112 protein-coding genes and 1 tRNA gene (2 of these 113 only partly in view) are annotated in these 111,374 nt (G+C 69.8%); 63 read left to right on the top strand and 50 right to left on the bottom strand.

The genetic code is table 11. From position 1 onward, the window contains the following. The 4 genes in view from KTR66_RS08090 to KTR66_RS08075 are tightly spaced (each overlapping or abutting the next) and all read left to right on the top strand, a layout consistent with a single transcriptional unit that may run on beyond the window. On the top strand, window positions 1–433 hold the final stretch of the coding sequence (locus KTR66_RS08090) for a VWA domain-containing protein (RefSeq protein ID WP_213612101.1). Its footprint begins 770 nt before the window's first position; the window shows 433 of its 1,203 coding nt (coding positions 771–1,203); its start codon lies beyond the left edge, outside the window; it ends in the stop codon at window positions 431–433. Next, entirely contained in the window at window positions 430–744 is a 315-nt protein-coding gene (locus tag KTR66_RS08085; RefSeq protein ID WP_213612058.1) for an XdhC family protein, read from the top strand. Before KTR66_RS08090 ends, KTR66_RS08085 begins: the two co-directional genes overlap by 4 nt. Further along, on the top strand, window positions 741–1,430 hold the full coding sequence (locus KTR66_RS08080; protein WP_213612057.1) for an XdhC family protein: 690 nt from the start codon (window positions 741–743) through the stop codon (window positions 1,428–1,430). The genes KTR66_RS08085 and KTR66_RS08080 overlap by 4 nt, the downstream gene beginning before the upstream one ends. Continuing rightward, the gene (locus KTR66_RS08075; RefSeq protein ID WP_213612056.1) at window positions 1,427–3,100 is read left to right on the top strand and encodes an NTP transferase domain-containing protein; all 1,674 of its coding nucleotides are present in this window, start codon (window positions 1,427–1,429) and stop codon (window positions 3,098–3,100) included. Before KTR66_RS08080 ends, KTR66_RS08075 begins: the two co-directional genes overlap by 4 nt. A gap of 3 nt (window positions 3,101–3,103) precedes the next feature. On the opposite strand, the gene KTR66_RS08070 is transcribed toward KTR66_RS08075, so the two are convergent. Next, window positions 3,104–3,556: a Fur family transcriptional regulator gene (locus KTR66_RS08070; protein ID WP_213612055.1), complete on the bottom strand. Its 453-nt coding sequence runs from the start codon at window positions 3,554–3,556 to the stop codon at window positions 3,104–3,106. Between the two features lie 44 nt (window positions 3,557–3,600). On the opposite strand from KTR66_RS08070, the gene hisI reads away from it, so the two are divergent. From hisI to KTR66_RS08035, 7 genes are all read left to right on the top strand, one after another. Beyond that, complete coding sequence (gene hisI, locus KTR66_RS08065) at window positions 3,601–4,026, top strand: phosphoribosyl-AMP cyclohydrolase (protein ID WP_213612054.1); 426 nt, start codon at window positions 3,601–3,603, stop codon at window positions 4,024–4,026. Continuing rightward, the gene (locus KTR66_RS08060) at window positions 4,023–5,003 is read left to right on the top strand and encodes a GTP-binding protein (protein WP_213612053.1); all 981 of its coding nucleotides are present in this window, start codon (window positions 4,023–4,025) and stop codon (window positions 5,001–5,003) included. The genes hisI and KTR66_RS08060 overlap by 4 nt, the downstream gene beginning before the upstream one ends. After that, window positions 5,000–5,584: a GNAT family N-acetyltransferase gene (locus tag KTR66_RS08055; RefSeq protein ID WP_213612052.1), complete on the top strand. Its 585-nt coding sequence runs from the start codon at window positions 5,000–5,002 to the stop codon at window positions 5,582–5,584. The genes KTR66_RS08060 and KTR66_RS08055 overlap by 4 nt, the downstream gene beginning before the upstream one ends. Further along, on the top strand, window positions 5,581–6,453 hold the full coding sequence (locus KTR66_RS08050) for a carbon-nitrogen hydrolase family protein (RefSeq protein ID WP_213612051.1): 873 nt from the start codon (window positions 5,581–5,583) through the stop codon (window positions 6,451–6,453). Before KTR66_RS08055 ends, KTR66_RS08050 begins: the two co-directional genes overlap by 4 nt. Next, window positions 6,450–7,559, top strand: a complete 1,110-nt coding sequence (gene lpxB / locus KTR66_RS08045; RefSeq protein ID WP_213612050.1) for a lipid-A-disaccharide synthase — start codon at window positions 6,450–6,452, stop codon at window positions 7,557–7,559. The genes KTR66_RS08050 and lpxB overlap by 4 nt, the downstream gene beginning before the upstream one ends. Before the next feature lie 30 nt (window positions 7,560–7,589). Further along, a complete protein-coding gene (locus KTR66_RS08040) occupies window positions 7,590–8,276 on the top strand; it encodes an ABC transporter ATP-binding protein (RefSeq protein ID WP_213612049.1) in 687 nt (228 codons plus the stop codon). 109 nt (window positions 8,277–8,385) lie between these two features. Continuing rightward, window positions 8,386–9,558, top strand: a complete 1,173-nt coding sequence (locus KTR66_RS08035; protein ID WP_213612048.1) for an ABC transporter permease — start codon at window positions 8,386–8,388, stop codon at window positions 9,556–9,558. On the opposite strand, the gene KTR66_RS08030 is transcribed toward KTR66_RS08035, so the two are convergent. Beyond that, entirely contained in the window at window positions 9,512–9,790 is a 279-nt protein-coding gene (locus KTR66_RS08030; protein WP_213612047.1) for a hypothetical protein, read from the bottom strand. The two genes, KTR66_RS08035 and KTR66_RS08030, sit on opposite strands and share 47 nt — an antisense overlap. 85 nt (window positions 9,791–9,875) lie before the next feature. Here KTR66_RS08030 and KTR66_RS08025 point away from each other — a divergent pair, with 85 nt between their 5' ends. From KTR66_RS08025 to KTR66_RS08015, 3 genes are read left to right on the top strand one after another with little or no spacing between them, the layout of a single operon-like run. Next, a complete protein-coding gene (locus KTR66_RS08025) occupies window positions 9,876–11,375 on the top strand; it encodes a TolC family protein (RefSeq protein WP_213612046.1) in 1,500 nt (499 codons plus the stop codon). Then, window positions 11,368–13,518: an HlyD family efflux transporter periplasmic adaptor subunit gene (locus tag KTR66_RS08020; protein WP_213612045.1), complete on the top strand. Its 2,151-nt coding sequence runs from the start codon at window positions 11,368–11,370 to the stop codon at window positions 13,516–13,518. The genes KTR66_RS08025 and KTR66_RS08020 overlap by 8 nt, the downstream gene beginning before the upstream one ends. 21 nt (window positions 13,519–13,539) lie before the next feature. Beyond that, complete coding sequence (locus KTR66_RS08015) at window positions 13,540–14,793, top strand: class I SAM-dependent methyltransferase (protein ID WP_213612044.1); 1,254 nt, start codon at window positions 13,540–13,542, stop codon at window positions 14,791–14,793. Window positions 14,794–14,947: 154 nt separating this feature from the next. Here the strand turns inward: KTR66_RS08015 and KTR66_RS08010 are convergent, their stop codons facing one another. Then, window positions 14,948–15,745: a class II aldolase/adducin family protein gene (locus tag KTR66_RS08010; protein ID WP_249731941.1), complete on the bottom strand. Its 798-nt coding sequence runs from the start codon at window positions 15,743–15,745 to the stop codon at window positions 14,948–14,950. Between the two features lie 29 nt (window positions 15,746–15,774). Next, the gene (locus tag KTR66_RS08005) at window positions 15,775–16,725 is read right to left on the bottom strand and encodes a carotenoid 1,2-hydratase (protein ID WP_249731940.1); all 951 of its coding nucleotides are present in this window, start codon (window positions 16,723–16,725) and stop codon (window positions 15,775–15,777) included. A 156-nt stretch (window positions 16,726–16,881) separates the two neighbouring features. On the opposite strand from KTR66_RS08005, the gene KTR66_RS08000 reads away from it, so the two are divergent. The 11 genes from KTR66_RS08000 (at window position 16,882) to pufC (ending at window position 27,632) form a co-directional block, all read left to right on the top strand. Then, complete coding sequence (locus KTR66_RS08000) at window positions 16,882–17,748, top strand: polyprenyl synthetase family protein (protein WP_213612043.1); 867 nt, start codon at window positions 16,882–16,884, stop codon at window positions 17,746–17,748. 10 nt (window positions 17,749–17,758) lie between these two features. Then, window positions 17,759–18,892: an acetylserotonin O-methyltransferase gene (locus KTR66_RS07995; protein ID WP_249731939.1), complete on the top strand. Its 1,134-nt coding sequence runs from the start codon at window positions 17,759–17,761 to the stop codon at window positions 18,890–18,892. A gap of 91 nt (window positions 18,893–18,983) precedes the next feature. Next, a complete protein-coding gene (gene bchC / locus KTR66_RS07990) occupies window positions 18,984–19,913 on the top strand; it encodes a chlorophyll synthesis pathway protein BchC (protein ID WP_213612042.1) in 930 nt (309 codons plus the stop codon). A gap of 17 nt (window positions 19,914–19,930) precedes the next feature. Continuing rightward, window positions 19,931–20,884 (top strand): chlorophyllide a reductase iron protein subunit X, encoded by a 954-nt coding sequence (locus tag KTR66_RS07985; protein ID WP_213612097.1) that lies wholly within the window; start codon window positions 19,931–19,933, stop codon window positions 20,882–20,884. A gap of 3 nt (window positions 20,885–20,887) precedes the next feature. Then, window positions 20,888–22,396: a chlorophyllide a reductase subunit Y gene (bchY, locus tag KTR66_RS07980; RefSeq protein WP_213612041.1), complete on the top strand. Its 1,509-nt coding sequence runs from the start codon at window positions 20,888–20,890 to the stop codon at window positions 22,394–22,396. A 111-nt stretch (window positions 22,397–22,507) separates the two neighbouring features. After that, complete coding sequence (gene bchZ / locus KTR66_RS07975) at window positions 22,508–23,965, top strand: chlorophyllide a reductase subunit Z (protein WP_213612040.1); 1,458 nt, start codon at window positions 22,508–22,510, stop codon at window positions 23,963–23,965. Between the two features lie 136 nt (window positions 23,966–24,101). Next, a complete protein-coding gene (locus tag KTR66_RS07970; protein WP_213612039.1) occupies window positions 24,102–24,287 on the top strand; it encodes a light-harvesting protein in 186 nt (61 codons plus the stop codon). A 65-nt stretch (window positions 24,288–24,352) separates the two neighbouring features. Further along, window positions 24,353–24,532 carry a light-harvesting protein gene (gene pufA, locus KTR66_RS07965; RefSeq protein ID WP_213612038.1) on the top strand — a complete coding sequence of 60 codons (180 nt, stop codon included), beginning with the start codon at window positions 24,353–24,355 and terminating at the stop codon, window positions 24,530–24,532. 222 nt (window positions 24,533–24,754) lie between these two features. Then, window positions 24,755–25,579 (top strand): photosynthetic reaction center subunit L, encoded by an 825-nt coding sequence (pufL, locus tag KTR66_RS07960; protein ID WP_213612037.1) that lies wholly within the window; start codon window positions 24,755–24,757, stop codon window positions 25,577–25,579. 17 nt (window positions 25,580–25,596) lie between these two features. Further along, complete coding sequence (gene pufM / locus KTR66_RS07955) at window positions 25,597–26,553, top strand: photosynthetic reaction center subunit M (protein ID WP_213612036.1); 957 nt, start codon at window positions 25,597–25,599, stop codon at window positions 26,551–26,553. A 14-nt stretch (window positions 26,554–26,567) separates the two neighbouring features. Continuing rightward, complete coding sequence (gene pufC, locus KTR66_RS07950) at window positions 26,568–27,632, top strand: photosynthetic reaction center cytochrome PufC (RefSeq protein WP_213612035.1); 1,065 nt, start codon at window positions 26,568–26,570, stop codon at window positions 27,630–27,632. 214 nt (window positions 27,633–27,846) lie between these two features. On the opposite strand, the gene bchJ is transcribed toward pufC, so the two are convergent. The 20 genes from bchJ to bchF form a co-directional block, all read right to left on the bottom strand. Beyond that, a complete protein-coding gene (gene bchJ / locus KTR66_RS07945; protein WP_213612034.1) occupies window positions 27,847–28,431 on the bottom strand; it encodes a bacteriochlorophyll 4-vinyl reductase in 585 nt (194 codons plus the stop codon). Further along, a complete protein-coding gene (bchE, locus tag KTR66_RS07940) occupies window positions 28,424–30,037 on the bottom strand; it encodes a magnesium-protoporphyrin IX monomethyl ester anaerobic oxidative cyclase (RefSeq protein ID WP_213612033.1) in 1,614 nt (537 codons plus the stop codon). Before bchE ends, bchJ begins: the two co-directional genes overlap by 8 nt. 75 nt (window positions 30,038–30,112) lie before the next feature. After that, window positions 30,113–31,141: a phytoene/squalene synthase family protein gene (locus KTR66_RS07935; RefSeq protein ID WP_213612032.1), complete on the bottom strand. Its 1,029-nt coding sequence runs from the start codon at window positions 31,139–31,141 to the stop codon at window positions 30,113–30,115. Beyond that, the gene (gene bchO, locus KTR66_RS07930) at window positions 31,138–32,022 is read right to left on the bottom strand and encodes an alpha/beta fold hydrolase BchO (protein WP_213612031.1); all 885 of its coding nucleotides are present in this window, start codon (window positions 32,020–32,022) and stop codon (window positions 31,138–31,140) included. The genes KTR66_RS07935 and bchO overlap by 4 nt, the downstream gene beginning before the upstream one ends. Further along, window positions 32,019–33,698, bottom strand: coding sequence for a magnesium chelatase subunit D (locus KTR66_RS07925; RefSeq protein ID WP_371819051.1), 1,680 nt, complete (start codon window positions 33,696–33,698; stop codon window positions 32,019–32,021). The genes bchO and KTR66_RS07925 overlap by 4 nt, the downstream gene beginning before the upstream one ends. Next, window positions 33,695–34,780, bottom strand: a complete 1,086-nt coding sequence (gene bchI / locus KTR66_RS07920; RefSeq protein ID WP_213612030.1) for a magnesium chelatase ATPase subunit I — start codon at window positions 34,778–34,780, stop codon at window positions 33,695–33,697. The genes KTR66_RS07925 and bchI overlap by 4 nt, the downstream gene beginning before the upstream one ends. A gap of 2 nt (window positions 34,781–34,782) precedes the next feature. Next, window positions 34,783–35,994 carry a 5-aminolevulinate synthase gene (gene hemA / locus KTR66_RS07915; RefSeq protein ID WP_213612029.1) on the bottom strand — a complete coding sequence of 404 codons (1,212 nt, stop codon included), beginning with the start codon at window positions 35,992–35,994 and terminating at the stop codon, window positions 34,783–34,785. A gap of 18 nt (window positions 35,995–36,012) precedes the next feature. Beyond that, on the bottom strand, window positions 36,013–36,828 hold the full coding sequence (gene puhE, locus KTR66_RS07910) for a putative photosynthetic complex assembly protein PuhE (protein ID WP_213612028.1): 816 nt from the start codon (window positions 36,826–36,828) through the stop codon (window positions 36,013–36,015). Window positions 36,829–36,840: 12 nt separating this feature from the next. Further along, a complete protein-coding gene (gene acsF / locus KTR66_RS07905; protein WP_213612027.1) occupies window positions 36,841–37,914 on the bottom strand; it encodes a magnesium-protoporphyrin IX monomethyl ester (oxidative) cyclase in 1,074 nt (357 codons plus the stop codon). Next, a complete protein-coding gene (locus tag KTR66_RS07900; RefSeq protein ID WP_213612026.1) occupies window positions 37,911–38,234 on the bottom strand; it encodes a hypothetical protein in 324 nt (107 codons plus the stop codon). The genes acsF and KTR66_RS07900 overlap by 4 nt, the downstream gene beginning before the upstream one ends. Next, window positions 38,234–38,677: a photosynthetic complex assembly protein PuhC gene (gene puhC, locus KTR66_RS07895; RefSeq protein WP_213612025.1), complete on the bottom strand. Its 444-nt coding sequence runs from the start codon at window positions 38,675–38,677 to the stop codon at window positions 38,234–38,236. The genes KTR66_RS07900 and puhC overlap by 1 nt, the downstream gene beginning before the upstream one ends. Then, on the bottom strand, window positions 38,677–39,333 hold the full coding sequence (gene puhB / locus KTR66_RS07890; protein WP_213612024.1) for a photosynthetic complex putative assembly protein PuhB: 657 nt from the start codon (window positions 39,331–39,333) through the stop codon (window positions 38,677–38,679). Before puhB ends, puhC begins: the two co-directional genes overlap by 1 nt. Beyond that, window positions 39,330–40,109: a photosynthetic reaction center subunit H gene (puhA, locus tag KTR66_RS07885; protein WP_213612023.1), complete on the bottom strand. Its 780-nt coding sequence runs from the start codon at window positions 40,107–40,109 to the stop codon at window positions 39,330–39,332. Before puhA ends, puhB begins: the two co-directional genes overlap by 4 nt. Window positions 40,110–40,128: 19 nt before the next feature. Then, window positions 40,129–41,520, bottom strand: a complete 1,392-nt coding sequence (locus KTR66_RS07880; protein ID WP_305799133.1) for a BCD family MFS transporter — start codon at window positions 41,518–41,520, stop codon at window positions 40,129–40,131. 26 nt (window positions 41,521–41,546) lie between these two features. Further along, complete coding sequence (bchM, locus tag KTR66_RS07875) at window positions 41,547–42,245, bottom strand: magnesium protoporphyrin IX methyltransferase (RefSeq protein WP_213612021.1); 699 nt, start codon at window positions 42,243–42,245, stop codon at window positions 41,547–41,549. Beyond that, window positions 42,245–43,159 carry a ferredoxin:protochlorophyllide reductase (ATP-dependent) iron-sulfur ATP-binding protein gene (gene bchL, locus KTR66_RS07870; RefSeq protein ID WP_213612020.1) on the bottom strand — a complete coding sequence of 305 codons (915 nt, stop codon included), beginning with the start codon at window positions 43,157–43,159 and terminating at the stop codon, window positions 42,245–42,247. Before bchL ends, bchM begins: the two co-directional genes overlap by 1 nt. After that, entirely contained in the window at window positions 43,156–46,776 is a 3,621-nt protein-coding gene (locus KTR66_RS07865) for a magnesium chelatase subunit H (RefSeq protein ID WP_213612019.1), read from the bottom strand. The genes bchL and KTR66_RS07865 overlap by 4 nt, the downstream gene beginning before the upstream one ends. Continuing rightward, window positions 46,748–48,295: a ferredoxin:protochlorophyllide reductase (ATP-dependent) subunit B gene (bchB, locus tag KTR66_RS07860; RefSeq protein ID WP_213612018.1), complete on the bottom strand. Its 1,548-nt coding sequence runs from the start codon at window positions 48,293–48,295 to the stop codon at window positions 46,748–46,750. The genes KTR66_RS07865 and bchB overlap by 29 nt, the downstream gene beginning before the upstream one ends. Window positions 48,296–48,299: 4 nt before the next feature. Next, complete coding sequence (locus tag KTR66_RS07855; protein ID WP_213612017.1) at window positions 48,300–49,586, bottom strand: ferredoxin:protochlorophyllide reductase (ATP-dependent) subunit N; 1,287 nt, start codon at window positions 49,584–49,586, stop codon at window positions 48,300–48,302. After that, window positions 49,583–50,146, bottom strand: a complete 564-nt coding sequence (gene bchF, locus KTR66_RS07850) for a 2-vinyl bacteriochlorophyllide hydratase (RefSeq protein ID WP_213612016.1) — start codon at window positions 50,144–50,146, stop codon at window positions 49,583–49,585. Before bchF ends, KTR66_RS07855 begins: the two co-directional genes overlap by 4 nt. 279 nt (window positions 50,147–50,425) lie before the next feature. Here bchF and KTR66_RS07845 point away from each other — a divergent pair, with 279 nt between their 5' ends. From KTR66_RS07845 to crtD, 7 genes are all read left to right on the top strand, one after another. After that, on the top strand, window positions 50,426–51,205 hold the full coding sequence (locus KTR66_RS07845) for a B12-binding domain-containing protein (RefSeq protein WP_213612015.1): 780 nt from the start codon (window positions 50,426–50,428) through the stop codon (window positions 51,203–51,205). An 87-nt stretch (window positions 51,206–51,292) separates the two neighbouring features. Beyond that, window positions 51,293–52,657 carry a transcriptional regulator PpsR gene (gene ppsR, locus KTR66_RS07840; protein WP_213612014.1) on the top strand — a complete coding sequence of 455 codons (1,365 nt, stop codon included), beginning with the start codon at window positions 51,293–51,295 and terminating at the stop codon, window positions 52,655–52,657. Between the two features lies 1 nt (window position 52,658). Then, window positions 52,659–53,546: a chlorophyll synthase ChlG gene (gene chlG, locus KTR66_RS07835; RefSeq protein ID WP_213612013.1), complete on the top strand. Its 888-nt coding sequence runs from the start codon at window positions 52,659–52,661 to the stop codon at window positions 53,544–53,546. After that, window positions 53,546–54,889, top strand: a complete 1,344-nt coding sequence (locus KTR66_RS07830) for a BCD family MFS transporter (RefSeq protein ID WP_213612012.1) — start codon at window positions 53,546–53,548, stop codon at window positions 54,887–54,889. Before chlG ends, KTR66_RS07830 begins: the two co-directional genes overlap by 1 nt. After that, window positions 54,886–56,067 carry a geranylgeranyl diphosphate reductase gene (locus KTR66_RS07825; protein WP_213612011.1) on the top strand — a complete coding sequence of 394 codons (1,182 nt, stop codon included), beginning with the start codon at window positions 54,886–54,888 and terminating at the stop codon, window positions 56,065–56,067. Before KTR66_RS07830 ends, KTR66_RS07825 begins: the two co-directional genes overlap by 4 nt. Next, complete coding sequence (gene hemC, locus KTR66_RS07820; protein ID WP_213612010.1) at window positions 56,067–57,110, top strand: hydroxymethylbilane synthase; 1,044 nt, start codon at window positions 56,067–56,069, stop codon at window positions 57,108–57,110. Before KTR66_RS07825 ends, hemC begins: the two co-directional genes overlap by 1 nt. A gap of 18 nt (window positions 57,111–57,128) precedes the next feature. Further along, a complete protein-coding gene (gene crtD, locus KTR66_RS07815) occupies window positions 57,129–58,613 on the top strand; it encodes a 1-hydroxycarotenoid 3,4-desaturase CrtD (protein ID WP_213612009.1) in 1,485 nt (494 codons plus the stop codon). A gap of 7 nt (window positions 58,614–58,620) precedes the next feature. Here the strand turns inward: crtD and KTR66_RS07810 are convergent. Together KTR66_RS07810 and KTR66_RS07805 are read right to left on the bottom strand one after the other, a co-directional pair. Then, window positions 58,621–58,695, bottom strand: a tRNA-Thr gene (locus KTR66_RS07810). A gap of 326 nt (window positions 58,696–59,021) precedes the next feature. Further along, window positions 59,022–60,464, bottom strand: a complete 1,443-nt coding sequence (locus tag KTR66_RS07805) for a glycosyltransferase family 9 protein (protein ID WP_213612008.1) — start codon at window positions 60,462–60,464, stop codon at window positions 59,022–59,024. Between the two features lie 107 nt (window positions 60,465–60,571). Between KTR66_RS07805 and KTR66_RS07800 the strand changes: the two genes are divergently transcribed. Next, window positions 60,572–60,952 (top strand): rhodanese-like domain-containing protein, encoded by a 381-nt coding sequence (locus KTR66_RS07800; RefSeq protein WP_213612007.1) that lies wholly within the window; start codon window positions 60,572–60,574, stop codon window positions 60,950–60,952. Between the two features lie 411 nt (window positions 60,953–61,363). On the opposite strand, the gene KTR66_RS07795 is transcribed toward KTR66_RS07800, so the two are convergent. Next, window positions 61,364–62,116 carry a hypothetical protein gene (locus tag KTR66_RS07795; protein ID WP_213612006.1) on the bottom strand — a complete coding sequence of 251 codons (753 nt, stop codon included), beginning with the start codon at window positions 62,114–62,116 and terminating at the stop codon, window positions 61,364–61,366. Window positions 62,117–62,415: 299 nt separating this feature from the next. On the opposite strand from KTR66_RS07795, the gene efp reads away from it, so the two are divergent. From efp to upp, 4 genes are all read left to right on the top strand, one after another. Further along, window positions 62,416–62,985, top strand: coding sequence for an elongation factor P (gene efp, locus KTR66_RS07790; protein WP_213612005.1), 570 nt, complete (start codon window positions 62,416–62,418; stop codon window positions 62,983–62,985). 172 nt (window positions 62,986–63,157) lie between these two features. After that, entirely contained in the window at window positions 63,158–64,021 is an 864-nt protein-coding gene (locus KTR66_RS07785; RefSeq protein WP_213612004.1) for an inositol monophosphatase family protein, read from the top strand. Then, window positions 64,021–64,485, top strand: coding sequence for an OmpA family protein (locus tag KTR66_RS07780; protein ID WP_213612003.1), 465 nt, complete (start codon window positions 64,021–64,023; stop codon window positions 64,483–64,485). The genes KTR66_RS07785 and KTR66_RS07780 overlap by 1 nt, the downstream gene beginning before the upstream one ends. Window positions 64,486–64,527: 42 nt before the next feature. Further along, a complete protein-coding gene (gene upp / locus KTR66_RS07775) occupies window positions 64,528–65,169 on the top strand; it encodes a uracil phosphoribosyltransferase (protein ID WP_213612002.1) in 642 nt (213 codons plus the stop codon). A 1-nt stretch (window position 65,170) separates the two neighbouring features. Here the strand turns inward: upp and KTR66_RS07770 are convergent, their stop codons facing one another. Then, a complete protein-coding gene (locus KTR66_RS07770; RefSeq protein ID WP_213612001.1) occupies window positions 65,171–65,635 on the bottom strand; it encodes a nucleoside deaminase in 465 nt (154 codons plus the stop codon). Between the two features lie 30 nt (window positions 65,636–65,665). On the opposite strand from KTR66_RS07770, the gene KTR66_RS07765 reads away from it, so the two are divergent. Beyond that, window positions 65,666–66,697 carry an LLM class flavin-dependent oxidoreductase gene (locus tag KTR66_RS07765; RefSeq protein WP_213612000.1) on the top strand — a complete coding sequence of 344 codons (1,032 nt, stop codon included), beginning with the start codon at window positions 65,666–65,668 and terminating at the stop codon, window positions 66,695–66,697. Window positions 66,698–66,782: 85 nt separating this feature from the next. Continuing rightward, window positions 66,783–67,808, top strand: coding sequence for a YeiH family protein (locus tag KTR66_RS07760; protein ID WP_213611999.1), 1,026 nt, complete (start codon window positions 66,783–66,785; stop codon window positions 67,806–67,808). On the opposite strand, the gene pdxY is transcribed toward KTR66_RS07760, so the two are convergent. Beyond that, the gene (gene pdxY, locus KTR66_RS07755) at window positions 67,805–68,653 is read right to left on the bottom strand and encodes a pyridoxal kinase PdxY (protein ID WP_213612095.1); all 849 of its coding nucleotides are present in this window, start codon (window positions 68,651–68,653) and stop codon (window positions 67,805–67,807) included. The two genes, KTR66_RS07760 and pdxY, sit on opposite strands and share 4 nt — an antisense overlap. A gap of 88 nt (window positions 68,654–68,741) precedes the next feature. On the opposite strand from pdxY, the gene KTR66_RS07750 reads away from it, so the two are divergent. Next, the gene (locus tag KTR66_RS07750) at window positions 68,742–69,707 is read left to right on the top strand and encodes a tripartite tricarboxylate transporter substrate binding protein (protein ID WP_213611998.1); all 966 of its coding nucleotides are present in this window, start codon (window positions 68,742–68,744) and stop codon (window positions 69,705–69,707) included. A 9-nt stretch (window positions 69,708–69,716) separates the two neighbouring features. Beyond that, the gene (locus tag KTR66_RS07745) at window positions 69,717–70,547 is read left to right on the top strand and encodes a GGDEF domain-containing protein (protein WP_213611997.1); all 831 of its coding nucleotides are present in this window, start codon (window positions 69,717–69,719) and stop codon (window positions 70,545–70,547) included. Between the two features lie 10 nt (window positions 70,548–70,557). Here KTR66_RS07745 and KTR66_RS07740 read toward each other — a convergent pair whose 3' ends face one another. From KTR66_RS07740 to KTR66_RS07710, 7 genes are all read right to left on the bottom strand, one after another. Beyond that, window positions 70,558–71,514 (bottom strand): tripartite tricarboxylate transporter substrate binding protein, encoded by a 957-nt coding sequence (locus KTR66_RS07740; protein ID WP_213611996.1) that lies wholly within the window; start codon window positions 71,512–71,514, stop codon window positions 70,558–70,560. 14 nt (window positions 71,515–71,528) lie between these two features. Further along, a complete protein-coding gene (locus KTR66_RS07735; protein ID WP_213611995.1) occupies window positions 71,529–72,062 on the bottom strand; it encodes a 3-phenylpropionate/cinnamic acid dioxygenase subunit beta in 534 nt (177 codons plus the stop codon). Continuing rightward, window positions 72,049–73,389, bottom strand: coding sequence for a Rieske 2Fe-2S domain-containing protein (locus KTR66_RS07730; RefSeq protein WP_213611994.1), 1,341 nt, complete (start codon window positions 73,387–73,389; stop codon window positions 72,049–72,051). The genes KTR66_RS07735 and KTR66_RS07730 overlap by 14 nt, the downstream gene beginning before the upstream one ends. A 72-nt stretch (window positions 73,390–73,461) precedes the next feature. Continuing rightward, window positions 73,462–74,259: a phosphonoacetaldehyde hydrolase gene (gene phnX, locus KTR66_RS07725; protein WP_213611993.1), complete on the bottom strand. Its 798-nt coding sequence runs from the start codon at window positions 74,257–74,259 to the stop codon at window positions 73,462–73,464. Further along, window positions 74,256–75,374: a TIGR03364 family FAD-dependent oxidoreductase gene (locus KTR66_RS07720; RefSeq protein WP_213611992.1), complete on the bottom strand. Its 1,119-nt coding sequence runs from the start codon at window positions 75,372–75,374 to the stop codon at window positions 74,256–74,258. Before KTR66_RS07720 ends, phnX begins: the two co-directional genes overlap by 4 nt. A 16-nt stretch (window positions 75,375–75,390) precedes the next feature. After that, complete coding sequence (locus KTR66_RS07715) at window positions 75,391–76,758, bottom strand: amidase (RefSeq protein ID WP_213611991.1); 1,368 nt, start codon at window positions 76,756–76,758, stop codon at window positions 75,391–75,393. 3 nt (window positions 76,759–76,761) lie between these two features. Further along, entirely contained in the window at window positions 76,762–76,950 is a 189-nt protein-coding gene (locus KTR66_RS07710) for a hypothetical protein (protein ID WP_213611990.1), read from the bottom strand. A gap of 110 nt (window positions 76,951–77,060) precedes the next feature. Between KTR66_RS07710 and KTR66_RS07705 the strand changes: the two genes are divergently transcribed. The 5 genes from KTR66_RS07705 (at window position 77,061) to KTR66_RS07685 (ending at window position 83,347) form a co-directional block, all read left to right on the top strand. Continuing rightward, window positions 77,061–78,683 (top strand): thiamine pyrophosphate-requiring protein, encoded by a 1,623-nt coding sequence (locus KTR66_RS07705; RefSeq protein WP_213611989.1) that lies wholly within the window; start codon window positions 77,061–77,063, stop codon window positions 78,681–78,683. A 104-nt stretch (window positions 78,684–78,787) separates the two neighbouring features. Then, window positions 78,788–79,834 carry an ABC transporter ATP-binding protein gene (locus tag KTR66_RS07700; RefSeq protein WP_213611988.1) on the top strand — a complete coding sequence of 349 codons (1,047 nt, stop codon included), beginning with the start codon at window positions 78,788–78,790 and terminating at the stop codon, window positions 79,832–79,834. A 30-nt stretch (window positions 79,835–79,864) separates the two neighbouring features. Then, entirely contained in the window at window positions 79,865–81,190 is a 1,326-nt protein-coding gene (locus KTR66_RS07695; protein ID WP_213611987.1) for an ABC transporter substrate-binding protein, read from the top strand. 69 nt (window positions 81,191–81,259) lie between these two features. Further along, window positions 81,260–82,216, top strand: coding sequence for a carbohydrate ABC transporter permease (locus KTR66_RS07690; RefSeq protein ID WP_213611986.1), 957 nt, complete (start codon window positions 81,260–81,262; stop codon window positions 82,214–82,216). A 255-nt stretch (window positions 82,217–82,471) separates the two neighbouring features. After that, a complete protein-coding gene (locus tag KTR66_RS07685) occupies window positions 82,472–83,347 on the top strand; it encodes a carbohydrate ABC transporter permease (RefSeq protein WP_213611985.1) in 876 nt (291 codons plus the stop codon). A gap of 4 nt (window positions 83,348–83,351) precedes the next feature. On the opposite strand, the gene KTR66_RS07680 is transcribed toward KTR66_RS07685, so the two are convergent. After that, window positions 83,352–84,308, bottom strand: coding sequence for a hypothetical protein (locus KTR66_RS07680; protein ID WP_213611984.1), 957 nt, complete (start codon window positions 84,306–84,308; stop codon window positions 83,352–83,354). A gap of 104 nt (window positions 84,309–84,412) precedes the next feature. Here KTR66_RS07680 and KTR66_RS07675 point away from each other — a divergent pair, with 104 nt between their 5' ends. The 4 genes from KTR66_RS07675 (at window position 84,413) to KTR66_RS07660 (ending at window position 87,495) form a co-directional block, all read left to right on the top strand. Further along, a complete protein-coding gene (locus KTR66_RS07675; protein WP_213611983.1) occupies window positions 84,413–85,387 on the top strand; it encodes a tripartite tricarboxylate transporter substrate binding protein in 975 nt (324 codons plus the stop codon). 113 nt (window positions 85,388–85,500) lie between these two features. After that, window positions 85,501–86,667: a thiolase domain-containing protein gene (locus KTR66_RS07670; protein ID WP_213611982.1), complete on the top strand. Its 1,167-nt coding sequence runs from the start codon at window positions 85,501–85,503 to the stop codon at window positions 86,665–86,667. Between the two features lie 6 nt (window positions 86,668–86,673). Then, complete coding sequence (locus KTR66_RS07665) at window positions 86,674–87,072, top strand: Zn-ribbon domain-containing OB-fold protein (protein WP_213611981.1); 399 nt, start codon at window positions 86,674–86,676, stop codon at window positions 87,070–87,072. A 90-nt stretch (window positions 87,073–87,162) separates the two neighbouring features. Beyond that, entirely contained in the window at window positions 87,163–87,495 is a 333-nt protein-coding gene (locus tag KTR66_RS07660) for a DHCW motif cupin fold protein (protein ID WP_213611980.1), read from the top strand. Here KTR66_RS07660 and KTR66_RS07655 read toward each other — a convergent pair. Genes KTR66_RS07655 through KTR66_RS07645 form a run of 3 tightly spaced genes read right to left on the bottom strand, consistent with a single transcriptional unit; the run spans window position 87,492 to window position 90,444 of the window. Then, window positions 87,492–88,340 (bottom strand): GNAT family N-acetyltransferase, encoded by an 849-nt coding sequence (locus tag KTR66_RS07655; protein ID WP_249731937.1) that lies wholly within the window; start codon window positions 88,338–88,340, stop codon window positions 87,492–87,494. The genes KTR66_RS07660 and KTR66_RS07655 overlap by 4 nt on opposite strands. Then, window positions 88,337–89,089 carry an SDR family NAD(P)-dependent oxidoreductase gene (locus KTR66_RS07650; RefSeq protein WP_213611979.1) on the bottom strand — a complete coding sequence of 251 codons (753 nt, stop codon included), beginning with the start codon at window positions 89,087–89,089 and terminating at the stop codon, window positions 88,337–88,339. The genes KTR66_RS07655 and KTR66_RS07650 overlap by 4 nt, the downstream gene beginning before the upstream one ends. After that, window positions 89,086–90,444: a formimidoylglutamate deiminase gene (locus tag KTR66_RS07645; RefSeq protein ID WP_213611978.1), complete on the bottom strand. Its 1,359-nt coding sequence runs from the start codon at window positions 90,442–90,444 to the stop codon at window positions 89,086–89,088. Before KTR66_RS07645 ends, KTR66_RS07650 begins: the two co-directional genes overlap by 4 nt. Window positions 90,445–90,553: 109 nt before the next feature. On the opposite strand from KTR66_RS07645, the gene hutH reads away from it, so the two are divergent. Genes hutH through KTR66_RS07625 form a run of 4 tightly spaced genes read left to right on the top strand, consistent with a single transcriptional unit; the run spans window position 90,554 to window position 94,693 of the window. Beyond that, window positions 90,554–92,047: a histidine ammonia-lyase gene (gene hutH, locus KTR66_RS07640; RefSeq protein ID WP_213612093.1), complete on the top strand. Its 1,494-nt coding sequence runs from the start codon at window positions 90,554–90,556 to the stop codon at window positions 92,045–92,047. Further along, window positions 92,044–93,243, top strand: a complete 1,200-nt coding sequence (hutI, locus tag KTR66_RS07635) for an imidazolonepropionase (protein WP_213611977.1) — start codon at window positions 92,044–92,046, stop codon at window positions 93,241–93,243. The genes hutH and hutI overlap by 4 nt, the downstream gene beginning before the upstream one ends. Further along, window positions 93,240–93,665: a PaaI family thioesterase gene (locus KTR66_RS07630; protein WP_213611976.1), complete on the top strand. Its 426-nt coding sequence runs from the start codon at window positions 93,240–93,242 to the stop codon at window positions 93,663–93,665. The genes hutI and KTR66_RS07630 overlap by 4 nt, the downstream gene beginning before the upstream one ends. Beyond that, complete coding sequence (locus KTR66_RS07625) at window positions 93,662–94,693, top strand: helix-turn-helix domain-containing protein (protein ID WP_213611975.1); 1,032 nt, start codon at window positions 93,662–93,664, stop codon at window positions 94,691–94,693. Before KTR66_RS07630 ends, KTR66_RS07625 begins: the two co-directional genes overlap by 4 nt. Here KTR66_RS07625 and KTR66_RS07620 read toward each other — a convergent pair whose 3' ends face one another. The 6 genes from KTR66_RS07620 to KTR66_RS07595 form a co-directional block, all read right to left on the bottom strand. Continuing rightward, on the bottom strand, window positions 94,694–95,770 hold the full coding sequence (locus tag KTR66_RS07620) for a hypothetical protein (RefSeq protein WP_213611974.1): 1,077 nt from the start codon (window positions 95,768–95,770) through the stop codon (window positions 94,694–94,696). Between the two features lie 23 nt (window positions 95,771–95,793). Continuing rightward, window positions 95,794–96,687: a DMT family transporter gene (locus KTR66_RS07615; RefSeq protein WP_213611973.1), complete on the bottom strand. Its 894-nt coding sequence runs from the start codon at window positions 96,685–96,687 to the stop codon at window positions 95,794–95,796. Between the two features lie 55 nt (window positions 96,688–96,742). Beyond that, entirely contained in the window at window positions 96,743–97,246 is a 504-nt protein-coding gene (locus tag KTR66_RS07610) for a cysteine dioxygenase family protein (protein ID WP_213611972.1), read from the bottom strand. Then, on the bottom strand, window positions 97,243–97,926 hold the full coding sequence (locus KTR66_RS07605) for a GntR family transcriptional regulator (protein WP_213611971.1): 684 nt from the start codon (window positions 97,924–97,926) through the stop codon (window positions 97,243–97,245). Before KTR66_RS07605 ends, KTR66_RS07610 begins: the two co-directional genes overlap by 4 nt. Window positions 97,927–98,003: 77 nt before the next feature. Beyond that, window positions 98,004–98,831 (bottom strand): hypothetical protein, encoded by an 828-nt coding sequence (locus KTR66_RS07600; protein WP_213611970.1) that lies wholly within the window; start codon window positions 98,829–98,831, stop codon window positions 98,004–98,006. Window position 98,832: 1 nt separating this feature from the next. Next, on the bottom strand, window positions 98,833–99,813 hold the full coding sequence (locus KTR66_RS07595; protein WP_213611969.1) for a tripartite tricarboxylate transporter substrate binding protein: 981 nt from the start codon (window positions 99,811–99,813) through the stop codon (window positions 98,833–98,835). Window positions 99,814–99,873: 60 nt separating this feature from the next. Here KTR66_RS07595 and KTR66_RS07590 point away from each other — a divergent pair, with 60 nt between their 5' ends. The 4 genes from KTR66_RS07590 (at window position 99,874) to KTR66_RS07575 (ending at window position 104,079) form a co-directional block, all read left to right on the top strand. Then, window positions 99,874–100,596, top strand: coding sequence for an aspartate/glutamate racemase family protein (locus tag KTR66_RS07590; protein ID WP_249731935.1), 723 nt, complete (start codon window positions 99,874–99,876; stop codon window positions 100,594–100,596). A gap of 69 nt (window positions 100,597–100,665) precedes the next feature. Next, window positions 100,666–101,736, top strand: a complete 1,071-nt coding sequence (locus tag KTR66_RS07585; RefSeq protein WP_213611967.1) for a tartrate dehydrogenase — start codon at window positions 100,666–100,668, stop codon at window positions 101,734–101,736. Further along, window positions 101,736–102,518, top strand: a complete 783-nt coding sequence (locus tag KTR66_RS07580; protein WP_249731934.1) for an ABC transporter substrate-binding protein — start codon at window positions 101,736–101,738, stop codon at window positions 102,516–102,518. Before KTR66_RS07585 ends, KTR66_RS07580 begins: the two co-directional genes overlap by 1 nt. 64 nt (window positions 102,519–102,582) lie before the next feature. Next, entirely contained in the window at window positions 102,583–104,079 is a 1,497-nt protein-coding gene (locus tag KTR66_RS07575) for an ABC transporter substrate-binding protein (protein ID WP_213611966.1), read from the top strand. Here KTR66_RS07575 and KTR66_RS07570 read toward each other — a convergent pair whose 3' ends face one another. Beyond that, on the bottom strand, window positions 104,080–104,679 hold the full coding sequence (locus KTR66_RS07570; protein WP_213611965.1) for a hypothetical protein: 600 nt from the start codon (window positions 104,677–104,679) through the stop codon (window positions 104,080–104,082). It abuts the gene before it with no gap. 115 nt (window positions 104,680–104,794) lie between these two features. On the opposite strand from KTR66_RS07570, the gene KTR66_RS07565 reads away from it, so the two are divergent. The 4 genes from KTR66_RS07565 to KTR66_RS07550 all read left to right on the top strand — a co-directional run bounded on the left by KTR66_RS07565 (window position 104,795) and on the right by KTR66_RS07550 (window position 108,452). After that, window positions 104,795–105,754 (top strand): D-2-hydroxyacid dehydrogenase, encoded by a 960-nt coding sequence (locus tag KTR66_RS07565; RefSeq protein ID WP_213611964.1) that lies wholly within the window; start codon window positions 104,795–104,797, stop codon window positions 105,752–105,754. A 79-nt stretch (window positions 105,755–105,833) separates the two neighbouring features. Next, window positions 105,834–106,796, top strand: coding sequence for a tripartite tricarboxylate transporter substrate binding protein (locus KTR66_RS07560; RefSeq protein WP_213611963.1), 963 nt, complete (start codon window positions 105,834–105,836; stop codon window positions 106,794–106,796). Next, a complete protein-coding gene (locus KTR66_RS07555) occupies window positions 106,793–108,124 on the top strand; it encodes an MFS transporter (protein WP_213611962.1) in 1,332 nt (443 codons plus the stop codon). Before KTR66_RS07560 ends, KTR66_RS07555 begins: the two co-directional genes overlap by 4 nt. Window positions 108,125–108,206: 82 nt before the next feature. Then, complete coding sequence (locus KTR66_RS07550) at window positions 108,207–108,452, top strand: hypothetical protein (RefSeq protein WP_213611961.1); 246 nt, start codon at window positions 108,207–108,209, stop codon at window positions 108,450–108,452. Window positions 108,453–108,507: 55 nt separating this feature from the next. On the opposite strand, the gene KTR66_RS07545 is transcribed toward KTR66_RS07550, so the two are convergent. The 3 genes from KTR66_RS07545 to KTR66_RS07535 all read right to left on the bottom strand — a co-directional run bounded on the left by KTR66_RS07545 (window position 108,508) and on the right by KTR66_RS07535 (window position 110,878). Beyond that, window positions 108,508–109,704 (bottom strand): patatin-like phospholipase family protein, encoded by a 1,197-nt coding sequence (locus tag KTR66_RS07545; RefSeq protein ID WP_213611960.1) that lies wholly within the window; start codon window positions 109,702–109,704, stop codon window positions 108,508–108,510. A gap of 70 nt (window positions 109,705–109,774) precedes the next feature. Next, a complete protein-coding gene (locus KTR66_RS07540; RefSeq protein ID WP_213611959.1) occupies window positions 109,775–110,146 on the bottom strand; it encodes a cupin domain-containing protein in 372 nt (123 codons plus the stop codon). 30 nt (window positions 110,147–110,176) lie between these two features. After that, window positions 110,177–110,878 carry an aspartate/glutamate racemase family protein gene (locus KTR66_RS07535; protein WP_213611958.1) on the bottom strand — a complete coding sequence of 234 codons (702 nt, stop codon included), beginning with the start codon at window positions 110,876–110,878 and terminating at the stop codon, window positions 110,177–110,179. 127 nt (window positions 110,879–111,005) lie between these two features. Here KTR66_RS07535 and KTR66_RS07530 point away from each other — a divergent pair, with 127 nt between their 5' ends. Continuing rightward, window positions 111,006–111,374, top strand: the beginning of a protein-coding gene (locus KTR66_RS07530; RefSeq protein ID WP_213611957.1) for a hypothetical protein. It continues 504 nt past the right edge of the window; only the first 369 of its 873 coding nucleotides appear in the window; it begins with the start codon at window positions 111,006–111,008; the stop codon falls past the right edge of the window.

The following is a 111,374-nucleotide window of genomic DNA, read 5'->3' as shown; positions in this document are numbered from 1 at the left end:
GCATTCCTTCCTGTTCGGCACGCGGCTCTCCAACATCACGCGCCAGCTCAAGCACCGCGACCCGGAGATCGCCTTCGAGATGGTCTCGCACATGGTGCCCGACTGGTCCGGCGGCACGCGCATCGGCGAGGCGCTGGAACGCTTCAACCATGACTGGGGCCGACGCGTGCTGGGCCAGGGTGCGGTGGTTCTGCTGATCACCGACGGCCTCGACCGCGAGGGCGGGCGGGGCCTCGCCGAAGCGACCGACCGGCTGAAACGCTCCTGCCGGCGGCTGATCTGGCTGAACCCCCTGTTGAGATATGCCGGGTTCCAACCCAAATCCCAGGGCATCAAGGCCATGCTGCCGCATGTCCACGAATTCCGCCCGGTCCATAACCTCGCGAGCCTGCGCGAGCTGATCGAGGCCTTGGGAGAGAGGAAGCGCCGATGAGCGAGGATATCCTGACCACCGCCGCCGAATGGGCCGCAGCCGGCGAACAAGTGGCCCTGGCAACGGTGGTGGAGACCTGGGGCAGCAGCCCGCGCCCGGCCGGCTCCATGCTGGCCATCACCGCCTCGGGCCGCATGGCGGGCTCCGTCTCGGGCGGCTGCATCGAGGGCGCCGTCGCCGATGTCGCGATGCAGGCCATGCGCGACGGCAAGCCGCAACTGCTCGATTTCGGCATCTCGGATGAGCGCGCCTGGGAGGTGGGCCTGGCCTGCGGCGGCAAGCTCAAGGTCTTCGTGGAAAAGCTCGGATGACACCGGAACTTCTCTCCCGCCTGCAGGCGGCACGCGCCGCGCAGCGCTCCGTCGTGCTGCTGACGCGGCTTTCCGATGGAGAGCAGCATCTCTGGCCCGAGGATGCGCTGCCCGGCGCCCTGGCCGATGCCGCGCAGCAGGCGCTGAACTCCGACCGGACGGCGACGCTGGCGCAGGATGGCGAGAGCTGGTTCATCCAGCCTTTCAACCCGCCGCTGCGCCTCATCATCGTGGGCGCGGTCCATGCGGGGCAGGCGCTGGCGCCGCTGGGTGCGGCCATGGGCTTCGCGGTGACCGTCATCGACCCGCGCGGCAGCTTCGCGACGGAGGAACGCTTCCCGGGCGTGACGCTGAACCATGACTGGCCGGACGAGGCGATGGCCGCGCTTGCGCCCGATGCCCGCACGGCCGTGGTCACGCTGACGCATGACCCCAAGCTCGACGACCCGGCCCTCGATGTCGCGCTGAAGAGCCCGGCCTTCTACATCGGCGCGCTCGGCAGCAAGCGGACGCACGCGAAGCGTGTCGAGCGGCTGAGGGAACTCGGCCATGACGAGGCTGCCATCGCGCGCATCGCGGCCCCCGTGGGCCTCGATATCGGCGCGGTGACGGCGCCCGAGATCGCGCTTTCCATCATCGCGCAGATCGTGGCGCGGCGGCGCGGCCAAAAGGGGGCAAAGGCTTGATCTTCGGCCCAACCCCGCTGGACGAGGCCGAGGGCGCCATCCTCGCGCATAGTGTCCGCCTGAAGGATCGCGTGCTGAAGAAGGGCACGGTGCTGGACGCCGATGCCGTGGCCGCCCTGCGGGCCGCCAATCACGGCGAGGTGATCGCGGCGCGCCTCGGCCAGGGTGACGTGCCGGAAGATGAAGCGGCCAGCCGCCTGGCCGATGCCCTGCTCTCCCCCCTCATCGCCCGCAGCCGGGCCGCCACGGGGCGCGTGAACCTGCTGGCCGAGACCACCGGCCTGCTCACCGTGGATGCCGCGCTGGTCGATCGGCTGAACGCGCTGGATGAAAGCATCACGCTGGCGACGCTGCCCAATTTCAGCGTGGTCCAGCCCAAGGAGATGCTGGCCACGCTGAAGATCATCCCCTTCGCCGTGCCGGGCCCCGCCCTGGGCGTGGCCGAGGTGCTGCTGCGGCAGCAACCGCTGCTGACGCTGCATCCCTTCCGCCCGCTCAAGGTGGGCCTCGTGCTCACCGAACTGCCCGGCGTGAAGGAAAGCGTGATGGAAGGCGCTGTCGAGGTCACGGGTGCCCGCATCGAGGCGCTGATGGGCCGGTTGCTGCCGGTGGAGCGTGTGCGCCACGAGACGGGTGCCACGGCCGAAGCCCTGCGCCGCCTGCTGCGCCAGGGGGCGGAGATGCTGCTCATCGCCGGCGCCTCGGCGACCGTGGACCGGCGCGATGTCGGGCCCGCCGCCATCGTGAAGGCGGGCGGACGCATCGAGCATTTCGGCATGCCGGTGGACCCGGGGAACCTCATCTGCTTGGGCGCGGTGGGCCCCATGGGGAGCGAAGTGCCGGCCATGGTCCTGCCCGGCTGCGCGCGGAGCCCCAAGCTCAACGGCTTCGACTGGGTCTTGCAGCGCCTCTTCGCCGGGCTCTCCGTCCGCGCGCGGGACGTGATGGGCATGGGTGTCGGCGGCCTTCTGAAGGAGATCGAGACACGGCCCCTGCCCCGCGCCAAGGCGCCGCAATCAGCCCCCGTGGCCAATGCGCCGCGCCGCCCGCGCCAGGTGGCGGGCCTGGTGCTGGCCGCCGGCCGCTCGCGCCGCATGGCGCCCCTCAACAAGCTGCTGGTGGCTGATTCCCAAGGCGTCGCGATGGTGACGCGCGTGGTGGACAACGTCATCGCCTCCGGCGTGCGGCCCGTCCTCGTGGTCACCGGGCATGAGCGCGAGCGGGTGGAGGAAGCGCTGTCCGGCCGCCCGATCCAGTTCGTCCATGCCGAGGATTACGCCGAGGGCCTCTCCGCCAGCCTCAAGGCCGGCCTCGCCGCCCTGCCGCCCGAGCCCGAGGGCGTGCTGGTGGCGCTGGGCGACATGCCGCTGGTGGACGGCGCCGTGATGGCCCGGCTTCTCGCCGCCTTCGACCCGGAGGAGGGCCGCGCCATCGTCCAGCCCACCTTCCGCGGCAAGCAGGGCAACCCGGTGCTCTGGGGCCGGGAGTTCCTGCCCGAGATGATGGCCATCACCGGCGATGTCGGCGCCCGGCAACTGGTGGGCAAGCATGCCGACCGGCTGATCGAGGTGGAGGTCGCCGATGACGGCGTGCTGCGCGACTTCGACACGGTGGATTCGCTGAAGACGGCGCCCGGCTTCACCAAGGGGGGCTCTGGCAAGAAGGGGTAGGCCCTACCCCGCCTGGCACTTGGCGCAGGTGCCCTCCACCTCCACCGTCATCCGCCCGGGCTTGAAGCCGGCCCGCGCCGCCGCCGCCTCCAGCGCATGGGCCACGGCATGATCGGTCAGCTCCGTTGTGCCGCCGCACCGGCCGCAGATCAGGAACTGGTGCTGGTGCTCATGCCCGGCATGCGCATGGCCGGCCTCGATGCAGGGGAGGAAGGCGTTCAGCCGCTCCAGCTTGTGGATCAGCCCCTGCTCCAGCAGGAAATCCAGCGCGCGATACACCGTGGGCGGGGCGGCCACGCCGCGCTCCTCCCGCAGCTTGTCCAGCAGCGCATAGGCGCCCATGGGCTGCCCGGCCGCGAGCACGAGGCGCAGCACCTGCCGGCGCAACGGCGTCAACTGCGCCCCGCGCGCCGCGCATTGCTCAGCCGCTCGGTCCAGGGTCGCTTCGATCTCCATCGGGGCCTCACTCGCGGTTCCGCAATGCCATATAGTGCATCCTGATGACCGGCACCCCTCCCCTTCCGATCCCCGATCCGCATGCCCGCGCCCGCCTCCTCGCCGCCGTGCGCTTCGACAAGCGCGGCCTGGTGCCCGCCATCGCCCAGCAGCATGACACGGGCGAGGTGCTGATGATGGCCTGGATGAATGCGGAAGCCCTGAACGAGACACTCGCCACCGGCCGCGCCTGCTACTACAGCCGCAGCCGCGGCGGCCTCTGGCGCAAGGGCGAGAGCTCGGGCCAGGTGCAGAGCGTGGTGGATCTCCGCCTCGACTGCGATGGCGACACGCTGCTCCTCCTGGTGGACCAGAAGGGCGTGGCCTGCCACACCGGCCGGCGCAACTGCTTCTTCCTTGCCCCGCGCGGCGGCGAACTCACCGAGATCGCGGCCCCGCTCGTCAGCCCCGAAAGCCTCTACGGCACATGAACCAGATCCCCGTCACCCTGCTCACCGGCTTCCTCGGCGCCGGCAAGACCACGCTGCTCAACCGGCTGCTCCGCCAGCCCGAGATGGCCGGCACCGCCGTGCTGATCAATGAATTCGGCGAGATCGGCCTTGACCACCTGCTGGTGGAACGCCTGGACGAGGACACGGTGCTGCTCGCCGCCGGCTGCCTCTGCTGCACCATCCGGGGCGACCTTTCCCGCGCGCTCAGGGACCTGGCCGCCCGCCCCCAGCCCATCGCGCGTGTCGTGATCGAGACCACGGGCCTGGCCGACCCCGCCCCCATCCTGCAGACCCTGATGGGCGACCCGCTGCTGCTGCGCGACTACCGCCTGGATGGCGTGGTGACGCTGGTGGACGCCGTGCATGGCATGGCCACGCTGGACGAACAGCCCGAGGCGCTGCGCCAGGCCGCGGTCGCGGACCGCCTCGTCATCACCAAGACCGACCTCGCCGACCCCACGCCGCTGGTCGCGCGCCTCGCCGCGCTGAACCCCATGGCGCCCATCCTGACAGGTGAGGTGTCGGCCGCGCAGCTCATCAACGCGGGGCCTTTCTCCGCCGATGGCAAGCTGCCGCAGATCAGCGACTGGATCGCCGCCGCCGGGCATCACCACCATCACCACCACCATGACGTGAATCGGCATGACTCCCGCATCCGGGCCCTCTGCCTGCGCTTCGAAGCGCCGCTCCCCTGGGAGGGTGTGGCCAGCTATCTCGAGATGATGGCGATGACCCAAGGCGCCCACATGCTGCGCATGAAGGCCGTGCTGAACCTCGCCGGCCAGCGGGGCCCCGTGGTGATGCATGGCGTGCAGCACAGCTTCCACCCGCCCCGCATGCTGGAATCCTGGCCCGAGGGCGATGACCGCTCGAGCCGCCTCGTCTTCATCCTGCGCGACCTGGAGCCGCGCGTGGTGGAGGATGGGCTGCGCGCCTTCCTGGAGGCCGCCGCATGAAGATCGAGACCGTCACGGGCGCGGCCCTGCTGCCGCATGTGCCCGCACTGGCCCGGCTGCGGGCCGCCGTCTTCGCCGAATGGCCCTACCTCTATCAGGCGCCGGAGGGCGAGGAAGCGCGCTATCTCCGCCACTATGCCGAGGACCAGGGCGCGGCGGTGATCCTGGCGTTCGACGGCACCGACATCGTGGGGGCGGCCACCTGCCAGCCCATGGCGGCCACGCATGGCCCGGTGCGCGCCTGCTTCGAGGCGGCGGGCCGGAACCCGCTGGAATATGCCTATTTCGGCGAGTCCGTCCTGCTCCAGCCCTATCGCGGCCAGGGCCTGGGCGTCGCCTTCTTCGCGGCGCGCGAGGCGCATGCGCGAAGCCTGGGCCTCCCCTGGGCGACCTTCTGCGCCGTGGTCCGCAACATGAACGACCCACGCCGCCCGGCCAGCTACACGCCACTCGACGGTTTCTGGCGCAAGCGCGGCTACACGCATCACCCGGAGCTCTCCTGCATCTTCGACTGGACCGAGATCGGCGATGAGCGGCCGTCGCCGCATTCCCTTTCTTTCTGGGTGAAGTCGCTGACATGAGGCTCGCCACCTTGGCCTGGCCGGTCGAGCCGACGCCGGACCTCGCGGCCTATGCGGCGAAGCTCGACCACTGGGCCGCCGAGGCGAAGCGCGCGGGCGCCGACCTGCTGCACATGCCCGAATATGCCTGCGTCGAACTCGGCGCCGCTCTGGCCGGGGGCGCGCCGGATGCGGCGACCGAATTGCGCGCCATGGTCGAGCAGGCCGACGCCATCCTGGCCGCGATGCGCGAGGCGGCCCGCCGCCATGCCCTCTGGCTGCAGCCCGGCACGCTGCCGATGCGGGACGGTGCCCGCATCATCAATCGTGCGCCACTGATCGCGCCCGATGGTCGCCTCGCCTTCCAGGACAAGCGCATGATGACGCGCTTCGAGGATGAGCGCTGGGGCGTCTCCTCCGGCGCGCCGCCTTTGGTCTTCGAGACCCCCTGGGGTCTGCTCGGCATCGCCATCTGCTATGATGCGGAATTCCCCAAGCTCGTCCGCGCCCAGGTGGAAGCGGGCGCCTGGCTCATCCTGGTGCCCACCTGCACCGACACGCTGCACGGCTTCCACCGTGTGCGGATCGGCGCCGCCGCCCGCGCCATGGAGAACCAGTGCTTCGTGGCCCTGGCGCCGACCGTCGGCGGCTTCGCGGCCTCGGTGGCGCTGGACGAAAACCACGGCGCGGCCAGCGTCTTCGGCCCGGTGGATCGCGGTTTCGCGGAAGATGGCTTGGTGGCGGCCAATCCGCTCGATGCGCCGGGCCTTCTCTTCACCGATCTCGACGCATCTCGGCTGGATGCCGTGCGCGCCGATGGCGCGGTCCGCAACCACCGCGATTGGCCGCGCGCACCCATCCCGCGCCCAGCCCCCGCCGTTTTCGCATGACCCTGCTCTACATTGCCGCCGGCGAGGCTTCGGGCGACATTCTGGGGGCGCGCCTCATCAAGGCGCTGCGCATCCGCGATGCCTCGCTGGAATTCGCCGGGATCGGCGGCGAGCGCATGGCCGAGCAGGGTTTTTCGTCCCTCTTCGACATCCGCGAGCTGGCGCTGATGGGGCTGGCCGAGGTGCTGCCCAGCATCTTCCGCCTCAAGCGGCGCATGGAGGAGGCGGTGGCCGACGTCACGGCCCGCCGCCCGCGCCTCATCATCACCATCGACAGCCCGGGCTTCACGCTCCGCCTCGCCGAGCGCGTCCGGCACCTGGGCATTCCGGTGATCCATTACGTCGCCCCCCAGGTCTGGGCCTGGCGGCCGGGCCGGGTGAAGAAGATCGCGCGCCAGGTGGACCGCATCTTGGCCCTTCTGCCCTTCGAGGCGCCGATCTTCGAGGCGGCCGGCATCCCGGTGGATTTCGTGGGCCACCCCATCCTGGAGAGCGAGGCCGCGCATGGCGTGGCCGAACACGCCCCAGGCCACGGCCGCCGCCTCGTCATCATGCCCGGCAGCCGGCGCGGCGAGGTGAAGCGCCTGCTGCCCATCTTCGCCGAATCGCTGAAGCGCCTGCCGGAGGACATCCACCCCATCATCGGGCTCGCCGGCACGGTGGAGGAGACGGTGCGGGCGCGGGCGGCGGAATGGGGACGCCCGGTCAGCATGGTGCGCAGCCCGCAGGAGAAGGCGGATGCCTTCGCCGCCGCCCGGGCGGGCCTCATCAAATCCGGCACCTCCTCGCTCGAGGCCGCCGTCGCCGGCCTGCCGCATGTCATCGCCTATACCTTCAACCCGGTCTCCAACTTCATCATCCGCCGCCTGTTCCGGCTGAAATATGCGAGCCTCGTGAACCTGCTGCTGGACGAGCCGGTGGTGCCCGAATTCCTGCTGCCGCATTGCGAGCCGGTGCGGATCTCGGCCGGGCTCACCCAGCTCTTCGAGGAGGACGAAGCCGTGGCCCGGCAGAGGGACGGCTTCGCCCGGGCGCTCGCTCGCCTGCGCCCCGAACACGGGCTGCCGAGCGAGGCGGCGGCCGAGGCGGTCCTGAGACAGCTTTGACGCGGCCGCGCGCTCGGCTAGCCTTCCCGGATGCTTGAACTCCGCGGCATCACCCGAAAATTCAAGATCGGCCCGACCGAGCGCACGGTGCTGCACGGCATCGATCTCGACCTTGCCGGCGGCGAGCTGGTTTCGCTCATGGGCGGCTCTGGCTCGGGCAAGACGACCTTCATGAACATCGTGGGCCTGCTGGATCGCCCAAGCTCGGGCACCTACCGCATCCGCGGCGAGAATGTGCTGGCAGCCGAGGCGGATGCGCAATCGGCCATGCGCAACAAGATGATCGGCTTCGTCTTCCAGCAATTCTTCCTGATGCCGCGCCTCAATGCCTGGCGGAACGTGGCCCTGCCGCTGATGTATCGCGGCACGCCCGAGAGCGAGGCGCGCCGCCGCGCCGAGGCGATGCTGGAACGCGTGGGCCTCGGCCAGCATCTGAACCATGTGCCCAACATGCTCTCGGGCGGGCAGAAGCAGCGCGTCGCCATCGCCCGCGCCCTGGTGGGCGAGCCCGCCATCCTGCTGGCCGACGAACCCACCGGCGCGCTGGACCCGACCGTGAGCCGCGAGATCATGGGCCTCTTCGAGGAGATCAACCGGGAGCTGGGCGTCCTGGTGCTCATCATCACGCATGATCCCGGGGTCGCCGCCCGCTGCCGCCGCCGGCTCGTGCTGAAGCAGGGGCGCCTCGAGAACCAGATGGCGCTGGAGCACGCATGACCGCCCCCGATCGACGGAGGGCGAATGCCCGGAGGCGTGAATCGGTGGCGCAGCCCGCCCCCGATCGACGGAGGGCGAATGCCCGGAGGCGTGAATCGGTGGCGCAGCCATGATCCGCCAGACCTTGATGGAGGCCGCCGGCAACCTGCTCGCCGCCTGGCAGCGCAGCCTCCTCGCCCTGATCGGCATCGTCGTCGGCGCGGGCGCCGTCATCTCCATGCTGCATGCCGGCACCATGGCCCGGCAGGAGACCATCCGGCAGTTCCGCCAGATGGGGACCGACACGCTGGTGCTGCGGGCCGACAGCCCGACGGGCCTCGGCAATTTCCGCCTGGGCGACATCGAGAGCGTGCCCATGATGGTGCCGACGGTGGGCGAGATCGCGCCCTTCATGATCGGCGGCGGCCCCATCAGCTTCGAGGGGCAGACCCGCAATGCCGGCTTCATCGGCGCCACCGGCAGCTTCGCCGATGTGGGCCGCCTGCCCATGGCCGAAGGCCGCTTCCTCTCGCCGCATGACCGTTTCGAGCTGCACGCCGTCCTCGGCTCGGATCTGGCGCAGCAGCTCTCCACTCCCTTCTCGCCCATCCGCGTCGGCTCGCAGATCCGGGTCAGCCGCTACATCTTCACCGTCATCGGCATCATCGAGCCGGTGCTGATGAACCCCATGCTGCCGATGGACGTGAACGGGACGCTCTTCCTCTCCCTGCCCAATGCGCGGCGCGTGATGGCAGCACCCGCCCTCTCCATGGCGGTGGCGCGCCTGCGCGGCGATGCGGACCCCGAAGTCGCGACCCAGCAATTGCAGCAGCATCTGGGCCCGGGGCTGCGCGATGCCACGCTGAACGTGCTGTCCGCCCGGCAGCTCATCGCCGGCATGAACAGCCAGGTGCGCCTGGTGGCGCTGCTGCTGGGTGCCGTTGGCAGCATCGCGCTGGTGCTGGGCGGCGTCGGCGTCATGAACATCATGCTGATGTCCGTCTCCGAGCGGAAACGCGAGATCGGCATCCGGCTCGCCATCGGCGCCCGCCGGCGGGATGTGCGGCGGCTGTTCCTGAGCGAGGCGCTGATCCTCTCGGTGCTGGGCGCGGCGCTGGGGGTGGCGCTCGGCTATGCCGGCGGCGTGGGCTTCGCCTGGATGTCCGGCTGGCCCGTGCATTTCTCGCCCATCGCGGCGCCATTGGGCGCGGGCGTCTCGCTCGCCGTCGGCGTCTTCTTCGGCTTCTACCCGGCCGTCATGGCCGCCCGCCTGGACCCGATCGAGGCGCTAAGATCGGAGTGAAGGTCGAGGGGTCGGGCAGCGCGATGGGTGGGTCCCCCGTCAGCTCCATCACGGCCGGCAGCGGCGGCAGCGGTGCGTTCACCGGCTCGTAGCTCGCGCCGATCACCGGCTGGCGCAGCGTCGCCGGCGGGGCGCAGGCCGAAGCCAACAGAAGCAGCAGGGGCGCCACGCGGATCATGCGCTCAGGGAACACCACCCGGCGCGCGCGGTCGAGAGGGGCGATGGGGCCCATCGGGAAAACCCATGGGCGTGGTGGCTTGCGGCGAAAGCCCGGAGAGTGGGATAGTTTGCGTCAGAGCGAAAAAGGAGACGGTGCGATGCAGGGAGGCAGGGCGATCCTGGGCGTGGCGCTGGCCCTTTGCGCGCTTCCCCTCATCCCCGCGCCCGGCTGGGCGCAGCAGGCGCGGGAGCGGCCCGCCCCCCGCGCCAACACCACCATGCCCACGGCCAACATGCCGGAGGGCAGCATCCCGCTGACCCTGCCCGAGGCCGTCTTCCTCGCGCTGCGCAGCAACCGCGCCATCCGCAGCCAGTACCTGCAGCGCGTGGCCGACCGCTTCTCGCTCCGCGTGGCGGAGGCGACCTTCGACCCGCGCTTCGGCGTCACCGGCGGCGTCACCCGCTCGCGCAGCAATGGTGTGAATCTGACGCAGGCAACGCTCGGCCCCGTCGTGAACATCGCGGCCCCCACCGGCGCGCAGTTCCAGTTCGGCTGGCTCGGCGTGCAGAGCAACACGCGCGGCCAGAACCCGAGCGGCCAGGGGCGCGCCACCTTCCAGGTGATCCAGCCGCTGCTGGCCGGCGGTGGCGTGGACTTCGCCATGGCCCCGGTGCGCATCGCGCGCATCCAGGAGGAGAACAGCAAGCTCCAGCTCAAGGCGCTGGTCTCGGACCAGATCACCCAGACCATCACGAGCTACCGGACGCTGCTGCAGGCACAGGAGCAGCTGCGCATCGCCACCGAGGCGCTGCGCCGCGCGCGGGAACTGGCCAGCGTGAACCAGGCGCTCTTCACGGCGGGCCGCCTCGCCCAGGTCGAACTCATCCAGGCCGAGACCAGCATCGCGCAGCAGGAGCTCCAGCTCGTCGGTGCGCGCAACCAGCATGAGGCGGCGCGCCTCGCCCTCCTCACCCTGCTGGCGGTGAACCAGAATCAGAGGATCTGGGCGGTGGAGCGGCCAGCCGCGGAATCCGCCCGGGTCAACCCGCAGCGCGCGCTCGAGGTCGCAGCCGCCAACCAGCCGGACTACCTGCGCACCCTGCTGGCGGTGGAGATCAACCGCATCAACCTCGATGTCGCGCGCAACCAGCGCCTCTGGGACGTCTCCCTCGTCGCCGGCACCGGCTGGGCGGCGCAGCGCGCGGAACTCGCGCGCACGCTGGGCGCCCTGGCCGAGGTCCGCAACGACTTCAACGTCGGGCTGCAGTTCAACATCCCGCTCGGCCAGATCGCGCGCGAGCAGCCGGAGGTGAACGCCACCATCGCGCTCCGCCAGTCCGAGCTCGCGATCGAGCAGGCGCGCGACCGGCTGCGCCAGGCGGTGGAGGACATCGTCCGCAACATCGACACGCTGCGCCGCCAGGCGGAGCTGGCCCGCCGCGCCCGCGAACTGGCCGGCCAGCAGCTGGAGGCGGAGCTGGTGAAGCTCCAGGCCGGGCGCTCCTCCAACTTCCAGGTCGTCTCCTTCCAGGGGTCGCTGCAATCGGCGGAGAGCGCCGAGCTTTCGGCGGTGATCGCCTATTCCAACGCGCTCACGCAGCTTGACCAGGTGCTCGGCACCACGCTCGACACATGGCGGATTTCGCTGAATGACTGACGCGCCTGCCGGCCACGTCGCGCCGGGCTTCGAGGACATCGCACGGCTCGCCGCCCTGCTCTGCCACGCGCCCATCGGCGCCGTCGTGCTGGGCGAGCGGGGCGTGGTCGCCGCGATCGGTGCGACGCTGGAGACGGAGCCCTTCACGGCGGCTTCCGGCGACGCCTTCGGCACCTTCCCCGACCTCACGGCCGATCCGCGCTTCGCCGCGCATGCGCTGGTCACGGGCGCGGATGCGCTGCGTTTCGCGGCCGCGGCGCCCCTGCCGGGCCGCCGCGGCGCACTGCTGGTGCTGGACCGCAAGCCGCGCGACCTCACCGAGGCCGAGCGCGAGGGCCTGCATCGCCTCGCTGCCCGCTGCGCCGCCGAGCTTGAGCTGGCCGAGCGCGAGGAGGCGCGGCGCGGGCGGGACGAGAGCCTCTCCCTCGATTATCGCCGCGCGCTGGATGTGATGACGGATGGCGTGCTCGCCATCGGCCCCGATGCGCGGGTGATGACCGTCAACCCCGCCGCGGCCCGCATCCTGGAGATCAATGCCGAGGAGGCGATCGGCCAGAGCCTCGCCCTCCTGCTCAGCGAGCGTGACGGCACGGATGACTTCATCGACGCCGTCCTCGCCCCCCTCCAGGAGGAGGAGGCCCCGCAGGGCCGCCGCGTGCTCGACTTCCCGGGCGAGCGTCGCCTCTCGGTCGAGGCCACAAGCTGGCGCGTGCAGACCGGCCCCCATGCCGGACGCCCGGCCATCACCGCCGTCTTCACCGATGTGACCGAGACCGAGCGCCTGCAGGCCGAGCTCGCCTCGCAATACACGCAGCTGCAGGACGCCTTCCTCAAGCTCGAGGATTCCGCCACGCGCTCGGCCCGCATCGCGCGGCGCATCGCGGCCCTGCGCATCGCGGCCGTGGCGGCGGCCTTCCTCGGCGTCTTCGGTGTCGCCGCCTGGACCTGGTTCTCGCCGGCCGAACCCGATGTCTTCGCGGCCGGCGCAGGTGGCGCCATCACCATGACGGCCACGGCCCAGCCGGTCAGCGCGCGCATCGCCGTGGTGGGCGTGCTGGAGCCGGGCGCCAATGTCAGCGTCGTCGCTCCCTATGACGGCACGGTGCGCGAACGCCTCTTCCGCTACGGCGGCGCGGTCACCCAGGGCGAAGTCCTGCTGCGGATGGATCGCGGCGAGGTGGAGACGCGCCTGCGCGAAGCCCGCGCGGCCGAGATCCGTGCGCGCCAGCGCGTCGAGGAGCTCCGCGGCTGGGCGAACGGCTTCGAGGTCGCCCGCGCCCGCCGGCAGCTCGCCGCCGCCGAGCTCGAGACCAGCAACCTGCGCGCCCGCCTGCAGCAGAGCCAGATGCTGCTCAGCCGCGGCATCATCCCGGCCGAGGAGCATCGCAACCTCATCCAGCAGCAGCGCAACCAGGAGCTGCAGTTGCAGGCGGCGCAGCAGGACCTCGCCGCGACGCTCGACCGCGGCAGCGAACTGCACCTGCGCACGGCGGAACTCGAGCTCGCCAATGCCGAGACCAAGCTGCGCGAGATCGAGACCGACCTGCAGAATGCCGAGGTGCGCGCGCCCGTCTCCGGCGTCGTGCTCATGCCGCCCGAGCGGGGCGCCGGCCAGGGCCGCGCCGAGACCATCGAGGTCGGCACCCGCGTCTCCCGCGGGCAGACCATGTTCGGCATCGGCGATCTCGCGGGCTTCCTGGTGCGCGGGCAGGTGGACGAGATCGACGTGAACCAGGTGCGCCCCGGCCAGAACGTGACCGTGACCGGCGATGCCTTCGCAGGCGAGGTGCTGACGGGCCGCGTCGCCTCCGTGGCCGCGCAGGCCAGCTCCGACCAGGGCGGCATGGGGCGTGGCATGCCCAATTTCGCCGTCAGCATCGCCATCACCGACCTGACGCCGGAGCAGCGTGCGCGCCTTGCCGTCGGCATGTCGGCCAGCCTCGCCATCATCACGCATGAGCGCGAGGATGCGGTGGTGCTCCCGCCCAACGCGATCCGCGACGAGAACGGAAGCCGCGTGGTGCGCGTGCGCGAGGGCGGGCGCGTGGTCTCACGCCCCGTGACGCTCGGGATCAGCACGCCCGAGGGCGTGGAGGTCCGCGAAGGCCTCTCGCCCGGGGATGTGATCGTGCTACGCGAGTAGCCATGCCTTCGATCTCCCCTGATGCCCGCTGAACCGCCGGGCTGGTTGCGGCGCGTGCTGGGCCGCGCGCCCACGCCCGCGCCTGCGCCGGAACAACCGGGCTTCACCGGCCCGCGGCGCTACGTGACCGCCGCCGATGGCCGCTACGAGGAACTGGTGGCGGCGGCCGAGGCCTATACCTGGAAGATCCCGCCCGAACATCGCGAGAGCCTGCTGCTCAAGCCGCTCGATGCGACGCGCGGCCATGCCCATTATTTCCGCGCCATCTACAATGCGCTGAACATCATCCAGAAGCTCGACCTGCCCGGCGGCACCATCGTGGATGCGGGGGCGGGCCCCGGCTGGCTCGCCGAGCAGTTCCTGATGATCGGCTATCGCGTCATCCTGCTGGAGCCGAGCCAGGACATGCTCGACATCGCGCGCAAGCGGATCGAGCGCGCCTCGGCCAAGTGGGAGATCGACATGCTGGCGCGCGCGGAATTCGTGCGCGGCACGATGGAAAGCCTGCCGCCGGACCTCGAAGGCTCGGGCCGCGCCGATGCGGTGGTGTTCTATGAGGCGTGGCACCACGTGATCGACGAGGCGAAGGCCGCGCGCAACGTGCTGGGCCTGCTGGCGCCGGGCGGGCAGATGGCCGTGCTGGGCGAGAGCCGCTGGAACCCCGGCGACCGCGCGCTGGAGGCCGAGCTGGACGCCGAGATGGCGCGCTACGGCACGTTGGAGAGCCCCTTCGCGCGCGACTACCTGACGCATCTGCTGCGCGAGACGGGCTTCACCGAGATCCAGTTCCTGCACAGCGTGAACGGCTTCTTCCCCGCCGGCCAGGGCCGCCGGACCATCGAAGAGGCGGCGGGCGACGGGCATGAGCGCGGCTGGAACACCTGCCTCGCGCGGCGGCCGCGCGCGCTGCGCCCGGGCGGGCTCGACCCCGACCGGACCTCAGCCCGCTTCACCGTGATCGAGGCGAGCGAACCCAGCCCCGGCACGCTGCGCGTGGTGCTGCGCGCCGAGAACACCGGCGAGACCACCTGGCGCGCGCAGGCCGAGCGGGAGGAAGGACTGGTGACGATGGGCGCCACCGGCAGCCTCGCCTCCGGCGCGGGCGAGATGGAGCTGATGGCGCGCGGCACGCTGGGGCGCGACGTGCCCCCCGGCGAGGGCGTGACCATCACCGGGGAGTTTCCGCGGGGCGACCTGCAGCCGCCCTATCACGCGAGCCTGGTGGCCGAGGGCGCCTTCTGGTTCCGTGAGCGGATCCGCCTGCCCTTCCCCTGAGCCCCTCATACCAACCGCACGAAGGTTTCACCTTCGTGCCCCTCAGACGCCGGGCGGGCCGCCTCCGCGGCCCTCGGCTTCGCGGCATTTCCCGCGGCACGCATGCGCGCGCTCGGCCCTTCGGGCCGCAGGGCGGAACTTCGTGCGCTTGGGATCAGTTCCGGAAAGAAGGATCGATCCGGTCGAGACGGCGCAGCAGCGCGGGCCATTCCATCACGCCATAGGGGCGGCGCGTCTGCGGCTGGTAGTTCATGTAGGTCTCCTCCAGCACATGCTGGGGCACCTGGATGATCTTCGCATTGCAGGCGAGTGCCGCGAGCTGCGCCCGGCAGGAGAGCTCGAGCCGGTGCATGGCGTTGAAGGCCTCCGCGATGGTCTTGCCCACCGTCAGCAGCCCGTGGTTGCGCAGGATCAGCGCGTTGTTGCTGCCGAGATCCTCGACCAGCTTCGCCTGCATCGCGGTGTCGAGCACGACACCCGCATAGTCGTGATAGCCGATCTTGAGGAAGCGCATCGCCGTCTGGTTCATCGGCAGCAGGCCGCATTCCAGCGAGGAGACGGCCATGCCCGGCCAGGTGTGCGTGTGGATCACGCAGTCGATCTCGTGGCTCGCCTCATGGATCGCGCCATGGATGACGAAGCCCGCGCGGTTCACGCCGTAGTTCAGCTCGCCGAAATCGGGCTTGAGCAGGATATTGCCCTTCACGTCGATCTTGATGAGGGAGGAGGCGGTGATCTCCTCATAGAGCAGCCCATAGGCGTTGATGAGGAAGGCGCCCTCCTCGCCCGGCACGCGGGCCGAGATGTGGTTCGCGATCATGTCGCTCATGCCGTAGAGCGCGATGAGGCGATAGCAGGCGGCGAGGTTCACGCGGGCCTGCCACTCCGCGGGCGAGACCTTGTCGCGCAGCGAGGGGATGTCCAGGACGGGCATGGGGGATTGTTCGAGCATGGTCAGTCCTCCGGGGCGTTTCGGGTATCCTAGACCCAGCGCCGCGGAACCCGAAATGGCAGGATCAGCTGGATGGGCAGGGCGGCGAAGCGGTCGCAATCCAGGCTTTCATGCACGCCCATGGCGGTCTCGCCGCAGAGCGTCGTCTCCAGCACGGAGCGCGCATAGAAGGGCGTGTCCAGCAGCGTCTTCACGATGCGCGCCCCCTTCTCGCTCTGCGTGGCGCGGCGGATGCCCCAGAGGGAGCGGCGCATGCTGACGTCGGGGGGCACGGGCATCTCCTCGATGCGGCCATCCTCGTGGAAGCGGAGAGCCAATTGCTGGCGCGTGCCGTCACGGCGGCGCGCATCATAGAGGATGGCGGCCCCCTCCTTCAGCGGCACGCGGCACCAGTCCCACTCCTGGAAATCGCGCTCCAGCGGCGCCGAGCCCCAGTTGCTGTCGAAATAGCCATGGCCTTTCCAGGAGAGGCCCGGATGCTCGAGTTCCACCTCCACCTTGGCCGCCGCACTCATCGGCCGCCAATGGTGGTGGCCGGCCGCATCGAGCGTGAAGACGCGGCGGTTCATCGGCCCCGGCGTGAGGCGCACCTGGCCCCGGATGCGGCGCGGCAGCGGCACGGCCACCTCATCCAGGTCCAGCGTCAGCACCTTCCCGTCCCAGCGCATGGCCGACGGCCCGATGGTGATGCTGACATCGTCGCGCTTCAGCGCGCGGGCCGGGCGGTCGGTCATCGCGAAGCGGGCCGGGCTGCCATAGAGCGCCACGTTGATGCAGCAATGATTCATCGGGTCCGCCGGGCCCTGGCGGCGCGCGATCGCGTAGTAGGGCGAGAAGACCGAGCCCAGGAAGACGATGATGGTCAGCCCGTGGCGGTGATCCTCGCTCAGCGCATCCAGATACCACCAGGCATAGCCGTCTTTCGGGGGCGTGTGGTGGAAGCCGGGGCCGAGGCCGTTCGAGGGATCGTCCAAGGGCAAGGGCGCATCTCCTGGACCCTGCGGGTCGCTCGTTGCCTGACCAGCATGGTCAGGATCAGTTGACAGTTTTTTCGGTCCGACGCGAGATTGCTGTCAATTGAACGTGACAGTCAATGAGGAGAGTGCCATCTTCGCCGTTCCGAAGGGAGCACTTCCATGGACGCGAACCGTCGCATCGAACGGCAATTGACCGAGGCCCTGGCGCCCGGGGCCACGCCGCCCCTGCTCTCGCTCGCCATGCACCACGCCGTCTTCCCCGGCGGCGCGCGGGTGCGCCCGCGGCTTTGCATGGCCGCCGCCGCCGCCTGCGGCATGGATGACCCGGTGCTGGTGGAAGCGACCGCCGCCGCGATCGAGATGCTGCACTGCGCCTCCCTCGTGCATGACGACATGCCCTGCTTCGACGACGCGGCGACGCGGCGCGGCCGGCTCACCGTCCATCGTGCCTTCAGCGAGCCCTTGGCGCTGCTGGCCGGCGATGCGCTGATCGTCCTCGCCTTCCAGACCATCGCCCGCGCCGCCGCGCACTGCGCCCATCCGGAGCGGCTCGGCGATGTGATGCGGATCGTGGGGGATTCGGTCGGCACGCCGCTCGGCATCGTGGCCGGCCAGGCCTGGGAATGTGAGAAGCGCGTGGATGTCGCGGCCTATCACCGCGCCAAGACCGCCGCCCTCTTCGCCGGCGCCACCATGGCGGGTGCGGCCGCGGCCGGCGGGCCCATCGAGGCCTGGAACGCAGTCGGGCTTCGCCTGGGCGAGGCCTATCAGGTGGCCGATGACATCGGCGATGCGATTTCCGACGCGGAGCAGCTGGGCAAGCCGGTCGGCCAGGACGCGGCGCATGACCGGCCGAGCGCGGTGCGCGAGCTGGGCCTGAAGGGCGCCGTCAAGCGCCTGGAAGAATTGGCGGATCTGGCGGTGGAGGCGATCCCGCCCTGCCCCGGCCGCGCGGAACTCGGCGCGCTCATGCGCCACGAGGCTCGGCGCCTGGTGCCCAAGACCCTGCCCGCCCACGCGCTCTGAGCCCCCGCCTTTGAAAAGCCTCGCCCTGACCTCCCCCCTGAACTGGCGCGACCGCCTGGCCGCCTGGCATGACCGGCTCGTGGCCAGCGCCGATTTCCGCCGCTGGGCCGGCCGCTTTCCGCTGACGCGCGGCATGGCGCGGCGAAGGGCGCGCTCGCTCTTCGATCTCGCGGCCGGCTTCGTCTACTCGCAGGTGCTCTATGCCTGCGTGCGGCTGGATCTCTTCACCATCCTGGCCGAAGGCCCGCAGGAGGAGCGCACGCTGGCGCATCGCCTCGGCCTGCCCGCCGATGCGGCGGCGCAGCTGCTCGAGGCGGCCGAGTCGCTGGGCCTGACCAAGCGCCGCAACGGCCGCTGGGCGTTGGGGCAGCTGGGGGCGGTGATGGTGGGCAATGCCGCCATCGAATCCATGGTGACCCACCATGCGATGCTCTACGCCGACCTGACCGATCCGGTGGCCCTGCTGCGCGGCGAGCGCGGCGGCGGCAAGCTCGCCGCCTATTGGCCCTATGCCGGCGTGGAGCGGCCCGAGGCGCTGGGCGATGCCGAGGTCGCCCCCTACACGGCGCTCATGGCCGCCTCGCAGCCGATGATCTCGAGCGAAGTGCTTGATGCTTATGATTTTTCTAAACATCGCTGTCTGCTCGACGTGGGCGGCGGCGATGGCTCCTTCCTGCGCGCGGTGGCCGCCGCACACCCTGCACTGAACGTCATCCTCTTCGACCTTCCTGCCGTTGCCGCGCGTGCGGAGTCGCGCTTCGCGGCGGCTGGCATGGCCGATCGCGCCCGCACCGTGGGGGGCGACTTCCACGCCGGAATCCTCCCTCAAGGCGCCGACATCATCAGTTTCGTCCGCGTCCTGCACGACCATGACGAGGCAGATGTGGCCGGCATGCTGCGTGCCGCCCATGCGGCCCTGCCCCCCGGCGGCACGCTGCTGGTGGCCGAGCCGATGGCCGAGACGCCAGGCGCGGAGGCCATGGGGGCCGCCTATTTCGGCTTCTACCTGCGCGCCATGGGCACGGGGCGCCCGCGCACGCCACGAAGGCTTTGCGAAATGCTGGAAGCGGCGGGCTTCCGACAACCCCGCCTGCTCCCCACTGCGACACCGCTTCTCACCCGCGTGCTTGTTGCGTCTGCGTGACATAGGCATGGCGCGAATGTCCATTTCACTTGACACTTTTGACTGTCGGTCTAGATTGACGACCCGTCCCTGAAAGGGAGTTCGACCACACGTGGACACCATCGCGGTCCTGATGACCCAGCCGGAGCAGTTGCAGCTCCAGCGTGTCGACCTCCTGCCCCCCGGCGAGGAAGATGTGGTGGTCCACGTCGAGTGGTCCGGCATCAGCACGGGCACGGAAAAGCTGCTCTGGCTGGGCCGCATGCCGAATTTCCCCGGCATGGGTTACCCCCTCGTCCCCGGCTATGAGAGCGTGGGCCGCATCGTCCAGGCCGGCCCGGCGTCGGGCCAGGCCGTCGGCCGGCGCGTCTTCATTCCCGGCTCCCGCGGATTTCGTGATGTGCGGGGCCTGTTTGGCGGCGCCGCTGGTCGCCTGGTCACGCCGGGGGCCCGCGTCATCCCGGTGGACGAGTCGCTGGGCGACACAGCGATCCTGCTGGCACTGGCCGCCACGGCGTACCACGCGATCGTGGACCACCCGCCGGAGTTGATCATCGGCCATGGCGTGCTGGGCCGCCTCCTGGCGCGTATCACCATCGCCATGGGCCAGCCGGCGCCCACCGTCTGGGAGCTCAGCCCCGAACGCGCCGAGGGTGCCGAGGGCTACGCCGTGCTCTCGCCCGAGACGGATGCACGCCGCGATTATCGCCGCATCTGCGATGCGAGCGGTGATCAGAACATCCTCGACCAGCTCGTGGCGCGCCTGGCGCCCGGCGGCGAGATCACGCTGGCCGGCTTCTACGACCGCCTCTCCTTCGCCTTCGCCCCGGCCTTCATGCGGGAGATGCGCCTGCGCATCGCCGCCGAATGGCAGGCGCAGGACATGGCCGCGCTGAACCTGCTCCTCACCGAGGGCAAGCTCTCGCTCGACCACCTGATCACGCATCGCCAGCACGCCGGCGACGCGCCCGACGCCTACCGCACCGCCTTCGGCGATGCGCGCTGCCTCAAGATGGTCCTCGATTGGAGAAAACACGCATGAACGCTGTGCCCGGGAACATGCAGCCCTCCGACGACGCCGCCTCCATGGAGGTGATTCCGGCGAAGAAGGAGACGCAGATCATCGCGATCTACGGCAAGGGGGGCATCGGCAAGTCCTTCACGCTGGCCAATCTCAGCTACATGATGGCGGCCCAGGGCAAGCGCGTCCTGCTGATCGGCTGCGATCCGAAGAGCGACACCACCTCGCTCCTCTTCGGCGGCCGTTCCTGCCCCACCATCATCGAGACCTCCTCCCGCAAGAAGGCGGCGGGCGAGCAGGTGACGATCGGCGATGTCTGCTTCAAGCGCGATGGCGTCTTCGCCATGGAGCTGGGCGGCCCCGAGGTCGGCCGCGGTTGCGGCGGGCGCGGCATCATCCACGGCTTCGAGCTGCTGGAGAAGCTGGGCTTCCATCAGTGGGATTTCGACTACGTCCTGCTCGACTTCCTGGGCGACGTGGTCTGCGGCGGCTTCGGCCTGCCGATCGCGCGCGACATGTGCCAGAAGGTCATCGTCGTCGGCTCGAACGACCTGCAGTCGCTCTATGTGGCGAACAATGTCTGCTCGGCGGTGGATTACTTCCGCAAGCTCGGCGGCAATGTCGGCGTCGCGGGCCTGGTCATCAACAAGGATGACGGCACGGGCGAGGCGCAGGCCTTCGCCCAGGCCGTGGGGATCCCCGTGCTGGCCGCCATCCCGGCCGATGAGGATATCCGCCGCAAGAGCGCCAATTACGAGATCGTGGGCATGCCGGGCGGCCAATGGGCGCCGCTCTTCGAGGCGCTGGGCATCCAGGTGGCCGAGGCGCCGCCGTTGCGCCCCACGCCGCTCAGCCACGAGAACCTGCTGAACCTCTTCAAGGGCGATGCGGTGGGCCGCGGCGTCACGCTGCAGCCGGCGACGATGGAGGACATGTGCGGCACCAACGTGCTGAACAAGCCTTCCCTCGAAGTGGTCTACGAGGGCGTCTGAGGCATGGACTCCCTCCCCCCGGCCAGCCCTCCGGAGCCCGGCGCCTCGCCCTGCCATGCGGGGCGCGAGACGTTTGACGCGGCCGCGCGCGCCGCGGGCAAGACGGCCGTCATGGACCAGCTCATGCAGGATTATCCGCGTGGGCCGCATGACCAGCCGCAGAGCATGTGCCCGGCCTTCGGCTCCTTGCGCGTCGGCCTGCGCATGCGGCGCGTGGCGACCATCCTCTCGGGCAGCGCCTGCTGCGTCTATGGCCTGACCTTCACCTCGCATTTCTACGGCGCGAAGCGGACCGTGGGCTATGTGCCCTTCAACTCGGAGACGCTCGTCACCGGCAAGCTCTTCGAGGACATCCGCGACGCAGTGAACGAGACGGCGAAGCCCGAGGATTACGACGCCGTCGTCATCACCAATCTCTGCGTCCCCACCGCCTCCGGCGTGCCGCTCGAGCTGCTGCCGAAGGAGATCAACGGGGTCCGCATCATCGGCATCGATGTGCCCGGCTTCGGCGTGCCGACCCACGCCGAAGCGAAGGACGTGCTGACCGGCGCGATGCTGCGCTATGCCCGGCAGGAGGCCGAGCAGGGCCCGGTCGCCCGGCCGCGCAACCACACCGAGGCGCGCAATGTCTGCCTGGTGGGTGAGCTCTTCCCGGCCGATCCGGTCGGCATCGGCCAGATCCTGGCGCCGATGGGCTTGGCCGCCGGCGCGCAGGCGCCCTGCCGCGAATGGCGCGATCTCTACTCCGCGCTGGACAGCGTGGCCGTCGCGGCCCTGCATCCCTTCTACACGGCGAGCGTGCGCGAATTCCGCGCGGCCGGCCGCAACGTCGTGGGCTCCGGCCCCGTCGGTGCCGAGGGCACCGCGGCCTGGATCGAGGCCATCGGCCGCGCCGCGGGCGTGCCGGAGAGCCAGCGCGAGGCCGCGCGCCAGGCCGTGCTGCCCGCCATCCGCGCCGTGCTCGCCGCGAACCCGATCCAGGCCCGCATCACCGTCTCGGGCTATGAAGGCTCCGAGCTGCTGGTGGCGCGCCTGCTGATCGAGGCCGGCGCCGAGGTCCCCTATGTCGGCACCGCCGCGCCGCGGACCGAATGGAGCGCGCCCGATGCGGAATGGCTCAAGGCCCAGGGCTGCCATGTGCAGTACCGGGCCTCGCTCGAGCAGGACCTGGCCGCAATGAAGGAGGTCCAGCCCGATCTGGCGCTCGGCACCACGCCACTGGTGCAGAAGGCGAAGGAGATGGGCATCCCTGCCCTCTACTTCACCAACATGGTCAGCGCGCGGCCGCTGTTTTCCATCGCGGGTGCGGGCTCCATGGCCGGCATCGTCGCCGCCCAGACCAAGGGCCGCGAGCGCTTCAGCCGCATGGTGAGCTTCTTCGAAGGCGTCGGCACGCCGGACGGCGCTGGCTACGGCTTCCGCGAGAAGCCGGTGGACCCGCCGGGCTTCCGCGAGCGGCAGCGCAAGCAGCGCGCGGCCCGGGCCAAGGCCGAAGAAGCGGTGGGGACGTGATGATGCGCCCCAACCTGAGCCCTCTCCCGACACCTGCGCCGCGCATCACCACCAGCATGGCTGGTGGGCCGATTCACGCGGCTGCTGCGCAGCCACGATCGGACCACTGACATGCTCGTCCTCGATCATGATCGTGCCGGCGGCTACTGGGGCGCCATCTATGCCTTCTCGGCGGTGCGCGGCATGCGCGTCGTCATCGATGGCCCGGTGGGCTGCGAGAACCTGCCCGTCACCGCCGTGCTGCACTACACGGACGGGCTGCCCCCGCATGAGCTGCCCATCGTCGTCACCGGGCTCGATGAGGAAAGCCTCAGCCAGAACGGCACGGAGCCGAACATGCGCCGCGCGGCCGCGACGCAGGACCCCGATCTCCCGGCCGTCGTCGTCACCGGCTCCATCGCCGAGATGATCGGTGGCGGGGTGACGCCGCAGGGCAGCAACCTGCAGCGCTTCATCTGTCGTACCATCGACGAGGACCAGTGGCAGGCGGCGGACCGCGCCATCAACTGGCTCTGGACCGAATTCGGCGCCAAGGGCCGCAAGATGAAGCCGCGTGTCCGCAAGGAGGGCGAGGCGCCGCGCGTCAACATCATCGGCCCCATCTACGGCACCTTCAACATGCCCTCCGACCTCGCCGAGATCCGCCGCCTGGTCGAGGGCATCGGCTGCGAGATCAACCTGGTCTTCCCGCTGGGCAGCCACGTCGAGGACATCGCGAAGCTGCCCAATGCGGATGTGAACATCTGCCTCTACCGCGAATTCGGCCGCAAGCTCTGCGAGGAGCTGGAGCGCCCCTACCTCCAGGCGCCGATCGGCATGTTCGCCACCACCAACTTCCTCCGGAAGCTGGGTGAGCTCACGGGCCTCGACCCCGAGCCTTTCATCGAGCGCGAGAAGCACACGACGCTGAAGCCCATGTGGGATCTCTGGCGTTCGGTGACGCAGGATTTCTTCGCCTCCGCCCCCTACTCCGTCGTCGCCACGCACACCTACACGCACGGCCTGCAGCAATTCCTGACGGAGGAGATGGGCATCCCGTGTGCGTATGCCGCTGAGCGCCGCGCCGGCCAGAAGCCCGACAATGCGAAGACGCGCGAGGCGATGAAGAAGCCCGGCCTCGTCGTCTTCGGCAGCTTCAACGAGCGCATGTACATGGCGGAAGCCGGCACGCGCGCCGCCTATATCCCGGCGAGCTTCCCGGGGGCGATCATCCGCCGCGCCACCGGCACGCCCTACATGGGCTACGCGGGTGCGACCTACATCATCCAGGAATACTGCAACGCGCTGTTCGACGCTCTGTTCCACATCCTCCCGCTCGGCACCGAGATGGACAAGATTCCGGCGACGCCGGCGCGTCCCTCCGACGTCTGGGAGGAGGACGCCCAGGCGCTGCTGGATGCGCTGGTGGAGCGTGAGCCCTTCCTGATCCGTATCTCGGCGGCGAAGCGCATGCGCGAGGAAGTGGAGCAGGCCGCGCGCGATGCCGGCGAGGCGCGCATCACGCGCGCACGCGTGGCTGAGACGCTGCGCGTTGCCGAAACAAGATCGGTGGAGGCGGTGCCCGCATGAGCGCGCCCCTCCCCCTCACCCTCTGTCTGCCTGGCAACACCGGGCCGTCAGCCGTGCGTGGCGTTTTCGCCACGTACATCCTTGCCGCGCGGGACTTGCACGGTAATGGCCGCAAGGCCGGTTGGAGGTCAAATTCATGGCCGATGTGACTACGAGGTCCGGTGTGACGGAAGCCGAGGCGCGTGAAATTCACCGCCTGGTGATGCAAGGCTGGATCTTCTCCGTGTTCGCCTCGATGGGCGCGCACATCCTCGTCTGGCTCTGGCGTCCGCTCGTCTACGGGACCCAGGTGGTTCCGCCCGATTGGCGGATGTTCCTGTGATCAGCCGCCGGGCCATCCGGTCCTGATCGGGTGCCCGGCATTCTCAATCGTGAGGAGAATTCGCAATGCATAAGATTTGGATGGTGGTGAATCCCCTCCGCGTCGGCGTCCTGGGCATGCTCGGGGTGGTCGGCGTGGCGGCGGTGATTCACTTCGCCGTGCTCAGCTCGCCGCGTTACTGCGACCACCTGGGCTGGTGCGCGACCACGCCGACCTTCACCCCCGGGCAGCCGGTCGGCCGCTGATCCACGGGCGCTTCTTCGGAAGCGCGCATGGGTTTCGCAGCTCGAACTGACGAGGGCATGCGGATCACGTCCTTCGGGGCGTGATCCGATCCCCTCTCAGCCCGGGCGAAGAGTGTCGCTCCACGGCAGTGGGCGAGGCAAGCGCAGCGGGCGTCGCCCGCTGCCGAGGATGACGACACACCCGGGCGGGCTTCGGCGCTGCCCTGACAGGAGCATCAATCCATGGCGATGCTGAGTTTCGAACAAAAATATCGCGTCCGCGGCGGTACGCTGGTGGGAGGGGACCTCTTCGACTTCTGGGTCGGGCCCTTCTATGTCGGCTTCTTCGGCGTCACGACGATCTTTTTCACCCTGGTCGGTGTCGGCCTGATTCTGGTGGGCGCCGCGCATGGCGGCACCTGGAATCCCTGGCTGATCAACATCGCCCCGCCTGACCTGAAATACGGTCTCGGCCTTGCGCCGATGTACGAGGGCGGGCTTTGGCAGGCCATCACCATCTGCGCTCTCGGCGCCTTCGTCTCCTGGGCACTTCGCCAGGCCGAAATCGCCCGCAAGCTCGGCATGGGGATGCACATCCCCTGGGCCTACGGCATGGCGGTCTTCGCCTATTTCACGCTGGTCGTGATCCGGCCCGTGCTGATGGGCGCCTGGGGGCATGGCTTCCCCTACGGCATCTTCAGCCACCTCGATTGGGTGTCGAACGTCGGGTACCAGTACCTGCACTTCCACTACAATCCGGCGCACATGATCGCGGTGACCTTCTTCTTCACCACGACGCTGGCGCTCTCGCTCCATGCCTCGCTCGTGCTCGCCGCCATCAACCCTGCCAAGGGTGAGCCGGTGAAGACGCCGGAGCATGAGAACACCTTCTACCGCGACTTCATCGGCTACTCGATCGGCACGCTGGGCATCCACCGCCTCGGCCTGTTCGTGGCGCTTTCGGCCGGCTTCTGGAGCGCGGTCTGCATCGTCATCAGCGGTCCGTTCTGGACCCGCGGCTGGCCGGAGTGGTGGAACTGGTGGCTTCAGCTGCCGATCTGGAATTGAGAGGAAGGGACGCCACAATGGAATACCAATACCTCTTCACGCGGCTGCAGCCATCCGGGCCGCACTACCCCGGCGTGAAGCTCCCTCCGGGCAACGACGCCCGGATCGGACACCCGATGACGGCCCGCATCCTCGGCTACTTCGCCGATGCGCAGATCGGGCCCTTCTACCTCGGCACGCTTGGTGTGCTCTCGATCCTCTGCGGCTTCATCGCCTTTGAGATCATCGGGCTCAACATGCTGGCCTCGGTGAACTGGAACGTCGTCCAGTTCGTCAAGCTGCTGCCCTGGCTCGCGCTCGAAGCGCCGCTGCCCAAGCACGGGCTGCGCATCCCGCCACTCGCCGAGGGTGGCTGGTGGTTGGCCGCCGGCTTCTTCCTCACCGCCTCCATGTTCCTCTGGGCGGCGCGGATCTGGCGCCGGGCCGCGGCTCTCGGCCTTGGCCAGCACACCTTCTGGGCCTTCATGGGCGCGGTCTGGCTCTACCTGGTGCTGGGCTTCATCCGCCCGATCCTGATGGGCTCCTGGAGCGAGGCGGTGCCCTTCGGCATCTTCCCGCACCTGGATTGGACGGCGGCCTTCTCGATCCGCTACGGGAACCTGTTTTACAACCCGTTCCACGCGCTCTCGATCGTCTTCCTCTACGGCTCCACGCTGCTCTTCGCGATGCATGGCGCCACCATCCTCGCGGTCGGCCGCTTCGGCGGCGAGCGTGAGGTGGAGCAGGCGGTGGATCGCGGCACGGCCGCCGAACGCGCCGGCATCTTCTGGCGCTGGACCATGGGCTTCAACGCCACCTACGAGAGCATCCACCGCTGGGCTTGGTGGTTCGCCATCCTGACGCCCATCACCGGCGGCATCGGCATCCTGCTGACGGGCACCGTGGTGGACAACTGGTACCTGTGGGCGGTCGAGAAGCGCTTCGCGCCCGCCTATCCGGCGGTATGGGGTGTCATCCCCGTGCCCGGCCGCTGAGAGGAGATCGAGACATGAAATTCAATCTCATCTTCGGCGGGGTGGTCGCGGCGGTGGCGGCGCTCGCCTTCTTCGTCGTCACCTTCGAGCGCCCGCCGGTCGCAACCGAGCAGGGTGGCTTCCGCGGCACCTCCATGGGGCGGGTGGAAAACCCCCGCACCGTGGCGGTGGTGAACGCCCGCAACGTGGCGCCCCCGGCCCTCGAGCCGGCGGAGGATGATCCGACCAGCCCGCGCGCCTCCGAGATCTACGAGAACGTCCGCGTCCTCGGCCATCTCAGCGTCGAGCAGTTCGGCCGCATCATGCAGGCGATGACCGAATGGGTGTACCCCGGCGAGGGCGAAAACCAGGGCTGCAACGGCTGCCACGTCGAGGGCAACTTCGCGGCCGAGGGCAAGTACCAGAAGACTGTGGCGCGGCGCATGCTGCAGATGGTGCAGACCATCAACACCACCTACAACAGCCACGTCCAGCAGGTCGGCGTCACCTGCTACACCTGCCACCGTGGCCAGGCCGTGCCGGCCGCCGTCTGGGCCACTTCGCCCCCGAATGCGCGCCTGCATCGCCTGCTCTCGACGGCGCCGGAGCAGAACCGCCCGGTGGCGGCGAATGCGCTCAGCAGCCTGCCGACCGATCCCTTCACGCCCTATCTGCTGCGTGACAACCCGATCGGCGTGCAGTCCTCCGCCTCGCGCCAGGCGGACAACAACTCGAGCATCCTCGGCACCGAATGGACCTACTCGCTGATGATGCACATGTCCTCCTCGCTCGGCGTGAACTGCACCTTCTGCCACAACAGCCGCAACTTCTCCGGCTGGCAGGACAGCACGCCACAACGTGTGACGGCCTGGCACGGCATCCGCATGGTGCGTGCCATCAACAATGACTACATCGAGCCGCTGCGGCCTGAGTTCCCGCCGCATCGCCTTGGCCCGCTGGGTGACACGCTGAAGGTGAACTGCACCACCTGCCACCAGGGCGTGAACGAGCCCCTGCGCGGTGCGCGGATGCTGCAGGACTACCCCGAGCTGAACCCGCCGCCGCGGCGGGCCGGCCTGGAGCAGCCCGCGCGCAACTGACGCGGGTCACCTTCTCCCAACGGCGCGGGCGGCGAGAGCTTCCCGCGCTTTTTCATGCCCGGCGCCAGTCACTGGTTCGCCCTGCCCGCTGAGATCTTCGCCTGTGCTGCTGATGCCCGCCGCACCCAGGCCAGCCTCCCGATCGCCAGCGCCGTCAAGCCAAAGGGCCAGGGCGACTGCCCTGGCCCCCCTCCTGGATGAAGAAACTTGATGCCTACCAGGCCAGCTCGAACCGGCAGGCCGAGGCGCCAGCGGCCGCACAGCTCGTCTGCAGGGCGGTGCAATCGCGCGTGACGAGCACGCGGAACAGCCCGGCCAGGGTCTCGCCGTAATAGTCGCAGAGCGGCCCCGGCTCATGCGCGCCACGGCATATGGCACAGCCGGCCAGCCCCACCTCCACTGGCCGGCCCGCCCGGGCCAGGAAGGCGGCGCTGCCCGCGAAGGTCCAGGAGTGCTTCGAGATCGCGCTCAATAGTACGCGGGCCGAGAGCCACGCCGGCAGGCGCGGCAGCAGCAGCACGAGCGGCCGCGGGACTCGATGGCCCAGCAGGTAATGGGCGGTCCGCCGCCCCGCCTCGGCGCCGATCGCGCGCGCGGTGGGCACGCCCAACAGGGCGCGCAACGCCGTGTGCAGGCGGACCACCTGCGCCTCCGGCACCATGCCCTGCGGCGGAGAACGCAAGGCATCCGAGAGATCGGCCGCGGCGAAGACATCCGCCGTGACGCCCCTGCCCTGCGCTTCGATCAGCGCCTCCGCCACCCGGATGATGGCGTTGGGGCCGATGCGCGCTTCAGCCACGCGGCGCCGGCTTTTCCGCCCCCCCTTGGGCCTCCATCTCGGCTTCGGTCATCTGCTGGTCGCCGCCGCCACAGGCCTTCACCACCTCGCGCTTGCGCGGCGGCGCGTTTTTCCAGTCGCGCGCCTCGGCATCCAGCTTGCGGGTGTTGTCGAAGTGGAAGTCCACCTTCTTCTTCGATTGCGGCCCCCAATAGCCGACCTTGCCGAGGTCGTAGAAGGTCCGCTGGAAGCCCGATTTCAGGAAGGCCTTGAGGCAGCCCAGCAGGTAGCTGCGGCGCCGCTTGTCCCGCGTCCAGGGATACTGGAAGAAGGCCTTGTTCATGTAGAAGCGGCGGTAATTGTGCATCACGCGATCGAGCAGCGTGGCGCGGTCCATCGCGTCCGGCTTCATGATGGGTGTGACGAAATTGTACTTGTCAAAGTCGAAGACCTCGACCTTGTCGCCCAGTTCGCGGAACAGGTCGCTGAAGGGCCAGGGCGTGTACATGGCCCAGTTCGCCATGTCGGGATTCCAGTCCCGCGCCATCTGGTAGGTCTCTTCCAGCGTCTCGACCGTCTCGTTCTCCAGGCCCACGATGAACTGCGCCTCGGAGACGATGCCGTTCTTGCGCAGCAGGTCGATCGCCTTCTTGTTCTGCGCGACCGTCGTCTCCTTGTTGAAGCGGTCGAGCTTGAGCTGCGCCGCCGCCTCGGTGCCGAGCGAGATGTGGACGAGGCCTGCCTTCCGGTACATCGGCAGCAGCTCCTCGTCGCGCAGGATGTCGGTGACGCGGGTGTTGATGCCCCACTCCACTGGCAGGTTGCGCTCGATCATCAGTTCGCAGAACTGGATGAACTTCTTGCGGTGGATGGTGGGTTCCTCATCCGCCAGGATGAAGAAGCCGACATCGTGCTCGCGCACCAGCGTCTCGATCTCGTCCACCACCTTCTTCGGGTCGCGCACGCGATAGTCGCGCCAGAACTTCCACTGGCTGCAGAAGGAGCAGGTGAAGGGGCAGCCGCGCGCCAGGTTCGGAATCGCGACGCGCCGCCCTTTCGGGATGTAGATGTACTTGCTCCATTCCAGCACGCCCCAATCGGGCGTGATGCGGTCCAGATCCTTGATGGTGGGTGCCGCCGGCGTGGCCTTGACCACCTGGCCATCGAGGAAGGCAAGGCCCTTCACCTGGTGTCGCTCCTCCATCCAATTGCCGCGATCCACGGCGCTGACGAGGTCGAGGAAGACCTGCTCGCCCTCGCCGCGCACGATGGCGTCGATCCAGGGCGCTTCGGCCAGCACCTGCTGATACATGAAGGTGCCGTGGATGCCGCCCAGCACCGTGACGGCATCGGGGCAGACCTCCTTCGCGATCTTCAGCAGCTCCTCCGCCTTGTAGATCGCGGGCGTGATGGCGGTGGCGCCGATCACATCGGGCTGGGCCTGCGCCAACATGTCGCGCACCTGATCATCGGTCAGGTTGTTCGTCATCGCGTCGATGAAGGTGATGTCGGTGTAGCCGCCCGCCTTCAGATAGCCGGCGAGATAGGCGACCCAGGCGGGTGGCCAGTTGCCGGCGATTTCCGCACCGCCCGAATGGTAGTTCGGATGAACGAGGACGATCCGCATGTGGCACCTTTCGTGGCTTCCATTGGAAAGCCTAAGTGCGGCTGCGACACGCCTCCTTGATGTGGCGCAAGATGATCACGGTTGCGCCGTGCGCTGCGCGATTTTCTGCCGCTCCTCGAGCTGCGCGAACAGCTCGATCGCCCAGCCGATGCGCTCGCCGAGGCTGCCTTCGGAAATCGCGAGTTCCGTCGCCGGCACCGCCTGCACGAGATAGGCATTCGCTTCCAGCGGCGGCTCCGGCGCCACCGCGCGGCGCGGCATGGTCGGCAGCCAGGCGCGCGCCAGCAGCGCCATCTTGCGCTTGGAGGAGACGACGGCGCGGCGCGAGACGCTGTCATGCCCGGCCCGCACCACCTCGGCGCCGATCTCGGCATAGATGCGATGCGCGGCGCGGATCGCCGGGCGGCAATCGCGCGGCAGCATGGCGATGCCCGCCTCGGCGCGCGTGTAGAGGCGCCCGGCCTCGGCCAGAAGCCGCGCGGTGACGCTGGCGACGCCCGCCGAAAACACGGGATTCGCGAGGAAGGCGTCCGGATCCACATCCGCCTCGCGCAGCCATTGGCGCGGAAGGTAGAGGCGGCCGTTGCGCGCATCCTCGCCCACATCGCGCGCGATGTTGGTGAGCTGCATGGCGGTGCCGAGATCCGTGGCACGCGCAAGGGCCGCGTGGCGCCGTACGCCCATCAGCAGCGTCATCATCGCACCCACCGTGCCGGCGACGCGCGCGGCATAGGCGTGCACATCATCCAGCGTCTCGTAGCGCCGGCCGGCCGCATCCCAGGCGAAGCCATCCAGCAGCGCCTCGGGCAATTCGCGCGGCATGTCATGCGCTTCCACCACATGGGCGAAGGCGCGGTCGGCCGGGTGGTCCTGCGGCGTGCCGCGATAGGCGGCGTCCAGCCGCGCGCGCATGATGGCGAGGCCCTCGCTCGGATCGGCCGCGTCATCCACCGCGTCATCGCCCAGGCGGCAAAAGGCATAGAGCGCCGTCGCGGGGTCGCGCACGCGGCGCGGCAGCAGCAGCGAGGCGGCGTGGAAGCTCTTGGAGCCCACGCGCAGCAACTCACGACAGGCCGACAGGTCCTGCTGGAATGTGTCGCTCATGGGTGATCCTCCAGGATGGCGTGCAGGACGCTTTCGGGCGCCTCTTCATGGGCGAGATGGCCAAGGCCCGGCAGCGCGTGGATGCGCGCCTGCGGCAGGATGCGGGCCAGGCGCCGCGCCTCGGTCGGCCGGATCGTCTGGTCCTGCTGGCCGATGACGAGCAGCAGCGGCGTCTTCAGTTTCGGCAGGTCACGCCGCAGCGCGTGCAGATCCCATGCGGCCATCATGCCGAGCGTGCCGGCCACATGCTCCGGCCGGCGGAAGAGGCGGGCGTAGAGCTCGATCCCCTCCTCATCCAGCTTGGAGCCGGTGGCGTCCAAGAGGCGGCGCACCACGACCGGATCGGCCGCGCGCCAGGCAAAGAGGCGCGGCATGCCGGGCAGCTTCACCATGAGGCGCGCCAGCGGCGAGAAGACCTGCCCCGCCCAGCCGCCCAGCGGCAGCAGTGCGCCGTTGATCGAGACGAGCAGGTCGGGCGCCACGAGCCCATCCAGGCACATGCGCGCGCCGATCGCGGCACCTGCTGAATGGCCTATGAGCAGGCGTGGTTCGGCGTGCAAGGCCTGAAGCAGGTGGCCCACCGCACGCGCCATGCCCTCCATGGAGAGCGCCTCCGCCGCCGCCTCGCCGGAGAAGCCCTGGCCGGGCAGGTCGGGCGCGATCACGGTGAAGCGCCGGGCCAACAGCGGCATCAAGGCGCGCCACGAATGGGTCGAGGCACCCGTGCCGTGCAGCAGCAGCACCACCGGACCCTCGCCCATGATCTGCACATGCCAGCGCAAGCCCCCCGCATGCAGGAAGCGGCTGGCGGCGCGGTGCGGCCAATCCTCGCGCAGCTCCGCGCTCGCGGCGTCGGGCGTGAGGGTGAGCGCCAGGCTCATGCCGCCATCCCGATCCGCACGGCGCCGGCCAGCGCATGGGCACCCGCCTGCGGCAGGGGCAGGCAGCGCCCGCCACAGGCCGCGGCCAGCGTGGCCGAGAAGGGCTGCGGCCGGGGCGCCGTGTCCACCACCAGGATGCTATGCGCCTCGGCCTGGAGCAGCTTGGCGACCGCCAGCGCATCTTCCTCCGCAACCGGGCGGCCGGTGCGGCCGTCTCGCGCCATGTTGGCGCGGCCATCGGTGAGGACGACGATGAGCGGCGTGCGGCCCGCGCGGCGCTCCAGGCGTGCCAGGGCGAGTGCTGCATCCATGCCCGAGGCGAGCGGGCTCGCCCCACCGCCCGGCAGGCCGGCCAGCGCGCGCTTCGCACGGACCAGCGATTGCGTGGGCGGCAGCAGAAGCTCAGCCGCCTTGCCGCGGAAGGCGATGACGGCCACGCGATCGCGTCGCGAATAGCATTCGGCCAGCAGCAGCTCGACCGCGCCCTTGGCCTCGGCCAGGCGGTGCAAGGCGGCGGAGCCCGAGGCATCCACCACGAAGATCGCCGTGCTTTCGCTGTGCTCGCGGAAGCGCTTGATGCGGAAATCCTCGCGCCGCACGGCGATGGCGGCGTGAGGGGGGCGCGGGCGCAGCTTCTGCCAGGGCACGGCGGCGCGCAGCGTCTCCAGCAGCGCGATGCGGGCGCCGTTGCGCGGCTCGCCCGGGCGGGTGCCGATGGGGCGGCCGCGCTTGAGCGAGATGCGCTCCGCCCCCTGCTTGCCCGCGGTCGGCGTGCGCGCGCGCAGCCCGGCGGCGGCCAGCGTCGCCAGCAATTGCGCGGGCAGCACGGCGTGCTTCGCGTCGAGGACCACATCCTCCATCGCGTCCGAATTGCGCGGCTCGGCCTTGGACTCGTTCTCCGGCGGCGGCTCGGGCGGCTGGTCGGGTGGTGGCGCCTCCTCGGGCGGCGCGGGCAGCATGGTGGCGCGGGGGCCCAGCACCAGGCGGACGGCGAGCTGCGCGTCGCTCGCATCCGGCGCAGCCCGGCCATGCAGCGCAGCCGAGGCACGGGCGGCGCGCAGGGCCAGCGCGGGCGCGCGCAGCGAGGTGATGCCGCAGGCCATGGCGGTGGCCAGGATGGCCTCGATCAGCGCATCATCGGCCGCCACGCGCGGCATCCGCTCCCGCGCGGCCGCGACCTGGCTGGGGCTGAAGGGGTTGGCGGCTGGTGCCTGGCTCAGATCGGGCAGGAAGGCCAGACGGTCGGTCAGGGCGGGCGGCGGGGCCTCGTCCTCAAGCCCCTCATCCAGCGCCACCATGGCGTAGCCATGCGCCTCCTGCCCCGCCGTCAGCCGCGCCGCGGTGGCGCGGGAGAGGCGTTCGGCCATGGGCATGATGAGGACACCAGCGCGCGTCGCCTCCAGCAGCCCCAGGGACTGCACCGGCCGGCCGCGCGCCAGCGTCGCGGTGAGGTCCAGCCCGCCCAACAGCGCGTCATCGCCAATGCCAGGCGGCAGGCGGCGCTGCGGCATGTCGCCTGGCAGCAGCGCGCGCAGATTGGCCAGCCAGCGGTCGCGCTCCAGCCCTGGGCGGCAGCGCAGCACGGCGCCGCCCAACCCCGCGGGGTCCACCGCCAGGAGGCAGGCCGCCATGGCCGCATCCTCGCCCGGAGACGGCGCCCGGGCGGCCTCGGTCACGGCCCGAAGACCTCCTGCACCGCGCGGGCCACGCGGGTGGTCGCCACCGCGTCATCCAGCGGACTGCGGCGCAGGCGATGGCGCAGCGCCATGGGCGCGAGGCGCCGCAGATGATCGAGGCTCACCTCCGTGGCACCCTCGAAGGCGGCGAGCCCGCGGGCGGTGCGCATCAGCGTGAGCTCGCCGCGCAAGCCATCCGTACCGGCGGTCATGCAGAGCTTCGCCGCCATCTCCAGCACGTCATCGGGCAGGACCACGCGCGGCAGCAGGTCCCGGGCGGCGAGGATTCGGGCGCGCAGCGCCTCCTCCTCCGGCTGCCACAGGGCGCAGAAGCCCGCGGGGTCGCGCTCGAAGGCGTCGCGCCGCTTGATCACCTCGATGCGCGTCGGCAGATCGCTGGGCGTCGTCACCTCGATGGAGAGGCCGAAGCGGTCCAGCAGCTGCGGCCGCAGCTCGCCCTCCTCCGGATTGCCGCTGCCCACCAGCACGAAGCGCGCGGGGTGGCGGATGGAGAGGCCGTCGCGCTCCACCACATTCTCACCGGAGGCCGCGACGTCGAGCAGGAGGTCCACCAGGTGGTCCTCCAGCAGGTTCACCTCGTCGATGTAGAGGAAGCCGCGATGGGCGCGGGCCAGCAGCCCCGGCTCGAAGGCCTTCTGGCCCTGGGCCAGCGCCTTCTCGAGATCCAGCGCGCCGACGACGCGATCTTCCGATGCACCCAGCGGCAGGTCCACCACGGGAACCGGGACGCTGACGGCCTTGGGCGCGCGCCGCGCGCAGGCCTCGCAGCCCGGCGTCGGCTTGCCCGGTTCGCAGTTATAGGCGCAGCCCTGGATCGCCCGCATGGGCGGCAGCAGCGCCGCCAGCGCGCGGATGGCGGTGGACTTGCCCGTGCCACGATCGCCCAGCGCCAGGACGCCGCCGATGCTGGGATCCACCGCGCAGAGGCTCAGCGAGAGGCGCAGCTCCTCCTGGCCGACAATGGCCGTGAAGGGAAACACCAGGCGCTGCCGCACGGGCTCGGCCGCCTTCCGGCGGGCCTTCCCTGCGCGCGGCCGCGTCCCGGCGATCGAGCCATCCATGCTCAGGTCATCCGCCTCGGCTGGAAGCGCGCCCAGACCTGCTGCAGCGCGGACATCAGGTGGTCGATATCGGCATCGGTATGCGCCGGCGAGGGCGTGAAGCGCAGCCGCTCCGTGCCGCGAGGCACCGTCGGGAAGTTGATGGGCTGCACGTAGATGCCGTGCTCTTCCAGCAGCGTGTCGCTGATCTGCTTGCAGAGCTTGGCGTCGTAGACCATCACCGGGACGATGTGGCTCGGGTTGTCGAGATGCGGAATCTGCAGCTCATCCAGGCGGTTGCGCACCTGCGCAACCCGTTCATGCATGCGCTCGCGCTCGACGGCGCTTTCCTTCAGGTGGCGGATGCTGGCCGCCGCACCGGCCGCGACCGCCGGCGGCAGCGAGGTCGAGAAGATGAAGCCCGAGGCGAAGCTGCGGACGAAATCCACCATGTCGGCCGAGCCCGCGATATAGCCGCCGATCACGCCGAAGGCCTTGGCCAGCGTGCCCTCGATCACGGTCAGGCGATGCTGCGCGCCATCGCGCTCGGAGATGCCGCCGCCGCGCGCGCCATAGAGTCCCACCGCATGCACCTCATCGAGGTAGGTCATGGCGCCGAACTCATCGGCCAGATCGCAGATGGCGTGGATGGGCGCGACGTCGCCATCCATCGAATAGACGCTTTCGAAGGCGATGAGCTTGGGCGTCTCGGCCGGAATGGCGGCGAGCTTCTCGCGCAGGTCGTCCAGGTCATTGTGCTTCCAGACGATGCATTGGGCTCGGCTGTGGCGGATGCCTTCGATCATCGAGGCATGGTTCAGCTCATCCGAGAGCACGATGCAGCCCGGCAGGCGCGAAGCCAGCGTGGAGAGCGTGGCCCAGTTGGACATGTAGCCGGAGTTGAAGAGCAGCGCCGCATCCTTGCCGTGCAGGTCGGCCAGCTCGCGCTCCAGCAGGATATGCTCGTGGTTGGTGCCGCCGATGTTGCGCGTGCCGCCCGCACCCGCGCCGCTGCGGTCCAGCGCCTCATGCATCGCAGCCAGCACCTTCGGGTTCTGCCCCATGCAGAGATAGTCGTTGGAGCACCAGACGGTGACCTCGCCCACGCCGCTCGAGCCGTGGAATTTCGCCTTGGGGAAGGCGCCGGCCTGGCGCTCGAGATCGGCGAAGACGCGGTAACGCCCCTCCTTGCGGAGACCGTCGAGCTGGGTGCGGAAGAGGGTATCGTAGTTCATCGTCTGGCCTTTCTTGTTTCAGGGCCGCAACGGCAGCCGGGCCGTGTCCCCATGCTGCGGGCATGGGACCGTATGCTTAGGAACATGCCCCGGCCGGCTCCAGGTCCAGAGACCATCGAGCGGAAGGGGGAGCATGAGGAACCAGTGCTCGATCACGGCCAATGCCATCAAGGCCGCGAGCAGAGTATAGGCCGTGGCTTCATAGGCCCCCGCGCCCAGCCCATTCTGGACCAGGACGACGACCGCGATGGTCCCGCCCGTGACGGAGACCGGGAAGAGCGCATTCATCGTCCCGCGGCGAAAATAACTCGCCAAATGAAGGAGATGCGGCGGGAGCATGCTCTCGCCCAGGTTGCGCGCGCCCAGATAGATATTCACTTTCGCACTCTGACGCATGATCCAGAGTACCAGATAGGTGTGCAGCGCCATCTGGTTAGGGGCATCCCAAAGCAGAGCCAACAGCACCAGCGCCAGGGCCAGGATCGCCAGCTCATGGTAAAGAATGGTCCTCAACGCCGCCAGAAAGCGCCCCCAGCCCTCGGCCCCCGGCGGGCAGGGCTGGCGGCTCGGCCCCGTGATCAGCCCCGTCAGGAAGCCGATCTCGCTCCAGGCCCAGATGACCACGCCACAGGCGAAGCCGAGATAGGCCGCCGGGACGCTGACATCCTCCGCCAACGCCACGGCGCCATAGAGCGCGCCCACGAGTGCCGCACTCGCCCCCGCCATCGTCCAGTGGAAACTCCGCCGGGGAAGCTGGTCCAGCACGAAAACCAGCGCCGTGCCGAACCACCAGACGAAGACCGCGAAGACGACGGGGAGGATGTGCAGCAGCACGCGGGGCTCCCTCTACCAGGCCGGGCTCAGGCGCACCTGCGCCGGCAGCTCCGCCTTGCGGCCGCGGATGAAGTAGAGCCGCGCGAAGACCGCCGCGGCCCCGATGCTCAGACCGAAGCGCTTCACGCTCGACAGGAAGCCGGGCTTGCGCCGCGTCTCGCCCATGGCCTCCGCGATCGCCAGCATGCGGTCCATATTGCGCAGAAAGGCGGGCGCCTCGATGTCCAGCGTCACCGGGAAGCACTGCTTGCAGATCTCCGCCGTGATGCGGAACACCTCCATGTCGTACTCCGTCGGCGTCATGCCGAGCGCCTTGTGGAACTCCGGCCGCGCATGGTCGCGCACATACATGGTCGCGAAGACCGCGAGTTGGAAGAACTTGCACCAGAGCACGTTGATGCCGCTGGTGAGCTGCGGGTTGGCGCGCATCAGCAGCGCGAAGGCCTCGCCATGGCGGAACTCGTCGTTGCACCACTCCTTGAACCAATTGAAGATCGGGTGGAAGCGCAGCTCCGGGTGCCGCTCGAACTGGCGGTAGATGGTGATGTAGCGGGCATAGCCGATCTTCTCGCTGAGATAGGTCGCGTAGAAGATGAACTTCGGCTGGAAGTAGTGGTATTTCTTGGCCTTCGTCAGGAAGCCCAGATCCACGCCGACGCCCAGATCCTTCAGGCTGTCGTTGATGAAGCCCGCATGGCGCGCCTCGTCGCGGCTCATCACCGCGAAGAGCTCCTTGATGTCCGGGTTCTTGATGCGCTTCTTGATCTCGGCATAGAGCACGCAGCCCGAAAATTCCGCGGTGACGGAACTGACGAGGAACTCCAGCAGCTCCTTCTGCAGGGGCTCCGGCAGATCATCCATGCGGAATTCGTCGAAGACGGCGGTGCGGACGAAATGGCCCTTGTTCGGGTCACGCCGGAACTCGGCCATCAGCTCGTCCCAGTCCTCGCGGATGGAGCTGACGTCGAGCGCATCCATCGCCGCAAAGTCGGTCGTGTAGAAGCGGGGCGAGAGCACCGTCTCGGTGGTCGCCATCCGCGTCGTCTCGTTGAGCTGGCGCGGTGGGTTGGGGTTGATGTGGTTCATGCCGCGTATTCCTTCGGCTCAAAGCCACAGTGATACAGTTCGGTGATCTCGATGATGGCCGAGATCTCCGTCCAAAGCCGGGTGATCGGCCCGGCGCGATAGACGGTCGCCGTCGTCTCGTAGCTGGTGCATTCGCCATAGGCGACGTGGTCGGGTGCGCCGTTCACCACCACGCGGTCACCCGGGCGCAGCATGATGCCCTCGGGCACCGCATGGGCGTGGAAACTGTCGAAGCTCTGCTCGATCTCCACGGTGCAGGGAACCGTGATGGTGCGTGGGCCGGTGATGTCCTCCCACAAACCAACCAGCGCCTTCCTCATCAGTCTTCTCCTTGCGCGGTCAGCAACCGCGAAAAGACCCCGGCATTTGTCGCGCCGAAGGCCGTCAGGTCGATCCGGCGTCCGGTCGCCGCATCGTCGAGCGTGAGTTGGCCATCCGACCAACGGGCGAGACGAAACGGCGCCTCACGACCCTGGCCTTCCTGCCGGCGCTCACGCGCCAACGCACGGATGCTACCACGCACGAAGCCGCCTTCGGCTACCGGAAACCGCGCCAAAACCGCCGAATTCTGCGCATCGCGGATGACAATGGAGCCATCCGCGCCATCCTCGAAACGAACCAGGCGTTCGACGGCCGGCTGCTCCAGCCCACGCACCTCCACCGAGCGCGGCTGGCGGCCTCCGACCAGGAAGAGCACGCCGCAGATCACGGCGAGCATGGTGGCCAGGGGCAGAAAGTTGCCGCGGTCCGTGAGCGTGAACATCAGGCCACCACCGCGCCGGGCAGCGCGCCATCACGCACCCCGCGTCCCTCTTCCAGCACCGGCGTCACCGGGACGGAAGCGCTGGCCGCCAGCGCACGCGCCAGCACCTGTGCCGCACCGGAAGTGACGGGTACAGCGCGCAGCATCGGCTCCGCCCGCGCCACGCGCCAGGGCCGCGCATGCGGCCAGAGCGCCAGCCAGGCGATCTTGTGCTTGGGCGAGAGCGTCAGGACGATATCCTCCGTCCCGTCCGCATGGCGCTTCACCGCGGCGGTCTCGACCGCGGTGAAGGGGATGTTGATCGTCATCGGCAGGGCCACGCCCACCCGCAGCACCACCCGCTTGTTCGTGATGGTGTAGAGCGAGGCCTGACCCAGCGCGCGGCCGATCACGACCAGCACGGCCAGGCAGAGCAGCGCCAGGCCGAGGGAGGTCGCCGCGGCGAAGGCCGCCTCGCCGAAGGTTTCGGCCGTGGTGGCGGCATTCCAGATGCTCCAGCCCACCATGAGCGCAAAATAGAGGGCAAGACCGCGCAGATGCAGCGCGCGGCTGGCGAGCGACCACCAGCGCGGTGCCCCTTGCCAGAGGATGCCCTCCCCCTCCGGCAGCTTCTCGGGCAGGCCCGGGACCGGCTCGATCTCGTGCTCTGCGATCACAGGCAGGGCTCCGAGCGCTCCGGCTTCGCGTAGAGCTGGCCGCCGGCGCAATAGGCCGAGACCATGTCCTCCTCACGCAGCGTGATGCTGTCGCGGTAGCTGAGGCGCGGCGCATTGGCGAAATGCTTGGCCAGCAGCGTGCGCACCGTCACCACCCGGCGCTCGCCATCCACCTTGATGAGCGGCACGGGATACATCATCGTCCGCTCGCCCATGTCGGTCTGCACCGCGACCTCGATGTAGCGGAAGATCATCTCCGACTTGTCGAGCCAGACATCCACGCATTTGCCGGCAACGACGCCATCGGCATCCAGCACGTCAAAGCCGCGCGGGTCCGGATCGCCATTGTCCACGCTGAACTCGGGCGCGATGCGCAGCGGAACGATGGAGGGCGTGCCGTCATCATGCAGCACGGCCGGATGCTGGCCCCGCATCACATAGGCGGCGGGGCCCACGCCATCCACCAGGGGATCGCCCGTCGGGATCAGCGGCGAGCCGGGCGAGGGATCCATCGGCACCATGGCGATCTCGCGCTCGCTCTCGGGCTTCGGCGCCTGCACCGTGGTGCCGTTGGCCAGCAGGAAGGTCTTCGGGTCCGGCATGCCCGGGAAGCCGCCGACATTGTTCTGCTTCGGCCGGCCGGGGGTGACCAGCGGGTAGCCCTCGCGCTTGCTCTCCCGATTCAGGTAGAGCACCAGCGCGGCGAAGAAGAGCCAGAACGCGTAGATCGAGACCGTGGCGTAATCGATACTGGTCAGATAGGTGCCTGCCTGCATGGCGGACCTCCTCTTGGCTTCAGGTTGCAGTCTGCGGCCCGGACAATCCGAGCGGTGAGTCGAGGCGTCGCCGAGTGCGGACCAGGGGCCCGATCACGGCGAGGGTCGCGAAGAGAAGCGCGATTTCGATGAGGTAGACGGCGCCGTAGCCGACGGCGGGGCCGGTCAGCACATCGCCGAGGAAGCCACCGGTGGCGAGGTGCGCGAGCGTGTCCCGCAGAAGGCCGCCACTCGCGATGGCCAGGCCCGCGGCGGTCGCCTGCACGGCGCCCCAGCTGCCGAGCGCCAAACCCACCTTGTCGGGGGGCGCAGCCTGCATGCAGCTTGTCAGCGTGCCATGGCCGAAGAGGCCGGCGCCGAAGCCGATCACGCCGATCCCGCAGGCGAACAGGCCGGTGCTGGCCAGCGGGGCGGCCAACAGCACACCGGCGAAGCCCAGCGTGCCGAACATGGCCCCGAAGCCCGCGATGCGGTTGGCATCCGAACCATTGCCGATGCGTTTGGCCGCCAGCCAGAAGCCCAGAATCCCGCCAGAGGCGAAGAGAGCGGTCAGCAGCGTCGTCGCCCCCACGCTCAATCCCAGGATCTGTCCCCCATAGGGCTCGAGCAGGATGTCCTGCGCGGAAAAGGCGAAGGTGCCGATCCCGGTGGCGAGCAGGCGCCGGCCCCAGGGGCCGGTCTGCCGCAGCTCCCGCCAGGCGGCGATGAAGCTCGGCTCCTCCGTGCGGTCCATGTTGCGGTTGGGGACCCGCGGCTCCTGCTTCCAGACGGCGATGAAGTTGATGACCATGGTGAGCGCGGCCGCCCCCTGGATGACCTGGATCAGCTTGATCTGGCTGAAGGGCGTGAGAAGCGCGCCAAAGACGACGGAGGCGAGCAGCATGCCGAGCAGGAACATCACCGATAGCAGCGCCACCACCTTGGCCTGGACCTTGGGCGGCGCGATATCGGTGGCGAGTGCCAAGCCCGCCGTCTGCACCATGTGCATGCCGGCACCCACCAGCAGGAAGGAGATGGCGGCAGCCACCTGCCCCGCCCACATGGGGCCCGTCGTGTCGCCCGAGAGCAGGATCAGCGCGAAGGGCATCATCGCGAAGCCGCTGAACTGGAAGATGGTGCCGAACCAGATATAGGGCACACGCCGCCAGCCGAGCGCAGAGGCATAATTGTCCGAGCGGAAGCCGATCAAGGCGCGCAGTGGGGCGAAGACCAGCGGCAGCGCCACCATCACGGCCACCAGCCCTGCCGGGACCTGGAGTTCGACAATCATCACCCGGTTCAGCGTGCCGATCAGCAGCACCGCCGCCATGCCGACCGAAATCTGGAAGAGCGAGAGGCGCAGCAGCCGCGACAGGGGGAGTTCATCCGTCGCCGCATCGGCGAAGGGCAGCATCGCGGGCGAGAGCCGCATCCATTGTTTTGCGAGGCTGAAGCCCCTCATCGCCTCACCCATTCATAGGCCTGGGAGGTGTAGAAGCCGCGCTGCACCTTCCTGTGCCGTCCTGCCGTGAAGTCCCGCAGCGCCGGCTCGGCCGCGATCAGCCGCCGCAGCTTGGATTCCGCCAGCGGCGCGATGAAGGGCGCGCGGTCGCCGCGGGGGAACATCCGGCCCACCGTGATCATCGCCGTCAGCAGCGGCGAATTGGGCGCGACCGTGAAAAGCATCGACCGCCGGCAGCGCTTCGCCGCCCGCGCGAGTGCCGCCACGATGTCCGGCGCGTCGTAATGGATCAGGCTGTCCATGGCGACGATGTGGTCGAACTCGCCATGTTCCTCGCCCAGCATGTCGCCGGCGTGGAATGCGGGCTGGGGGCCGCCGATCTCGAGCGCCCGCTCCCGCGCGCATTCGATCAGCGTGGGCGAGAGATCTACCGCCACAACCTCGCCGCCGCGCAGCGCGGCCTCACTTGCCAGCGCGCCCGTGCCGCAGCCGGCATCGAGGATGCGAAGCCCGGTCAGGTCGGCCGGCAGCCAGGAGAGCAGCGTGTTCCGCATCTCCTCCCGCCCCGCGCGCACCGTGGCGCGGATGCCGCTCACCGGCGCATCCGAGGTCAGACGCTGCCAGGCGGCGGCGGCCGTCCGGTCGAAATAGGCTTCGAGCTTGCTGCGGCGCTCGGTGTAGGTGGCGCTGTGCATCAGTCGTAACCCAGCAGATCGAAGATCTCGCGATCCTTGAGCGGGCCCGCCTCCAGAGGATCAACACCCGCCCAGAGGCTGGCCGCGAGGCGCAGGTATTCCGCGCGCACCGCCTCCACTTCCGGGCTGTCATCCATCTCGAAGAGCGTCGCCTTCTTGAGGCGCGAGCGGCGGATCACGTCGAGGTCCGGGAAGTGGCCCAGCAGCTTCATGCCGGTCCGCTCATTGTAGCGCTCGATCTGGTCGGTGTCCTTCGAGCGGTTGGCGATCACGCCGCCGATCCGCACGCCGTAGTTCTTCGCCTTGGCATGGATGGCGGCGACGATACGGTTCATGGCGAAGATGCTGTCGAAATCATTCGCCGCCACGATCAGGCCGCGATCGGCATGCAGCAGGGGTGCGGCGAAGCCGCCACAGACCACATCGCCCAGCACGTCGAAGACCACCACGTCGGTGTCCTCCAGCAGGTGGTGCTCCTTCAGCAGCTTCACCGTCTGGCCCACCACATAGCCGCCGCAGCCCGTGCCGGCCGGCGGGCCGCCGGCCTCGACGCACATCACGCCGCCATAGCCCTCCACGACGAAATCCTCGGCGCGGAGTTCTTCCGCGTGAAAATCCACGCTCTCCAGCACGTCGATCACCGTCGGGATCATGCGCTTGGTCAGGGTGAAGGTGCTGTCATGCTTCGGGTCGCAGCCGATCTGCAGCACGCGCTTGCCGAGCTTGGCAAAGGCGGCCGAGAGGTTCGAGCTGGTCGTGCTCTTGCCGATGCCGCCCTTGCCATAGACGGCGAAGACCTTGGCCGTCTCGATCTTCGCGACCTGGTCCATATGGACCTGCACGCTGCCGGCTCCGTCCCCCACCTTCTGGGTATTGGCCCCGCGGATCAGCTCGGTTCGTGTCACGATGTTCATGCAGCCATCTCCGGGGTGATGCCTTCGAGCCTGTCTTCGAGTTCCTCGCCCGCGCGGCGCAGCGCCTCGAGCGTCGCGGCGTCGGGCGTCCAGTAGGAACGCTCGGTCGCTTCGATCAGGCGGTTTGCGATCTTGGCGGAAGCGGTGGGATTGAGGTTGGCGAGGCGCGCGCGCATCTCGTCATCCAGCATGTAGGTCTGCGCCAGGTGCTGATACACCCAGGGCTGCACCTGGCCGGTCGTGGCGGACCAGCCCATGGTGTTGGTCACGTGTTCCTCGATCTGGCGCACGCCCTCATAGCCATGGCTCAGCATCGCCTCGAACCATTTCGGGTTCAGCGCGCGGGTGCGCGTCTCGAGGCTGACCTGCTCGGCGAGCGAGCGGACGGTGCCCGCCCCCTTGGTCTGGTCGCCGATATAGACCGAAGGCTCCTGCCCGCGGACGCGCAGCACGGCGCGGCTCATGCCGCCCAGGCTGTCGAAGTAATGGCTGATGGTCGTGATGCCGCTCTCGACAGAATCCAGGTTCTGGTAGGTGCACTCGACGGTGCCGAGCACCGCGTTCATCACCGCATCCTGCCGGCGCGGGCGGCCATCCGCGCCATAGGCGAAGCCCTTGCGCTTCAGATAGGCTTCGGCCAGCTCGTCCTCATCCTGCCAGCCGCCATTGTCCACGATCTGGTTGACGTTGGCGCCATAGGTGCCGTCCGCATTGCCGAAGATGCGCAGGGAAGCGTCCTCGATGCTGCCGCCATGCTGGGCCAGATAGGCCATGGCGTGCTTGCGGATGAAGTTCATCGCCTCCGGCTCATCGGCCTGCGCCGCGAGCAGCGCTGCCTCGGCCAGCAGCTTCGTCTGCAGGGGCAAGAGGTCACGGAAGATGCCAGAGAGGCTGATCATCACATCAATGCGCGGGCGGCCGAGCCGTTCCAGCGGCACGAGCTGCGCACCACAGAGGCGGCCATAGGCATCATGGCGGGGCTCCGCGCCCATCAGCCAGAGCGCCTGGGCGATGGGCCCGCCCTCGGTCTTCAGGTTATCCGTGCCCCAGAGGACCATGGCGATGGTCTCGGGCAGCGCGGCCCCTTGCGCGCCGTGCCGCTCCAGCAGGCGGTCGGCCTGCTGCGCGCCGTCGCGGATGGCGAAGTTGGACGGGATGGCGAAGGGGTCGAAGCCGTGCAGGTTGCGACCCGTCGGCAGCACATCCGTGGTGCGCAGCAGGTCGCCACCCGGCGCGGGCTTCGTGTAGCCGCCATCCAGCGCGTGCAGGATGGCCGGGATCTCGTGCTCGGTGGCGAGAAGCTGGTCGAGCCGGGTGCGCTCGGCGGGATCCGTCACGCCGGCCGCGTCCAGCATCTCGGTGCGCTGCTGCGCGCTCATCGGCTGGCCCAGCGCGTGCAGGCCGTAGGGAATGAGCGTGTATTCCAGCTCCAGCAGCTCGGCCGTGAGCTTCATCATCCGCACTTCGCAGGCCTCGGCCTCCCAGGCGGGCTCAGCCTCGGCGAGTTCCACCGCGGCGGCCTGCGCCTGGACGAGCTGCGCCATGCTGGCCCGCGTCGCGGGGTCCGTGTCGGGTTCCAGCGCACGCCAGCGATCGAGGCTCGCCTTCAGGTCCATCAGGCCGCGATAGAGGCCCGCACTCGCCACCGGCGGCGTGAGGTAGCTGATAAGCGTGGCGCCCGCGCGGCGCTTGGCGAGCATGCCCTCCGACGGATTGTTCGAGGCGTAGAGGTAGAAATTCGGCAGGTCGCCGATCAGCCGGTCCGGCCAGCATTCGGCCGACATGCCAGCCTGCTTGCCGGGCATGAACTCCAGCGCGCCGTGGGTGCCGAAATGCAGCACCGCATCGGCCTGGAAGTCTTCGCTCAGCCAGCGATAGAAGGCGGCGAAGGCGTGGGTGGGGGCGAAGCCATGCTCGAAGAGCAGGCGCATCGGGTCGCCCTCATAGCCGAAGCCCGGCTGGACGCCGACGAAGACATTGCCGAAGCGCTCACCCAGAACATGGATGCTGGCGCCGTCGCTCTGCTGCCGGCCCGGTGTGGGGCCCCAGCAGGTCTCGATCTCGGCGAGCCAACGCTGCTTGCGAACGTGGTCATCCGTGCTGACACGCGCCGCGACATTGGCGAGCGAGCCATAGCGCTCGCGGTTGCCGGTGATGATCGCCTCGCGCAGCGCATCCACGCTCTCCGGTACCTCGACCGTGTAGCCCTCATCGCGCAGGCCGCGCAGCGTGGCATGCAGGCTCTCGAAGACCGAGAGATAGGCGGCCGTGCCGGTGTTGCCGGCATTGGGCGGGAAGTTGAAAAGCACGATGCCGACGCGCCGCTCGGCCCGCGCCTTGCGGCGAAGCGCGATCATCTTCAGCACCCGCTGCGCCAGCATCCCTGCGCGCTCGTAATGCGCCACCATGTCGCGGCCGCAGGACACCCCGTCGCAACCCGGGCAGCGGTCGCCCGGCGTGGTGGCGCCGCAGCGCCCGCCGAAGGTCATCGGCATGATGGCGCCATCCAGCTCGGGCAGCGCCACCATCATCGTGGCCTCGACCGGCGTCAGACCGCGCGCATCCTTGCGCCACTGGAAGATCGGCTGGAACTCGAGCGGATGGGCGCCGATATAGGGCACGTCGAGGGCGGCCAGCACGGTCTCGGCGGCGCGGGCGTCGTTGTAGGCCGGCCCGCCGACCAGAGAGAATCCGGTGAGCGACACCACGGCATCCACCGTGGCGCGGCCATCGCGCATGAAGAAGCGCTCGACGGCCGGGCGCTGGTCGAGGCCCGAGGCGAAGGCGGGGACCACCTCGATGCCGCGCTTCTCGAACTCGGCGATGACGCCGTCATAATGGCCCGCATTGCCGGCGAGCACATAGGAGCGCAGCACCAACAACCCCACCCTGCCCTGCGTGCCCGGCCGGCGCGGCAGGGCCGCGGCGTCATCGGCGAAGCGGTTGGGCAAAGCCGGGTGATAGAGGCCGATCTCGGGATATTCGACCGGCGCGCCGGGCTTGGCCACCGGGGCATCGGCGTAGCGATGCGCCAGCAGCCGCACCAGATTGGCCAGATTCTCCGACGAACCCGCCAGCCAGTACTGCAGGCAGAGCATGTAGGCCCGCACATCCTGCGCCACCCCGGGGATGAAGCGCAGGAACTTCGGCAGCTCCTTCAGCATCTTCATCTGGCCCTTGCCGGAGGAGCGCGGGCCCTTGGAGCCACGCAGCCGCTTCAGCATGCCCAGGATGCCTGTCGCCTCGACCGACATGTCGAACTTCTTGAGGCGGGTCAGCTTCACCACCTCGCCGGCCGACATCATGCCGACCATGGCGGCGCAATCGGGGCGGCGCGCTTCCAGCGCCGGCATCACCATCCGCACGTGGTCGTCAAGGAAGAGCATGGAGGCGATGACGATGTCGGCCCGCGCGATGTCGGCATGGCAGGCCGAGAGCGCATGCGCATCGCTGGCCCATTCATCCGCCGAATGCACAACCAGGCGAAGTCCTGGCATCTCGGCCGAGAGCTCCGCCTGCGCACGCTCCACCGCCACGCCAAAGTGACCATCCATGGTCACGATGACGACGTGGAGGGGATGCCCCCCCCTAGCGGGAGAAGTATGCTTTTGCGTCATACAGGGTCTCTACCGTGATGGTCCTGATGCCGTTCATCTCGGCGAATCGCTCCGTGTTGCGGCGGGCCTTGCCGCGCACGAAGAACGGGATCTTCTTCAGTTCCTTCTCGCCATCCGGCGTCCAGCTGACGGCACCCGGCGCTTCGATGACGGCTGCCTCGGGCGTCGGATCCACCGGCTCCGCCTCGCGCGGCGCGGTGGCGTGGCCGAGATGCGAGGGCGCGGCCTCGGCATGGAACTCGAAATCCTCGCGGAACATGCCGATCAGGTGTTCCTCCAGGCCCATCATCAGCGGATGCACCCAGGTATCGAAAAGGACATTCGCCCCCTCGAAGCCCATCTGCGGCGAGTTGCGCGCCGGGAAATCCTGCACATGCACGGGGGCCGAGATCACCGCGCAGGGCACGCCCAGGCGCTTGGCCACATGCCGCTCCATCTGCGTGCCCAGCACCAGTTCGGGCTGGACCGCGGCGATGGCGGCTTCGACCTCCAGATAATCATCGGTGATCAGCGCCTCGAGCCCGTGGCGCTTCGCGGCCTCACGCACCTCGCGCGCCTGCTCGCGGGAATAGGTGCCGAGGCCCACCACCTGGAAGCCCAGTTCCTCCGCCGCGACCCGCGCGGCAGCGACGGCATGCGTCGCATCGGCAAAGATGAAGACGCGCTTGCCGGTCAGGTAGGTGCTGTCCACGCTGCGCGAATACCAGGGCAGGCGCGAGCTCTCCTCGGCGAGGAATTCGCTCGCATCCACGCCGGCCAGGCCCGCGACCTCCGCGATGAAATCGCGCGTGGCACCGACGCCGATCGGGATGCAGCGGGTGAAGGGCTGGCCCAGGTTGCGCTGCATCCAGGAGGCCGCCTGGCCGGCCACCTCCGGGTAGAGCACCACGTTGAAATCGGCATCGCCGAGCCGCGCGAGGTCGGACGGGCGCGCGCCCAGCGGCGCCACCACATTCACCGCGATGCCGAGGCGGGCGAGGATCCCGCGCACCTCCTTCACATCGTCGCGATGGCGGAAGCCGAGCGCCGTGGGCCCGAGGATGTTGCAGCGGGGCGCGGCACCGGGCGCACGCTCCATCTTCACGGCGAAGCGGCGGATAAGCTGGTAGAGCGTCTCCGCCGCGCCCCAGTTCTCCTTCTTCTGATAGGCCGGCAGTTCCACCGGGATCACGGGAATCGAGAGAGCAGATGTGCCGGCGAGCCCGCCCGGATCATCCTGGATCAGCTCCGCCGTGCAGGAGGCGCCGACCAGCATGGCCTCCGGCTGGAAGCGCTCGGCCGCGTCGCGCAGCGCGGACTTGAACAGCTCCGCCGTGTCGCCGCCGAGGTCACGGGCCTGGAAGGTGGTGTAGGTGACCGGCGGGCGCGAATTGCGCCGCTCGATCATGGTGAAGAGCAGATCGGCGTAGGTGTCGCCCTGGGGTGCGTGCAGGACGTAGTGCAGGCCTTCCATGGCGGAGGCGACGCGCATGGCCCCCACATGGGGCGGGCCTTCATAGGTCCAGAGGGTCAGCTGCATCGCCTCAGACCTTCAACAGGCCGCGCCGCGCGAAGGGGCGCGCGAAGAGGCCGGCGAGGTCGCCCGCCTGGTCGTAGCCCTGCACCGGCGTGAAAACGAGCTCGATGGACCACTTGGTCGTGATGCCCTGTGCCTCCAGCGGATTGGCGAGGCCAAGGCCGCAGACCACGAGATCCGGCCGCGCCGCTTGGCAGCGGTCGAGCTGCTTCTCGACATCCTGGCCTTCGGAGAGGAGCGCCGATTCGGGCAGCAGCGGCATCTCCTCCGCCAGATGCTGGCGGTGCAGGTACGGCGTGCCGATCTCGATCGCTTCCATCCCGCATTCGCGGGTGAGGAAGCGCGCCATCGGCACCTCCAGCTGCGAGTCGGGGAAGAAGAAGACCGACTTGCCTTCAAGGCGCGCGCGGGGGGCGGCCAGCGCCTGGCGGGCGCGTGCCTCACCGGCCGCGGTCACCTCGTCGAAGCGGGCCGGACTCACGCCAAAGGCCTGGGCCGCGGCGCGAAGCCAGAGCGTGGTGCCCTCCGCACCCAGCGGGAAGGGCGCGGCGAGATGGCGGGCGCCGCGGGCCTCGAGCAGGCGGCCGGTCTCAGCCAGGAAAGGCTGGGCCAGCAGGAACTTCGTGCCAGGGCCCACCGCCGGCATCCCGCCCGCACGCCGCGCCGGCAGGAAGGCCACGCGCTCGATTCCCATCGCGGCAAAGAGGCGGCTGAACTGGTCCTCGACGACATCCGCGAGCGCGCCCACCACCATGAGCTGCGCGACATCCGATTGCGGCAGCTCCGGCACCAGCGCAGCCAGGCAGGCATCCTCGCCCTGCGTAAAGGTGGTCTCGATTCCCGAGCCCGAATAATTCAGCACGCGCACGCCGTTGAAGCGGCGATCCAGCCGCTGCGCCGCGCGATGCAGGTCGAGCTTGATCACCTCCGAGGGGCAGGACCCGACCAGGAAGAGCAGCTTGATGTCCGGCCGGCGCTCCAGCAGACGCGCCACGTTGCGGTCCAGCTCATCCTGCGCGTCGGCAAGGCCGGCCAGATCCCGCTCATCCAGGATCGCGGTCGCGAAGCGCGGCTCGGCGAAGATCATGACGCCGGCGGCGGATTGCAGCAGATGCGCGCAGGTGCGGGAGCCGACGACGAGGAAGAAGGCGTCCTGGATCTTGCGGTGCATCCAGACGATGCCGGTCAGGCCGCAGAAGACCTCGCGTTGGCCCCGCTCGCGCAGGACAGGGCGCGTGTCGCAGCCTGCCTCGACGGGCGCCGTGGCGGCTGGTCGCTCGAGGATGGCGCTCATGCGCCCTCGGCCTGCAGGCGCGCGGCGCGCAGCTTCAGGACGAATTGCGTGGCATTGATGACGTAGGCGGCATAGGCGGCCAGCGCCAGCCACATCTGGAAATGGGTATCGCCCCAGCCGGTGAAGAGCGCGCCGAGATAGGCCGTGTGCAGCGCCAGGACCAGCATGCTGAACACATCCTCCCAGAAGAAGGCAGGCGCGAAGAGGTACTTGCCGTAGACCTCATGCTCCCAGATGCAGCCGGTGATCATGATCGTGTAGAGCAGCGTGGTCTTGAGCACGATCGAGCCCTCGGCCCAGGCCAGGCCCTCGCCGCTGCCGAGGTAGCGGATGACGAGGCCCACGCTGACCAAGAAGACGAGGAACTGGACGGGGGCGAGGATTCCCTGCACCAGCGTCCAGGGCGTGGCGTCGCGGCGCGCCTTCTCCTCGGCCGTGTAGAGGGGCTGACGCGCGCCGGACGCGCCGGCGGCATGCTTGTGCTTCCGGCCGGAGGCCATGCCGTAGGGGCAGGAGTCCACCGCGTTGATCAGCCGATCGAGCACCTGGTTCGAAAGCATGGTGGCCTCACCCTCCGCTGCGGGGAGACGGGACCGGTCTGCGGAGGGGGTCGGGAAACTTCGTCCGATCCATTCGCATCTCCCGGCTGTCTCGGCTCCCTTTGGATAGGTGGAAGCTAGGTGGTCCCCCTCGTAGGTGTCAAGCAAGATTGACGTAAAGATGAATTGACAATCGGGGACGGCTCGGGGGATGATCCGCCGCCATGGGTCATTGAGGAAGCCGAGATCATGTTGCACAGCGCGGCGAGAAAGGCGGCCCAGCGATCCGGAAACGGAGCCATGGAGAACCCCCTCGCCCGTGCGACTTTCGGCCGCCGCCTGGGTGTCATCTCCCACCAGATCGAGCTTGCGGTAGGGCAGAACGTCATCCCCCTCCTCGCTGAGCTGCGGCAGCCGGTGGATGTCGCGGAAGTCGAGCGCCTGGCCGCATCCCTCACCCGTGGCGAGCGCGATGCCCTGGCACGGGCCATCGAGCAGCGCCGGATGGAAGGCCAATCATCCGAGCATCTGTGTCTGACTTTGTTGACACTCCTGGCGCGTCGCCTCGGTGAATGGTGGGAGCAGGACCGCTGCACCTTCGTCGAGGTCACGCTCGGCATGATCGTCCTGCACGAGCAGCTGCGCAGCCTGGCCCCAGGCCTCGCGCCAACGCCCCGGATCGGCGGCAGCCGCTCGGCCCTGATGATGACGAGCATCGGCAATCAGCATGGCATGGGCATCGCCATGGTCGCCGAGTTTTTCCGAGCGGGCGGCTGGGCCGTTGTGGATGACCCGGTGGACAGCGAGGCAGCGCTCCTTGCGCGCGTCGCGGAGCAGTGGTTCGGCCTCGTCGCCATCTCGGTCGCCTCCACTGAGGCCATGCCCGGCCTTGCGTCGCAGATCACGGCCATCCGCCGCCATTCCCGCAATCCGGAAGTGGCCGTCATGCTCGGCGGCCCGGCCCTGCTGGCCGAGCCCGGCCTCGCTGGCGCGCTCGGTGCCGATGCGACCGCCCCCGACGCGGCCGAGGCGCTGCGCCGGGCCGAAGCCTTGGTGGCTCTCATGACCGCGGCTCCATGATAACAGCGCCTTACAACCCACCCCCTTGCTGGAAGGAACGGATATCGCGTGTTGGGATTTGGCACCCCGGGCCAGTCGCTGGGAGACATGGATGCGGAAGCCGCATCCCGCCTGATCGCCGCCGCCGCTGACGCGACGCTGGTGCTTGATGGTGATGGCGTGATCCGCGACATGGCTTTCGGCAATGCCGACCTCGCCGCCGCCCTGGGTGGGCGCAAGGCATGGGTTGGCCGTGCCCTCATCGATTCGGTCGCAGAGGACAGCCGCCCGAAGGTTCAGGACATGCTGGCCGGCGCGGCGGGGCATGAGGCACCGCGGTGGCGCCACCTGAACCTGCGCGGCATGGACGGCGTGAGCCTGCCGCTCCTCTGTGCCGCGAACCAGGTCACGGGGTCTGGCCGCAGCGTGGTCTTCGCGCGCGACCTTCGTCTGCTGGCTTCGCTGCAGCAGCGCCTGGTCGAGGCACAGCAGGCCATGGAGCGGGAATATGGCCGGCTGCGCCAGGCCGAGACCCGCTATCGCCTGCTCTTCCAGATGTCGGGCGAGCCGGTGCTGGTGCTCGATGCTGCGAGCCTGCGCGTGCTGGAGGCGAACCTCGCGGCCGATCGCCTTTTCGGCGCGGAGCCGAGCTTCCTCGACGCCTTCGCGCCCGAGGAACGCCCGAAGATCGAGGCGCTGCTGGCCGCGGTGCGCAGCGCCGGCACCGCGGAGGAGCGGCGGGTCACGCTGGCCGGCACGGGGCGCGAGGTGCTGCTGTCCGCCTCGCTTCTGCGGCACGAACGCAGCGCCCTCTTCCTGGTCCGTCTCGCCTATCTGGGCGCGGAGCGCGAGCCGGTGACAGCCGCCGCCTCCAGCACGCGGCTCGCCGGCTTCGTTGAAAACACGCCCGACGCCTTCGTGCTGATCGGGGCGGATGCCCGCATCATCACGGCCAACCCGGCCTTCCTCGACCTCGCCGAGCTGCCGAACGAGGCGCAGGCGCGTGGCGAGGAGCTTTCCCGCTTCCTCGGCCGTCAATCCATCGAGCTGGACGTCCTGCTGGCCCAGGTGCGCGGCCGCGGCCCGGTGCGGCTGTTCCGCACGATCATGCGCGGGGACCACGGGTCGCAGGCGGATGTCGAGGTCTCGGCCGTTTCCGTCATTGATGGCGGGCAGCCTTGCTTCGGCTTCACCATCCGCGACATCGGCACCCGCCCCGCCCAGCAGCCCGAGGCTGCCGCCGCCCTGCCCGCCGCCGGCCAGCTGACCGACCTTGTTGGCCGCGTGCCGCTGAAGGAGCTGGTGCGCGAGGCGACCGATGTGATCGAGAAGCTCGCCATCGAGGCCGCGCTGGAGCTCACCGGCAACAACCGCGCCTCCGCGGCCGAGATGCTCGGCCTCTCGCGCCAGTCACTCTACGTGAAGCTGCGCCGCTACGGCATCGGCGAAGCCGATGCGGATGAGGAGGGCTGACATGTCCGAGACGGCCATCACCCGCCCCGACCCCTCGGCCGTGCTCGAGCTGTTCAAGCCCGTCACGTGGTTCCCGCCGGTCTGGGCCTTTCTGTGCGGGGTGGTGGCCTCGGGTGCGCCGATGTCGGGCAAGTGGGGCTTCGCCGCACTCGGCCTGCTGCTTGCCGGGCCGATGGTCTGCGCGACGAGCCAGGCGGTGAATGACTGGTTCGACCGGCATGTGGACGCGATCAACGAGCCGCACCGGCCGATTCCCTCGGGCCGGATCCCGGGGCGGCTTGGTCTCTATATCGCGATCTTCTGGAGCTTCGCCTCGCTGCTGGTGGGCGCCACGCTGGGCACCTGGGGCTTCGCGGCGACGGTGGTCGCCCTTGCTCTGGCCTGGGCCTATTCGGCCCCGCCGCTGCGTCTCAAGCTGAATGGCTGGTGGGGCAACCTCGCCTGCGGGCTCAGCTACGAGTCGCTGCCCTGGATCACGGCGGCGGCCGTCATCTCGGGCGGCGCCCCCGCCCTGCCCGTCATCGTGATGGCGCTGCTCTACGGCCTCGGCGCGCATGGCATCATGACGCTGAACGACTTCAAGTCCATCGAGGGCGACACGCGCACCGGCGTGCGGAGCCTGCCGGTTCAGCTCGGCGCCGAACGCGCGGCGCTGGTCGCCTGCTGGATGATGGCGGTGCCGCAACTGGTGGTGATCGGCCTGCTCTTCGCCTGGGGCACGCCCATCCATGCCGGCGTCGTGATCCTGCTCCTTGCGGGCCAGGTGGCCGCGATGGTGAAGATGCTGCGCGATCCGAAGGCCCTGGCCCCCTGGTACAACGCGACCGGGATCGGGATGTACGTACTCGGCATGCTCGCCACCGCCTTCGCGCTCCGGGGGATCGCCTGATGGGCCCGTGCGCCGCGACCTCCGCCCCCCGGCCAGCGGTGACCGGCCTCTCCTGGCTCAGCATCGTCCGGCTGGGCCTGGTGCAGACGGCGCTTGGCGCCATCATCGTGTTGACGACTTCCACGCTCAACCGCGTGATGGTGGTGGAATACGCGCTGCCGGCCATGCTGCCGGGCATCCTCGTCGCCATCCACCATGCGGTGCAGATGCTGCGCCCCCGGCTCGGCTACGGAAGCGACATGGGCGCGCGCCGCACGCCCTGGATCATCGGGGGCATGGGGGTGCTGGCGCTGGGTGGCGTCACGGCCGCGAGTGCCGTCGCGTTGATGAGCCTCTCGCTCGGCTGGGGCGTGGCTCTTGCCGCCCTGGGATTTTTCCTGGTGGGTCTGGGCGTCGGTGCGGCCGGCACATCGCTGCTGGCCATGCTCGCCTCGATGGTGGAGCCGGAGCGGCGCGCGCCAGCGGCCACCATCCTCTGGGTCATGATGATCGTGGGCTTCGCGGTCACCGCCGGTGTGGCGGGCAAGCTGCTCGATCCCTTCTCGCCGCTGCGCCTCGTGGCCGTGACGGGCGGGGTTTCGCTGGTGGCCTTCCTGCTCGCCTGCGTCGCGTTGATCGGCATCGAGCGCGGCGCCCGCGCGCCCGTGGCGCATGAGGGCGAGCGCCCGGCCTTCGCCGCCGTGCTGCGCGAGGTCTGGGAGGATCCGGCGGCGCGGCGCTTCACCGTCTTCGTCTTCATCTCGATGCTGGCCTACAGCGCGGCGGATCTGGTGCTGGAGCCCTTCGCCGGCGAGGTCTTCGGCCGGACCATCGGGCAATCCACCGCGCTCGCGGGGCTGCAGAATGGCGGCACGCTGGGCGGCATGGTGGTCATGGCCATCTTCGGATCGGGCCTCTTTGGGCAGCGACTGGCGTCGTTGCGTGGCTGGACGGTCTGGGGCTGCGTCGGCTCCGCCGCGGCGCTCGTGGCCTTGGCACTCGCGCCACGGCTGAGCGGCAGCGTTCCGCTCGAGGCGCTCTACGTGGCGCTCGGCCTTGCCAATGGCGCCTTTGCCGCGGCCGCCATCGCCTCGATGATGCAGCTTGCGGGTGCAGCGCGCACCGGCACGCGCATGGGCCTCTGGGGTGCGGCGCAGGCCATCGCCTTCGCGCTCGGAGGCTTCGGCGGCACGGTCGTCTGTGACGTGGCGCGCTGGGCGCTCGGTGATCCCGCCCAGGCCTATGCCGCGGTCTTCTTCGGCGAGGCCGCGCTTTTTCTCCTCTCGGCCCTGATCGCGACGCGGCTTGCCGTGCCTCGCCTGGCCCAATTCCGCATGACCCCGATGAAGGAGGCCATTTCGTGAGCCAAGAGACCTACGATGTCCTGGTCGTCGGCGGTGGCCCCTCGGGTGCCACCGCAGCGCATGATCTGGCGCGCGCCGGCAAGCGGGTGGCCATGCTCGACCGCGCGGGCCGCATCAAGCCATGCGGCGGCGCCATCCCGCCGCGCGCCATCCGCGACTTCGCCATCCCCGACCATCTGATCAAGGCGAAGATCAACAACGCGCAGATCGTCTCGCCCAAGCGGCGCCGCGTGGACATGCCGGTCGAGAACGGCGGCTATGTCGGCATGGTGGATCGCTGCGAGTTCGATGAATGGCTGCGCGAGCGCGCGGCCGGAGCGGGCGCCGAATGGATTCGCGGCACCTCGCATGACTTGGAGCGCGACCCGGACGGCACCGCCGTCATCACCTATGAACCCAAGGGCGGTGAAGGGCTTCAGCGCATCCGCGCGAAGATGGTGATCGTGGCCAATGGCGCGCGCAGCGACCTCGCGATGCAGGCCATCCCCGGCCAGGGCCACCCGAAATGCGTGTTCGCCTATCACGAGATCGTGAAGGTGCCGGAGAGCGGCTTCGACGGCCAACGCTGCGATGTGATCTATGACGGCCGGACCTCGCCCGACTTCTACGCCTGGATCTTCCCGCATGGGGATACGGCCAGCATCGGCACGGGCAGCGCTCAGAAAGGTTTCTCGCTGCGCGGCGCCACCGCCATGGTGCGCGAGGAGAACGGCCTCGCCCATGTCGAGACGATCCGGCGCGAGGGTGCGCCCATCCCGATGAAGCCGCTCAAGAAGTGGGACAATGGGCGGGATGTGGTGCTCGCCGGGGACAGTGCCGGCGTCGTCGCCCCCGCCTCGGGCGAGGGCATCTACTACGCCATGCTGGGCGGCCGCCTCGCGGCCGAAGCCGTGCAGATGGCGCTCGCCACCAATGACGCAGCCGCCCTGAAGAGCGCCCGCAAGCGCTTCATGAAGGATCACGGCAAGGTCTTCATGATCCTCGGGATCATGCAGTTCTTCTGGTACCGCAATGACTGGGTCCGGGAGCGTTTCGTGAAGATGTGCATGGACAAGGACGTCCAGCGCCTGACGTGGGAATCCTACATGAACAAGGAATTGGTCCGGAAGGACCCGCTGGCGCATGTGAAGATCTTCTTCAAGGACATGGCCCATCTGCTCGGCCTGGCGCGCGCCTGATGGACCTCGCCGCCCCCCACCACGCCCGGGCCCGTGCCAAGCGCCATCACGGCCCCACCCTGCCCATGAAGGTCGGCACGCGCGGATCGCCGCTGGCACTCTACCAGACGCGGCATTTCCTGGACCTGATCCGTGCCGTCTGCCCGCTGCTGCGCGAAGTCGAAGCCTTCGAGGAGCATGAGATCAGCACGGCGGGGGACCGCGTGCAGGATCGCCGCCTCGCCGAGATCGGCGGCAAGGGCCTCTTCGCCAAGGAGATCCACGAGGCGCTGCTGGATGGCCGCGTGGATTTCGCCGTCCATTCGCTGAAGGACCTCGAGACGGAGTTGCCGCCCGGCATCGTGCTCGCCTGCACGCTGCGCCGCGAGGATCCGCGCGATGCGATCGTGCTGGGCGATGCCTGCCACCGCCAGGCCTTCCGCGACCCCCGTGGCTTCACCAGCGCCGCGCATCACGACAATCCGGACCCCTTCGCGGCCCTGCCCAAGGGGGCGCTGGTCGGCACCGCCTCGGTGCGCCGGCAGGCGCAGCTGCTCAACGCGCGGCCAGACCTGCGCTGCGAGGTGATCCGCGGCAATGTGCAGACGCGCCTGTCGCGCGTGGCGACCGGCGAGTTCGACGCCTCGCTGCTGGCACTCGCCGGCCTGAAGCGGCTGGAGCTCGAGCATCACGCGGGCGTCATCATCAGCCCGGATGACATGGTGCCCGCGGCCTGCCAGGGCATCATCGGCGTCACCGTCCGCGCCGACGATGTGGAGCTGCATGAGCTTCTCTCGGCCATCTGCGACCCCTGCTCGCGCCCTGTCAGCCTCTGCGAGCGGGCCTTCCTGGGTGCGCTGGACGGCTCCTGCCGGACGCCGATCGGCGGCCATGCCACGCTGACCGATGACGGGCAGATCCGCCTCACAGGCCTCATCGCCCGCGCCGATGGCAGCTTCGTGCTGCGCCGGACGCTGACGGGCGATGCCTGCGACGCCGAGCGCATCGGCCGTGCGCTGGGCGAGGAGATGCTGGTGGACAGCCCGGCTGACGTCTTCGCCTGAGGATGCCAGACTGAACGCGTGACCCAGCGCGTCCTCATCATCGGGGCCGGCATTGCCGGCCTCACTGCCGCCGCCATGCTCGCATCGCGCGGGCATGACGTGACCATCCTCGAACGCCAGGCCGCCCCGGGCGGCAAGATGCGGCATCTGCCCATCGGCGAGGCGCGCATCGATGGCGGGCCCACCGTCTTCACCATGCGCTGGGTCTTCGACGAAATCTTCGCCGCCTGCGGCACCAGCCTCGCCGAGCATCTGACGCTGCAGCCCGTCGAGGTCCTGGCCCGCCACGCCTGGGACGGGCGCCCGGGCCGGCTCGACCTATTTGCCGACATCCAGCGCTCGGCCGAGGCGATCGGGGCCTTCGCTGGCGCGGCCGAGGCGCGCGGCTATCTGGACTTCGTCGCGCGGGCGAAAAAGACCTTCGCCGCGCTGGAGGCGCCCTTCATCCGGAGTTCCCGCCCCTCCCCCATGGGCCTCGTGGGCCGTGCGGGAATCGGCGGCATGGGCCGGCTGCTGGCCACCTCCCCCTTCACCACGATGTGGAACGCGCTGGGCGAGCATTTCAAGGATGCGCGGCTGCGCCAGCTCTTCGGCCGCTACGCCACCTATGTCGGCTCCTCGCCCTTCCTGGCGCCGGCGACGCTCATGCTCATCGCCCATGTGGAGCAGGAGGGCGTCTGGCTGGTGGAGGGCGGGATGCACCGCGTGGCCCGCGCCTTCGAAGCGCTGGCAGCGGCCAAGGGCGCCCGCTTCCGCTACGAGGCGGACGTGGCCGAGATCCTGGTGAAGGGGGGCCGCGCGGCGGGGGTGCGGCTTGCGGATGGCGAGGTGATCGAGGCGGCCACCATCATTTCCAACGGGGATGTGGCGGCGCTGTCATCCGGGCGTTTCGGCCAGGCGGCGATGGGGGCGGTGGCAGCCGTGCCGCGCGCGCGGCGCTCGCTCTCCGCCGTCACCTGGGCCATGCATGTGCGCACCGAGGGCTTTCCGCTGGTGCGGCACAACGTCTTCTTCTCGGGCGACTACACGCGCGAGTTCGACGAACTGACGCAGCAGGGCCGGCTGCCCTCCACACCCACCGTCTATGTCTGCGCGCAGGATCGCGGCGATGACGACAGCGCGCTGGAGGGGCCCGAGCGGCTGCTCTGCCTGATCAACGCCCCGGCGCGGGGCGATTACCGCCCCATCCCCGAATCTGCCATGGCCGAGGCCGAGCGCGCGACCTTCGCCCTGCTGGCCCGCTGCGGCCTCACGGTCGAGCGCGACCCGACTCGCGAGATCCTGACGACGCCGACGGGCTTCGACGCGCTGTTCCCGGCCACGGGCGGCGCGCTCTACGGTCAGGCGGTACATGGCTGGTCCGCGACCTTCGCAAGACCGGGCACGGCCACCAAGCTGCCCGGGCTTTTTGTTGCGAGCGGCAGCGCCCATCCCGGCGCGGGCGTGCCCATGGCCGCGCTCTCGGGCCGGCTGGCCGCGTTGCGTGTTCTGGAGGGGCGCTGAGGGAAGGTGGTGCTGTTGGGGAGGATTGAACTCCCGACCTCTCCCTTACCAAGGGAGTGCTCTACCACTGAGCTACAACAGCCTGCGCCGCGGTTCCTAGCCACGCGGCTTCTCCCTGACAACCCCATGGCCACGAAAATCCGTCATGCGCCCGGGCAGCGATCGCGATGCCGTGGCGCCCCGTCACATCACCCGCATCGGCCAGGAGGGGATCCCGGGCCCGATCCGTCGAAGAGCCGCGACGCCGACGACCTCCTCCCGCAATCCGCTTTCGCCAATGTCGGCAGCGGCGGCGGCGCTCCTGGACCGTGCTGCGTTCACTTCGCGCGGTCCAGCCCTCTGCTGAGAGGATGATTCCGCGTTTCGGCGGTTCCGCCTCAACGCATCATGCTCTCAGGGCCGGGCAGCTCACCCGCCCGGCGCACGCCGGAGCCCGCGGCCGAGGCGGCGCAGCGGTTCGGCCAATGGCCAGGCAGGGGTGCCGCAAAGGCGCTCCACCAGGGCTCGCGCCCAGCCGCGACGCCGTCGCTCCAGCTCCTCCTCCAGCGCGAGAAGCTGCCCCTGGAGCGCGGCCGTGATCCGTCGCTGTTCCAGCAGTTCCTGCCCCATGGGCTCGCGGCGCGGATGGGCCGGGCGGCGCTGGCGCCCCTCGCCCATGCCCGAGCGGATGTAGTGCAGCAGGGGGTTCGCCCCGGCACGGGCCACATCCGCATAGGTCTCGACGTACCAGCTGCTGCTGAACCAGGGCCCCGGGTCGTGGCCCGCCGACGCGCCGTGGCGCAGGTAATGATCCGCCGGGTGAAGCCCCTCGGCCAGCGCCTCCGGGTGGTGCAGCGCGTACCAGGCCGCGTCGAAGAGGACGGAGGCTGCGATCACCTCGGCCTCCGGGGAGGCCGGACGCCGGGCCTGGAATTCGGCAGGGCAGGGCATGGGCGCTGGGGAGGGGCGCGGCAGATGGCACAGCGCCGCGACCGCGCGCAACGCTGCCGCCACCGGCGCCGCCGGGATGTCGCGCACCGGGCCGGTCGCGTTGCGCACCAGGCGGATGCCCGGCCCCCCGCTCGCATAGAAGCCGGTATAGGGGAGATGGCCGTCAAAGGGCGGCTGTTGGCCGAGCAGGATCACGCCCGGCACGCCCTGGGCATTGGCAAGATGGGCCGGCCCGCTGTCCACGCCCAGGAAGACCGCCGCGCGGCGGATCACCTCGGCGGTGACCAGCACCGGCAAGCGGTTGACCAGGCTGATGCTGGCCGGCAGCGGCGGCGGCAGGCGGGCCGCATCGCCCGCCCCCACCTCCACCACTTCGAGGCCCAGCTCCTCACGCGCAACCCGGGCGATCTCCGACCAGCGCGCATCGTCCCAATCCTTGGCCGCGAGGTTGGAGACGCGATGGAGGACGCAGAAATGCCGCGGCAGGCCGAGCGCATCGGCGGCGGCAACCTCGGCGGTCCCCAGGTATAGCCGCGGCGGAACCGAAAGGCGGGGCAGGCCAGCGCCCTGGCTGAAGGCCTCCAGCAGGGCGCCGTGATGGAAATAGGTGCGCGGATTGATGCCGGGATCCCCACCCGCCCTGGTGAGGACGAAGCCGCAAGGCTGGCAGGGCTTCTCCTCGACATGCAGGTCGAAGACCGCATCATGCGCGCCCGAGGCGGCAAGCGCGCTCCATTCCCCGAGGCAGCCGACGATCAAGCTGCGATCCACATGCGGGTTCGAGTCGATGAGGTCGCGATAGGGAGTGGCGACGGCCCAGTCCAGCTGCGCATCCGGGTGGCGCAGCCTCAGGTAGCGGGCGACGGGCTCGCAGGCGGCGATGTCACCCAGGTGCTCGATCAGCCCGACGAGGATTCGCATGCCTCACCATATCCGGCCCGGCGGGGAGCGCGACAGCCCGGTGCCGGGCGCATTCCATCCGGACGGCGCATCCTCTAGGCTCGCGCCGCCATCCAGGGAGAACGACCATGACCACCACCGTCCAAGCCATGCTGGCCGCCGCCAATGCCGCCGTGCCGCGCATCTCCGGCGCGGAGGCGGTGGCCATGGCCGAGCGCCCGGACGTGCTGATCCTCGATGTGCGTGACGCCGCCGAGGTGAAGACGACGGGAAAGGCCAAGGGCGCGCTCGCCGTCTCGCGCGGGCTGCTCGAATTCCGTGCGGATCCCGAGGCACCGACGCATGACGCCCAGTTCGACCGCGCCAAGACCATCATCATCCATTGCGCCTCGGGCGGCCGCGCCGCACTCGCCGGGCAGACGCTGAAGGCCATGGGCTATACCGATGTCCGCAATCTCGGCGGCTTCAAGGATTGGGTGGCAGCGGGCGGCGAAGTCGAGCCAGGCTGACCAGCGGGGCGGCCCGGCTGACGGCGCTGACCAGCCGGCCTGGCGGAAAGGACAGCTTGCAGGCGCGTGCCTGACCGCGAGGCCATGGCCGCACGGGGGGCGCCAGGGTCTTGGGCTGCCTTGATGGGACAGCCACCGCCACCGGACCCGGGCACCGCGCGCTGGGCGCTTGGGATGAGCGTATCGCCTGCTGTCAGTCCTGCCGCGGGCTGAGATCCGGCATCTCACCTGACGCCAGCTACCTTCCGGGAGAGACTGGAGCCTTTTCCGCTCGCCCCGGCTCGCTGCGAAGCCTCTAGACATTTGTTTTTGCGAGCATCTTCACCCGATCAGATGAGTCCATCTGATCGGGATCTGCTCTATATCGGACAGTGATTCGTTCGGGTCCGCGATAAAAAATTTTTTACCACATCAAATAAATGACTTCAAATTGACAATGAAAAAGCGCGGATCTTCCGCGATCGGCTGCACTCCAATTTGTCTGTAGAATCGCATGACGTCTCTATTCTCACGCGAATACCACCATTTGTTAAATCGACAAATAAACTGACGACGGCCGGACAATTGTCTGGCGATGTCGGCAAGAAACCACTCATGATCTTCAACGGTCCAGCCGGTGCGCACACCTTCCTCATCACGTTCGCTGTCAAAAGCCAGCCAGAAAGCCAATACAGCCTCGCTACCCGGGGTGACAGGCGTGGAGACCCGTCGTGCCACAAAGTGCTCCCGAATCAAATGCTTGATACCAAGCTCCGACCTGAGCGCGTCATAGACGCCGAGTTGCTCGAACTCGATGTCACATCCCGTCATTCTGGTTCCGTAGAAGTCCATCATGAGGCGGAATAAATAACCCGGCCCAACTCCTATTTCGAACGCGGCTTCGAAGCCCTTCAGGAAGGGCATGAATTTGCGCCACTTTTCCATCTTGCTCCGTGCGTCCACGGCATACTTCACCGGAGCCGAACGCCAACGCGAGCCATCTTCGGTCAGCATGGGAAGCCCAGGCGCGGAGCGCCGGGCAAAACCCAGCCTCGGCGAGAGCGCTTCGGGATCATACATCGCGCGCAGCAGCTCGAATTCGGCTGTGAGGCGTTCACCGACGCGCTCTCCCGCCTGGATCAGAGGTTCGGCGAGGTCATCGAACTGGCGAGCGTCGTCATTCATCACCGAACCCCTGCTGATCATCGGGAAAAGCAAGCCCGGCTGAGGCTCCAGAATATGCATTCGATGAATATGCCGAACAACCGCCGAGGCCGGCCGGAGAGCCCATGCCCCTGCGCGGGCCGTCTCGCTCGCCGCCGGTTCTGAAAGGGGCAGCCGCGCAGGATGACAGGCTGGGCGCCTTGGCCGGGCATCCGGTGCGGCTGTCGCTCCTGGTGCGGCGCAACCTTGCCGATCCGGGCCCCGGCGTGTAAGCCCTGCCGCCTGAGATCAACCCCAGAGAAATTAGCAGGTCACCGCCCATGGCGAAGATGCAGGCCAACCAGATGCGTGCCGGCATGGTCATCGAATTCGAAGGCCAGCGCTACACCATCCTCAAGCAGAACATCATGATCCCGGGCAAGGGCAACGCGATCATCCAGGTGGACATGCGCAACATCAAGACTGGGGCCAAGAAGGACCAGCGCTGGCGCACCGCCGATGTCGTGGAGCGGCTGACCACCGAGGACAAGGAGTTCACCTACTCCTACGCCGATGGCGAGAACCTCGTCCTCATGGATCCCGAGACCTATGAGCAGACGCAGGTGCCGTCGGCCATCCTCGGCGACCGCCTGGCCTTCCTGCAGGAGAACATGACGGTGAATGTCCGCCTCATCGAGGGCGACCCCGTCTCCATGGACCTGCCCGAGACCGTCACGCTCGAGATCGCCGAGGCCGACCCGGTGGTGAAGGGGCAGACCGCCTCCTCCTCCTACAAGCCCGCCCTTCTCGTGAACGGCGTGAAGACCATGGTGCCGCCCTTCATCACGGCGGGCGAGAAGATCGTGGTCCGCACCGAGGACGCCTCCTACGTCGAGCGCGCCAAGGGCTGAGCCTTTTCCCCACGAACCCGCTTCGCGTGTTCGCGGGGGCCCCGGATTGGCGCCAGGCTTGCCAAGGCCGGTTCCTCCTTCGGTGGCGAAGCCACCGAAGGGCTCCAGGGGGCGGCGCGTGGGCGGCCCGCGGCCCTGTCTTTTCATGACCGCCTCCTGTTAGGATTTCCGGATGTCCGGCGCCTCGCCCCGTCTCTCCCCTGCCCTCAATGTCGTCGTCTCCGCCGTCCGCAAGGCCGGCCGCCGGCTGCTGCGCGATTTCGGCGAGGTGGAGCAGCTCCAGGTCTCGATGAAGGGCCCGGGCGATTTCGTCAGCCAGGCCGATCTGCGCGCCGAGCAGACGCTGCGCGAGGACCTCGCCAAGGCCCGCCCCGGCTTCGCCTTCCTGATGGAGGAAAGCGGCGCGCATGGCGATGCCGATTGGGAGTGGCGCTGGGTGGTGGACCCGCTGGATGGCACCACCAATTTCCTGCATGGCATCCCGCATTGGGCGATCAGCGTCGGCATCGAGAAGCGCATCGCGAACGACAAATCGGAGGTCGTGGCCGGTGTGGTCTATAACCCGGCCTCCGACGAGCTCTTCTGGGCCGAGAAGGGCATGGGCGCCTTCCTGAACGACAAAAGGCTCCGCGTGTCCGGCCGGCGCGAGATGCGCGAGGCGCTCTTCGCCACCGGCATCCCCTTCGCCGCCATTCCGCGCAAGGCGGAGTTCACCCATACGCTGGTGCGCCTGATGCCGCAGGTCTCGGGCATCCGCCGCTTCGGCTCGGCCGCGCTCGACCTCGCCTGGACCGCGGCGGGCCGGTATGACGGCTTCTGGGAGCTGGGGCTCAACAAGTGGGACATTGCCGCCGGCATCGTCCTGCTGCGCGAGGCGGGCGGCATCGTCACCGCGCCCGATGGCGGCGACGCCTATGCCGAGGGCCATGTGGTGGCCGGCAACCAGCATCTGCACGGCAAGCTGCGCGAGGTGGTGGCCGAGAGCATTGCCGCCGCTGCCCAGGGTGCCGCCAAGGGCCGCGCCGAGGCCGGCTGATGCCCCGCCGGCGGCTGTTCCTGGCGCTGCTGCTGCTGGCGCCGCCGTTCGGGGGGGCCGCCCTGGCGCAGCCCCTGGGCGCGCCCGCCACCCCGCCGGTCTCCCTGCCCCCGATGCCGACGCTGCAACTGCCACGCAGCATGGCGGAACTGCCGCAGGGTGCATGGCGCGTGACCTTCCCGGCCAACCGTGACGCTTTGGAGGCCGATCAGCGCGCCGCCCTGGAGCGGCTGGGCGCGGCGCTGCAGATGAGCACCAGCGGCCGCGTGCTGCTCAACAGCGAGGCCAGCGGCGGCGACGATCTCTCCACCCATCGCCGCCTGTCGCTCGCGCGCGCCAGGGCCGTGAAGGCGGCACTCGTGGCGGGCGGCCTGTCCGAGACCCGGGTGGATATCCGCCCCCTCGGCCGCACGGCGAATGGGCGCGACGCGGTGGACATCCTGAGCCCGACCGCGCCGCGCTGACCCCCGATTGAACGCCGTTGGCGCTGGGGCTAAGCCCGCGCCATGAGCCAGACCCGCGCCAATTTCCACACCCCCCGCCACGCGCTGCTGCGCGCCAAGATCACGCGCATCCGCAAGCAGGAGACGGACAGCGCCACCTTCCGCCGCGTGCTGGCCGAGATCGGCGCCATCCTGGCGAGCGAGGCCCTGCGCGACCTGCCCGAGACGACGGCCACGATCGAGACCCCGGTGAGCCGCATGGAGGCGCCGGTGCTGACACAGCCAGAGCCCTGCCTCGTCGCCATCCTGCGCGCCGGCCTCGGCCTGCTGGATGGCGCGCGCATGGTGCTGCCCGATGCGCCGGTCGGCCATCTGGGCCTCGTGCGGGACGAGCAGACGCTGGTGCCGAGCGAGTATGTGGTGCGCCTGCCCAAGGACCTCGCCCGCCGCGGCGCCCTGGTGCTGGACCCGATGCTGGCCACCGGCGGCTCGGCCATCCAGGCCATTCATCGCGTGAAGCAGGCGGGCGCCCGCGTCGTGCGCTTCGCCTGCGTGGTCGCGGCCCCCGAAGGCGTGGACGCGCTGCAGAAGGCGCATCCGGATGTGGCGATCCTGGCCGGTGCGCTCGATGAGCGGTTGAACGAGCATGGCTACATCGTCCCTGGCCTGGGCGATGCGGGCGACCGGTGCTTCGGGACCGAGTGAACTAGTAGCGGACCTTGTCCGCCTTCGCCTCCCAGAGGCGGAAGGCCTCCAACGCCTCGCTCGCCAGAAGCCGCCTGATGGGCAGCGCCCGCGAGTCCAGCGGGCGCGCCACCTCGTCATAGATCGCCGCGTCGTCGAAGCCGATCGCGGCCGCATCCACGCGGTCATTGCCGTAGACGATTTCGCCGATGCGCGCCCACCAGGTGGCAGAAAGGCACATCGGGCAGGGTTCGCAACTCGTGTAGAGCACGGCGCCGCTCAGATCATGCGTGCCGAGCGCCGCACAGGCGGCGCGGATCGCCACCACCTCGGCGTGCTGCGTCGGATCGCGACCGGGGACGACGTTGTTGCGCCCCTCGCCGATGATCGCGCCATCCTTCACCACGACGGCACCGAACGGCCCGCCGCCCTCGGCGACCCCCTGGCAGGCCAGGGCGAAGGCGCGCCTCAGGAACGTCTCTTCCATGCCATCCCCTGCTGCCGGTAGAATCCGCGCATGAACATGCCAGCGCTTTCGATCCTCGATCAATCCACCATCGTCTCCGGCAAGGGCCCGGCCGAGGCGATCCAGGAGAGCCTGGCCATCGCGCAGCTGGCCGACCGCCTGGGCTATGCCCGCTATTGGCTGGCCGAGCATCACAACAGCCAGAGCCATGCGGGCAGCGCGCCCGAGATCCTGATCAGCGCCATCGCCGCCACCACGCGGCGCATCCGCGTGGGCAGCGCCGGCGTCATGCTGCCGCACTACTCGGCGCTGAAGGTGGCCGAGCAGTTCCGCGCGCTGGAGGCCGTGGCACCAGGCCGCATCGATCTGGGCCTGGGCCGCGCGCCCGGCAGCGATGGCCGCACCGCCTATGCGCTGAACCCCAACGCCGCGAGTGCTGCCGACCACTTCCCCGCGCAATTGCGGGACCTGCTGGGCTGGCTGGGTGACGGCCTGCCGGAGAACCACCCGTTCCGCGACGTGCGCGCGAGCCCCGAGGTCACGACCGCGCCCGAGGTCTGGGTGCTGGGATCGAGCGATTACGGCGCGCAGGTCGCGGCCTTTTTCGGCCTGCCCTATTGCTTCGCCCACTTCATCACCGATGGGCGCGGCGCGGCCGAGGCGCTGCACCTGTATCGCGAGGGCTATCGCGACATGCGCGGCCAGGCGCCGCACGCCGCCGTCGCCGTCTATGCGCTCGCCGCCGATACGGTGGAGGAGGCCGAGCGGCTCTTCGCGCCGCGCGCGCTGTGGCGGCTGTATCGCGACCGCGGCAGCTTCCCGCCCTTCCCCACCGCCGAGGAAGCGCTGGCCCACCCCTATTCCGAGGCCGAGCGCGCGCGAATCGAGCGCATGCGGTCCACAGCCATCATCGGCACGGGCGAGCAGGTGCGCGACCGCCTGGTGGCGCTCACGGCCGAACTCGGCGCAGAGGAGGTCGCGGTGCTGACCCCCTGCCATGACGCCACCGCCCGCGCCCGCAGCGTGACCCTGCTGGCCGAGGCCTTCGGCCTCACGCAGCCCATGCCGCTCGCCGCCGAATAGCCGCCGGGCCCGTGGGGCGGGTTGACGCCGCCCCCCCGCGGGTGGACCGTCTCGCCATCCTTTCCCGACTTGATTGCGAGCATCCATGGCAGCCCCGACCAGCGCCCCCAGCGCCGCCCAATCCTTCCCGGACCGGCTGCGCAGCCTGGCCCCTGGCCTTGGCCTCTGCCTTATCATCGCGGCCATCGCCATCATCATCCGCAACATGACGGGCATCGCGGCGCTGAACCCGGTGGTGGTGGCCCTCGTGCTGGGCGTGGGACTCGGTGCCGTGATCGGCCGCCCGGCCAGCCTCAAGCCCGGCATCGCCTATGCGGTGCGGCCGGTGCTGCGCGCGGCCATCGTGCTGCTCGGCTTCCAGGTGACGCTCGGCATGCTGGCCTCGCTCGGCCTCGGCGCGCTGGTGCTGGCCTTCCTGGTGGTGGGGCTGACGCTGCCCTTCACCATCTGGCTCGGCCGCGTCATGGGGGTGGACCCGAAGCTCTCCCTGCTGATCGGCACCGGCACCGCGATCTGCGGCGCGTCCGCCATCGTCGCCGCCAACCAGGTGGCGCGCGGCAAGGATGAGGACGTGACCTATGCGCTTGCCGTCATCACCCTTTGCGGCACGGTGGCGCTGATCCTTTTCCCCTATCTGGGCGAACTCATGGGCATGTCGGCCAACACCTATGGCCTCTGGGCCGGGGCCGCGATCCATGAGGTGGTGCAGGCGGTGGGTGCGGCGGCGGCCGGCGGGCCGGAGGCGGCGCAGACCGGCACGGTGATGAAGCTCGCCCGCGTCTTCCTGCTGGCGCCGGCCGTGGTGGCACTCGGCTGGTGGGTGGCGCGGAGCCACATGGGCGAGGCCGGGCACGCGAAGGCCCCCGTGCCGTGGTTCGCCTTCGGCTTCCTGGCGCTGGTGGTGATCGGCAGCACCGGCCTCGTGCCGAAATTCGTGGTGGATGCCTCGCGCTTCGTGGTGCCGATCATGCTGGCGGCCTCGGTCGCGGCCTTGGGCCTGCAGACGGATCTGCGCGCGCTGCACGCGCGCGGGGCTGCGCCGCTGCTGCTGGGCGTGGCCGCCACGCTGTTCATCACGCTGCTGGCGCTGGTGGGCGTGGCGGTGATCTAACAGGCCAGCGCGTCAAAGCGACACGACGGCGCCACGAATTCCTCCTGCGCCGCCACCGTCAGCAATTCGCGCGAGCCCGCTTCCGCCGTCCGCCGCAGCACGCCGAACACGGAGGAGGCCGCGGCGGCCAGCGCCTGCCCCGCATCGCCCGTCCGCAGGCGGTGGAACAGGAAGAGCGCCGCGATCGCATCGCCCGCGCCATTCACGCTGAGCGGCAGCAGCGGCGTCGCCACCCGCCAGAAGCGCCCGCCCTCGGCCGCCAGCATGCCGATCGTCCCCTCGGGCATGTCCGGCAGATCGAGGCTCGTCAGCAGCACGCAGCGCGGGCCCATGGCCTGCAGCGCCGTCACCGCCGCCTGCGCCGTGGCGAGATCGCTCACCCGCAGCCCGGTCAGCCATTCCAGTTCGAAGCGGTTCGGCGTTGCGATGTCGGCCATGGGCATCGCCTGGTCGCGCAGGAATTCCGGGATGCCGGGCCGCACATAGATGCCGCGCCCGTCATCGCCCAGCACCGGGTCGCAGCACCACAGCGCCGCGGGGTTGGCCGCCTTCACCTGCGACACGGCATCGAGGATGGCCGCGCCGATCTCGGCATCGCCCATGTAGCCGCTCAGCACGGCGTGGCACGCCGGCAGCGCGCCGCGCTCGGCGATGCCCTGCACGCAGTCGCGGATGAGCGCCGCGCCCAGCACCTGGCCGCGCCAGGCGCCATAGCCCGTGTGGTTGCTGAACTGCACCGTATGGATGGCCCAGACCTCGGCACCCAGGCGCTGCAGGGGAAACATCGCGGAGGCGTTGCCGACATGGCCATAGGCCACCCAGGACTGGATCGAGAGGATGTTCATCACCCGCACGGGATAACCGCTCCGGGCGGCCTTGCAAGCGGGGTGCGGCGGATGCCACGCTGCCTTTCCCCGAGATGGAGGCCCGTTCATGCTGCGCTTCGTCCTTGCCGCCTTGCTGCTCCCCCCGCTGCTGCTGCCCGGCATCGCCCTCGCCCAGGCCTGGCCCGAACGGCCGGTGCGCATCATCGTCCCCTTCCCGCCCGGCGGCGGCACGGAGGCCGTGGCCCGCCTCGTCGCGCAGCATTACCAGGAAGCCTTCGGCCAGCCCTTCGTGGTGGAAAGCCGCTCCGGCGCCTCGGGCATGCTGGGCACGGAAATGGCGGCGCGCGCCGCCCCCGATGGCTACACCCTCTCGATGACGGCGAGCGGCCCGCTCTCCATCCTGCCGCAGATGCTCCAGGCCGGGTATGATCCGATCCGCAGCTTCGAGCATGTGCTCCTGCCCTCGGTCACGCCGCTGATGATGGTGGTGCCGACCAACCGCCCGCCCAACAGCATGCAGGAATTCGTGGCCTGGGCCGGCACGCGGCGCGGCCAGATCAACTACTGCTCGATCGGCGTCGCCTCGCCCTCGCATCTCTCGGCCGAGATGTTCGCGCGCGCGATGAATGTGGAGATGACGCATATCCCGCATCGCGGCTCCGGCCCGGCCGTGGTGGACACCATCGCCGGTCATTGCGACGTGCTCTTCGACAGTTCCTCCTCCTCCGGCCCGCATGCGCGCGGCGGGCGGCTGAAGGCGCTGGCCATCACGACGCGTGAGCGCCACCCCTCCTGGCCCGACCTGCCCACCATGGCCGAGCAGGGTGCCGTGGGCTATGCCTCGCAGACCTGGTCGGGCCTGGTGGCGCCGGCCGGCACGCCGCCCGCCATCGTGAACCGGCTGAATGCCGAGGGCCGCCGCTTCGCGACCAGCGCCCGCGAGCGCGAGCGCATCGTGAGCCAGGGCGGTGTGGTGGTGGACATGTCCCCGCAGCAGTTCCGTGAGTTCCTCCAGACCGAGATCGCGGCCTGGGGCGAGGTGATCCGCGCCGGGAACATCCGCGCCGAATGACCTGGACCGATGAACTGGGATGACGAGTTCTTCCTCGCCGCGCGGGTCGCGCTGGCGGGGCTCTGCTTCTACGCGGGCTTCATCGGCTGGCGCATGGGCATGGGCTATGTCCGGCGCCCCGACCGGCGCATGCGCGGGCTGGTCGGCGCCGCGCTCATGGTGCTGGTGGGGCTGCTGCATCTGGGCTCCGGCCTGGATGAGGGAATCCGCAAGGCGGGCATCGAGGTCGAGCTGATCAACTGGGTCTGGCTCGGGGTGGACTCCCTCGTGCCGCTCTTCTTCCTGCGGATGGCGCATGCCTTCGCCGCGCGGGACCGGCTGGAGGCGGAACTCGCAGAAGCCGCCACGCATGACCCGCTGACCGGTCTGCCCAACCGCATGGGCTTCGCGCGCCTGGCCGAGGCCGCGCTCTCCCGCGCCGCGCGGCAGGGCCAGCCGAGCGTTGCCGTCATGCTCGACATTGATCACTTCAAGGCGGTGAATGATGGCTGGGGCCATGGCGCGGGCGATGTGCTTCTGAAGAGCGTCGCCGATGCCGCCCAGGCGGCGATCCGCCGCGAGGACGCGCTGGGCCGTGTGGGCGGCGAGGAGTTTGCGATGGTGCTTCCCGGATTGACGCCCGAGGAGGCCCTGCCTTTGGTGAACCGCATGCGGGAAGCGATCATGACGAGCGTGCCGCATCCCGGCGCGCCCGAGCGCGCGCTCACGCTCTCCGCCGGCATCGCGGCCGTGCCGCACTCCGATGCGGTGGCGCTGGAGGCCGCGTTCAACGCGGCGGATGAGGCGCTTTACGCCGCGAAGCAAGGCGGGCGGAACCAGGCACGGATCAGCCTGCGCTGAGGGCTGCGCCTCACCCCTCGAGTTGCAGGCCGGCCGCCTGGACCACGCCGCGCCAACGCGCGATCTCGGCGGCCTGGAACGCGGCCAGCGCCGCGCCATCCTTCCAGGCTGGCTCGAATCCCGCCCCCGTCAGGCGCTGGCGGGCGGCAGGCGATTCCATGATCTCCTTCACCATGGCCTCGATCCGCGCGCGCAGCGCGGGCGGCATGCCCGGCGGCGCGTAGAGGCTGATCCAGGAGGTGACGGCGAAATCCGGCACGCCCGCCTCCTGCACCGTCGGCACCTCGGGCAGTTGCGCGGTGCGATAGGGGCTGGTGACGGCGAGGGCCTTCAGCGTGCCGCCGCGCACCGCGCCCGCCACCACGGGCAGGTTGTCGAAGGCCACCTGGATGTCGCCGCGCTGCAGGAGCACCAGCGAATTGCCCGTGGCGCCGAAGGGCACGCCGGTGAGCTGCGTGCCGGTGCGCTGCTGGAAGAGCTCGGCGGTCAGCTGGTTGGAGGCGCCGACGCTGGTGAAGCCGTAGTTCAGCGCGCCAGGCCGAGCGCGGGCGAGTGCGATGAACTCCTGGAGGTTGCGCACCGGCAGCTCATTGGGCACCACCATCACATTCACGAATTCGGCGACGAGGCCGATCGGCGTGAAATCCTGCGCGGCATCGAAGGGCCAGTTGCGCATCACCGCGGGCGGCAGGCCGTGGCTGCCAAGCCCGCCCACCAGCAGCGTCGCGCCATCCGGGGCGGCGCGCTTCAGCAGATCGAGACCGAGCACGGCATTGGCGCCGGGGCGGTTGTCCACCACGGCGCTGCTGCCGCGCAGCCCCTCGGCCAGGATTCGGGCGATGAGGTCCGTCACCCGCCCCGCCGGGAAGGGCACGATGATGCGGATCTGCCGTGGCGGCCATTCCTGCGCCAGCGCGGGCGCGGGGGCGAGCATGGGTGCGGCGAGCAAGAGCGAGCGGCGATGCATGGGCCATCCTCTCATCACAGGAAGGTGGTCAGGTTCTTCGCGTGCAGCACGGACTGGTCCAGCAGCACCTCGCGCCGGTGCAGCAGCCAGCCCTCACCCGCGCGCAGCAGCGTGTCCCGCCGCCGGCCGATCAGGAGGTCCGTCTCATCCTCCAGCCGGTTGCGATGCAGGATGAAGCGGCAGCCGGCCAGCACGCGATCGGGCGCCGCTTCCAGGATGCGCACGCCGGAGATGAGGCGCGTGACGCGCGAGGCGGGTTCCTCCGCCCAATGGATGCCGGTCTCGAGCTGGCGCACGCGCTGCTCCAGCGTGCGGAAGCCCTCATCCACCCACATCACGTCCTGGCCCGCCCGCGTGCGCTCCTCGCGCGCCAGCAGCGCGGGGGCGAGGTTGCGGGCGATGGGCATGGCGACCCGGACTTCCGGATGCAGCAGCGCGAGCCAGTCCCGGTAGCGGCGAGCATCCAGCAGATCGGCCTCGGCCAGCAGCCATTCCTCGATCTCGGCGCGCAGCAGCAGGGCCGCGAGGGCGGCCTCACTCGGCGGCATGCGAGAGCCGGATCGGCCAGGGCTGGCCGCGCATGAAATCGGCCCAGCGGCCATGGAAGATGCGGGCATTCTCCTCGGTGATCTCGCCGCATTCCACGGCATCGCTGAGGCCCGGCGCGGGGCGGGCATGGCCCATGCCCATATGGTAGTTGTAGGGACGGCGCCGGGCGATGGGGCCCTGGCTCGCCGCGGTCGCATAGGCCCAGTTTTCCATGTCGTCGCTTTCGGTCATGCCGCCGGGGCCCGAGTAGCGCAGGAAATACTCGCGCGCGGCGTCGCGCACATTCTGGGGTGCGGCCACATCCTCCAGGCACCAGCGCCAGATCTCGGTGGTGGTGGGCGAGATGGGATGCGCCACCAAGATGGTGCGCGGCTGCCGCCCGTGGAAGCTCATATTCGGGAAGATGGTGCCGACCGACATCGCCACGCGCGGCCGCCCGGCGAGGTCGGCCAGGCGCTTCTCATGCGCGGCGCGATACCATTCATCCACCTCCGGATGCAGCGCCCAGGCATTGTTCCATTCCTCGGGCTCGGTGGTCGGCAATTCGCCGAGCAGCCCATGGCCGCGCCCGGGGAAGCCGATGGCGATGCGCGGGCGGAAATTGGCGCGCCGCCCCTGCCCGCCATTGGGGCCGATGCCCACCATGTCCACGGACCTGTGACTAATGTCATGATACATGTCGCCGATGAAGTTCTCGGGCGCGAATTTCCAGTTGCAGTTCACCCGCCACTTCTGCACGCCGGCGACGACGCGGGACGCACCTGGCGTGCCGTCCCGCGCATCCAGCGCGTAGTCGAGGTAGAGGCGCATATCGCCCAGGTAGTCGAGGAAATCCGGCGCATCGGGGTCCCAGCTCGCCCAGATGGAGCCCTTGTAGTTCTCGATGCGTGGCGCGCGGCTCAGCCCCCAATCCTCACGCTTCAGCTCGCCACGATAGGCCTTGTCGAAATGCGGCACGCCGACCAGCGCGCCGGGCACGCCCGCGAGGCGCCCGTCATTGCTGAAGGACCAGCCGTGATAGGGGCAGGTGAAGACCTTGGCCTTGCCGTGATCATGCCGGCAGACCTTCATGCCGCGATGCGTGCAGGAATTGAGCAGCGCATGGATCTGCCCGTCCCGGTCGCGCGCGAGGATCACGCTCTCGGTCCCCATGCGCGAGGTGAAGAAATCCTCCGGCTCCGGGATCTGGCTCTCATGGCCCAGGAACATCCAGGCGCGGGCGAAGATGCGCTCCTGCTCGGCGGCGAAGACTGCGGGGTCGGTGAAGGCCGCGCGCTGCACGATGCCTTCCGACAGGTCAACGAGATCGGCGAAATCGCTGCTCATGGGCCGCCCTCACGCAACATCTCCGCGAGGGGGCATGTTGGCGCGGGTTCAGCGCGCAGGGAAGATGCGAATTCAGGGCGTCTCGCCGCGCGCCATCCGCGCCTGGATCGCGGTGATCGCGGCCGGAAGGTCGGCGATGGAATCCACCACCAGATGAGCGCCCGCCTCAAGCAGCTCGGCGGTCGCGCGCGCGCGCATTTCGGCCTTCTCCGCTTCGCTGGCCCACGCCATCTCGGCCTCTGAAAGCCCCGCGATGTTGCCCGACAGCGCGAAGCCCACGGCCCAGCAGCCGGCATTCCGCGCCTCGCCGATGCCGGGCGGCGTGTCGTCGCACTTCACCACCGTGTTCGCCGGCCAGATGCCCATGCTCGCCATGGCGTACCACATCTGCAGCGGCGCCGGCCGGCCGGCCGCGAGGTCGCCCGCGCAGACCATCACCTCGGGGGAAAAGCCCTGGGCGGCGGCGAGAGGTGCCAGTTCCTCCATGATCGGCCGCGTATAGCCGGTGGTGGAACCGATGCGGATGCCGCGCGCCTTGCACCACTCCAGCGCCTCGCGCGCGCCGGCGATGAGCGTGGAATGCTCGGCCGTCTTCACGGCGGCGACGTTGAGCGGCTCGAAGACGGCGAAGATCGCCTCCATGTCCGCCTCGTTGAAGTCATGCCCGTGCTTCGCGCGCCAGGCGTCGTTCACCGCGCGGCCAACCAGGCGGATGTGGTCGCGCTTGGCCATGCCCATGGGCCCACGCGCATCGGCGATGCTGATCTCCACGCCGAAATGCGCAAAGGCCTTCACGAAAGCCGCCATCGGCGCGCGGCTGCCATGGTCGAGCACGGTGCCCGCCCAGTCGAGGATCACGGCCTGGATCATTCCGGAAACTCCATCTGCATGAGGTCGGCCAGCACTTCCTCCGCCAGGCCGAAGGCGGTGGAAGCGCCCGTGCCCGAGGTGACGGAGACAAGCCGCACGCCGGGCATCGGCGCCTCGAAGAAGGCATCGGCGGGGCCAGAGGGATAGACGCCGATCCAGCGCTCGATGGTGGGCGGTGGGGTGCCGAGCACGGCGGCGAATTCCTCCAGGATCAGCGCGTCCACGCTCTCCGGCTGGAAGGGGTCGGGGGTCGCGGCATAGTGGTGGCTGTCACCGACGACGAGGCTGCCATCGGCCGATTGCACGACGATGAGATGAACCCCCTGGTCGAGCTGCGGCTTCTGCTCGGCCTCCAGCCGCGCGCGCAGCGCGGGCAGCGAGGGGGCGCCGTGATAGCCGCGGTAGCGGTGCAGCCCGAGGTCGCTCATCACGGGCGCGGGCAGCTTCCAGCCGGGATCGGCGAGGCGCAGCATGTGCAGCTTGCACAGCGTCGTCTCACGTGCCGCGAAGGCCTCGGGGAAGAGTGAGACCAGATCCGTGCCGGGGCAGACCACGATATGCGGCGCGGTGAAGCGGCCCTGCGGCGTGTGCACCGCCCCCGTCTCGACGGCGAATGCCGCGCATTGCGGGAAGAGCGCCACGCCATGCCGCTCGGCCAGCCAGGCGCGCAGCCGGGGCAGCGCCTCTCGGCTTTCCACGCGCAGCTCATGCGGGGAATGCAGGGCGCCGAGCAGGCCGGGGGCGAGCGGCGCCGGCAATTCCTCGGGGCGGAGGATGCGACAGCCCTCGCCCATCGGGCCGGCGGCGAATTCCTCGATCACCGCCAGCGCCTCGGGCCGGCGCGCGGCCATGAGCAGGCCACGTTGCAGCACCGGGATGCCGGCCTCCTCCGCGACACCGGCCCAGACTTCGCGCGCCCGGCGGGCGCGGCGCCAGGTGTCGGGCCAGCCCTGGCCGGTGACGGTGACGAAGCCGAAATTGCGGATGGAGGCGCCATTGGGCTGCGCGTCGCGGTCCAGGACCGCCACGCGATGCCCGGCCCGCGCCGCCGCCAGCGCATGCGCGAGGCCCACGATGCCGTGGCCGATGACGATCAGGTCGTAGCTGCGTTCCATCCGCCTGCTCCCAGCCTCAGGGGCGCTTGCCGCGCGCTCCGTTCTCGCGCTCCACCGCATGGCCCGCGGCCAGCACCAGGCCATCCTGCCAGGGCTTGCCGATGATCTGCGCCGCCACCGGCAGCCCGCCCTCGCCGAAGCCCGTGCAGATGGTGAGCGCCGGCCAGCCCAGCAGGTTGAAGGCGATGGTGAAGTTGGGCTTCTCGAGGCTCGCCCATTTCGGCACCTCGCGGATCCTGGGCGCCTCGCCGGGGGCGGCGGCGGTCAGCAGCAGGTCCACATCGGCGCTGGCGGCCACGCTGCGCGCGATGAGGTCCCGCCGCTGGCGCTGCGCCTGGATGTAGTCGCCGGCCGAAAGCAGGCCGCCGAGTGCCAGGCGCCCGCGCAGGAACTCGCCATACTTCAGCGGCTGGCTGCGCATCCATTCCTCATGCACGGCCCAGGCCTCGCCCGAGAGCGTCACCCAGCCCGCCGCGTTGAACTCCTGCAGCGAGGGCAGCGTGACATCCACGACGGTCGCACCCAGCTTGCGCAGGATCTCGGCCGTCTCCTCGATGCCCTTGAGTGTCGCGGGGCTGACCGGATTGTCCTGCTCATGCATGTGGCGGATCAGGCCGACGCGGCGGCCGCGCCAATCCTGCGCCAGATCGAAGCGCGGCGCGGGACGGGCCGCGCTGCCGGGGTCGCTCGGATCATGGCCGGCCATGGCTTCGAGGAGGATGGCGCAATCCTCGCTCGTCCAGGCCATGGGGCCTGCGTGATCCAGCGTCTGCGCCAGCGGATAGATGCCGGTGCGCGAGCAGAGGCCGTAGGTCGGCTTGATGCCGGCAATGCCGCAGAGCGCCGCGGGGCCGCGGATGGAACCGCCCGTGTCCGAGCCCGTGCCGCCCAGGATCAGCCCAGCCGCGACCGCGGCACCCGTGCCGCTGCTGGAGCCGGAAGTGAAGCACTCGGTGTTCCAGGGGTTGCGCGCGGGCGGCCAGGGGAGGTCGAAGCTCGGCCCGCCAAAGGCGAATTCATGCGTGGCGAGCTTGCCCATCAGCACCACGCCAGCATCGCGCCACTTGGCGACGGTGACGGCGTCCTCGGCAGGCACATTGTCGATGAGTTGCGCCGAATGGCAGGTCGTGCGGATGCCGGCCGTCGAGTAGATGTCCTTGTGGCCGATGGGGATGCCATCCAGCTTGCCCTTCAGCATGCCGGCCATCTGGCGCGCCTCGGCAGCCTTGGCATCGGCCAGCGCGCGCTCGGGCGTCTCGAGGATGAAGGCGTGCAGAGCGCCGTTCTGGGCCGCGATGCGGGACTCGCATTCGCGCATGAGTTCGACGGGCGAGAGCTTCTTTGCCGCGATGAGGGACGCGGCCTCGGCGATCGTTGGGATCATCGCCTACTTCTCCGTGCTGAACGTGAAGGCCGGCTCGGCCACCAGCTTCGGCGCGGGCTTGCGCAGCGCCTCCAGCATGCCTGCGAGCCTGGCGTGCGCGTGGCGCAGATCCTCGACCTCTGCGGCGGGCAGGCTGATGCCCGCCTGCGCCATCATCGTGGCGAACTGGTCGGGCGGAAGCGGCTCGGGCATCGGGATCTCCATCTCTGCTGCACAGCAACATAGCTTGCCATGCTTGCAGCCCATGCGAAGCGGGGGCTAGCCTTCCTCCCAAGAAATAATTTTGGGGAGGACAGGGCCGCATGAAGGTCGGGGACGCCATCGCGGAAATCATGCGTCGCGAGGGGATCGAGGTGCTCACCGGCTATCCGGTGAACCACATGATCGAGCATTGCGCCGCCATTGATATCCGGCCCGTCATGGTGCGGCAGGAGCGCATCGGGCTGCACATGGCGGACGCCATCAGCCGCGTCACCTCGGCCCGCAAGCTCGGCGCCTTCTGCATGCAGCATGGGCCGGGGGCCGAGAACGCCTATGGCGGCGTCGCGCAGTGCTTCGGCGAGAGCGTTCCGGTGCTGGTGCTGCCCATGGGCTATCCGCGCCGCATCGCGCATGTGCCGCCCAACTACAACAGCACCATCCAGATGAAGGGCATCACGAAATCCACCGAGGCGATCATGTCCGCCGCCGAGGTGCCCAACATCATGCGCCGCGCCTTCGCGCGCCTGCGCAATGGCCGCGGCGGGCCCGTGGTGGTCGAGATCCCGACCGACATGTTCCAGGAGGAGATGCCGGAGAACTGGAGCTATACGCCCGTCCTCGCCGTCCGCTCCGCGCCCGATCCGGCCGATGTGAAGCGCGCGGCTGAGATGCTGAAGAACGCAAAGCGCCCGGTGATCTACGCCGGGACCGGCATCCACTGGGCCCAGGCCTGGCCGCAGCTGCGGGAGCTGGCGGAGATGCTGGCCGCCCCGGTCACGACGAGCCTCGGCGGCAAGTCCAGCTTCCCGGAGGATCATCCGCTGGCGCTCGGCTCCGGTGGGCTGGCCATGCCGCATCCGGTGCGGAAATTCCTGGATGATGCGGATGTGGTCTTCGGCGTCGGCTGTTCCTTCACCGAGACCAATTTCGGCATCAAGATGCCTGTCGGGCCCAAGTACATCCACGCGACGCTGGACCCGGACCACCTCGACAAGGATATCCGCTGCGACATCGGCCTGCTGGGCGATGCGCAACTGGTGCTGCAGGCGCTCATCGACGAGCTTCGCGGCATGGCCGCCCGTCCGCATGCGCCCGTGCAGGCCGCGATCGAGGCGCTGCGCACCCCCTGGCTCGCCAAATGGGCCGAGAAGCGGGACAGCAACGACGCGCCGCTCAACCCCTATCGCGTGCTGCGCGACCTCTGGCGCACGGTGGACCCGGACCAGACCATCATCACCCATGATGCGGGCTCGCCGCGGGACCAGCTCTCGCCCTTCTGGATCAGCCGCACGCCGCTTTCGTATCTGGGCTGGGGCAAGACGACGCAGCTGGGCTATGGCCTGGGCCTCGCCATGGGCGCGAAACTCGCCGCCCCCGACAAGCTCTGCATCAATGTCTGGGGCGATGCCGCCATCGGCTTCACGGGGATGGATTTCGAGACCGCGGTGCGCGAGCGCATCCCGATCCTCTCCATCCTGCTGAACAACTTCTCCATGGCGATCGAGCTGAAGATCATGGCGCTCAGCACGGAGAAGTTCCGGACCACCGACATCAGCGGCAACTACGCCGAGATGGCCCGCGCCTTCGGCGGCTATGGCGAGCGCGTGCTGACGCCGGACCAGATCGTGCCCGCCATCCAGCGCGGCATCGAACAGACCCGCAATGGCACCCCTGCCCTGCTGGAGTTCATCACCTCCAAGGAAACCCAGGTGTCGAGGTTCTGATGGCTCGCATGAACACTGTCCCCAACTTCGTGGCGCACACGCAGCGAGCCATCAGCTTTGCTGCCGCGCCGATTCACGCCGCTGCGCGGCGATCGGAGCGGTAAATGGCGTCCGTAGAAATCCGTAACGTCCGAAAGGCCTTCGGCAGCACCTCCGTGTTGCACGGCGTCTCGGTGGACATCGAGGATGGCGAGTTCGTCGTTCTGGTCGGCCCCTCGGGCTGCGGCAAGTCCACCTTGCTGCGCATGCTGGCGGGCCTCGAGAACATCACCGGCGGCGAGATCGCCATCGGCGGGCGCGTGGTCAACAACGTGCCGCCGAAGGACCGGGACATCGCCATGGTGTTCCAGAACTACGCGCTCTATCCGCACATGACCGTCTTCGAGAACATGGCCTTCTCCATGAAGCTGGCCAAGGCCTCGAAGGAGGTGATGCAGACGGAGGTGGCGCGCGCCGCCAAGATCCTCGGCCTGGAAAACCTGCTCGACCGCTATCCGCGCCAGCTCTCGGGCGGGCAGCGGCAGCGCGTGGCGATGGGCCGCGCCATCGTGCGCGACCCGCAGGTCTTTCTCTTCGACGAGCCGCTCTCCAACCTCGACGCCAAGCTGCGCGTGCAGATGCGCTCCGAGATCCGCGAGCTGCACCAGCGCCTGCGCGTCACCACCGTCTACGTCACGCATGACCAGATCGAGGCCATGACCATGGCCGACAAGATCGTCGTCATGGAGCTGGGCCATATCCGACAGGCGGGCCCGCCGCTGGAGCTCTACGACAGGCCCGCGAACCTCTTCGTGGCCGGCTTCATCGGCAGCCCGGCGATGAACCTGCTGGAAGGCCGCATCGAACATGGCGCGTTCCTGACCCCCGATGGCGTGAGCTGGCCGTTGCCGCCGGGCACCTGGCCCGACGGCCCCGCCGTCTATGGCATCCGCCCCGAGCATTTCCGCCTGGCGGGCGATGGCATGCCGGCCGAGGTCGTCGTGGTCGAGCCCATGGGGAGCGAGACGCTGGTCATGCTGCGCATCGGCGAGACCCGCGTGAACGGCGTGTTCCGCGAACGCATCTCGGCCAAGGCCGGGGAAATCCTGCCTGTGCTGCCCTCGGCCGCACAGGCCCACCTCTTCGACAAGACCACCGGACAGCGGATCTAACCGCGCCGCCAACAGGGAGGAACAAGGACAATGACCATCAACGTCACACGCCGCGAACTGGGCGTGATGGGTGCGGCGAGCCTCGCCGCCGCCCCCGCCATGGGCCAATCCATCCAGGCCGCGAACGTCGCCACGCCCAATTGGCGCATCGAGAACGGCGCCACGCTGCGCGTGCTGCGCCCCGTCCGCTTCGTGCAGCCCGACGAGGAGGTGTTCCGCGCCAACTGCGCCCGCTTCACCGCCGCCACCGGCGTGCAGGTCCGCGTGGATTTCGTGGGCTGGGAGGACATCAACCAGCAGACCGCCGTCACCGCCAATACCGGCGCGGGGCCGGACCTCATCATCGGCTTCGGCGATGCGCCGCATGTCTATGCGGACAAGCTGATCGAGATCACCGACGTCGCGGAGTATCTCGGCGCCAAGTATGGCGGCTGGAAGCGCCTGGCCCAGCGCTACGGCAAGCGGCACGGCACCAACAACTGGATCGGCCTGCCCTTCGGCGCCTCGGGCGGGCCGCTGGTCTATCGCAAATCGGCGGTGACGGAGGCGGGCTTCCAGTCCGTGCCCGAGGACCATGCCGGCATCCTGCGCCTCTGCCAGGCGCTGCGGCGGAACAACAAGCCGGCCGGCTTCGCCCTCGGCAATGCGGTGGGTGACGGCAACGGCTTCGCCAATTGGCTCGTCTGGTCCTTCGGCGGGCGGCTGGTGAATGATGACGGCAGCGTCGGCATCAACAGCCGCCAGACCATCGCGGCGCTGAACTACCTGCGCGAGCTCTACGCCACCTTCATCCCCGGCACCCTCGCCTGGGGCGACATCAGCAACAATCGCGCCTACGCCTCGAACGAGCTGTTCCTCACCTCCAACGGCGTCTCGCTCTACTTCGCGCTGAAGAACGATCCGGCGACGCGGCCCATCGCCGATGACACCGAGCACCAGCTCATGCCCAAGGGCGTCGTTCAGTCCGCGCCCATGGCCGGCCTCACGCTCAACGCCATGGTGTTCCGCCACAGCCGCTTCCCGAATGCGTCCAAGGCGCTGCTGGCCTTCCTGCTGGAATCGCCGCAATACGACCCCTGGCTGCAGGCCAATGTCGGCTACTGGGCGCAGCCGCTCAACGCCTACAACAACAGCGCCGTCTGGACGAGCGATCCCAAGGTCTCGATCTTCCGCGACACGATGGATAGCGAGTTCTACAACGGCTACAGCGGCCCGATCACCGAAGGCACCGCGGCCGCGAACGCCGATTACGTGATGGTGCAGATGTGCGCCGCCGTCGCCTCGGGCCAGGCCACGCCGGAAGCCGCCGCACGCGAGGCCGAGCGCCGCGCCGCGCGCTTCTTCCGCCGGCGCTGAGCACGCCTGACCTGAGACACCCGCGCGGCACGGCGCCGCGCGGGTCCTGATGCCCCGGGAGGAGCCCCGATGGACGCCACCACCAGCCTGCACTGGTCCAGGAACCGACCGCCCCAGACGGCGCTCTCCCGCTTCTTCGACAACAAGGCGGTGCTCATCATCGCCTGCCTGCTGCCGGCCGTCGGCCTGCTCAGCGTCTTCCTGACCTATCCGCTCGGCCTCGGCGTCTATCTCGCCTTCACCGATGCGACGATCGGCCGGCGCGGCATCTATGTCGGCCTCGAGAATTTCGAGTTCCTTTTCACCGACCCGATCTTCTGGAACGCCGTCTTCTTCAGCGTCTTCTACACGGGCATCGCCACCATCGGAAAATTCGGCCTGGGCCTGTGGCTCGCTTTGCTGCTCAACCAGCACATGCCCTTCAAGTCGCTGATCCGCGCCATCATCCTGCTGCCCTGGATCGTGCCGACCGTGCTCTCCGCCATCGCCTTCTGGTGGATCTACGACCCGCAATTCTCCATCATCAGCTACGTCTTCGTGGACGTGCTGGGCTGGCGCACCACGAACATCGACTTCATCGGCAGCGAATGGCCGGCGCGCTTCTCGCTCATCGCGGCCAATATCTGGCGCGGCATCCCCTTCGTCGCCATCTCGCTCCTCGCCGGGCTGCAGACCATCTCGCCCTCGCTCTACGAAGCGGCCCTGCTCGACGGCGCCTCCTCCTGGCAGCGCTTCCGCTACATCACCTTCCCGATGCTGCTGCCCATCCTCGCCATCGTGATGACCTTCTCCATCATCTTCACCTTCACCGACTTCCAGCTGGTCTACGCGATCACCCGCGGGGGCCCGGTGAACTCCACCCACCTGCTCGCCACCCTCGCCTTCCAGCGCGGCATCCCCGGCGGACAACTGGGCGAAGGCGCTGCCATCGCCGTCTCGATGATCCCCTTCCTCGTCTTCGCGACGCTGTTCAGCTACTTCGCCCTCGCCCGCCGGAAGTGGCAGCAAGGCGAAGGCAATGACTGAGGGGCCGCGCGTGTCACGGGTGCGCCACGAGGGGCTCTGCCCCTCGACCCCGCCGAGGGCCCAGGCCCTCGGAACCCGTGTGTTGGGGATTTGGGAGAGGGGCAAGGGACAGGCTCGGGGCCAGGCGCGAACGCAGGCCCCTCTCCCAAATCCCCAAGATGGTTTCCAAAGGCCCCCGGCCTTTGGTGGGGTGCAGGGGCAAAGCCCCTGCGACGCGCCCCGACATGCTCAGCACCTTCAGACAGGGCCTACGCCATGAGCAATGCTTCGACCGCCGCGCCGGAGACGATGCAGTGGGACAGCCGCGCGCGCCGGATGGTGCTGCTGTGGATCCCGCTGTCGTGCTTCCTGCTGATCCTGTTGTTTCCGTTCTATTGGATGACGGTCACGGCCTTCAAACCGGATGCGGAGCTTTACGACTTCGCGACGCATAATCCCTTCTGGATCACCTCGCCCACGCTGCAGCATATCCGGAAGCTGCTGTTCGAGACGTCCTATCCCTCCTGGCTGTGGACGACGATGATGGTCTCGGTGGGGGCGACCTTCCTGTCGCTCTTCGCCAGCACGCTCGCGGCCTATGCGATCCAGCGGCTGCGCTTCACGGGCAGCCAGTATGTGGGGCTCGCAATCTACCTGGCCTATCTGGTGCCGCCCTCCATCCTCTTCATCCCGCTGGCGACGATGGTGGTGCAGCTGGGCCTGTTCGACAGCCCGATGGCGCTGATCCTGGTCTATCCGACCTTCCTCGTGCCCTTCTGCACCTGGCTCTTGATCGGCTACTTCAAGTCCATCCCTTACGAGCTGGAGGAATGCGCGCTGATCGATGGCGCCACGCGCCTGCAGATCCTGCGGCAGATCACGCTGCCGCTGGCGGTGCCGGGGCTGATCAGTGCCGGCATCTTCTCCTTCACGCTGAGCTGGAACGAGTTCATCTACGCGCTCGCCTTCATCCAGAGCAGCGAGAACAAGACCGTCCCGGTCGCGATCCTGACGGAGCTGGTGACGGGCGATGTGTATCAGTGGGGCGCGCTGATGGCGGGCAGCCTGCTCGGCTCGCTGCCGGTCGCGATCTTCTACTCGTTCTTCGTGGACTATTATGTCAGCAGCCTGACCGGCGCCGTGAAAGAGTAGCGCGCTACTCGGTCTGCCGCTGCGCGGTGGCGAGGTGGACCTCGCCATTGCGGCGCGTACGGTCGGCCTGGCCCGAAGCGCAGTTCCAATCGTCGAAGATGTCGCTGCCCGGGCTGGTCACTTCCATCTTGGCCTTCACGCGGCAGACCAGGCGCTGGGTCGAGGCGGGGCTGCCGCCATGCCAGCGGCGCAGCGCGGTGGACCAGCTGCCCGTCTCACGCGCCCAGCGGGCCATCATGCCGCCGGCCCAGTCGGCCGAGGCATCGGGATTGAGCGGCCAGTGCGAGTTGCGGGCATGGACGCGGGCATTCACCTGCACGCAACCGGCCATGATGCTGCGCCGCGGCGGCGCATTGTTCACGAGTTGGCGCGCGGCTTCCTCGGTCGCCGGGAAATGGGCCCGGCCGCCGATGGACAGCGCATAGGCATGCAGGCCGCTCTCGGCGAGTGCCACGGCGGTCAGCAGGCCGGTCGGCAGGCCATGGACCTGCTCGGCGCGTTGGGTGGCCTGGAGGCAGGCGGCGCGGGGCGACAGCTGGGTCGTCCCCCGTGGCATGTCGGAGGCCAGGACGGGAATGAGCTCCTGCGGGGCATCGCGCATGCGGGTGGTGCCCGCGGGCGGACGGCTGCGCTGGGCGGTCCGGCTATTGGCCGGCCGGCGCGCCGCGGAACTGGTGTTGGGGCGCGCGGCCGGGGTGGCAGCGGGGCGGGCGGCTGGCGCCGTGGCGGCCGGGCGGCTCTGGGCGCTCGGGCGGGCTTCCTGGGCCCGCGCGGTGCCGGGCAGGCCCCAGGTCAGCGCACCCAGCACCCAGGCCGTGAAGGCGCTGAGAGCGAGGCCACGAAGGCTTCCCCGGGGGAAGGACCCGCGCTGCACGAAGCGGTGCGGCGCGCGAACCAGTGGTGGGTGCCGGGGCGCGAAGCGTGCGCTCGCCCCCCTGGGCAGGCCAGTCTTGGTCAACATGCAACACGCGGTAGCATGGCGTGAAGCGAAAGGGCAACCCTTCCTGTTCCGGCCGGGGCATGCTGCCCTCCGGGCTGGCCCCGAATCAGGGAGGCAACATCCGCATGATCACACGCCGGACACTCCTCGCGGCAAGCACAATCTGCCTCACGCCCAGGGCCCGGGCGCAGGTGCTGGATCGGCCGGTCACGCTGATCGCCCCGTTCTCGGCGGGCGGGGCGGCGGACATCGCGGCCCGGCTCTTCGCCGCGCATGCGGTCCGGCACATGGGCCAGCCGCCGCAGCCCGTCATTGTGGAGAACCGCACCGGCGCGTCGGGGGCGATCGGCACGCAATATGTGGCGCGCGCCAGGCCGGACGGGCACACGCTGCTGCTGGCGCGCGTGGGCTCCTCCGCCATCCTGCCGGCGACCGATCCGCGCACGCCCTATACGGTCGAGGATTTCACCTGGCTCGCGCTGCTGGATGAAAACCCCTTCGTGATCTGCGTGCGCGCCGATGCGCCCTGGCCGGACTTGGCCGCGCTGCTGGCCGCGATCCGCGCGGCACCCGGCACGCTCAACTTCGCCACCAGCGGGCCGGCCACCATCCTCGACCTCGGCATCCGCCACATGCTGGCGAGCGCCGGCCTGCCGATCGACGCCGCCCAGGCCCTGCCCTTCCGCGGTGGCGGCGAGGCACTGACGGCGCTGTTGGGCGGCCACGCGCAATTCGTCGGCAACAATCTGGGTGACATGCTGGGCGCCATCCAGCAGGGCCAGGTGCGCGCGCTGGTGGTCAGCGGCGATGCGCGCCTGCCTAGCCTGCCCGGCGTGCCGACGGCGGCCGAGGCGGGGCTTCCGGCCCTCTCGCAGCTCGCCGGCTGGAACGCGCTGGCCGCGCCCGCGAACCTGCCCGTGCCCGTGCTGGAATTCTGGAGCCGCGTGGCCCGCGCCACGGCAGGGGATCCCGAATGGCTCGCCGCCACCCGCCGCACCGGCAGCGTGCCCCGATACCTCGACGGGGCAGCCATGCGCGCGATGGTGGAGGCGCAGATCGCGCTGTATCGCGACCTCGCGCGGCGCCTGAACCTGGGCTGAGCCCAGGTTGACGAATGGCGGCCTGGAAGCGAGGCTCTTGCCGCCGCACCACAAGGACGCGGCCCAATCATCCGGGAGGATGCGATGACCGCCAGGAAAGGGCACCGAGCCCCATGAAGAATCCCGCCTACATCGTGGGCGCTTTCGAGCACCCGACGCGCAAGGCCGAGACGAAATCCACCGCGCAGCTGCATGCCGAGGTCGCCTACGGCGCGCTGCAGGATGCCGGCCTCACCGCTGCCGACATTGATGGCTATTTCTGTGCGGGCGATGCGCCCGGCATGGGTGGCCTGTCCATGATCGACTACATGGGCCTCACCAAGCTGCGCCATTACGACACGACGGAAAGCGGCGGCTCCTCCTACGTCATCCATGTCGGTCACGCGGTGGAAGCCATCATCGCGGGCAAGTGCAATGTGGCGCTGATCACGCTCGCCGGCCGTCCGCGCGCCGAGGGCATGCAGACCGGCACCGCCGTGCGCTCCGCCGGCGTCGGCGTGCCCGATGAGAGCTTCGAGCTGCCCTATGGCCGCACGATCGCGACCATGCACGCCAATGTCGCCATGCGGCACATGTACGAGTTCGGCACGACGAGCGAGCAGCTGGCCTGGGTGAAGGTCGCGGCCTCGCATCATGCACAGCACAACCCGCATGCCATGCTGCCCAAGGTCGTCACCGTGGAGGACGTGGTGAATTCGCCGATGGTGGCGGACCCGCTGCATCGCCTGGATTGCTGCGTGATTTCCGATGGCGGCGGCGCGCTGATCGTGGCGCGGCCCGAGATCGCGAAGTCGCTCAACCGGCCCAAGGTCGGCGTGAAGGGCTGGGGCGAGGCCTACAAGCACCAGAATGCGGGCGGCATCGACCTCACCTACTCGGCCACGAAGTTCTCGGGCCCGATGGCGTTCAACAAGGCGGGCGTGAAGCCGGCCGACATCAAATACGCCTCGATCTATGACAGCTTCACCATCAGCGTGGTGGTGCAGATCGAAGACCTCGGCTTCTGCGAGAAGGGCCAGGGCGGCAAGTTCGTGGCCGATGGCAACCTGATCTCCGGCGTCGGCAAGCTGCCCTTCAACACGGATGGCGGCGGCCTCTGCAACAACCACCCGAGCAACCGCGGCGGCATGACCAAGGTAATCGAGGCGGTGCGCCAGGCGCGCGGCGAAGCGCATCCGGCGGTGCAGGTGAAGAACGCCGATCTCGTGCTTGCCAATGGCAAGGGCGGCAACCTCGGTTCGCGGCATGGCTGCGGCACCGTCATCCTGGAGCGGGAGTGATCATCCATGGCCACCATGTCCTTTGACCGCACCCCCGCGGCGCCCTCCGAGAGCCCGGACAACAAGGTCTATTTCGATGGCTGCCGGGCGGGCAAGCTGATCCTCGGCAAGTGCCTGGATACCGGCAAGCTCTTCCACTACCCGCGCCATGTCTCGCCCTTCACGCTCTCGAACAATGTCGAGTTCGTCGAAGCCTCGGGCGATGGCGTGATCTACAGCTACAGCGTGGCGCGCGGGAAGGAACCCTTCTGCGTGGCCTATGTGACGCTGGCCGAAGGCCCCACCATGCTGACCAACATCGTCGAATGCGACCTCGACGCGCTGAAGGTCGGGCAGAAGGTGAAGGTGAAGTTCCGCGCCACGGAAGGTGACGGGGCGCCGGTGCCGGTGTTCGTGCTGGCGTAAGGCCACAAAAGGGAAAGTTCGAAGGGCTCTGCCCTTCGAGCTACCCGGCAGGAACCTCAGGTCCCTGCACCTCCGACGAGGCACACTTCCATGAAGATCCCGGCCCTGCCCTTCACCGTGACCGACTGGGACCACGTTCCCCGCACGGAACACCCGGGCGAGACCGGCATGGGCTATTGGCGCACCTTCAACATCGGCGACATCCGCGTGCGCCTCGTCGAATACTCGCCCGGCTACCTGGCCGACCATTGGTGCGACCGCGGCCACATCATCTACGTCGTAAAGGGCGAGATGGTCTCCGAACTCAAGGACGGCCGAACCTTCCCGATGAAGGCCGGCATGAGCTACCAGGTCTCCGACTTCGGGGATTCCCCACACCGCTCCCGCACCGACACGGGCGTCACCCTCTTCATCGTGGACTAACCGAGTTCGAAGCTGGTCAGCCCGAAGATCCGCTCCCGCGCCATCACGGGCGGCTCGCGCGTGTACATCCGCGCCGTCTCGAAGGTCTTCGTGAGGCCCATCCCCTGCGCCAGCGCCACCGCCTCGGCATGCGGCTCCGGCAGGTCGAGAATGAAGGGCCCGGATGCCCGGTGCGGGGCGAGATCGGCGATCAGCGCGCGCGCCACCGCCCCATCCAGCGCGAAGAGCGGCGCCAGCTTCGATCCCTCGCGGCAGGGGCGCAGCACCGCATGGCCCGCGATGCCGGAAGGCCCCAGCGCCACGCGGGCGCGATGCCCTGGCGTGGTGAGCCAGGCGCGCAGGAACTCGGGGCGCGGCGTTCCGAAGCAGGTGGCGTCGAAGGCCAGCAGGGCCGCGAAATCCACCTCCGTCGCATCCACGATCCGCACGCCGCCGCCGGCCGGGATCACCGGCGCCTCGCCCTGGTAGCGCGCATTGTTCCAGGCCAGCGTGAAGCCCACCTTCCGGTAATTCGCCTGCTGCGCGACCACGCCATCGAGGCCGATGCAGCGCCCTTCCAGCCGCGTCATCGCCGCCTGCCACAGCGCGAAGCCGATCCCCTGCCCCCGGATGTCAGGCCGGGCGATGTAGAAGCCGATGAAGCCGAAATCCTCCCCCGTCTTCACCGCCGTGATGCAGGCCAGCATCTCGCCGCCGCGCATGGCGCAGAGGAAACCCTCCGGGTCCGCCGCGCCGAAGGCCGTGGCGTCATTCAGGCCGGGATTCCAGCCCTCGCGCGCCGCCCATTCGACGGCCTGCGGGATTTCGGCCGGCCGCATGGGCCGGATGTCGAGCGGCGCGTTCAATGCATCACATCCCCGCCATTGGGCGAGAGGCAGGCGCCCGTGTAGAAGCTGCCGCCCGGCCCCGCGAGCAGCACCGCCGTCGCCGCGATCTCCTCCGGCTGGCCGAGGCGGCCGAGCGGCAGGCTGGCCGAGATCCGCGCCTTCCATTCGGGGCCGCGGGCGCGCGTCAGGTCGGTCTCCACAGGGCCCGGCGCGATGGCATTCACCAGCACGCCCTTCGGCCCCGCCTCATGGGCGAGCGCGCGCGTGAAGCCGATGATGCCCGCCTTCACCGCGCAATAGGTGACGATGCCGGGCGAGCCCTTGAGTGCCAATTGCGAGGCGATGTTGATGATGCGCCCACCGCCGCGCGCCACCATGCCGGGATAGACGGCCTGTGCCATGAAGAACATGCCCTTCAGATGCACCGCCACCATGCGGTCGAACTCCGCCTCGGTGATCTCGCCGAAGGGGTTGCGGATATTCATCCCCGCATTGTTCAGCAGGATGTCGCAGGGGCCGAGTGCCGCTTGGGCGGCGGCGGCGAAGGCGTTGATCTGCGCCACATCCCCCATGTCGGCCGCCATCTGGAAGCCGCGCCGGCCGCGTGCGGTGACGGCCTGTACCAGCGTCTTCGCCTCGGCCTCGTCCTCCAGATGGCAGATCGCCACATCCGCGCCGGCCTCGGCATAGGCGATGGCGCAGGCGCGGCCGATGCCGCGGCTGCCGCCGGTGACGATCGCGATCTTGCCGTGCAGCGGAAGCGTCATGCGCCGAGCCTCTTCATCGTGCGGGAGAAATTCTCACGGATCGCGCCCTCGCGGATATGGCGGCCGCCTTCCACCACCACCTGGCCGCCCACGGCCACGCTGCGCACCATCCGGTCCGCGGGGCCGAAGCACCAGGCATCCAGCAGGCCATCGCCCTGGCGGCCCACCAGCGTCGGGTGCTCGTCATCCAGCTCGACCAGGTCGCAGCGCAGGCCGGGCGCGATGCCGCCCATGGCGACGCCGCAGGCCTGCGCGCCGCCGGCCAGCGCGCGCTCCAGCAGGCCGCGCCCGGGATGGGGACGCGCCTCATCGGTGGCGACGCTGCGCAATTCGAGGGCCAGGCGCTGGCTCGTTTCCAGCTGGCGCAATTCGGCGGCAGGGCAGATGCCGACATGGCTGTCCGTGCCGAAGCCGAGCCGCCCTTCGGCGGCGAGATAATCCGGCAAGGGAAAGATGCCGTCGCCCAGCGAGGCCTCGGTGCTGGGGCAGAGCCCCGCCACGGCGCCGGTGGCGGCGAGCGCGCGGGTTTCCTCGGCCGTCATGTGCGTCGCGTGGATCAGCACCCAGCGGCGGTCCAGCGGCGTGTTCCGCAGCAGCCATTCCACGGGGCGCAGGCCGGTGGCGGCGAGGCACTCCTCGACCTCCTTCTCCTGCTCGGCCGCATGGATGTGGATCGGGCAATCCAGCGCCGCCATCGCTTCCAGCATGGCGGGCGTCACGGCCCGCAGGCTGTGCGGCGCGACACCCCAGGCGGCATGCGGCTGCGCGGCGGCGGTGGCGCGCACGCGTTCCAGGATCGCGTGGAAGCCGTCCAGATCGTTCAGGAAGCGCCGCTGCCCGTCATGCGGCGGCGCGCCGAAGATGCCGCCGTGCCGGTAGAGGCTGGGCAGCATGGTGATGCCCATGCCCGTCGTCGCCGCTGCCGCGAAGAGGCGCTGCGCCATTTCCGACCGATCGGCGTAAGCGCTGCCATCCGGCGCGTGGTGCAGGTAGTGGAATTCGGCGATCTGCGTGAAGCCGCGCTCCAGGCATTCGGCATAGAGTTGGGCGGCGATGGCCTCGGCATCCTCGGGGGTGATGCTCAGCGCGAAGCGGTACATGGTCTCGCGCCAGGTCCAGAAGCTGTCGCGGCCGGCCGGGCTGCGGCGCTCCGCCCCGCCCGCCATGGCGCGCTGGAAGGCGTGGCTGTGCAGATTGGCGATGCCTGGGATGACATGGCCGCGCAGCCGGCGCGCGGCCCCCGGCGCGGCGCCGGGCGTGACCTCATTGATGCGGCCCGCCGCATCGCAGGCAATCCGCACATTGGCGGCCCAGCCGGTGGGGAGCAACGCATGGGCGGCGAAGAATTCGGCCATCGGAATCCCTTGAAGACGATGCCCTGAAACATCGCGGGGCGGCCCGGGCGGCGCAAGCCCGTGATGGCAGCCGGCCCGCCGCTTCGGTATAGGCTGGCGCATGACCCGCATCACCCTCGCCGCCGGGCAGGCCCGGCTCTCCGATTGGCGCGCCATCCGCGATGGCGCCAGCCTGACCCTCGCCTCCGATTGGCGGGAGGATGTGGCCGCCGGCCTCGCCACCCTGGAAAAGGCGCTGGCGAGCGGCGCGGCCCTCTATGGCGTGAACACGGGCTTCGGGAAGCTGGCCTCCACGCGCATCGCGGCGGGGGATCTCGCGAAGCTGCAGCTCAACCTGCTGCGCAGCCACGCGGCCGGCACGGGTACCAACCTGCCCCGGCCCGTCGTGCGCCTCATCCTGGCGCTGAAGGCCGCCTCGCTGGCGCGCGGCGCCTCAGGCGCCCGGCCCGAGGTCGTGGAGACGCTGCTGGCCCTGCTGGAGGCCGACATGCTGCCCGACGTGCCGGCGCAAGGCTCGGTCGGCGCCTCGGGGGACCTCGCCCCCCTCGCCCATCTCTCCCTGGTGCTGGTGGGCGAAGGCTCGGCCACCGATGCGCAGCATGTGACGCATGGCGGGGCCACGGCGCTCGCCGCCATCGGCCGCGCGCCGCTGGTGCTGGGCCCGAAGGAGGGGCTCGCGCTGCTCAACGGCACGCAGGTCAGCACCGCCATCGCGCTCGACGCCTACTTCCGCGCCAATGACCTGCTGCGTGCGGGAATCCTGACGGGAGCCATGAGCGTGGATGCCGCCCGCGGCTCCGACACGCCCTTCGACCCGCGCATCCATGCGCTGCGCGGCCAGCCCGGCCAGGCGCGCGTGGCCGAGGCGCTGCGCCAATTGCTCGCCGGCAGCGCCATCCGCGACAGCCACCGCGACAACGATATCCGCGTGCAGGACCCCTATTGCCTGCGCTGCCAGCCCCAGGTGATCGGCGCCTGCCTCGACCTCATCGAGCAGGCGGGTGTGACGCTGGAGCGCGAGGCCAATGCGGTGACCGACAACCCGCTGCTGGTGGCGGGCGGCGAACTTCTCTCCGGCGGCAATTTCCATGCGGAACCCGTGGCCTTCGCCGCCGATACGCTGGCGCTCGCGCTCGCCGAGATCGGTGCCATCGCCGAACGCCGCATCGCGCTGCTGACCGACCCGGTGCTCTCCGGCCTGCCGGCCTTCCTGGTCAATTCGGGCGGCTTGAACTCCGGCTTCATGATCGCGCAGGTGACGGCGGCGGCGCTGGCCGCCGAAAACCGCGCCATGGCCACGCCGCGCAGCGTGGACAGCCTGCCCACCTCCGCGAACCAGGAGGATCACGTCTCCATGGCGACCAATGCCGCGCTGCGCCTCACGCCCATGGCCGAGAATGTGGAAGGCATCCTCGCCATCGAATATCTCGCCGCCGCCCAGGGCATCGGCTTCCATCGGCCGCTCACCAGCAGTGCGGCGATCGAGGCCGCGCATGCCCGGCTGCGGGCCGTGGTGGCGCCCTGGGATGAGGACCGCCTGATGGCGCCCGACATCGCCGCCGCCCGCGCCCTGCTGCGGGGCGTGCAGGTGCCGCTGGCATGAGTTTCGACCATGTCTGGCTGAACGCGCATCTCGCGACCATGCGGGATGACGCGCTGGGCCTGATCGAGGATGGCGCCATCGCGGCCAAGGATGGGCGCATCGCCTGGATCGGCCCGCGCGCGGCGCTGCCGGCGCATGACGCGCCAGTGACGGATTGCGGCGGCGCCTGGATCACGCCGGGCCTCATCGATTGCCACACCCATCTCGTCTTCGGCGGCAATCGCTCGGCCGAGTTCGAGATGCGGCTCGGTGGTGCGACCTATGAGGAGATCGCCCGCGCCGGCGGCGGCATTCTCTCCACCATGCGGGCCACACGCGCGGCGAATGAGGCACAGCTGCTGCAGGCCGCCCTGCCCCGGCTGGATGCGCTGCTCAGCGAGGGTGTCACCACCGTCGAGATCAAGTCGGGCTACGGGCTGGAGCTGGAGGCCGAGCTGCGCCAGCTTCGCGCCGCCCGCGCGCTGGGGGCGCAGCGCAATGTCAGCATCGTCACCTCGCTGCTCGCCGCCCATGCGGTGCCCCCGGAATACAAGGGCCGCCAGGGCGACTACCTGCGCCATGTGGTGGAGGAGATCCTGCCCCGCGCGGCGTCCGAGGGCCTGGCCGATGCGGTGGACGCCTTCTGCGAGAGCATCGCCTTCACCCCCGAGGAAACCGCCACCCTCTTCACCGCCGCGAAGCGCCTCGGCCTGCCGGTGAAGCTGCATGCCGACCAGCTCACCGATGGCGGGGGCGCGGCGCTGGCCGCCGCCCATGGCGCGCTCTCGGCCGATCATCTGGAGCGCAGCAACGCGGCGGGCATCGCCGCCATGGCGAAGGCGGGCACGGTCGCCGTGCTGCTGCCGGGGGCCACGCTCACGCTGCGCGAGACGCATTTTCCGGATGTGGCGGCGATGCGCGCGCATGGCTGCCGCATGGCGCTCTCCACCGACATGAACCCGGGCTCCTCGCCCGCGCTCTCGCTCCTGCTGATGCTCAATCTCGGCTGCACGCTGTTCCGGATGACGGTGCCCGAGGCGCTGCTGGGCGTGACCCGCCATGCGGCCGCGGCCCTCGGCCTCACGGATCGCGGCGTGCTGGCGGAGGGGATGCGCTGCGACCTGGCGCTCTACCGCATCCAGCGCCCGGCGGAGCTGTGCTACTGGCTGGGCGGCAATCCTTGCGCGGGGCGGGTCGTCGCGGGCGTTGCGGCATGACACTGGCGGAGATCGAGGCGATCATCCATCGCGGCGTGCCGCTGGCCGCGGCCTGGGGCGTGCGCGTCCTCTCGGCCAGCGCGGAGGAGGCGGTGCTGGAGTTGCCGCGCGATCCCGCCCTGCTGCGCCCGGGCGAAACCGTCTCCGGCCCCGCCATCATGGGCCTGGCCGACATGGCCATGTGGGCCGTGCTGCTGGCCGGCACGGGCGGGCGGGATGAGAGCCTGACGGCCAGCATGCATGTCAATTTCTTGCGCCCCTGCGGGCCCGGCCCCATATCCGCCACGGCGCGGCTGATCAAAGGCGAGGGCCGCAGCATCTTCGGGGAGATTCTGATCCGCCCCCGGGATTCGGAGGACGTCGCGGTGCATGTGACCACCAGCTGGGTGCGCAGCCGGCCCGCCACCGCGGGCGCCGCATGAGCGCGAGCGGCTTTCAGCCCGTCACCCTGCGCACCCATGGCCTGCCGCAGCAGGAGCAGATCAGCGCCTGGCGCGGCTGGTTCGACTCCGTCTTCGATCTGGAGCAGCCGGAGGCGGCGCCCGGGCAAGGCTTCCCGGCCGAGAGCCTGGCCTGGCCGCTGGCCGGCATGGGCCTTAGCCGCGTCACCGCGCCGCGCCTGCGCGTCCTGCGCACGCGGCAGCTGGTGCGACGCAACCCGGTGGACCATTGGTCGCTCACCATGGGCGGCGTCGAGACACGGCTGCTCACGCCGCGCGGCCCGGTGCGCATCCCGGCGGGCGTCCCCTTCATCGTGAGCCTGGGCCAGGAGCTGGTGAGCGAGCGGGACGCCGACCAGCGCCTGCAGCTCTACCTCTCGCGCGATCGGCTGGAGGCGCTGGCCGGCCCGCTGGATGCCGCCTGCGACATGCCGCTCGAAGGCGTGATGGGCCAGCTGCTGGCCGATTACCTCCGCCTGCTGGCCTGCCGCATCCCCAAGCTCCAGCCCGAGGAGGCGGCGCGCCTGCCCGATGCCATCGCGGCCATGATCGGCGCTTGCGTGCAACCCAGCGCGGATCGCCTGGCCCAGGCGGAGAGCCAGATGGAGGCGACGCGCCTCGCCCGCGTGCGGCGCGCCATCCGGGCCAATCTCGGCTCGGCCCGGCTCTCGCCCGCCCTGCTCTGCCGCCTCGCCGGCACCTCGCGCTCGCAACTCTACCGGTTGCTGGAGGGCGAGGGCGGCGTCGCGCGCTACATCCAGAAGCTGCGGCTGGAAGCGAGCCATGCGGCGCTGGGCGACGCGCGGGACGGCCGCAGCATCGCCCAGGTGGCCGAGGCCTGCGGCTTCCACGACCCCTCCGCCTTCAGCCGCGCCTTCCGCCGGGAGTTCGGCGCGACCCCCTCCGAGGTGCGGGCCGCGGCCCTGGCCGGCCAGGCGCTGCGACCTCTCTCGATGCGCGACGCCGGCCTCGCGGCGCCGGCGCTCCGGGACTGGCTGCGCGCCTTCTGATCAGCCGGGCGCGAGCAGCGCGCCCAGCCGGGCCAGGATCAGATCCAGCTCGTCTTCGCGCAGCGGCACCAGCTCCAGCCGGATCTCCCCCAGGCTCGCGCGGTCATCCATGGTCCAGATCGTGGGGTCACCGCGCCGCAAGGCCGCAGCGAGGCCTGGCGCCACGCTCGGGTCCAGCCGCAACCGCGCGCGGTCGAAGGGCAGTCCCGTCGGGTCCGGCTCCGCATCGGCGATGACGCCGGGAAGCGCGGCGGCGCGCTCCAGGAAGGCGGCAAGCTTCGCGGCCTGCCCCGCGCGCCAGGCCTGCGCATCCAGCGCCTCGCGCTCGGCGAGCGCGGCGATGACGCCGGCCAGCGCCTCCTTGCTCACCTTCATGCCGCGGCCGATGCCCCTCTCCTGCGCCTGCACCGCCGCCACCAGCGGGGCGCGCCCCAGCACCAGCCCGGCGGTGGGCGCCGCCAGGTATTTCTGCGCGCTGACGATGAGCAGGTCCGCCCCGGTGCCGAGGAGCTCCACCATGCGCCAATCCTGCGCCGCGCCATCCAGGATCACGGGCAGGCCCCGCGCATGGGCGAGCCCCACAGCGGCCGCGATGTCCATCGGAGGGCCTGAGGTGAGGCGCGAGGACACGAGCAGCAGCGCGGCTGTCTCCGGATGCGCCAGCGCCGCCTCCAACGCGGCCATCCCGCATTCCTCCGGCGTGCCGGCGAGGACAGGCCGCGCACCGGCAAGGCGGACCGCCTGTTCGATCGGGTGCCCGTAATCCACCGCATGGCCAGCGGGCAGGACCACGCGGTGGGGCATGCCCCGCGCATCCGGCAGCGCCGCGACCCGCTCCGGCGCGCCGCCTGTCATCACGGCGGCGACGGTGAGCGTGATGGCGGCGGCGGCGCAATGCACCACCGTCCCCGCCTCGGCACCCGCATGCTGTGCGAGGCGCCGTCCCGCCTCGGCCTGGAGATCCGCCATCAAGGCAAAGTCGCCGAGCGCCGCCGCCACGGCCGCCGCCACCCCAGGCGAGGAGCGCGAGACGCCGAGCGGCGTGAAGGTGCCGCGCGCATTGATCAGCCGAGCCATGACGCTCCTCGCTCCCCTTCCGTTCATCCCACGCGCCGGCCGGTAAACAGCACCGCCACCAGCATCGCGCTCACCGAGAGCGTGGCGCCCAGCGCCTTCACCGGCCCGATCGTCTCGCCCAGCAGCAGCGCCGAGGTGACCAGCCCCATCACCGGCACCACGACGGAGAGCGTGCTGGCGCGCGTGGCGCCCAGCATCTCCACGCTGCGCGCGAAGAGCAGCATGGAAACCACACCCAGCAGCACGCCCTGCGCCACCAGCATCCAGAGCACGAGCGGCGTGGGCAGCGAAAAGAAGGCCTCGGCGCGGAACCAGAGGAAGGGCGGCAGCACGAAGGGCACCGAGACGAGGGTGACGGCCGCGGTCGCCGGGATGGCCGGCACCTGCCAGCGCCGCAGCAGGATGGTGAACATGGCCCAGGTGGCGCCGGCACCCACCAGCATCAGGTCGCCCCGCCAGGCGCCGGGATGCATGCCCAGGCCATCCCAGGCGATGATGAGCACCCCGGCCAGCATGGCGGCGAGGGCCGCAAGACGCCCGGGCGTGGGCCGCTCCTTCAGGAGCCACCAGGCGAAGAGCGCGCCGGCGACCGGATTCACCATGGGCGCGATGGTCGCGCCATGCGTCGCCGGCGCGTATTTCAGGGCCGAGACGAAGAGGGTCAGGTTGATGGCGCCGGCGAAGAGAAACAGCGTGAAGATCCGCCGCCAGCCGAGATGGCGCATCGCCGCGCGCTCGCGCCAGATCAGCGGCAGCAGCAGGAGCGAAGCCGGAATGTAGCGGCAAAAGAGCAGGTCGAGCACATGCAGCCCCTGCCCGCTGAGCGCGAGCCGCGCCACCGCGGCATGTCCGCCCCAGATGGTGGAGGCCAGGAGGCCGATGAGCAGGCCGGCCAGGAGCTTGGGGCTGATATTCACCGGGCCAGGGGAGATGCACGCGGCGGTTGCGTCAACCCGCGCGCACGCATGGCACTCAGGCGAGGATGCGGTTCACCCCGTCGGCGAATTGCGCATAGGGCACGCCATAGACATGGATGGAGACCGCCGTCTCCGCGCAACAATTGGCGATGCGGTGAATGAGGTCCGGGCAGCCCGGGCCGTGGCTGGTGTCGCCCTCGGCACGCAGATGCGCGGCGCGCGGGCGCGGCACTTCGCCGGGCGTGAAGAAATGCTCGGTCAGGATGCCGCGATGGACACCGAGCGCGCACCAGGTGTGGTGCGAATGCACGGGCGACATCTGGCCCGGACGCCAGACCAGGGCGACGACGGCATAGCCATCGCCCTCATCCAGCAGGTGCCGGACATAGCGGTCAGGGTTGGAGGGGCAGTCCTTGCCATCCAGCAGGCAGGCATTGCCGAGATGGGGCGCGATGGCGGCGGCGACGGCGGCCGGGCGCTCCTCCAGCGGGCGGCGGGCGGCGACGCGGATGTCGGAGAGCAGATTGTCCAACCCGGTTCGGGCCGAGATCATGTTCATACGGCGGTCCTCGCATCGGGCGCGGTGAGTGCCGCCAGCACCATCTGGCGGCTGGCGGAAACCTGTTCATGCATGATCCGGGCGGCCTCCTCGGCGCGGCCCAGCGCCAGCGCCTCGACCAGCGCGTGGTGCTCATGCGCCATCTCGCCCGTGCGGTCGCGAGGGCGCAGGCCCAGGACCAGCATGCGCGTGCTCTCATCCAGCAGGCGGTCGAGCTGGCGGGCCAGGCGCGCATTGCCGGACAGCTCGGCGATGGCGACGTGGAACTGCTTGTTGGCGTCGAGGAAGCACATGGCGCTCTCGGCATCGGCGCAGTCGTAACCTTCGGCGCAGATGGCATCGAGGCGGCGGAGCATGACGGCATCCACCCGGCCGGCGGCGCGGCGCGCGGCCTCGGGCTCCAGCATCAGGCGCAGGTCGAAGACCTCATGGATGTCGCGGATGGTGACGAGACTGACCATCCAGCCCCGGCGCGGAACAGCCTGGACCAGGCCCTCTTCCGCGAGGCGGGCCAGCGCCGCGCGGACCGGCGCCTTGCCGAGTTCCAGATGCGCGGCGACGGCCGCCTCGGAGACGGTCTCGCCGGGGGCGAGGCGCGTGGTGAGGATCTCGCGCCGGAGCGCGCTCACGGCCCGCTCGGTGAGGGAGGGCGGGACTTCCAGGGCTGTCACCAGCGACATGGGGCTGCGGCATTTACTGACATGTCAGTGAGAATACGCAGAGCCTTCCCTGTCACGCAAGCTTCAAATGGCGCGGTCTAGCCGGCCAGGATCGAAGCGGCCGCCGCCGCCATGCCGCTGTTGGAATGGGCGACGCCCGGGACGGTCTCGAGGCTCCAGCCGAAGGGCACACCGCGCTGCGCCGCCGCCGCCCGGGCGGCTGCGAAGAAGTTCTGGCCGCGCTCGAACCGGTGCAGGCCCTGCACATCCGTCGTGGCATCGCGGCGCAGCTGGAAATGGGTCGGGTCGTTATCGGCCTCGCCCAGCAGGATCGTCACCGGCCGGCCGAGCGCGCCGCGCAGCCCGGCCTCCGTGGCGGAGGACTGGCCCAGGCCATGCGGGAAGGCGATGGAGAAATCCGGCCAGGAATACCAGCCGGCATTGGCGATCACGATGCGCCGCGCCCGCGGCGCGCCGGTCAGCAACAGGTAGCGGTGCACGAATTGCGCGCCCGCCGAATGGCCATAGAGCGCGAAGGGTGTCTCGGGCGCGCCCACCGCCGCCAGCGCCGCCGCCACGGCGCGGTCCAGCGCGAAGAAGGTCCAGGCGGCCTCCGGCGCGCGGGCATTGCCGTAATTGTAGAACTCCACGCCCGGAAACTTCGCGTTGGAGAATTCCGGGCAGATGACGAGGAAGCCCGCGGCTTCGGCCGGCGTGACCCAGGCGTCCCGATAGCCATCCGCATTGCGCCCCATGCCATGCATGACGACCGCGACCGGCCCGCCCGGCTGCCAGCGGGCCGGGCGGTGCAGATACACGTTCATCGGCCCCGGCGCCGCGCCGCTCGGCTCCTCGAAACTGACGCGCGCCGATTGCGCCATGGCGGGGCCCGCGAGGCTCATGGCGATCAGGGCGCGGCGCCGCACCTCAATCCACCGAGGCGCCGGAGCGGCGCACGATCTCCGCCCAGCTCGCGATGTCGCGGCGCTGGATCGCGGCGAATTCGGCGGGCGTGAAGACGGGCGGCAGCGCGATGCCCTGCGTCGTCACGAGCCAATTGCTGAATTCGGGGTCGCGCAGCACGGTGGTGATGGCGTTCGACATGCGCTCCACGATGGGCGCGGGCAGGCCCGCGGGGCCGAACATGCCGTACCAGGTGGTGCTGACGAAGCCGGGCAGGTTGCAGGCCTCGGCCACCGTCGGCACGTCGGGCAGGATGGAGAGGCGCTGCGCCGTCGTCACCGCCAGCGCCCGCGTCTGCCCCTGGCGGATGGGGCCGAGCGCGGGGCCCACCTGGTTGAAGAAGAAGTCCACATCGCCCGCCAGCAGCGCCGTCTGCGCGCCCGGCTGCCCGCGGTAGGGCACATGGGTGAGATCCACATTGGCGGCCACGGCGAATTGCGCGCCAGCGAGATGCGTGGAGGCGCCATTGCCGGTGGAGGCATAGTTCAGCCAGCCCGGATTGGCGCGGGCGGCCGCCAGCAGTGCCGCGCAATCGGTGAGTTGCGGGCGCCGCTCGATGCTGACCGTCAGCGCATTCGGCACGTCACCCAGGTGGGAGATGGGCGTGAAGTCGCGCACCACGTCGAAAGGCAGCGTGCGATAGAGGCTCGCATTGATCGCATGCGTGCCGGCCGTGCCGAAATAGAAGGTGTAGCCATCGGGCCGCGACTTCGCGACGAAGTCGGAGGCGATGTTGCCGCCGGCGCCCGAGCGATTGTCCACGATGATGGTCACGCCGTTGAGCTGGCGGCTCAGCGGCTCGGCCATGCGGCGCATGTAGATGTCGATGCCCGAGCCATTGGGGAAGCCGCTGACGATGGTGATGGGGCGGTTGGGCCAATTGTCCTGCGCGGAAGCCACGGCAGGGGCGGCGAGCGGCAGGGCGAGCAGGGAACGGCGGCGCATCGGGGTTCTCCTTCGGATGATCGGAGGCTTATGTAGGGGCGCAACGCAAGGAGGGGAATGATGCCGGGTCACATCGCGAAGGGCGGCAAATCCATCTATGGCGCGCCGCTGGGCATCCTGATGCTGGAGGCCCGCTTCCCGCGCATCCTGGGCGACATGGGCAATGGCCTGACCTGGAACTTCCCCGTGCTGTTCCGCGTGGTCCGCGGCGCATCCCCCACCCGCGTCGTCGAGCAAGGCGCGCCCGGCCTGCTGGACGCCTTCATCGAAGCGGCGCGGGACCTGGTGGATCTGGGGGCGGAGGGCATCACCACCAATTGCGGCTTCCTCTCGCTCTTCCAGCAGGAATTGGCGGCGGCGGTCCGGGTGCCGGTCGCCACCTCCTCCCTCATGCAGGTGCCCTGGGTGCAGGCGACCCTGCCGCCGGGGAAGCGCGTCGGCGTCATCACGGTGAACAAGGCGGGTGTGACGCCACGGCACCTGGAGGCCGCGGGCGTGCCGCTCGATGTGCCGCTGGAGGGCACCGAGGGCGGGCGTGAGTTCTTCCGCGTGCTGATCCGCGCCGAGAAGACCGACCTGGATGTGGACCTGGCCCGGCAGGACATCCTGGACGCCGCCGCCCGCCTCACCGCGCGGCACCCGGAAGTCGGCGCCATCGTGCTGGAATGCACGAACATGCCGCCCTATGCGGCGGATGTGGCGGAAGCGACCGGCCTGCCGGTGCACGACATCCATTCGATGATCAACTGGTTTCAGGCGGGGCTCCGGCCCCGGCGCTTCTGAACCGGCCCGATCTTGCCGGGGAGCGCGGCGCGTGATGCATTCGCGCCCCGAATCACCTGAGGAACGCCCATGGCCCGCACGCATCGCATCGCCGTCATCCCTGGCGACGGCATCGGCAAGGAAACCACGCCCGAGGGGCTGCGCGTGCTGGATGCCGCCGCCCGGCGCTTCGGCTTCGACCTGAAGCTCACCCATTACGACTGGTCCTGCGAGACCTATGCGAAAACCGGGAAGATGATGCCCGATGACGGCCTGGACCAGCTGAAGGACAGCGACAGCGTCTTCCTGGGCGCCGTGGGCTGGCCCGGCGTGCCGGACCATGTCTCGCTCTGGGGCCTGCTCATCCCGATCCGCCGCGGCTTCGACCAATATGTCTCGCTGCGCCCCTGCAAGCTGCTGCCGGGTGTCGCCACGCCGCTCGCCAACCGCACGCCGGCCGAGATCGACTTCTACGTGGTGCGCGAGAACACGGAGGGCGAATACTCCTCCGTCGGCGGGCGCATGTTCCCGGGCACGGATCGCGAATTCGTCAGCCAGCAGAGCATCCTCACGCGGACCGGCACGGACCGCATCATCAAATACGCCTTCGAGCTGGCGATGAAGCGCCCGCGCAAGAAGGTGACCAGCGCCACCAAGTCCAACGGCATCACCTTCACCATGCCCTATTGGGATGAGCGCTTCGAGGCGATGGCGAAGAACTATCCCGAGGTGAAGACGGACCAGTTCCACATCGACATCCTCTGCGCGCATTTCGTGCAGCATCCGGACTGGTTCGACGTGGTGGTCGGCTCCAACCTGTTCGGCGACATCCTCTCCGACCTCGGGCCTGCCGTCGCCGGCTCCATCGGCGTCGCGGCGAGTGCGAACATCAACCCGGAGAAGGCCTTCCCCTCGATGTTCGAGCCGGTGCATGGCTCGGCGCCCGACATCGCCGGCCGCTTCATCGCAAACCCGATCGGGCAGATCTGGTCGGGTGCCATGATGCTCGATCACCTGGGCGAGCATGAGGCCGCCGCCGCGATCACCACCGCGATCGAGAAGCTGCTGGCCGAGGGCGGCCCGCGCACGCGCGATCTCGGCGGCCAGTCGGGCACGGTGGAAGTGGGCAAGGCCATCGCGGAAGCGGTGGCGCGCGCCTGATGCATCGGCGCGCGGCCCTCATGGCACTGGCGGCGACGCCGGCCCTGGCGCAGGGCCCCTCCCCGCTCGCGCGCGCCTTCGCGCCGGAGGGTCGGCTGCGCGCCGTCATCAACCTGGGCAACCCCATCCTGGCGGGGCGCGCCACGGAATCCGGGCCGCCGCATGGCGTCTCGGTGGATCTGGCGCAGACCCTGGCGCAGAGGCTCGGCCTCGAGCTGGAGATGGTCATCGTCCCCGCCGCCGGGCGCGCGGTGGAGACGATCCGCTCCGGCCGCGCCGATATCGGCTTCTTCGCCGTGGACCCGGCGCGCAGCCAGGGCATCGCGTTCACCGCGCCCTATATCGAGATCGAGGGCGCCTACCTCGTGCGCGACACCTCCCCCCTCACCCGCATCGAGGAGGTGGACCGGCCGGGCACGCGCATCATGGTCGGCCTCAACAGCGCCTATGACCTGTATCTGACGCGCGAGATCCGCCACGCGACACTACTGCGCGCGCAGACCTCGCCCGCCGTGGTCGAGGAATTCCTGCGCCAGGGCGTGGATGTGGCGGCCGGCGTGCGGCAGCAGCTGGAGGCCGATGCAGCTCGGCTGCCCGGCCTGCGCCTGCTGCCCGGGCGCTTCATGGTGATCCAGCAGGCGATGGGCCTCGCCGCCGGGCGCGATCCCGCCGCACTCGCCTATCTGACCGCCTTCGTCGAGGAGATGAAAGCGAGCGGCTTCATCGCGGCCAGCCTCGCGCGCCATCGCATCCAGGGGGCCTCGGTCGCGCCGCCGCGCTGACGGCCGCTTGCCGCATGCGGGTTGGGCGATGCTAGGCTCGGCGCGTCACCGCCGGGGTTTCCGCATGCGCCTCCTGACCGCCGCCCTTCTCACCCTGCTGGCCCTGCCGGCCGCAGCCCAGCACATCCGCATCGGCATCGCCTCCGACCCCGATGTGCTGGACCCGACGCTCTCGCGCTCCGTCGCCGCACGCCAGGTCTTCATGGCGATGTGCGACAAGCTGATCGAGGTGGATGAGCAGGGCGCGCTCGTCCCGCAGCTCGCCACCGCCTGGGAATGGCAGGAGGAAGGGCGTGCGCTGTTGCTGACGCTGCGGGACGGCGTGCGCTTCCATGACGGCGTGGCGCTGGATGCCGAGGCCGCGCGCATCGGCCTCGAACGCCACCGCACGGCGCCCGGCTCCACGCGGCGCGGCGAGCTGGGGCCGGTGACGGCGATCGAGGTGGCCGGGCCGATGCAGATCCGCATCCGCCTGAGCGAGCCCTTCGCGCCGCTGCTGGCCGCGCTCTCCGACCGCGCGGGCATGCTGGTCTCGCCGCGCCAGGCGAATGTGCTGGGGGCCGAGTTCCAGGCCGCACCCGCCTGCGCCGGCCCCTTCCGCCTCACGCGCCGCGTGGCGCAGGACCGCATCGAGCTGGAGCGCTTCGACGAATACTGGAACCGCGCCGCCATCCAGGCCGAGCGCGTGACCTATCGCCCGATCCCGGACACCACGGTCCGTGCCTCCAACCTGCGCGCGGGCACGCTCGATGTGATCGAGCGCGTGAACCCCTCGGATGTCGCCACGCTGAAGGGCGATCGCCGCGTGCGGCTGCTGGAGGGGCCTTCGCTCGCCGTGGTCTATCTCGCCATCAACATGGCGAATGGCGCGCGCGCCGAGACGCCGCTCGCGCGCGATCCGCGCATCCGCGCGGCACTGGAGGCGAGCATTGACCGCGCGGCGCTGAACCGCGTGGCCTTCGAGGGGCTCTACCGGCCGGGCAACCAGTCCACGCCGCCCGGCCATCCGCAGCATGTGCCGGGCATCGCCGTGCCAGGGCGGGACCTGGCGCGGGCGCGGGCCCTGCTGCGCGAGGCGGGGCATGAGCGCCTGCGCATCCGCTTCTCGGTGCCCAACACCACCGAGTACATCCAGGCGGCCGAGGTGATTCAGGCCATGGCGGCGGAGGCCGGCATCACGCTCGAGATCCAGGTGATCGAGGTGGCGACGCTGCTCCGGCAATGGACGGCGGGCGATTTCGAGATGCTCATCATCGCCTGGTCGGGCCGCACCGATGTGGATGGCAATCTCTGGGGCTTCAACGCCTGTGGCGAGCCGCTGAATGGCGGGCGCTATTGCAGCGCGGCGGCGGATGCCGCGCTGCGCGAGGGCCGCACCCAGGTGGAACCGGCCGCGCGCCTCGCCGCCTATGGCCGCGCCATGGAGGTGCTGCTGCGCGACCGGCCCTATATCTACCTCTGGCACCCGACGAACTTCACCGCCACGGGGGCGGCCGTGCAGGGGCTGCGCATGATCCCGGACGGGCTGATCCGGCTGCAGGGGCTGCGCGTTCGAGGCTGATCAGGCGCGCAGCCAGGTCTCCGAGAAGGCCAGCATCGCCGTCGTGATGCGCTGGCCCACGATCTCGCGCGGGATGGGCGCGCCCGGGCGCCGCACGCTGTTCACCGTGACACTCGCTTCGGCGCAGCCGACGAAGAGGCTCGGCATGTGGTGCACGCCGGTCGCGGAATCCGAAGGCGAGAGGGCGAAGCAGAAGGGCGCGCCCAGGCCCTTCCAGTCGAGCCGCACGGTCATGCCCGCGCCCGTCACCGTCTCGCTGTACTCGCTGATGGCGTCGCCCCCGGCCACGACACGCTCGAGCGGGCGATAGGCGAGATGGGTGAGGCCCGCGAGGTTCCGCCAGGCGCCGAAATGCGAGACGTAGTTGGCCACCAGCCAGCGGGCGAGCGGCTCATTGTCGGTCAGGCAGATATTGGCGGCACTCTCCTTCTGCGGCTCCTGCAGCAGCACCAGCGCATGGCCGCGCCCATGCGGCGACAGCACGACACGGAAGAAGGAGGCGAGCGTGGTGAAGGGCCCGGCGGGGTCCTCCTTCAGCGAGATGCCAGGATTTTCGCCCGACCATTCGACCTGGCCGGGAAAGAGGATGGAAGGGGTCATGGGCGCGCTCCCTGCGGTTGGATCGGGCAAGCTTGAACCGCGCAGCGGGGCTTCGGCAATGGCGCGCCGGGCGGAAGCGTTGCAGCATGTTCCGACGCAAGACTGGACGAGACGCATGACCAACCGCACCCGCATCCTGCTCTGGACCGACACGCCTGGCCCCTACATCGCGGCGATCAACGCCGCCGGGCTTGATGCGCGCGTGGCGGTGGAAGCCCTGCCCCGCGCGCAGCAGCCGAGCGAGGCGCAGATGGCGGAGACGGAGGTGATCCTGGGCTGGGGCGCGCCGGCGGGGCTGCTGCCGCGCATGCCGCGGCTGCGTTGGGCGCAGTCCCTCACCGCCGGCGTGGAGGGCTGGCTCGCTTTGCCCGACCTGCCCGAGGCGCTGCTGCTGACCTGCGCGCGCGGCACGCACACCGACAGCATGCCCGAGAACATCCTGGGCGGACTGTTCCACATCACCAAGGGCTATGCTGCCATCGCGGAGGCCCAGAAGGAGAGCACGTGGAAGCGCCGTGTCGCGACACCGCTCAACGGCAAGGTGCTGGGCATCCTGGGCCTTGGCGCCATCGGGGCGGAGGTGGCGCGGCTCGCATCGGCCCTGCGCATGGAGGTGATCGGCACGCGGCGGAACCCCGCACCCATGGCGCATGTGAACGAGGTGCTGCCGCCGGAGCGCACGGATGAGGTGCTGGCCCGCGCCGATTTCGTGCTGCTGCTGCTGCCTTCCACGCCCGAGACCGACAATTTCATGAACGCGGCGCGCCTGGCACGGATGAAGCCCAGCGCCTGGCTGCTGAATTTCGGCCGCGGCAGCGCCATCGTGGATGCCGACCTCATCGCCGCGGTCACGCAAAAGCAGATCGCGGGCGCCATCCTGGACGTGTTCCGCGTGGAGCCGCTGCCGGCTTCCGACCCCTTCTGGACCACGCCCGGCATCATGGTGCTGCCCCATATCGGCGGCATGCATCCCGAGCGGGACCGCGTGGTGGCGGCTCTCTTCACGGATAACCTGCGCCGCTTCCTGGACGGCGCACCGCTGCGTGAGCTGGTGGATCGCCGCATCGGCTATTGAGCGCTTGTCGGCGCGGGCGGCTTTCCGGCACGCTGGGATGACGAGCCGGACATCAACCGGCCATCCAGGAGGAAACCCCATGCAACGTCGCGCCCTGACACTCGGGCTGCTCGCGGCCCCGTCGCTCGCCCTCGCGCAGGAGGCCTGGCCCAGCCGGCCCATCCGCCTCGTGGTCGGCTGGCCGCCTGGCGGCTCGGTGGATATCGTCGCGCGCATCCTGCAACCACGGATGCAGGCGCTGCTCGGCCAGCCCGTCGTCGTCGAGAACCGCGCCGGCGCCACCGGCACGGTGGGCGCGGCCGAGGTGGCGCGCGCGGGCGGCGATGGCCACACCTGGCTGATCGCGCAGGACAGCCAGGTGATCACGCCATCCATCATGAACCTGCCCTATGATGTGCGGCGGGATTTCGCGCCCATCACGCTGATCGGGCGCGGGCCGCTGGTGGTGACGGCACATCCGAGCCAGCCCTGGCCCAGCTTCCAGGCGCTGATGACGGCAGCCCGCGCGCAGCCGCCGGGCCGCATCACCTATGCCACGGCCGGCGTGGGCACCATGATGCACGTGGCGATGGTGCAGCTCTGCAACCTCGCGGGCGTGGAGCTGACGCATGTGCCTTATCGCGGTGGGGCGCCGGCCCTGGCCGATGCGCTGGCGGGCCAGGTGCCGCTCTTCGTGACCAATGCGCCGGTCGGCGGGCCGCATGTGAGGAGCGGCGCGCTGCGCGGCCTGGGTGTCACCACCGCCGCATCCTGGCGCGACCTGCCGGGCGTGCCGAGCTTCCAGGAGCAGGGCATCGCGGGCTTCGAGGCGCCGACCTGGTGGGCCGTCTTCTCGCCCGCCGGCGTGCCCGCGCCGATCCGCGAGCGCATGGCCGCGCTGCTCACGCAGGTCCTCGCCGAGCCCGAGACCAAGGCCCGGGTCGAGCAACAGGGCATGGACGTGCTGGCCGTCTCCGGCGAGCGCTTCGCCAATTTCGCGGAGGCCGAGACCGAGCGCTGGGCGCGCGTGGTCCGCGCCAACAACATCCGCCTGGACGGGTGAGGGAGCAGAGCCTCCTTCGCCTCGCGCCGCTCGCGCTGGGCACCCTGGTCGTGCCCTTCGACAGCGCGCTGAACGTGGCCTTTCCGGCGGTGGCGGTGGCGTTTTCCCTGCCGCTGCCGGCCATCCAGTGGCTCATCATCGCCTATGTGCTGACCTATGGCAGCCTGATGCTGGCGGTGGGGCGCATCGGCGACATCTGGGGCCATGCGCGCGTCTTCCGCTGGGGCCTCGTCACCAGCGCGGCGGCGCTGCTGCTCTGTTCGCTGGCGCCGAGCTACCCGCTGCTGCTGGCGGCCCGCGTGCTGCAGGGCATCAGCGCCGCGCTGGTCATCGGCTGCGGCGCCGCACTCGCCACGAGCCTCTACCCCGAGGCGATGCGCGCCCGGGCGCTGGGCGCCTATGCGGCGAGCTTCGCCGCGAGTGCGGCGCTCGGCCCGCTGCTGGGCGGCGTTCTGGTGGCACTCTGGGACTGGCCCGCTGTGTTCTGGATCCGCGTGCCGGTGGCGCTCGTCTCGCTCTGGCTGATGCGGCACCACGCGACGCCGCCGCGCGAGGGCCAGCGCGAGAGCTTCGATGCCGCGGGCGCCGTGCTCCTCGCGCTCGGCATGGCGAGCCTTCTGCTGGCGATCAACCGCGCCTCGGCCGCACTGGCCCTTGTCGCGGCACTGGCCCTCGGCGGCTTCATCTGGCGCAGCCTCGCCGTCGAGCGGCCCATCCTCGATCTCCGGCTGTTCCGCCGCCCCGGCTTCGCGCGGCTGAACCTGGCAAGCCTTCTGATCAACCTCGCCGGCTTCGCCGTGATGCTGCTGGTGCCCTTCTACCTGGCGCGCGTGGCCGCCCTGCCGCCGGCCTGGCTCGGCCTCGTGCTCGCGGGCGGGCATGGGGGCGCGATGCTGGGCTCGGCGCTCGGCGGGCGGCTCGGCGGTGGGCCGCGCTGCGCGCTGGCGGGCGCGCTGCTGGCCGGCCTCGGCCTGCTGAGCGTGGCATGGTGGGGCCCTGCCACCTCCCCTGCCCTGCTGCTGGCCAGCCTGCTCGCCCAGGGTATCGGCATCGGCCTCTTCACCCTCGCCTACACCGACCTCGTGACGGCGACCATGCGGCGCGAGGATCGCGGCGTGGCCGGCAGCCTGACCCTGCTGATGCGGACGCTGGGCGTTGTGCTCGCCGCCTCGCTCCTCACCCTGGTCTTTGGCGCTGGCGAGTCGCAGGCGCTGGCTGCGGGCGCGGGGACGGAAGCGGCCTTCCTGCGGGGCTTCGGCTGGGGCTTCCTGGTGGCGGGGCTGCTCCCGCTGCTCGCCCTCCTGCTGATCCCGAGAAAATCCGGCTGATGGGTGCGAGCGTCACTTGAACGGGTGTTCAGATGTCGCTATCGTTCCAAGCGTTGCGAGTGATTCGCAACTGGAGAGCATCATGGGTCGCGATTTCAGCCATATCGCCCGCCGCTGCGAGCGCGCCGTCGTCACAGCCTATCGCGAGCTGCGCGATGTCGGGACCACGGACATGGCCGCCTTCCAGGCCTGCACCACGCTGTATCGCGTGCATCATCCGGAGGCCTCGATCGCCGAGGCACGGCGGCTGGTGGCCGAATGGGTGGATCATCACGTGACGCGCCAGAGCATGGCCCCCGCCCCCGGCTGCGAGTGCGGGGACGACTGAGTGCTGCTGAGAGGATGATTCACCGCCTCGGTGTGCCACCTCGGCGGATCATGCTCTACTCGATCAGCGGCGGCTGCTTCGCCCAGTCATAGCCGCGCGCAGCGCGCACCCGGCCATACTCGAAGAGCGGGCCCATATAGGCCGGGTTGAAGGGCGTGGTGTAGGGCACGTCGAAATCCGCGCCGATGAAGGCGAGGTTGTAGTCCACATCGTCGCGCTGCGCGTTCAGCCACATGCGCATCACGTCATTGAAGCCGCTCGCGGCGATCATCGTCTCCACCGCGCGCCCGGCGATGCTCATGGTGCGCCGATCCGTCGCCGCCCAGTTGGGATCGAGCCGCGCATTGCGGATCACCCAGGCGCGGATCGGCTGCACCGGCAGGCGGCGGGCGATGCGCGCGCGCCGCGCCTGCGTGACCGCGACCGGGTAGAGGAAGGCCTGGTTGAAGGCGCCACCATCCACGTGGAGCTCCTGGTGGGGCACGCCATCCACCGTCACGTCGAACAACACGGGCGCGAAGGCGCCGGGGATGGAGGCGGAGGCCAGCATGATCCGGTGGATCAGCGCGGGCGCGCCGGGATGCCCACTCGCCGCGATGGCGCCGACATTCCAGATCACCGGCAATTGCGCGTCGAGGTCGGTGGTGCCGATCAACAGCAGGCGGCCCTGGCGATAACCCTCGGCGATGCGCGCGATCATCGTCGCGTCCAGCTCACGCGAGATGGTGCGGAAGAGGGGCGTGGTGTCGGCGAGGCCGTCGGAGAGGACGCCGCTGATCAGGCTGCGCTGGATCAGGATGTCGGCCAGCGTGCTCTGTGTGTAGACGCGGCGGAGTGCCGGATCGTAGTCGGAGCCGACGAAGGCGAAGGGCGCGATCAGCCCGCCGGTGCTGACGCCCGTGACGAGCGCGAATTGCGGCCGCGTGCCCGCCTGGGTCCAGCCGGTCAGAAGCCCGGCACCGAAGGCCCCGTCATCCCCGCCGCCCGAGATGGCCAGCAGGTCGAGCGCGGGCATCATGCCGCCCATCGGAACGCCGAGCACCGCGTGCCGCCGCTCCAGGGCCGCCATGAACTCGGCCACCAGTGGCCGCGTGCCGAGCGCCGGGAAGAAGCGCTCATTGGGGATGCCGAGCACGGTGGCGCGGCCGGTCTGGCCGCGCGGCACGGCCGGGCCGCGCACCGGCGCCGCACAGGCGGAGAGGGTGGCCGCGCCCAGCAGCAGGGCGGCGCGGCGCGAGGTGGCGTGGGGCATGGTCATTTCCCGGGCATTCGATCTTTTGATTCCGCCCGCGCGGCGCGGCGCCGTCAAGCTTGGCCTGGGCTCAGGTGGTCCCGAAGCCGGACCCGGCGACGCGATAGGCCTCGCGCGGCGGCGCGAAGATGTCCAGCACCTGGCAGCCCTCGGGGCCGGCGCGCATGGTGTGCGGCACGCCACCCGGCGTGCGCCAGAAATCGCCCTTCTTCACCGGGATCTCCTCGCCGCCCTGGATGCGGATGGCGGTGCCTTCCAGGCAGACGCCCCATTGCTCCTCCGGGTGGGCATGCAGCGTGCCCTCGCCATTGGGGGCGATGGTGACGACGGAGAGCATGGCATGCTCGCCCGGGAAGATGCGCGTGGTCACACCCGGCGCCAATTCGCGCGCGATGCCCTGCGTGACGTCGGCGAGGTTATGGAAATGCTGGGCCTGGCTCATCGGGCGTTCCTTGGTTGTGGGGGCGAAGGGTTAGCCAGCGCCCGCGCGCTCGGCAAGCGCCCAGCCGATCGCGGCGCGCGCCAGCGCCGCCACTGTGTCCACCACGGGGAAGCCGAGCGCGGGGCCGGCGGCCACACCGAGCGGGATCTCGGTGCAGCCGAGCACGACGGCGGTGGCGCCCTCAGCATGCAGATGGCGCGCGACCTCGGCGAGCGGCGCATAGGCCTCGGCCACGCGATTGGCCTTCACGAGGCCGACGGCGGGCATGACGTGGCTTTCCATCAGCGCGTCACTCGGCGTGATGCACTCGATCCCCAGCCGCTCCTGATAGAGGCGCATGGCGAGTGTGGCCGTCGTCCCCATCAGCCCGATGCGGCCCGAGGTCACGCCCTGGCGGCGGAGATCGGCCGCGGCGGCATCCACGATGTGCAGGATGGGCAGCGCGGTCGCCGCCTGCATCTGGTCGAACCAGCCATGGGCGGTGTTGCAGGGGATGGCGATGGCGCCGCAGCCGGCCGCCTCCAGCCCGCGGATGCCGCGCAGCAGCCAGGGCAGCGGGTCCTCCCCGCCATGCTTGCGCGCGGCCGTGCGGTCGGGCACGCGGGGGTCGGACCAGAGGATGGTCGGGATGTGGTCCTGGTCGCGCTCGGCCGGGGTTTCGAGCGTCAGCGCCTTCATGAATTCGGCCGAGGCGAGTGGCCCCATCCCCCCCAGCACACCCAGCATGCGCATGATGCCCTCCCCTCGCGTGACGCGCGTGTTGTCGGCCCGCGCGCGGCGGATGTCGAGGGCGCCCCGGCCGTGATGCTTGTGGCGCGGCCGGGCGCGCGCGAAGCTGGCGCGGCAGGGAGAACGGGCGATGGAAAACACTTATGACCGGCATGCCGAATCGCTCGGCCATGTGGTCGAGCTGCAGCATGTGAACATCCGCGTGCCGGACCAGATCGCGGCCACGAATTTCTATATCAGCGGGCTCGGCCTGACGCGCGACCCCTATCTGATGACCGGCACCGACAACATGTGGGCCAATGTCGGCATCAGCCAGTTCCATTTGCCGAGCGGCGCGCCCCAGGTGCTGCGCGGCACCACGGCGCTGGTCCTGCCGGACCGCGAGGGGCTGCTGCGGCGGCTCGCGGCGCAGCGCAAGAACCTCGCCGGCACGCGCTTCGACTTCCGCGAAACCGCGGATGCGGTGGAGACCACCTGCCCCTGGGGCAACCGCATCCGC

The organism is Roseococcus sp. SDR, assembly GCF_019083995.1.
In the GTDB taxonomy this organism is placed as follows: domain Bacteria; phylum Pseudomonadota; class Alphaproteobacteria; order Acetobacterales; family Acetobacteraceae; genus Roseococcus.
Note: the sequence above shows the minus strand (reverse complement) of the source record. Positions and strands in the feature narration are given on the sequence as shown.

Coding starts and splice junctions, on each gene's coding strand:
- KTR66_RS07545 (WP_213611960.1), bottom strand. CDS start 109,704: ATGCCCCACGCCACCTCGCGCCGCGCCGCCCTGCTGCTGGGCGCGGCC.
- KTR66_RS07650 (WP_213611979.1), bottom strand. CDS start 89,089: ATGACGCTTCCGCTGCACGGCAAGATCGCGATCGTCACCGGCGGCAGC.
- KTR66_RS07610 (WP_213611972.1), bottom strand. CDS start 97,246: ATGAACATGATCTCGGCCCGAACCGGGTTGGACAATCTGCTCTCCGAC.
- puhC (WP_213612025.1), bottom strand. CDS start 38,677: ATGTTCACGCTCACGGACCGCGGCAACTTTCTGCCCCTGGCCACCATG.
- KTR66_RS07605 (WP_213611971.1), bottom strand. CDS start 97,926: ATGTCGCTGGTGACAGCCCTGGAAGTCCCGCCCTCCCTCACCGAGCGG.
- KTR66_RS07570 (WP_213611965.1), bottom strand. CDS start 104,679: ATGACCCCTTCCATCCTCTTTCCCGGCCAGGTCGAATGGTCGGGCGAA.
- KTR66_RS07780 (WP_213612003.1), top strand. CDS start 64,021: ATGCCCCGCCGGCGGCTGTTCCTGGCGCTGCTGCTGCTGGCGCCGCCG.
- KTR66_RS07625 (WP_213611975.1), top strand. CDS start 93,662: ATGAGCGCGAGCGGCTTTCAGCCCGTCACCCTGCGCACCCATGGCCTG.
- KTR66_RS07770 (WP_213612001.1), bottom strand. CDS start 65,635: ATGGAAGAGACGTTCCTGAGGCGCGCCTTCGCCCTGGCCTGCCAGGGG.
- KTR66_RS07565 (WP_213611964.1), top strand. CDS start 104,795: ATGACCAACCGCACCCGCATCCTGCTCTGGACCGACACGCCTGGCCCC.
- KTR66_RS07715 (WP_213611991.1), bottom strand. CDS start 76,758: ATGATCCCAACGATCGCCGAGGCCGCGTCCCTCATCGCGGCAAAGAAG.
- KTR66_RS08055 (WP_213612052.1), top strand. CDS start 5,000: ATGAAGATCGAGACCGTCACGGGCGCGGCCCTGCTGCCGCATGTGCCC.
- pufL (WP_213612037.1), top strand. CDS start 24,755: ATGGCGATGCTGAGTTTCGAACAAAAATATCGCGTCCGCGGCGGTACG.
- KTR66_RS07855 (WP_213612017.1), bottom strand. CDS start 49,586: ATGAGCGCCATCCTCGAGCGACCAGCCGCCACGGCGCCCGTCGAGGCA.
- KTR66_RS08070 (WP_213612055.1), bottom strand. CDS start 3,556: ATGGAGATCGAAGCGACCCTGGACCGAGCGGCTGAGCAATGCGCGGCG.
- KTR66_RS07535 (WP_213611958.1), bottom strand. CDS start 110,878: ATGCGCATGCTGGGTGTGCTGGGGGGGATGGGGCCACTCGCCTCGGCC.
- KTR66_RS07620 (WP_213611974.1), bottom strand. CDS start 95,770: ATGGCTCGGCTGATCAATGCGCGCGGCACCTTCACGCCGCTCGGCGTC.
- KTR66_RS08035 (WP_213612048.1), top strand. CDS start 8,386: ATGATCCGCCAGACCTTGATGGAGGCCGCCGGCAACCTGCTCGCCGCC.
- pufA (WP_213612038.1), top strand. CDS start 24,353: ATGCATAAGATTTGGATGGTGGTGAATCCCCTCCGCGTCGGCGTCCTG.
- KTR66_RS08040 (WP_213612049.1), top strand. CDS start 7,590: ATGCTTGAACTCCGCGGCATCACCCGAAAATTCAAGATCGGCCCGACC.
- hisI (WP_213612054.1), top strand. CDS start 3,601: ATGACCGGCACCCCTCCCCTTCCGATCCCCGATCCGCATGCCCGCGCC.
- pufC (WP_213612035.1), top strand. CDS start 26,568: ATGAAATTCAATCTCATCTTCGGCGGGGTGGTCGCGGCGGTGGCGGCG.
- KTR66_RS07880 (WP_305799133.1), bottom strand. CDS start 41,520: ATGCGGCTCTCGCCCGCGATGCTGCCCTTCGCCGATGCGGCGACGGAT.
- KTR66_RS07740 (WP_213611996.1), bottom strand. CDS start 71,514: ATGCATCGCCGCTCGCTCTTGCTCGCCGCACCCATGCTCGCCCCCGCG.
- KTR66_RS07765 (WP_213612000.1), top strand. CDS start 65,666: ATGAACATGCCAGCGCTTTCGATCCTCGATCAATCCACCATCGTCTCC.
- acsF (WP_213612027.1), bottom strand. CDS start 37,914: ATGAACCACATCAACCCCAACCCACCGCGCCAGCTCAACGAGACGACG.
- KTR66_RS07550 (WP_213611961.1), top strand. CDS start 108,207: ATGGGTCGCGATTTCAGCCATATCGCCCGCCGCTGCGAGCGCGCCGTC.
- puhA (WP_213612023.1), bottom strand. CDS start 40,109: ATGCAGGCAGGCACCTATCTGACCAGTATCGATTACGCCACGGTCTCG.
- KTR66_RS07830 (WP_213612012.1), top strand. CDS start 53,546: ATGGGCCCGTGCGCCGCGACCTCCGCCCCCCGGCCAGCGGTGACCGGC.
- bchE (WP_213612033.1), bottom strand. CDS start 30,037: ATGCGGATCGTCCTCGTTCATCCGAACTACCATTCGGGCGGTGCGGAA.
- KTR66_RS08020 (WP_213612045.1), top strand. CDS start 11,368: ATGACTGACGCGCCTGCCGGCCACGTCGCGCCGGGCTTCGAGGACATC.
- KTR66_RS07695 (WP_213611987.1), top strand. CDS start 79,865: ATGACCATCAACGTCACACGCCGCGAACTGGGCGTGATGGGTGCGGCG.
- bchY (WP_213612041.1), top strand. CDS start 20,888: ATGGACTCCCTCCCCCCGGCCAGCCCTCCGGAGCCCGGCGCCTCGCCC.
- efp (WP_213612005.1), top strand. CDS start 62,416: ATGGCGAAGATGCAGGCCAACCAGATGCGTGCCGGCATGGTCATCGAA.
- KTR66_RS07730 (WP_213611994.1), bottom strand. CDS start 73,389: ATGAGCAGCGATTTCGCCGATCTCGTTGACCTGTCGGAAGGCATCGTG.
- KTR66_RS07595 (WP_213611969.1), bottom strand. CDS start 99,813: ATGCGCCGCCGTTCCCTGCTCGCCCTGCCGCTCGCCGCCCCTGCCGTG.
- KTR66_RS07710 (WP_213611990.1), bottom strand. CDS start 76,950: ATGCCCGAGCCGCTTCCGCCCGACCAGTTCGCCACGATGATGGCGCAG.
- hemC (WP_213612010.1), top strand. CDS start 56,067: ATGGACCTCGCCGCCCCCCACCACGCCCGGGCCCGTGCCAAGCGCCAT.
- KTR66_RS08030 (WP_213612047.1), bottom strand. CDS start 9,790: ATGGGCCCCATCGCCCCTCTCGACCGCGCGCGCCGGGTGGTGTTCCCT.
- KTR66_RS07685 (WP_213611985.1), top strand. CDS start 82,472: ATGAGCAATGCTTCGACCGCCGCGCCGGAGACGATGCAGTGGGACAGC.
- bchM (WP_213612021.1), bottom strand. CDS start 42,245: ATGCACAGCGCCACCTACACCGAGCGCCGCAGCAAGCTCGAAGCCTAT.
- KTR66_RS07720 (WP_213611992.1), bottom strand. CDS start 75,374: ATGGAACGCAGCTACGACCTGATCGTCATCGGCCACGGCATCGTGGGC.
- KTR66_RS07700 (WP_213611988.1), top strand. CDS start 78,788: ATGGCGTCCGTAGAAATCCGTAACGTCCGAAAGGCCTTCGGCAGCACC.
- KTR66_RS08010 (WP_249731941.1), bottom strand. CDS start 15,745: ATGCTCGAACAATCCCCCATGCCCGTCCTGGACATCCCCTCGCTGCGC.
- bchL (WP_213612020.1), bottom strand. CDS start 43,159: ATGAACATCGTGACACGAACCGAGCTGATCCGCGGGGCCAATACCCAG.
- KTR66_RS07900 (WP_213612026.1), bottom strand. CDS start 38,234: ATGAGGAAGGCGCTGGTTGGTTTGTGGGAGGACATCACCGGCCCACGC.
- chlG (WP_213612013.1), top strand. CDS start 52,659: ATGTCCGAGACGGCCATCACCCGCCCCGACCCCTCGGCCGTGCTCGAG.
- KTR66_RS07590 (WP_249731935.1), top strand. CDS start 99,874: ATGCCGGGTCACATCGCGAAGGGCGGCAAATCCATCTATGGCGCGCCG.
- KTR66_RS07645 (WP_213611978.1), bottom strand. CDS start 90,444: ATGGCCGAATTCTTCGCCGCCCATGCGTTGCTCCCCACCGGCTGGGCC.
- KTR66_RS08000 (WP_213612043.1), top strand. CDS start 16,882: ATGGACGCGAACCGTCGCATCGAACGGCAATTGACCGAGGCCCTGGCG.
- hemA (WP_213612029.1), bottom strand. CDS start 35,994: ATGAACTACGATACCCTCTTCCGCACCCAGCTCGACGGTCTCCGCAAG.
- KTR66_RS08060 (WP_213612053.1), top strand. CDS start 4,023: ATGAACCAGATCCCCGTCACCCTGCTCACCGGCTTCCTCGGCGCCGGC.
- bchO (WP_213612031.1), bottom strand. CDS start 32,022: ATGAGCCTGGCGCTCACCCTCACGCCCGACGCCGCGAGCGCGGAGCTG.
- ppsR (WP_213612014.1), top strand. CDS start 51,293: ATGGATGCGGAAGCCGCATCCCGCCTGATCGCCGCCGCCGCTGACGCG.
- KTR66_RS08025 (WP_213612046.1), top strand. CDS start 9,876: ATGCAGGGAGGCAGGGCGATCCTGGGCGTGGCGCTGGCCCTTTGCGCG.
- KTR66_RS07865 (WP_213612019.1), bottom strand. CDS start 46,776: ATGACGCAAAAGCATACTTCTCCCGCTAGGGGGGGGCATCCCCTCCAC.
- KTR66_RS08050 (WP_213612051.1), top strand. CDS start 5,581: ATGAGGCTCGCCACCTTGGCCTGGCCGGTCGAGCCGACGCCGGACCTC.
- lpxB (WP_213612050.1), top strand. CDS start 6,450: ATGACCCTGCTCTACATTGCCGCCGGCGAGGCTTCGGGCGACATTCTG.
- KTR66_RS07805 (WP_213612008.1), bottom strand. CDS start 60,464: ATGCGAATCCTCGTCGGGCTGATCGAGCACCTGGGTGACATCGCCGCC.
- KTR66_RS07580 (WP_249731934.1), top strand. CDS start 101,736: ATGCATCGGCGCGCGGCCCTCATGGCACTGGCGGCGACGCCGGCCCTG.
- KTR66_RS07705 (WP_213611989.1), top strand. CDS start 77,061: ATGAAGGTCGGGGACGCCATCGCGGAAATCATGCGTCGCGAGGGGATC.
- KTR66_RS08080 (WP_213612057.1), top strand. CDS start 741: ATGACACCGGAACTTCTCTCCCGCCTGCAGGCGGCACGCGCCGCGCAG.
- KTR66_RS07585 (WP_213611967.1), top strand. CDS start 100,666: ATGGCCCGCACGCATCGCATCGCCGTCATCCCTGGCGACGGCATCGGC.
- KTR66_RS07750 (WP_213611998.1), top strand. CDS start 68,742: ATGCTGCGCTTCGTCCTTGCCGCCTTGCTGCTCCCCCCGCTGCTGCTG.
- KTR66_RS07665 (WP_213611981.1), top strand. CDS start 86,674: ATGGCCACCATGTCCTTTGACCGCACCCCCGCGGCGCCCTCCGAGAGC.
- KTR66_RS07985 (WP_213612097.1), top strand. CDS start 19,931: ATGCAGCCCTCCGACGACGCCGCCTCCATGGAGGTGATTCCGGCGAAG.
- phnX (WP_213611993.1), bottom strand. CDS start 74,259: ATGATCCAGGCCGTGATCCTCGACTGGGCGGGCACCGTGCTCGACCAT.
- KTR66_RS07540 (WP_213611959.1), bottom strand. CDS start 110,146: ATGAGCCAGGCCCAGCATTTCCATAACCTCGCCGACGTCACGCAGGGC.
- KTR66_RS07735 (WP_213611995.1), bottom strand. CDS start 72,062: ATGCCGCCGAGTGAGGCCGCCCTCGCGGCCCTGCTGCTGCGCGCCGAG.
- pufM (WP_213612036.1), top strand. CDS start 25,597: ATGGAATACCAATACCTCTTCACGCGGCTGCAGCCATCCGGGCCGCAC.
- KTR66_RS07760 (WP_213611999.1), top strand. CDS start 66,783: ATGGCAGCCCCGACCAGCGCCCCCAGCGCCGCCCAATCCTTCCCGGAC.
- KTR66_RS07785 (WP_213612004.1), top strand. CDS start 63,158: ATGTCCGGCGCCTCGCCCCGTCTCTCCCCTGCCCTCAATGTCGTCGTC.
- KTR66_RS07560 (WP_213611963.1), top strand. CDS start 105,834: ATGCAACGTCGCGCCCTGACACTCGGGCTGCTCGCGGCCCCGTCGCTC.
- bchF (WP_213612016.1), bottom strand. CDS start 50,146: ATGCTTTCGAACCAGGTGCTCGATCGGCTGATCAACGCGGTGGACTCC.
- KTR66_RS07690 (WP_213611986.1), top strand. CDS start 81,260: ATGGACGCCACCACCAGCCTGCACTGGTCCAGGAACCGACCGCCCCAG.
- KTR66_RS07745 (WP_213611997.1), top strand. CDS start 69,717: ATGAACTGGGATGACGAGTTCTTCCTCGCCGCGCGGGTCGCGCTGGCG.
- KTR66_RS07845 (WP_213612015.1), top strand. CDS start 50,426: ATGGAGAACCCCCTCGCCCGTGCGACTTTCGGCCGCCGCCTGGGTGTC.
- KTR66_RS07630 (WP_213611976.1), top strand. CDS start 93,240: ATGACACTGGCGGAGATCGAGGCGATCATCCATCGCGGCGTGCCGCTG.
- KTR66_RS08015 (WP_213612044.1), top strand. CDS start 13,540: ATGCCCGCTGAACCGCCGGGCTGGTTGCGGCGCGTGCTGGGCCGCGCG.
- KTR66_RS07575 (WP_213611966.1), top strand. CDS start 102,583: ATGCGCCTCCTGACCGCCGCCCTTCTCACCCTGCTGGCCCTGCCGGCC.
- bchB (WP_213612018.1), bottom strand. CDS start 48,295: ATGCAGCTGACCCTCTGGACCTATGAAGGCCCGCCCCATGTGGGGGCC.
- bchI (WP_213612030.1), bottom strand. CDS start 34,780: ATGGATGGCTCGATCGCCGGGACGCGGCCGCGCGCAGGGAAGGCCCGC.
- KTR66_RS07800 (WP_213612007.1), top strand. CDS start 60,572: ATGACCACCACCGTCCAAGCCATGCTGGCCGCCGCCAATGCCGCCGTG.
- KTR66_RS07670 (WP_213611982.1), top strand. CDS start 85,501: ATGAAGAATCCCGCCTACATCGTGGGCGCTTTCGAGCACCCGACGCGC.
- KTR66_RS07675 (WP_213611983.1), top strand. CDS start 84,413: ATGATCACACGCCGGACACTCCTCGCGGCAAGCACAATCTGCCTCACG.
- KTR66_RS07935 (WP_213612032.1), bottom strand. CDS start 31,141: ATGAGCGACACATTCCAGCAGGACCTGTCGGCCTGTCGTGAGTTGCTG.
- KTR66_RS08085 (WP_213612058.1), top strand. CDS start 430: ATGAGCGAGGATATCCTGACCACCGCCGCCGAATGGGCCGCAGCCGGC.
- upp (WP_213612002.1), top strand. CDS start 64,528: ATGAGCCAGACCCGCGCCAATTTCCACACCCCCCGCCACGCGCTGCTG.
- KTR66_RS07795 (WP_213612006.1), bottom strand. CDS start 62,116: ATGAATGACGACGCTCGCCAGTTCGATGACCTCGCCGAACCTCTGATC.
- pdxY (WP_213612095.1), bottom strand. CDS start 68,653: ATGAACATCCTCTCGATCCAGTCCTGGGTGGCCTATGGCCATGTCGGC.
- KTR66_RS07970 (WP_213612039.1), top strand. CDS start 24,102: ATGGCCGATGTGACTACGAGGTCCGGTGTGACGGAAGCCGAGGCGCGT.
- KTR66_RS07680 (WP_213611984.1), bottom strand. CDS start 84,308: ATGTTGACCAAGACTGGCCTGCCCAGGGGGGCGAGCGCACGCTTCGCG.
- hutI (WP_213611977.1), top strand. CDS start 92,044: ATGAGTTTCGACCATGTCTGGCTGAACGCGCATCTCGCGACCATGCGG.
- KTR66_RS07660 (WP_213611980.1), top strand. CDS start 87,163: ATGAAGATCCCGGCCCTGCCCTTCACCGTGACCGACTGGGACCACGTT.
- bchZ (WP_213612040.1), top strand. CDS start 22,508: ATGCTCGTCCTCGATCATGATCGTGCCGGCGGCTACTGGGGCGCCATC.